The organism is Usitatibacter rugosus (assembly GCF_013003965.1).
Lineage (GTDB): Bacteria > Pseudomonadota > Gammaproteobacteria > Burkholderiales > Usitatibacteraceae > Usitatibacter > Usitatibacter rugosus.
In genome coordinates this window covers 779,789-892,613 of record NZ_CP053069.1, presented here as the reverse complement: position 1 = coordinate 892,613, position 112,825 = coordinate 779,789, and the positions used below count along the sequence as shown (strand labels likewise).

Genomic DNA, 112,825 nt, shown 5'->3' with positions numbered 1-112,825 from the left:
CCCGTGTTGCCGCGGTTTCGTGCACCGAAGAGGTTCACGAGCGCCGTCGTGTGGCGCCGCTTGCCGTTCACGAGCACCAGCGTCTGGTCGGAGCCCAGGCCCCGCAACGAGGCGGAATCGATGAGGTCCGCGCCGTCCGCGCCGGTCTGGCGCGTCGAAGTGAACGACGGCGAGATGTACTGGAGCGACTGGGACAGGTCGAACTGCGGGTTGGTCTCGTTGATCTTGGCCAGCGGGATGAAATCCACCGGCACCGTCGTATCCGTGGCCGAGGCGTTGGTCCTGCGCGAGCCGACGACGGAGATGGTCTCGAGCTTGGTGGCTTCTTCCTTCTTCTCGCCGGGCGGCGTTGCCGGGGCTGTCTGCGCGAAGGCGGCGGGGCTGGTCAGTGCCAGCAGGACTGCGAGGTGCAGGGGCTTCTTCATGGCCTGGGTCTCCCTGGGGTTTCTTGTGCCTCCATTAAAGCAAAAAAGAGGCCGCAGGAAATGGGGGTCTGACCCTAATTATTTTGCGTGCGAGAAGAGTGCGGCGCCTTCCATCGGCAGGTCCGCCTCGAGAATCGTCCCGGTCGACGATTCGGTCATGACCAGCTTCGGGGTCCCCGGCCGGAAAGCGACGTTCGTGACCGTCGTCCCCACGGGACTCTTCACGTAATGCGTGAGCTCCCCGCGAGGATTGAGCACGAAGGCGCCCCCGAGGCTCGCGTGCGCGACGACGAGGCTGCCGTCCTTCGCCACGGCCATCCCGTCCGGCCCGCTCGCGCCGAAGAAGGTGAAGAAGGCGCCGATCTTGGAGACGGTGTTGTCCGGCAGGATCGGCCCGCGCCACACCTGGTTGCCGCGCGTCACGGCGACGAAGAGCACCTTGCCCGTGGGATCGAGCGCCACGCCGTTGGGGCTGGGCGCGTTGCCGATGAGGAGGTCCAGGTGCCCGTTGGCACGCCGGCGATAGACCCGGCCCGTGGGATCGTGCATCCCGGTCTGGCCCTGGTCGGTGAAGTAGCAATCGCCCGCCGCGTCGAACGTGAGGTCGTTCACACCCTTGAACGACTCGCTGTTGCGGTGGCCGAGCAGCGTCTCGATCTTTCCCGATTTCGCATCGAGCGCGAGGATGCCCTTGCGATAGTCCGTGATCCACAACGAGCCATCCTTGTGGATGGCGATGCCGTTCGGCCAGCCGTCGTACTCCACGACCAGCGACCACTCGAGCTTCGGCGAGATGCGGAAGACGCGCCCGTACGGAATGTCGGTGACGTAGAGATTGCCCTCGCGGTCGAACGACGGCCCCTCGAGGAAGCTGTCGATCACATGGCCGGGCTTGTTCGCGTCGCACCACTCCGTGCGCCGTGGCTTGCGGAACGCGTCAGGGATTTTCGTCAGGACGCGAGCGTCGACGACTTGCGGGGGAGTAAAGGAGAGATTCCACATGACAGTGATTCTCCGTCATTCCCGCGAAGGCGGGAATCCAGCCCTTCCGGCAACGGCTGGGTCCCCGCCTCCGCGGGGACGACGGCGACTATTCGGGCTTCACGCCGGCCGCTTTGGCGATGTCGCCCCACTTCTTCGTCTCGTTCACGATGAACAGCGCGAACTGGTCGGGGGGCATTCCGCCGGGCTCCGCGCCCTGCTCCAGGATCTTCGCCTTGATCGCGGGATCCTGCAGGCCCTTCACCGTCTCGGCGTAGAGCTTCGCGATGATCTCTTTCGACGTTCCCTTGGGCACCGCGAAGCCGAACCAACCCGTGGCGGTGTAGCCCGGCAGGCCGGCCTCGGCGAACGTCGGCACGCCCGGGAACGCGGCCGATCGTTTGTCGCCGGAGATCGCGAGCGGGCGGATCTTGCCTCCGGCGATCTGCCCCATCGCCGTGGGCGACGCGGCGATCAGCACGTCCACCTGGCTGGAGATGATGCCGGTCATCGCCTCGCCCGCACCCTTGTACGGAATGTGCGCGATGTCGACCTTCGCTTCCTTCTTGAAGAACTCCGCGTTCATGTGCGTCGAGCTGCCGATGCCGCCCGAGCCGTAGTTGAGCTTCCCCGGCTCCTTCTTCGCGGCGGCGAGGAGCTCCTGCACCGTCTTGTAGGGCGAGGTCGCGGGCACGACGAGGACCACGGGCGTCGTGATGATCGTGGTCACGGGCACGATATCGTTCGCGTGGTCCCACGTGAGCTTCGCGAAGAGCGCGGGCACCATCGCGTAGCTCGTGTCGTTCGCGAGGATGGTGTAGCCATCCGGCGCCGCCTTCGCGACGGCATTCACGCCGATCGTCCCGGATGCACCCGTCTTGTTCTCGACTACGAACGCTTTGCCGAGCTGCTCCGTGAGCTTGTTGCCCATGAGGCGCGCGGAGAAATCCACGGTGCCTCCGGGCGAGTACGGCACGATGATCTTCACGGGCTGCGCGGGCCACGGCGATTGCGCGGCGGCGATACCGACGAAGGCCATGGCGAGAAGTGCGGCGACTCTGTTCACGTTGTCTCCTTGGCTGGGTCCCCGCCTTCGCGGGGACGACGGTGCATCAGTCGAGCTTGATGCCGGCTTCGCGAACCGCCGTGCCCCATTTCACGTTCTCGGTCTTGATGAACTCCGCGAAGTCCTTGGCCGTGCCGCCGAGCGGCGTGCTGCCGTCCTCGGCGAGCTTCGCTTTCATCTCCGGATTGCCGAGCGCGCGGTTGGCTTCCGCGTTGAGCTTGTCGATGATCGCCTTGGGCGTGCCGGCCGGCGCCACCAGCCCGCTCCACGTCGCGGCCTCGAAGCCCGGATAGCCCAGCTCCGCCACGGTCGGCACGTCGGGGAAGTTCGAGAGGCGTTTCGGCGAGGTCGTGGCGATCGGCCGCAGCTTGCCGCCGGTGACCAGCCCGCCCACGGCCTGCGTGTTGCCGAAGAAGCAATCCACGCTGCCACCGAGGAGGTCCGCCACGGCGGGCCCCGCACCCTTGTACGGCACGTGCGCCATCTTGATTCCGGCTCTGCGCTGGAACAGCTCGCCGCCGATGTGGCCGATGGTGCCGTTTCCCGAGGAGGCCATGTTGAGCTTGCCCGGGTTGGCCTTGGCGCCGTCGACGAATTCCTTCAGCGTCTTGTACGGCGACGACTGCGACACGACGAGGATGAGCGGCTGCGAAGACACGAGCGCGATGGGCTCGAAGTCCTTCACCGGATCGAACGGCAGCTTTCCGTAGAGCGTGGGATTCACGGCGAGGTTCGCGGTCTGGCCCATCGCGATGGTGTAGCCATCGGGCGGCGCCTTCGCGGCAAAGTCCAGGCCGATGTTGCCCCCCGCGCCCGGCTTGTTCTCGATGATGATGTTCCACTTCGGATTGTTGTTCATGATCGACTGCGCGATCGATCGCGACAGCACGTCGGTGCCGCCCGCGGGCGTGAACGGAACGACCAGCTTGATCGGTTTGTTCGGATACTCCTGGGCCCCCGCCTGCGCGGGGGCGACGAGAAGCAACGGAGTGGCGACAAGCATCGCGAGCGTGCCCGTCATTCCCGCGAAGGCGGGAATCCAGCGTTTCACATTCATAGTTTCTCCAGGATCTCGCGCGTGTGTTGTCCAGGCGTCGGGAGGGGTGAGCGGATGCCGAGCCGCCGGTCGCCGAACTGCATGGGTAGCGCCGGGATCTTCGTTTCTTTTCCGTCGGGCAGCGTGATGGGAATCATGCCGCCGGCATTGAGGTGCGGGTCGTCGAAGAGATCGCCCGGCTTCTGGATGCGCGCGAACGGCAATCCGTTCGTCTCGCAGATGCGCTCGATCTCGGCGATGGGATGCTTCTTCAGGAGCTTCCCCACCAGCGGGATCAGCGTCTCGCGGGCGCGCGAGCGGTCGTTGTTGGTCGCGTACGAAGGATCCATCAGCTCCGGCTCGCCGAGCGCCTTCGTGAAGAGCTCCCACTGGCGCTCTGTCACGACGCCGATGAAGACCGGCGTGCCATCGCCCGACTCGAAGATGTCGTAGACGCCCCAGGCGCGCTTGCCCGCCGACATCGGCACCGGCTCCTTGCCGCTCACGGCCTGCTGCATCATGTGCGTCGAGACGAGCCACGCGCAGTTCTCGAAGAGCCCGCTCTGCACGTACTGGCCCTTGCCGGTGGCGTCGCGTTCGCGAAGTGCCGCCATGATCGCGATGGCGCCGAACATGCCGCCCATCATGTCGTTCACGGGCGCGCCGGCACGAAGCGGCTTGCCGACGGGACCCGTCATGTAGGCGAGGCCGCTCATCATCTGGACCACTTCATCGAGCGCGGTGCGCTTCTCGTACGGCCCGGTGAGGAAGCCCTTCATCGAGCAGTAGATCAGCTTCGGATTGGCCTTCGACATCGCTTCGTAGCCGAGCCCCTTCTTCTCGAGCGCGCCGGGGCGGAAGTTCTCGAAGAAGACATCCGCGGAGGCGATGAGCTTCCTGGCGCTCTCCAGGCCCTCGGGGCTTTCGAGGTCGAGCTGCACGCTCTTCTTGTTGCGGCTGAACGACGAGAAGAAGCCCGCGCCGGTGCTGGTGAGATAGCGCGTGGGGTCGCCTTTGCCCGCCGGCTCTACCTTGATCACTTCCGCACCCAAATCGGCGAGCACGAGCCCGCAGGTCGGGCCCATCACCATGTGCGAGAACTCGACGACGCGGAGGCCCGAGAGCGGCAGCGTCATGCGTGTTGGTCCACGGCGCGGCGATAGTTTCTCGGCACGCCGGCATCGGGTACGAAGCCGTACACCGGCTCACCCGGGAGGCCCTCGGCGAGGAACTTGCGCGCCTCGAGGAGCTTCGGCATGTCGATCCCCGTGTCGAGCCCCATCGATTCGAGCAGGAACACGAGGTCCTCGGTGACGATGTTGCCGGTGGCGCCCGGCGCATAGGGACAACCGCCGATGCCGCCTTGCGACGCGTCGAACGTGGTGACGCCCGCATCGAGCGCGGCGACGACGTTGGCGAGCCCCTGGCCGCGCGTGTTGTGCAGGTGCGCTCCGCCCGCTTTCCCTCCCAGCTCGGCGATCAGGCGCTTGAACATGCGCTTCACCTGCGCGGGGTTGCCGTAGCCGACCGAATCGGAGAGGCCGACCGTGTCCGCACCCGCTGCGGCGAGTTGCACGGCCATCTCGATGGCCCAGCTCTCGTCCACGTCGCCCTGGATGCTGCAGCCGAACGCGGTGGAGATGCCGACCTCGATGTGCGGACGCTGCCCTTCCGGCAAGCCGTCGCGGAACGCAACGATGCGCTTGGCGGACTCGATCGCCTGGGCACACGTCATGTGGATGTTGTTCATGCTGTGCGCTTCCGACGCCGAGACCGTCAGCGTGACCTTGGGCGCGCCGGCCGCGACGGCATCCTGGAAGCCGCGCAGGTTGGGCACGAGCGCGAGGACGGTGATGCCGGGGATCTTCAGGGCTTCGCGCACGACCTCGGGCGCATCGGCCATCTGCGGCAGGAGCTTGGGCGGCACGAAGGAGGCGACCTCGATCTCCTTCAGCCCGGCTTCGGCCAGCGCCCGGATCCACTTGTGCTTCACCGCCGTGGGCATCGCCTGCTTGATGCTCTGCAGCCCGTCGCGCGGGCCGACCTCGCTCACCATCACCTGCGTCATTTTCTTTCTCCGGGGCTTGCGTGTTTCTATTTGATAGAACTATAATTCGTTGGATAGAATCGTAGGCCTGTGCCCGAGGAGTGTCAAATGCCCCGCTATCCCGTGAAGATGCCGCTCAACTCGTCCTCGGAGGCCGGGGGTGTGGCCGCCGTGGATCGCGCGCTCTCCCTGCTCTCGGCCTTCGGGCCCGGCGATCGCGAGCTCTCGCTCGCCACGCTCTCGCAGCGCACGCACCTGGTGAAGAGCACGGCCCTGCGGCTGCTGGTCTCCCTCTCCCACGCCGGCTTCGTGCGGCGCACGGCCGACGGCCTCTATGCCATCGGGCCGGAGATCGCGCGGCTGAACGGCACGTTCACCAACTCGTTCTCGCTGGAGGCGGCCGTCGCCCCGGAGCTGCTGAAGCTCTCGGCCCTCACCAAGGAGACGGCGTCGTTCAACGTGCGCCAGGGAGAGTTTCGCGTCTGCCTGCATCGCGTGAATTCGCCGCAGCCGATCCACGTGCACGTGCAGGTGGGTGAGCTCCTGCCGCTCGACCGTGGCGCGGGCGGCCGCGTGCTGATGGCGTTCTCGGGCGCCAAGGGCGCGATCTACGAGCGCATCCGCCGCGACGGCTTCGTGGCGCTGCAGGGCGATCGCGTGCCGGATCTCGCCGGCATCTCGGCTCCCGTGACGGGCGCGGACGGCAAGCTGGTCGGCGCACTCATCCTCACGCTGCCGACGTACCGCTACAAGGACAAGTACATCGCGCCGGTGCGCGAGGCCGCGAGGGCCGTGTCGGTCCGGCTGGGAGGTGCGCAATGAAGATCCGGATGGCGGAAGCCCGCGACGAACCGAGGTGGAGAGAGCTGTGGGATGGATACACGCGCTTCTACGAACGCGAGCCCAACGAGGCGACTACCCGCCACACATGGGCGCGCATTCTCGATGCGAAGTCGCCGGTCGAGGCCATCGTGGTGGAGGATGAAGCGGGGCGCGTGATCGGCATCGCGAACTACCTGCTGCACGAGAACACGTCGACGCTGGCGCCCGTCTGCTACCTGCAGGACCTGTTCGTCGATCCGCAGGTGCGGGCGCACGGCGCCGGCAAGGCGATGATCGACTGGCTCGTCTCCGAGATGAAGCACCGGGGCTGGGCGCGGCTCTACTGGGCCACGAAGGAGAACAACTACCGTGCGCGCGGGTTGTACGACAAGTACACGCCGCACAGCGGCTTCCTTCGCTACCAGCTCCTCAACCCCGGGACCTGACGCCTAGTTCGCCAGGCCGAGGAGGCGAGCCGGGGTCTTCTTGGTCATCCAGTCGAGTTCCTCCTGCGTCACGCCTTCCTTCAGCACCGCCGCGGCCATCATCTCCAGGCCGTCGGGGTGATTCATGTTGCCGCTCTGGCCGAGGTCCGTGGAGAGCACGAGGTTCTTGGCGCCCAGCTCCTTCACCGCCTGCGCGACGTGCTTCGCGTTCACCTGCGTCCAGTGCGTCATCCACGCCTGCGGGGCGTTGGGGCCGGTCATGAACTGCAGGAAGCAGATCTCGATCACGGCGCCCATCGCGACGACCTCCTTCGCCTGGTCCATGCTGAGGCCCGGGATATTGGTGAGGCCGTGCGTGACGATGATGTTCTTCACGCCCAGCTCCTTGCCCTTCTTCGTGACGGCGATCACTTCCTCCGGGTGAACGTGACCGGTCGCGAGCAGCAGGTTCTCGCGCGCGATGATCTTCAGCACGGCTTCCATCTCGGGCGTGACCACGCCGCCGGGCGCCACCACGATGCCCTTGCCGTCCTTGTTGACCAGCGTCTTGATGTGCTTGTCGGACTCGAACGTCGGCAGCCACACGACCTTGCCGCGCGAGCCGTACATGCGGTGCATCCACTCGACGGCGTTGGGGTTGATGCCGCCCACGGCGTTGTTGAGCACGATACCGCCCCACACCTCGATGCCCGGCACGACGCGCATCACCAGCGCGGCGCGATCGGCCGTCGTCGTGACGTGGTTCTTGAGCAGGATGCCGCGCATGCCGCGCTGCTTGGCGAGCGTTGCGACGTCGATATCGTCCATCGAGCGGCCAAAGACGTCGGGATGCGAATGCACGTGCATGTCGATCATGCCGGCGGCGGGGCTGACCTTCGGCGGCGCCGGCGGGAAGCCGACCTGGGCCGATGCGATACCGGAAGCGAGCAGCAACGATGCGGCGAGCAGCGCGATGCGTTTCATGGGGTTTTCCTCCGTGGGTTGAGCTTCTTTTTTGGGCTCGTTCTCGAATGAGTCTAGACCCTGCGACGCGAAACTGAAACCTCCGCGTCAGGGATCTGCAACACCGCGGTCTTATCGTCTGCGCTCCCACCTTCAGGCAGGCCACTCCCCCATGAACGACCGCGCGCACCCGTCCCTCGTGTCCGTCGACCCCGACGACATCGGCCATAACAACTCCTCCAATCCGACCTTCGAAAGCATCCTTGGAGCGCGCCTGTCGCGCCGTGCCCTCCTGAAAGGCACCGCCGGCCTGGCTTCCAGCGTGATGCTCGGCAGCGCCCTCGCCGCCTGCGGTGGCGATGGCGACGAGAACAACGACCTCGAGCTGAACTTCACCGCCGTCGCGAAATCGCTGTCCGACACGCTCACCGTCCCGGCCGGCTACACCGCGACCGCCCTCTTCCGCCTGGGAGACCCGATCAACGCCGCCACGCCGGACTACGTGAACAATGGCTCCGAGAGCGGCGCCTCCTTCGCCTCGCGCGCGGGCGACCACCACGACGGCATGCACTTCTTCGGCATGACGGCGGCGGGCGCCTACGACCGCAACGCCTCCGACCGCGGCCTGCTGGTGATGAACCACGAGAACATCACGCAGGTGTTCCTCCACGCCAACGGCCCGACGCAGGTGAACAACGTGCGCACGGTGGCCGACGAGGTGATCAAGGAGATGAACTGCCACGGCGTCGCCGTGATCGAGGTCAACCGCGCCGGAACCACGTACACCTACTCGAAGACGTCGGCCTACAACCGCCGCATCACGACATCCACCGAGATGACGCTCACCGGACCCGCCGCCGGTTCCGCGTTCATGAAGACGAAGTTCTCCACCGACGGCGCGAAGACGCGCGGCACGGTGAACAACTGCGCCAACGGCTACACGCCCTGGGGCACGTACCTCACGTGCGAGGAGAACTGGGCCGGCTACTTCCGCCGCGCCGCCGCCGACAACGCCGCGCGCACCACGGCTGAAGTCACCGCGTTCAACCGCTATGGCGTGCCGCAGGGCGCGGGCGGCAGCTACAACTGGGCTTCGGTCGTCACCACGGATCCGAACGACACGACGTTCTCGCGCTGGAACGCGAGCAAGCTGGGCGCCTCCACCGACGGCACCGACGACTTCCGCAACGTGTCGAACACGTTCGGCTGGGTGGTGGAGATCGATCCGTTCAATGCCACGTCCACGCCGCGCAAGCGCACCGCGCTGGGCCGCATGGGCCACGAAGGCGCCTGGCCCGCTCCCGCGGTCGCCGGCCGTCCGCTCGTGTACTACATGGGCGACGATTCGCGCGGCGAGTACATCTACAAGTTCGTCTCGACCGCCAACTGGGATGCGGCGGATGCCACCGGCGGCCTCGCCGCGGGCGACAAGTACCTGAACGCCGGCAAGATGTACGTGGCCAAGTTCGCGGCCGACGGCAGCGGCTCCTGGGTCGAGCTGTCCTTCGGCGTGAACGGCATCACCTCCGCGAGCACGGTGTATCCGTTCGCGAATGCGGCCGATGTCCTCGTGAACATCCGCCTCGCCGCCGACGTCGTGGGCGCCACGAAGATGGATCGACCGGAGTGGGCCGCGGTGGATCCGCGCAACGGCAACATCTACGTCACGCTCACCAACAACAGCGTGCGCGGCTCGACGACGCAGCCCCTCGATGCCGCCAATCCGCGCTACTACGCGGACAACAAGGGCGCGACGGTGCAGCGCGGCAACAACAACGGCCACATCGTGCGCATGGCGCCCTCCGCCGGCGATCACGCCTCGCTCGCGTTCACGTGGGACGTGTACCTCTTCGGCGCCCAGGCCCACGCCGACGCGGCCGCGAACGAAGCCGATCACCAAGCCAACGTGAACCTCTCGGGGCTCACCGATTCGAACGACTTCTCGAGCCCGGACGGCTGCTGGTTCAGCCAGGCCACGCCGGGCCTGCTGTGGCTGCAGACGGACGACGGTGCGTATACCGACGTCACCAACTGCATGCTGCTCGCGGCGCTGCCCGGCACGGTAGGCGACGGAGCGACGGTGAGCGTGGTGAACAAGGCTGCACCCCAGGGTGCGGCGGGCGCGCCGGTCGACGTGACCATCAGCACGCGCGTCGGCAAGAGGATGGAGGCCGGCACGCTGAAGCGCTTCCTCGTCGGCCCCAAGGGTTGCGAGCTGACGGGCGTGGCGGAAACGCCGGATGGCAAGGCGGTCTTCGTGCAGATCCAGCACCCGGGCGAAGAGACGACGGTCGCCCAGCTCGGCGCCGGTACGTTCCAGAGCACCTGGCCGCAGGGTGGCAGCGCGCGGCCCCGGTCTTCGACGGTGGTGATCACGCGCAACGACGGCGGGAAGGTTGGCTTGGCTTGAGGTGCTAGCGCGTTAAGGCGTCATCCACGGATAAACACAGATAAACACGGATAGGACTACAAGAAGAAAGCGTCGGCGTTTCGAGGATCGCCCAACCATATGGGTCCCGAATCCGAGAGCTTGGTTTTATCCGTGTTTATCTGTGTTTATCCGTGGACCCTGCCTTGCAAGAAAGCCGCCCTCGGGCGGCTTTCTGCTTTCTAGCGGAAGTAACCGACGGCCAGCGGAATCAGCACGGCCCCGATCACGCCGTTCAATCCCATCCCCAGGCTCGCGTACGTCCCTGCCTCCTTGTTCACCGAAAACGCGCGCGACGTCCCGATGCCGTGCGCCGCGATGCCGAGCGCGAAGCCACGCTGCCACCACGCCTTCGAGCGGACAAAGTCGAGGACGAAGCGCCCGAGGATCGCACCGAGAATGCCCGTGCACACCGCGAACACGGCGGTCAGCGTGGGCGAGACGTTGAGCCGCTCGGCGATGCCCATGCCGATGGGCGCGGTGACCGACTTCGCGTAGAAGCCGCCGACCACCTCCGGCGTGGCACCGAGCAGCGCCGCGATGCTGACCGCGCTGATGATCGAGGTCGCCCCGCCGGCGAGCTGCGCCACGAGCAGCGGGATGATGCGCGAGCCCAGCCCCGCCAGGCCGCGATAGATCGGCACGGCGAGCGAGACGGTGGCGGTACCGAGCAGGAAGTGCACGAACTGCGCGCCGTCGAAGTACTTCGCGTACGGCATGTCGATCAGCGTGATCGCCACGGCGACCAGCGCGACCGCGATCGCGACCGGATTGACGACGGGATTGCGGCCCGATTTCTCGTACGCCACGACACCCACGTGGTACGCGGCGAGCGTCAGGAAGAGCGCGAGGAGCGGGCTCCCCGAGAGGTAGACCCAGATGACCTGGATTTCGGACGGGTTACTTGGCATCGCCTTCGTCCCCCGCCATCATCCGCAGCAGCAGCGCGGGTACGGCCACCGTGAGGATGACGCTCACGACCAGCGCCGCCGCCACCGGCACCGCCTGCGCCTTCAGCTGCGGCCAGAACAGCACCACGCCCACGGCTGCGGGAACGAAGAGCAATCCCAGGTGCTGCACCAGCGTCGTGGCGACGACATCGACGCCCTGCGGCACCGACTTCCGAATCGCGAGGAATGCGAGGAGGAGGATCAACCCGATCACCGGCCCCGGGATGAGCGGCACGACGAGCTTCGACACCAGCTCCCCGAGCCCCTGGAAAAAGAGAATCTGGACCAGCCCGCCGATCATTCTTGTTCTTTCTGGAATTAGGGTCAGACCCTAATTCTAGAAGGCTTGGCGGGTGATGCGCTTTTCGACCGGGATTCCGTCGATGGAATAGGTGAGCGTTCCGGTGTCGTTGTCCGCGAGCTCGACGACGAACGTGCCCACCGGAGTCACTGTCACGGCCTTGGGATCGAAGGGGCCGCCGAAGGCGTGGCCCGAGGTGCGATAGAGGTCGCCGGAGAAACGGCGTGGCAGCGACCAGCGGCCCGCGGGAACCACGAGCCAGATCGGCCGGCCGTCGGGGCGATAGACAAACAATGCGCCGAAGACGTTGTTGCGCTCCGAGCGATGCATCACCAGCGAGAGTCCCCACCCGGATTCGCTCGGGTTCCACCACATTCCCGTCGGGTCGTGCTTCGGCGGAGGCTCGACGCCCATCGTCCTTCCGATGAACGCGGCGACGTCGGCGAGCTGCTCGTCCGTGAGATAGCCGAGGAAGCGCATGCGCGACACGCGATTCGAGATCGCGCTGCGGATCTGGTCGGGATTCCACGAGGCTGTCTCCGGCCCGTTCACCGGCGGGAAGCCGTGGCAGCGGACGCAGGTCTCCCTGTAGATTGCCTCGCCGGCCGCCGGATCCTGGGCGAGAACCGGAGGCGAGACAGCGAGCAGGAGCGAAGCCAGGAGGATGCGCATCCCGCCACGCTAGCCTCGCGACGCTACAAACCCGTGAAGACGGTCAGGATCGAAAACAATTGGGGTCTGACCCCATTTATTTCCGGGTGATCTCGAGGTTGTCGATGAGGCGGGTCTTGCCGAGCCAGGCCGCGCCGATCACGCGCAGGTTCATGTCCTCGGGCTTTGGCGCCTCGAGGCGCCCGGCGTCGCGCAGCTCCACGTAGTCCACACGCCAGCCGTCGGCGTCGAGGGCATCGATCGCATCCCTGCGCAGCGCGTCGTACTCGCGCGAGCCGCCCTCGATCGCGTCCTTGATGCGCTTGAGATTCGTGTACAGCCCCACCGCGGTCTTGCGCTCGGCGGCGTTGAGGTAGCCGTTGCGCGACGACATCGCCAGCCCGTCGGCCTCGCGCACCGTGTCGCCGGAGATGATCTCGATGCCGAAGTTGAGCTGCCGCACCATCATGCGGATCAGGTGCAGCTGCTGGTAGTCCTTGGAGCCGAACACCGCCACCTGCGGACACACGATGTCGAAAAGCTTGCACACCACGGTGAGCACGCCCTCGAAGTGCCCCGGGCGATACGGCCCGCAGAGCTGGTCGGCGGCCTTGGGGGCAGTGAGGCGGATTTCCTGCGGCTCCGGGTAGAGCTCGGCTTCGTCCGGCGCGAACACGACGTGGCAACCGGCCGCGCGCAGCATCTCGCAATCGCGCTCGAGCGTGCGCGGGTAGCGGTCGAAGTCGCCGCCGGGCTCGAACTGCAGGCGATTCACGAAGATCGAGGAGACGACGCACCGGGCTTTCGCCTTCGCGAGCTCGATCAGCGAGAGATGGCCCGCATGCAGGTTGCCCATCGTCGGCACGAACGCGACCGAAGCCTCCCCGCGGAGCCTTTCCCGCAAACCGGAAACGGTATGGATGACGTCCACGAGGGCTACTTCGGCGCCTCGGCAGGGAACTGGTGCTCGGGCCCGGGGAAAGTCTTGGCCTTCACCGCCTTCACGTACGCCTCGATCGCGCCCTGCACCGACGTGGCGCCCGCCATGAAGTTCTTCACGAAGCGCGCCTTCTTGCCGGGGTAGAGGTCGAGGATGTCGTAGAGCACGAGCACTTGCCCGGACACATCGAGGCCCGCGCCGATGCCGATGGTCGGTGCCTTCACCGCGGCGGTCACGCGCGCGGCGACGTCGGAAGGCACGGCTTCCATGAGGATCATTCCGGAGCCCGCCTCGTCGAGCAGCTTCGCCTCGGCAACGAGCCGGGCAGCCGCTTCCTCGCCGCGGCCCTGCACCTTGAAGCCGCCGAAGGTGTACACCGATTGCGGCGTGAGCCCGATGTGCGAGCAGACGGGCACGCCCCGATCGACGAGGAAGCGCGTGGTCTCCACCATGTGCGCCCCGCCCTCCAGCTTCACCATCTGGGCACCGGCGGCGATGAGGCGCGCGGCGTTGCGGAAGGCCTGCTCCTTCGATTCCTGGAAGCTGCCGAAGGGCATGTCCGCCAGGATGAAAGGCTTGCTGCAGCCGCGGGCCACGCACGCGACGTGATATTCGGTTTCGGCCAATGTGACCGCATGGGTGGTCTCGCGCCCCTGGATCACCATGCCCAGGGAATCCCCGATCAAGAGGATGTCCGTGCCCGCGGCCTCGCACAGGACGGCGAAGCTCGCGTCGTAGCAGGTGAGCATCGCGAGCTTCTCGCCGGCGCTCGCCTGCTTCTGCAGCTGGGTGATGGATGTCCTCATTGCGTTACGGTTTTTTGCGGTGGGGCGGGACGCGCATTGTGCTGGGGCAGAATGCCACTGGCAAGCCTACACGACCATGCGATTCCTTTTCTCGATCCTGCTTTTCCTGGCCCCCGCGGCCGCCTTCTGCGACAGCGTTTCGTGGACCCACGGCCTCTGGTTCGACGGCACGCGCTTCGTGCCCGGGACCCGCTACACGGTCGACGGCATCTTCACCGACCGGCGGCCGCTCGTGGTCGACCGCACCGTGGATCTCGGCGAGCGCCACGTCATTCCGGCGTTTGGCGATGCGCATCATCACGGCATAGATGGGGCCCAGGCGCTCGAGGACAAGATCGCGGCCTTCCTCGAGGCCGGGATCTTCTACGTGAAGAACCCCAACGTGATCCCGGAGCTGCTCACGCCCGACGTGCGCCGGAAGCTCAACCAGCCGGACACGATCGACGCCACGTTCGCGAACGGCGGCCTCACTGCAACGGGCGGCCATCCCGCGCCGCTGCACGCGTACCTCGCGTCCATCGGAGTCTTCCCGGGCCTGAAGCCCGAGGACCTGGAGAACCGCGCCTACTACCTCGTAGACGATGAGGCCGCGCTCGATGCGAAATGGCCCGCGATCCTCGAGGGGCATCCGGATTTCATCAAGACCTTCCTGCTCTTCTCGGAGGAGTTCGAGAAGCGGCGCGACATCGCGGGGATGCACAAGGGCCTCGATCCGAAGCTGCTGCCCGCGATCGTCGCGAAGGCACACGCCTCGGGGTTGCGCGTCTCCACGCACGTCGACACCGCCGCCGACTTTCGCTTTGCCGTCGATGCGGGCGTGGACGAGATCAATCATTTGCCCCAGCCCGACCCGCGCTTCAGCGCCGACCTCTCGGCTTATGTGATCGACCCGATGACTGCGCGCCGCGCCGCGCAGAAGGGCATCGTGGTCGTGACGACGGCCGGCACCACCGAGCGCCTGTCCGGCAACGGATTACCCGCAGCCTGGCTGCCCGCAATGCACGCGAACCAACGCGCCAACATCCGCACGCTGCTGGCCGCGGGTGTGCGCATGGCGATCGGCAGCGACGGCATCAGCGGCGAGCGCACTTTCGCCACCGCGCGCGACGAGGTGCGCTTCATCGCGCGCCACGGACTGGCGACCAACCTCGAGATCCTGCGCATGTGGAGCATGGAGACGCCGCGCACGATCTTTCCCCATCGCAGGATCGGGCGGCTCGAGCCCGGCTACGAAGGAAACTTCCTGGTGCTCGGCGGCAATCCGATCGAGGACCTCGGCAACCTCGAACGCATCGGGCTGCGCGTGAAGCGCGGCCTCGTGCTCCCGCCCATGGCCGGTCCCATCGTCCTCAAGCGGGGATAGGCCCATGCCGAGCGCAGAAACCCTGGAGAAATTCATCGCGCGCGTGGAGTCCAACGCGCACGTCGAGGCGATCGAGGAGTTCTACACGCCGAACGCGACGATGCAGGAGAACAACGCACCGCCGCGCGTGGGCCGCGACACGCTGGTGGAGAGCGAGCGGCGCGCCCTCGCCCGTGCAAAGTCCGTCACGTCGCAATGCGTGCGTCCGGTATTCGTGGACGGTGACCGCGTCGTGATCCGCTGGATCTTCGAGTTCACCTACCCCGATGGATCGCGCATGCGCATCGAAGAACTGGCCTACCAGCGCTGGGAAGGAGAGCGGATCGCGGAAGAGAAGTTCTTCTACGACCCGGCGCAGCTCAAGCCTCAGCCATTCATCGGCACGTAGGTAATCGCGTTGAAGCGCACATGCTGCGGGCTCACGATGCCGCAGAAGCGCCCCACGCCAGGAATGTCCGTAGACGGAACGCAGATCTGGGCACCGAGGCTCCTCGCCAATGCCTCGGTCTCGTCCGCGTCGTCTACCGTGAAGTAGGTGGTCCAGGTGGGCTTGTCCATCGGCACGCCCTCGGGAGCTTTCATGACCCCCGCGATGAAGTCGTTGCCGAGCTTGAAGGTCGTGTAGTCGCCGTCCGGCGTCTTCATCACTTCGGACTGCCAATTGAAGAGCCGCGAATAGAACGCAGCGGCCCGCACCGGGTCGGTGGTGAGGCTCTCGAACCAGCTCGGAGCGCCGTGCGCGTTGCTGTTCACGTCGAAGCCCTTGAGGTTCTTCGGCTGCCACGGATCGAAGGCGGCACCGTTGGGATCGTGGCAGACCGCCATGCGGCCGGCATCGAAGATGTCGAAGGCCGGGGCGGCCTCGCCGCCGAGCGCCTTCACCTTCTCCACGGTGGCGTCCACGTCGCGCACCTTCACCATCACGCCGATGTGCGCCTTGGTTCCCGGCGGCGTCTGCGGCGCGTCCTTGTCGAAGAGTCCGCCCACCTGGCTCTCGCCCACGCGGATACCGTGGCCGATGCCGCCCATGTCGAAGTACGTCCAGCCCAGCACCTCGCCGAAGAAGGCCATCGCTTCCTTGGGCTGCGGCGTGATCATGTTGATCCAGCAGAAGTCCCCGTCCTTCCGGATGCCTTGCTTCACTTGATCCTCGCTTTCGACTTGTTGAGGTCGCGCAGCGCTTCCTTGCCGATGGAGCGCGCGGTCTTGTCTTCCGATGCCGCGAGCCGCGCCGCCACCCTGGACGTCGCGGCATGCAGCGCCTTGTTGCGCATACCGATCGAACGCAACGCCCAGCTCACCGACTTCCTCACGAAGTTGCGCTCGTCGGTCGCGGCCTTCTCGCAAAGCGCGAGGCCTTTCATCAATTGCGCGTCGGTCGCCTGGCCGTGCAGCGACATGCAGGCCATGAGCGCGAACGCGGTGCGCTTCTCGTACTCGCCCTTCGCCTTGCTCCACGGCTCGATGCGCGACCAGACGCCGGGCACGTTGTCGAAAAGCTTGAAGCACACCGTGTCGCAGATGCCCCAGTTGTCGAAGTCCTTCGCCCAGCGGTTCATCTGCGCGACCGTCACCTTCGCGGGATCGTCCACGTAGGCGCAGAGCAGCCGCGCTTCGTACCAGCCCGTGTCCCAGAGCTGGGCCGCGAGATCGTGGTCGCGGCCCAACGCCTTGGCGAGCGCCTGCACGTCGCCCATCTTCACGCCGTAGGACTTCTTCGCCGTGATGCCGTAGCGCACCTGGGCTTCCACGCGGGTCTTCTCGGAGCCCTGCTTCTCCAGCCAGCCGAGCGCCTCGGCGACCCGCGGGTCCTTCGCCATCTACGCGAACGACGGCAGCAGCGTGTCGAGCCTGGCGAAGCCCCTGTCCATGCCTTCCTTCATTCCGCTCCCCAACGCGGCATCGCGCGCTTCCTTCGAAGGATAGAGAACGGTCAGTGTCATTGTCGTAACACCTTGTGACTCGGCGAGCTCCATCGTGTTGACGGTCTCCGGCCACTCCGGTCCCCACGACTCGGTCGAGACCATGCGCTCCAGGGGGACGATCTCGCGGTACGAGCCCTGCAGCGTCATCTCCTGCCCGTTCGCCATGCGGTAGACGAAGCGCCACTTGCCGCCGGCGCGCACGTCCATCTCGCAGACCGGCATCGTCACGCCCTCGGGCCCGGTCATCCACTTCGGCACGTGCTTCGGGTTGGACATGGCCTCGTAGACGAGCTTCCGGGGCGCGCTGAAGGCGCGGACGACGCGGATCTCGCGATCGGAAGGCGTGGAGTATTCGCTGGTACCGGGCATGCGGGCGTTCATTTCGGGTCTTCCTCGGTCTTGAGTTGGTCGAGATAGGTGTCGAGGCGCGTGTAGTTCGCCTCCCAGAATTGGCGGAAGCCGCCGGTCCATTCGGCGACGTCCTTCAGGGGGCCGGCTTCCAGGGTGCAGGGGCGCCACTGCGCTTCCCGGCCGCGCTGGATCAGGCCGGCGCGTTCGAGGACCCGCAGGTGCTTGGAGACCGCGGGGCCGCTCATCGCGAAGGGGGAGGCGAGCTCCTTCACGGTGGTCGCGCCCTTGGCGAGGCGCGCCAGGATGGCCCGGCGGGTGGGGTCGGCAAGCGCGAAGAACGTGGCGCTCAACGGGTCTACGGAGGTGGCGAGGGCGGACATGGCTTTGGGAACCCGTCAGTTATCTAACCGAATGGTTATCTAAAGCCGATAGTTTGTCAAGCAACTGATAGTTGCCATTAATCAACAGGTTGGATGTGAGCCCGGACTTACTTCAGGCGCGGTTGAAGAACTCCCGGCCGCCCCGCATGGCGTTCATGCGCTCGATCAGCAGGTCCAGGTGGGCCGGGTTGTCGACGAAATTCAGCCGCTCGCTGTTCACCATCAGGAGCGGGCTCTCGTCGTAGCTGTGGAAGTAGCGCGAGTAGGCCTCGGAGAGCTTCCGGAGGTAGTCCTCGGAGATGGTCCCCTCGAAGGCGTGGCCGCGGCGCTTCACGCGGTCGATCAGGGTATCGACGGACGCCTGGAGGTAGATCACGAGGTCGGGCACCGGAGCCTGGGGACGCACGTGCTCGTAGATGCGGCTGTAGAGCTGGTACTCCGCGTCGTTCAGCGTGAGGCGGGCGAAGAGCGGGTCCTTGGCGAGCGTGAAGTCCGCGACCGTGGGCTTGGCGAAGAGGTCGGGCTGCTTCAGCGCCCCCACCTGCTCCACGCGCTGGAAGAGGAAGAAGAGCTGCGTGGGCAGCGCGAACCGGCGCATGTCCTGGTAGAACTGGCGCAGGAACGGGTTGGACGACGGCTCTTCCAGCAGGAGGTCGGCGCCCATCTTCTGGGCGAGCTTGTGCGCGAGGCTGGTCTTGCCGCAGCCGATCGGGCCTTCCACGACGATGTATCTCTGCTTCATGCGCGCGCCTGCAGTTTTTCGATTCCGGTTCGGTTCATGGAAGGGTAGATGCGCGCGGCGGAGCCCTGCCCCGGGATCTCCGCGTCCGGCCAGACCTCGAGCAGCGGGGCGAGCACGAACGCACGCTCGTGCATGCGCGGGTGGGGGATCGAGAGGCCCGGCTCGCTGTGGCGCGAGGACCCGTAGAGGACGATGTCGAGATCGAGCGTGCGCGGGCCGTTGGGGATGTCGCGCACCCGGCCGTGGGCCTTCTCGATCGCCAGCAAATGGTCGAGCAGCGCGCGAGGGGTGAGCTTGGTGTCCACGAGCGCCACGGCGTTGATGAACGGCGGCTGCTCCGCATAGCCCACGGGCGCCGTGCGATAGAGCGACGAGCGCTTGACCATCACGGTCTGCGGCAACGCGGCCAGCTCGTCGAAGGCGAGCCGCACCTGCACCAGGGGCTCTTCCATGTTGGAGCCCAGGGCGATGGCCGCACGCGTCATTCCTCGTCGCCTTGCGGTGCCTGTTGCTGCGCTCCGGGAGCGGCGCCTTCGGTCTTGCGCTTGCCGCGACGGCGGCGGCGCTTCTTCTTCGGCTCCGCCTCGTCCTCGACCATCATTTCCTCGCGCTCGTCCGCATTGGCGTCCTGGAAGCGCTCCCACCACTGCGCGATGTCGAGCGGCGCATTGCCGGAACGGGCCCGCAGCTCGAAGAAGTCGTAGGCGGCGCGGAAGCGCGGGTGCTCGAGCAGGCGATACGGCCGCTGGCCGCCGCGCTGCAGGAAGCGCGGCTGCAGCAGCCACAGCTCCTTCATCGTGGCGTCGAAGCGGCGCGGGATGGCGAGCGACACGCGCTGCTCGTCCAGCGCCTCGTGCATGGCGGAGTGCAGCGCCGGGATCGAGGGCTGGCCGGAATCCTCGTGCTTGCGAAGGCCGTTCTCGACGCGGCCCCACAGCAGCGCCGCGAGCAGGAAGGCCGGCGACACGGGCTTGTCGTCGCGCAGGCGATCGTCCGTGGCCTTCAGCGCCGCGAGCGCGAAGGGACCCGTCGCCTTGTTCTCGAGCGCGTCGTCCAGCAGCGGCAGCAGGCCGTGGTGCAGCTCCAGCTTGCGGAGAAGCTGCGTGCACGCCACCGCGTTGCCGGAGAGGAGGAGCTTCAGGATCTCCTCGAAGAGGCGCGCCTGGGGCACGTTCTCGATCAGGTGGCGGTGCGTGTGGATCGGGGCTTCGGTCTTCGCGTCGATGGTGAGGCCGAGCTTGGCGGCCAGGCGCGCGGCGCGGAGCATGCGCACCGGGTCCTCGCGATAGCGAAGCGCCGGATCGCCGATCATCACGAGCTTCTTCGCGGCGAGATCCTTCACGCCGTGGTGGTAGTCCCACACCTCTTCCTTCACCGGGTCGTAGAAGAGCGCGTTCACGGTGAAGTCGCGGCGCGCGGCATCCTCGGCTTGAGTGCCGAAGACATTGTCCGAGAGGACGCGGCCATGCTCGTCGGTGTTGTCGGGGTCGGCCTCGCGCGTGAGCTGGGCGCGAAACGTGGAGGTTTCCACGACATCCTGCCCGCAGAGCACGTGCACGATCTGGAAGCGCCGCCCGATGATGCGCGAGCGCCGGAAGATCGAGCGCACCTCCTCGGGCGTGGCGCTCGTGGCGACGTCGTAGTCCTTGGGCACGTGGCCCAGCAAATGGTCGCGAACCGCACCGCCCACCACGAAGGCCGCGTGGCCGGCGCGCTGCAGCTCCTCGCACGTGCGCCGGGCGCACTTGCTGATGGCCTCGCGGCGGATGGGATGCTTGTCCGGACCGTAGATCGTGGGCCGCCCGTCCTTGCGCGGTGCCCGGTCGCGGCCGAAAAGCTTGTCGATGTATTTCTTGATCATGTCGCCTCGCGCAGGGAGACCACGGGCCAGCCGCGATCCTCTGCCTTCTTCTTCAACTTCGCGTCCGGATCCACGGCCACCGGATGCGTCACGCGCTCCAGCAGCGGGATGTCGTTGTGGGAGTCGCTGTAGAACCAGCTCTCCTCGAAATCCTCGATCGCCCTGCCCTGCGCGGCCAGCCAATCGGCCAGCCGCGTGACCTTGCCCGCGCCGAACGAGGGCGTGCCGCGCGGCTTGCCCGTGAGCATGCCGTCGACCTCCTCGTAGTCGCAGGCGATGACGTTGTCCACGCCGAACTCGCGGCAGATGGGCGCCACGATGAAGTGATTGGTCGCCGTGATGATGATGCGGAGATCCTTCGCGTGCTTCTCCAGCAGCGCTTTCGCCTTGGGCAGCATGATCGGCCGGACGCGCTGTTCCATGTATTCGCGGTGCCAGGCGTCGATCTCGGCGCGCGGGCGCTTCGCGAGCGGCGCCAGCTGGAACGCGAGCCAGTCCTCCATGCGGATGGTGCCGGCCTCGTACTGGCTGTAGAAGCGCTTGTTCGCCTCGTCGTGCGTGGCGCGGTCGACGATGCCCTTGTCGATCAGGAACTCGTTCCAGTGATAGTCGCTGTCGCCGGCGAGGAGCGTGTTGTCGAGGTCGAAGAGCGCCAGCTTCATGCGGAGGCTTGTGGCTGCAGCGCCGCCTTCAGCAGCGGCAGGGTGATCGGCCGGCCGGTCTCGAGCGAGTAGCGGTCGAGCGTATCCAGCGCGCCGATGAGCGAGGGCATGTCCCGGCGGGCGTGCGTGAGGAGGTACGAGGACACCTCGTCGGCGAGCGCGAAGCCGCGGGCGCTGGCGTGGGCGGAGAGCGCGGCGCGCTTCTCGTCGTCCGAGAGCGCGACCACCCGGTAGGTGAGGCCCGTGGCGAGGCGCGTGGCGAGATCGCGGCGCAGCGCCACATCCCGGGGCGCGGCCTTGGCCGAGACGGCGAGGAAGGCGAACGCACGCTCGTTGAAGGCGTTGAAGAGCGCGATCTGCTCCGGCTCCGGCAGGCCCTCGATATCGTCGATGGCGAGGACCGGGGCGATGTCGGCTTGCGAGAAGGTGTCGCCGCGGACGAAACGCGCGCCGCGCGAACCGGCGGCATCGGCCAGGGCTCTCAGCAAATGGGTCTTGCCCGCGCCCGAATCGCCCCACAGGTAGAGGACACGCTCGGAGGATTCGCCGGACGCGGCAGCGCGGAGCGCGGTCAGCAATTCCGCATTCCGGGCGGGAACGAAGTTGGCGAAGGTCGGCGCGGGGGCCGTGGCGAAGTCGAGGAGGAGCTGCTTCATGGGGTTCCCTGGACCTGCGCCGCCGGCGGATTCGCCCGGCTGGCTTGGCCCGGGCGCGCCAGGTGGAAAACCACCCGTACGCCGTCTCAAGTAGCCTGAAATCTTATCATGGCAGAATCGATTTCCCTGCAGACGAACCGAGACGAAATGGCTGTCGCACACCCGATCCAGATCCGCTTCGAACGCTACGACGGCCAGCTCGCCATCGCCCCCGCGACGCCGCCGCGCTTCGTCACGCCCGAGGAAAAGCCGCGGATCATCGAGCGCATCAAGCACCTGCTGAAGGAACGCGACGCGGTGCTGGTCGCGCACTACTACGTCCACCCCGACATCCAGGACCTCGCCCAGGAAACTGGCGGCACGGTCTCGGATTCGCTCGAAATGGCTCGTTTCGGCCATGCGCACTCCGGCAAGACGGTCGTCGTGGCGGGCGTGCGCTTCATGGGCGAGACGGCGAAGATCCTCAACCCGGAGAAGAAGGTCCTGATGCCGGACCTGAACGCCGAGTGCTCGCTCGACCTCGCCACGCCGATCGACGAATTCTCGAAGTTCTGCGACGCGCATCCGGACCGGGTCGTCGTCGTGTATGCCAACACGAGCGCGGCGGTGAAAGCACGGGCCGACTGGATGGTGACCTCCTCGATCGCCGAGAAGATCGTCGCCCACCTCCACGCACAGGGGAAGAAGATCCTCTGGGCGCCCGACAAGCACCTGGGTGACTACGTCCAGCGCGTGACCGGCGCGGACATGCTGATGTGGAACGCGGCGTGCGTGGTGCACGACGAGTTCAAGGCCGTGCAACTGGAGGAGCTGAAGCTCCTGCACCCCGGCGCGAAGGTGCTCGTGCACCCCGAATCGCCGAAGGCCGTGATCGACCTCGCGGATGCGGTGGGCTCGACCACCGGCATCATCCAGGCCGCCGAGCGCATGAAGGCGAAGGAGTACATCGTCGCCACCGACGGCGGCATCATCCACCAGATGAGGAAACGCATGCCCGGCGTGACCTTCATCGAGGCGCCGACCGCCGGCAAGGGCGCGACCTGCCAGAGCTGCGCGCACTGCCCATGGATGGCGATGAACGGCCTGCACAACCTGCTCGCCGTCCTCGAGAACCCGAATCCGAAGAACGAGGTGCACGTGGATCCGGAGATCGGCCGGCGCGCTCGCATTCCGATCGAACGCATGCTCGAGTTCGCGAAGACCCATCTCCCGCAGATGAAGGGCAGTGGGGATGCGTGAGACGGCGGGCTTCGCGCTCGCCCTGCTCATGCTTTCCGGGTTCGCGTGCGCCCAGGAGCTGACGGGTTGGGGTGCGGAGCTGGCCTCCCGTCCCGCGCATCCGATCCGCGTGGTGCCTCCCGACTATCCCGCGCAGGCGTTGGCGCAGGGAACGAAGGCCGCGGTCGATGTCACGGGCAAGGTCACCGCGGGCGGATCGATGCAGGACGCGACGTTCCGATCCTCCACCGACGATCCCGCATTCCAGAAGGCCATCGAGGACGTGCTTCCGTACTGGATTTTCTCCGCGGAAGTCGATACCCGAATCTGCGAGCCTGTCGCGAGCGAGGCGACGGTGCGCGTCTGGTTCGAGATCGTGGACGGCAAGCCCAAGGTGAGCGTCTCGCAACCCGTCTCCGGCAAGCCCTACGAGTTGAAGCGCGAGAGCGGACGGAAATTCCGCGTCGAGCCCGTCAGGCGGATCCGGGTCAAGTTTCCCCGGGAAGGGATCCGAAAGGACATCGGTAGCGCCACCGTCATCGCGTTGTCCAGGGTCGGCGCCGACGGCACGGTGCAAAGCATCGTCTTCCAGAACACGCGCGTCGACGACTCGTTCTACGCCGAGGCGAAGGCGGCACTGAGACGCTGGACGTACGACATCGAACCGGGCGCGCTCGAAGACCGGCCGTTCCTCTGCCTCGAACACTCCCTGGCCTTCAAGCTGCTGGACTGACCCGAATGACCACGACGCAACGATGGCTGACCTTCATGGCTCTTGCGATGGCCCTGGACGCCGCGCACGCCCAGGAGATCACCGCCGCGGGCGATGCCCTCGCGCAGCGCGGCTTGCGCATCGTGTCGGTCGTTGCGCCGGAGTATCCGCCCGCGCTGCTGCAGCGCGGCGTCGAAGCCACGCTCTCGCTCGAAGCGCGCGTGAACCGCGACGGCTCGATCGACATGTCCACGTTCAAGATCAATGGCGGCGATGAGGCGTTCGCCGCGGCCGTCCGCGACGTCGCGCGCTACTGGCTGTTCGTCCCGCCGATCCACGCCTACACGTGCGCCTCGGTCGCGGGCGATCTCGCGATGCAGGTGTGGTTCGAAGTCGCCGATGGCAAGCCGAAGGTGAGCGTGTCCTCGCCCGTGCAGCCGGCCACCGACGCGCTCGCCGGCAAGGTGGACCTGCGCAGCGGCAACGAGATGGTGCGGCGGCAATCCGGCACGCCGGTCGTCTATCCGGAAGCCGCGCACCGCGACCGCGTCGAAGGCGACGTGACCGGGGTCGTCCGCATCACCAACAACGGGCGTGTCACAGGCGTCGAGGTCCGGCCCGGCCCGTACAAGGTGTGGTTCGAGCCGGCGATCAAGCGCGGCGTACGCAGCTGGACGTTCGCGATCCTGCCGGGCTTCCCGCAGGATCGCGATTACATCTGCGTCGAGTTCAAGTGGCAGTTCCGCCTCAAGGACGGAATGGGCCTCTAGGCGCTTCAGCCGCCCGCGCTGTCCGACACGAGCATCTTGAGGAAGGTCTCGACCTGCTTCTTGTCGAGGCGGCCGGCCTTCTTGGTGTCGGCCTTGTCGAACATCTTCTCGACCATCTTCATCGCCTCGGCTTTCGAGATGGTGCCGTCCTTGTCGGCGTCGCACATCTTCACGAAGTTGTCGGCGTTCTTCGTGTCGTCCGCGTAGGCGGAGGGGACGGCGAAGGCGAGGGAGGTCAGCGCGGCAGCGGCGAGGGCATTCATGGATTTCATGGTCAGGCTCCGGGTATCGAGGGGTTGAGGGACTACTGCCTGCTCTGTCGGGCGGACCCCGGGGGCCTTACAGCGACGCGAGGGGGGGCGATGGGGTAAAATTTCGCTCCAGTTCCAAAGGCTTGCGCGCTCGTGACCTCCAATACCCACACCTCCCTCACCTACCGCGACGCCGGCGTCGACATCGACGCGGGTGACGCGCTCGTCGAACGCATCAAACCCTTCGCGAAGCGCACGATGCGCCCCGAGGTCCTGGGCGGCCTGGGCGGCTTCGGGGCCCTGGTCGAGGTCTCGAAGAAGTTCAAGAACCCGGTGATGGTCGCGGGCACCGACGGCGTGGGCACCAAGCTGAAGCTCGCCTTCCGCCTGAAGAAGCACGACACGATCGGCATCGACCTCGTGGCGATGAGCGTGAACGACATCCTCGTGCTCGGTGCCGAGCCGATCTTCTTCCTCGACTACTTCGCGTGCGGCAAGCTGAACGTGGACGTCGCCGCGGACGTGGTGAAGGGCGTGGCCCTCGGCTGCGAGCTCTCCGGCTGCTCGCTGATCGGCGGCGAGACCGCCGAGATGCCCGGCATGTACGACCCGAACGAATACGACCTCGCCGGCTTCGCCGTGGGCCTGGTCGAGAAGGACAAGATCATCGACGGCACCAAGATCGCCGCCGGCGACGCGGTGATCGGCCTCGAGTCCTCCGGCCCGCACTCCAACGGCTACTCGCTCATCCGCAAGATCGTCGCCACGCACGGCGGCGACTACGAAATCCCCTTCGAGGGCCGCACGCTCGGCGAAGCGCTCATCGAGCCCACGCGCCTGTACGTGAAGCCGGTGCTGGACCTCATCGCGAAGGTGCCGGTGAAGGGCATCGCCCACATCACCGGCGGCGGCATCGTCGAGAACATCCCGCGCGTGATCCCGGAGCATCTCTGTGCGCGCATCGACCGCAAGAGCTGGCAGCGCCCCGCGATCTTCGACTGGCTGCAGCGCCACGGGCGCGTGGGCGACGCCGAGATGGCGCGCACCTTCAACTGCGGCATCGGCATGGTGCTCGTGGTGCCGAGAATCGAATCGGACGCCGCCGTGAAGGGGCTTGCCTCGCACGGCATTCCCGCGCACGTGATCGGCGCGATCGTGGAGCGCGAGCCGGGCGGGCCGAAGACGGTCGTCGTGTGAAATCGGCCGTCATCCTGATCTCGGGGCGGGGCAGCAACATGCAGGCCCTGGTCGAGGGCGGGACCGGTCTCACGTTCAAGGCGGTGATCTCGAACCGCCCCGAGGCCCAGGGCCTCGAGTGGGCCGCTTCGAAGGGCATCCCCACGCGCGTGGTGGACCACAAGGCCCTTCCCGACCGCGACACGTTCGACCTGGCCCTCGGCGACGCGATCGCGGCCCACCGGCCGGACTGGATCCTCTACGCAGGCTTCCTGCGCATCGTGGGCGAGAAGTTCGTGAACCGCTTCCACGGCCGGCTCGTGAACATCCACCCTTCGCTCCTGCCCTCGTTCCCCGGGCTGCACACCCATCGCCGGGCCCTCGAGGCGGGCGTGAAGATCCACGGGGCCACCGTGCACTTCGTCACCGCCACGCTCGACAGCGGGCCGATCCTCATCCAGGCCGCCGTGCCGGTGCTCGCGGGCGACACGGAGGACACGCTCGCCGCGCGCGTGCTCGCGCAGGAGCACCGCATCTATCCGCAGGCCGCACGCTGGCTCGCCGAGGGAAAGATTGAATTTCCGCGCAACGGTGTCGTCCAATCGAGTGCGTCGGGCGTTTCTACCGACACCCTCATTTCTCCCCGGACGGCACCATGAAGCGCATTGCGGCTTCCTTTTTCCTTTTCGCGGCGTGCGTAGCGCAGGCCGCGCCCACGCGCATCGACGCGGAGTACCAGGTCTCCAAGGCCGGGCTCGTGATCGGGCGCATCGTCGAATCCTACGAACGTAACGCGAACGCGTACGTGATCCGCAGCACGACTTCGAGCGAAGGCCCCTTGAAGCTCTTCCTCGACGACTCCATCGTCCTCTCGAGCGAGGGCCGCGTCGGCCCCAACGGCCTGGAGCCCGCGGTGTTCGAGCAGAAGCGCGCCGGCAACAACTCGCGCGACGTGCACGCCACGTTCGACTGGAAGTCGGGCGTGATGCGCTCGCAGTTCCGCGGCGAGTCGAAGGATGTCGAACTGCCCCCGGGCACGCAGGACCGCATCTCGATCATGTACCAGTTCATGAACGTCGCCCCGAAGGGCGAGACGTTCGAGGTCCCCATGTCGAACGGCCGCAAGGTCGAGCGCTACACGTACCAGCGCACCGGAGAGGCCACGGTGAAGACGCCCGCCGGCGACTTCGAGACCGTCCACTACGAGCGCGTCGTGCGCGAAGGCGAGACGCGAGCAGAAGTCTGGCTCGCCAAGGACCGCTTCAATTTCCCCGTGCGCGTCGTGTTCGAGGATGCGAAGGGCCTGCGTCTCGAGCAATCGCTGATCGCGCTCAAGGCCCGCTGACCGCCCATGACGCTCCGCCAATCCGCCCATCGCCTCCGCTACGTGCTGCTCGCACTGGTGGTGTCGGTGGTCGTGCACGCGGCGGCGATCCTCGGTGTCCCGCGGTCGCTCGATGCACCCGCGCCCGACGAACTCGTCGGATACACGGCGGAGCTGGTCCCTGCGCCCTCCGCGTCGGTCTCTCCGGCGCCCAAAGCGCAGGCGGCACCGCCGCGCGCTCCGCGTCCGCGAAGCCCGCGCAAGCCCACGGAGGCCATCGCCTCGCTGCCGCTGCTTCCCTCGCTCACCGGTGAGGGCACCGCGTCCCTCCCCGAGCTCCTCCCGCCGCTGCCGGAGCTGGCACCGCCGGAGCCCTCCAAGCCCGAAGTGGTCGCCTCGGTCGCGCCCGCGACCACGCTCTCCGACGCGAAGGCGGCGCCCTTCCCCGTCCGCGCGCTGCCCGCCGATCTCTCGATCCGCTACGCGCTCACCTCCCCCTTTGCGGATGGCGTCGCGCAGTACGCGTGGAAGCGGGATGGCGATCGCTACGTCATCAGCGGCTCGGCCCAGGCCGAAGGCTTCTTCACGCTGTTCCTCGAGGGACGCATCCTGCAGGAGAGCACCGGCACGGTGACCGAGTCGGGCCTGCGTCCCGAGCGCTTCTCCGAGCGCAAGCCCCAGGGCCCCGAGGAAAGCCTCACCTTCGACTGGGCGAACCGTACGGTGGAGTTCAACCGCAACGGCGAGAAGAAGCCCGGCGGCCTCGCCGACAACACCGTCGACTGGCTCTCGATGATCTTCCAGCTCGCGCACGAGCCGCCCAAGGGCGAAGCCGTGTCGATGAAGGTCTACACGCAGCGCAAGCTCTACGCCTTCGAGCTGAAGGTCCTCGGCGTCGAGGAGATCGAGCTGCCCATCGGCCGCGTGAAGGCGCTCCACCTGCGCCATGCGACCCAGGATGCGAACGAGCAAGTCGACGTCTGGCTCGGCGTGGACCAGCACTACCTGCCGGTGAAGATGCGCTACCCGGTGTCCCGCAACCGCTTCATGGTGGAGCAGACAGCCACCTCCATCTCCGAGCGGTAACCCCATGCAGATCGGCAAGCCCCAGCTGGAATCCATCGTCCAGGCCCTCACCGTGATCCTTCCGGCGAGGCAACCCGCGGACGCAACGCTCCACCACTTCTTCCGCGAGCACAAGAACCTCGGCAGCCGCGACCGCGCGCTCATCGCGGACACGGTCTATGCCGCGCTTCGCCGCCGCCGCTACCTCGAGCACGTGACGCCCGGCGCCACGCCGCGGGAGATCGCGCTTGCCGCGCTCGTGAAGGTGCAGGGCGTCGGCATCGGCCAGATCGAATCCGCGCTCACCCCGACGGAAAAGGCCTGGCTCGTCACATTGAAGAGCGAGCCGGCCGAGGCGCTGCCGTTCGAGGTTCAGGCAGACCTTCCGGACTGGGTGATCGCCCTCCTGCGCAAGCAATACAGCGACGAGGAGATCCTCGCGCTCGCCCGCAGCCTCCAGCAGCCCGCGCCGCTCGACCTGCGCGTGAATTCGCTCAAGGCGCCGCGCGAAGCCGTGCTGGAGAAGTTCGACCGCGACAACATCGTCGCCGTCCCCACGAAGCTCGCACCCTGGGGCGTGCGCCTGCGGGAGAAGCCGGCGCTGAACAAGTACGTGCTCTTCACCGAAGGCGTGGTCGAGGTGCAGGACGAAGGCAGCCAGTTGCTGGGCCTGCTGATGGAGCCCCGGCGCGGCGAGATGATCGTCGACTTTTGCGCCGGCGCCGGCGGCAAGACGCTGCAGATGGGTGCCGCGATGGCTTCGCAGGGCCGCCTCTACGCCTTCGACATCTCCGAGAAGCGCCTCACGAACCTCGGGCCTCGCCTCAAGCGCTCCGGGCTTTCGAACGTGCATCCGCAACGCATCGCCAACGAGAACGACGCGAAGGTGAAGCGCCTGCGGGGCAAGATCGATCGCGTGCTGGTGGATGCACCCTGCACCGGCCTCGGCACGCTGCGCAGGAACCCCGACCTCAAGATGCGCCAGGTTGAGACGGCCGTGGCCGAGCTGAACGTGAAGCAGCGCAACATCCTCGATGCCGCCGCCGCGCTCGTGAAGCCGGGCGGGCGCCTCGTGTACGGCACGTGCAGCCTGCTCGAGGCGGAGAACGAGGCGATCGTCACTGCCTTCCTCGCCTCGCATCCGGATTTCAAGCTCGTCCCGGCGAAGGACGTGTTTGCGCGGATCGGCATCGAAGTCGAAGGCACGGGCGACTACATGCACCTGCTGCCGCATCGCCACGACACGGACGGCTTCTTCGCCGCCGTGCTGCAGCGCGAAGGAAAATGAACGAGATCGAGAAGCTGATCGAGGAGTTCGGCACGCGCCAGAGCCTGGTGCCGTTCTTCCTCGGGGTCGTGGTGATCGCCGCGGCCCTCGCCATCTCGGTCCTCGTCACCCGGCGCCTGCGCAAGCGCCTCGCCACGCATCCGCACCGCTGGGCCAACAACTCGGACTTCCCCGGCTTCGCCGGCCCGCTGGTCGCGGTGGCGATCGTCTGGATCGCGCGCTTCGCCGTGCAGCGCACGCACTGGCTCGAGCACACGCCGCTGCTCGATCTCGCGATCCCGCTGCTGGTCGCCCTCGCCGTGATCCGCTTCGCGCTCTACGTGCTGGCGAGCGTCCTGCCGCAGGGCTCGCTCCTCAGCGGCTCGCAACGCACGATCTCCTGGCTCATCTGGATCGGCGTCGCGCTCTACTTCACCGGCCTGCTCCCCGAGGTGGAAGAGGCGCTGGACGACGTCGTGATCCCCATCGGCAAGGATCGCTTCACGTTGCTGCTCGCGATCCGCGCCGTCTTCTCGGTGGCGGTCACGCTCGCCGTCACGCTGTGGATCGCCAACGTGATCGAGGGCCGCCTGCAGAAGGCGGAGCACCTCCAGGTCTCCACGCGCGCGGTGATGGGCAAGTTCGTGCGCGCGATGGCCGTGCTCCTCGCCATCCTGATCGCCCTTCCCCTCGTGGGCGTCGACGTCACGGCGCTCTCCGTCTTCGGCGGCGCCATCGGCGTGGGCCTCGGCTTCGGGATGCAGAAGATCGCGAGCAACTACGTGAGCGGCTTCATCATCCTGCTCGACAGGTCGGTGCGCATCGGCGACCTCGTCACCGTGGACAACCGCCAGGGCACCGTGCAGGAGATTGCTTCGCGCTACACGGTGGTGAAAGCCGGCGACGGGACGCAGTCGATCATCCCGAACGAGACGCTGATCACGCAGACCGTCATCAACCACACGTACTCGAACCGGCGCGCGGTCGTGAAGGTGCAAGCCTCCGTGCCCTACGACACCGATCTCGACATCGCCTTGGGCATCCTTCGCTCCGCCGGCGAGACGCACCCCCTCGCCCTCAAGGATCCGGCCCCCGCCGCGGTCATCCTCAAGATCGGCGACCCCGGCGTGGACCTCGAATTGTCGATCTGGATCGACGACGTTTTCGCCAATGCCGCGCAGATCCGCACCGACCTGCTGCGGGCCATTTTGGCGGGGTTCCGGGAGCATGGGATCCGCATCCCGGCCGTGCGCCGCGAATGGGTCGGATTTGCTACACCCGAAATGCAGGAAAGACCTTCCGAGTCAAAGGCTTAGGTTTAGCTTGCGGATTAAAACCCTACCCGGGGAATGGTCGGGGTAAAATCTCGTCCCAATACCGTAATTCGAACGCCGCGTCCTACAACGTGGCCCTTTCCGAAAGGCGCATCCCGATATGTTCTTCGACGGCCTCCTGAATCTTCCCTGGTGGGGCGTGGTCCTCGTGACGCTGGTGCTCGTGCAGATCACCATCGCCGCCGTGACCCTGTACCTGCATCGCGGCCAGGCCCACAGCGCGGTGGATTTCCACCCGATCGTGAGCCATTTCTTCCGCGCATGGCTGTGGCTCACCACGGGCATGATCACCAAGGAATGGGCCGCGATCCACCGCAAGCACCACGCGAAGTGCGAGACGGAAGACGATCCGCACAGCCCGCAGATCCTCGGCATCAACAAGGTGCTCTGGGGCGGCGTGTTCCTGTACGTGAAGGAATCGCACAAGACGGAAACGATGTCGCGCTACGGCCACGGCACGCCCGACGACTGGCTCGAGCGCAACGTCTACGCCCGGTGGAACAAGTACGGCATCCTCGCGACGCTCGCGTTGCAGATGGCCCTCTTCGGCATCATCCCGGGCTTCATCGTCTGGGGCATCCAGATGCTGTGGATCCCGTTCTGGGCCGCCGGCGTCATCAACGGCATCGGCCACTTCTGGGGCTACCGCAACTTCGAATGCGACGATGCGGCGCGCAACATCACGCGCTTCGGCCTGTGGATCGGCGGCGAAGAGCTGCACAACAACCACCACGCCTACCCGACGTCGGCCAAGTTCTCCATGCGCTGGCACGAGGTGGACCTCGGCTGGGGTTATTTGAACGTGCTGTCGCTCCTCGGCCTCGCGAAGGTTCGCCGCGCTCCGCCGAAGGTGAAGCTCGACCCGACGAAATTCGAGATCGACGCCGCCACGCTCCAGGCCGTCATCCAGCATCGCTACGACGTGCTCACGAACTACGCGAAGCACATGAATCGCTCCTCGCGTGCCGAGCTCGCCAAGCTGCGCGATGCGGGCATGGATAGCCGCGCCGCTCGTGCCCTGCGCCACTGGATGCACCGCGACGAGAAGGAAGTGCCGGCCGAGCACCGCGCCGCGCTGGATCAAGCGCTCGCCGCAAGCCCCACGCTGAAGACGTCGTTCACGATGCGCCAGGAGCTCTCCAAGATCTGGGCGCGCTCCACGCTCACCACCGAGCAGCTCACCGCGCAGCTCACCGATTGGTGCGAGCGTGCGGAGAAGAGCAACGTCGAGCCGCTGGTCGCGTTCTCGCGCCGCCTTCGCTGCTACGCCTGACGTCGTTCCCGTGAAAACGGGAACCCAGTAAGAAAGCCCGCTTCGGCGGGCTTTTTCTTTTGTGGCGCTGCGCTCACTTGGTGGGCCTTGAACCACGGAGGCACGGAGACACGGAGGGCCACGGAGGAAAAACTTCGAGGGATTGCCGTTTCGGGCAGTCGCGAATCACCGACGTTGGATCCCTGACGTTCTTTCGAGAATTCCTCCGTGGCCCTCCGTGTCTCCGTGCCTCCGTGGTTCAAGGCCTACCAGGCAAGCGCAGCGACCGACGCGCCCTCTCCATTTCCGCAATTGCGGTCAAATGACCCGCCGGAGCATGGCTACCGGAGACCCCGATGCCGATCAAGACCACGACCCGCGAGCAGTACGCGAAGCGCCTCGACAAGGTGGCGCTGTACCTGGCCGACCATCTCGACGACACGCTCGACATCCATCGCCTTGCCGAGGAAGCGCACTTGTCGCCGTATCACTTCCATCGCGTGTACGTGGCGATGGTGGGCGAGACGGTCGCCGAGACGGCGAAGCGGCTTCGGCTGCAGCGAGCGGCGTTGAAGCTGATCACGACGGCCTCGCCGGTCGCGAAGCTGGCGGGCGAAGCGGGATACGCGAGCGTGCAGGCGTTCCATCGCGCCTTCCGCGCCGCCCATGGCATTCCGCCGGGCGCCTTTCGCAAGCGAGGCGAGGAACTCGACCTCGCGGCCGGGATCGCACGAGGACTCCACCCTTCCCAACGCAAACCGGAGCCCGACATGTACCAAGTGACCATCCAGGATGTGCCCGCCCGCCACGTGGCGGCGATGGAGTATCGCGGCGACTACACGCAGATCGGCCCCACGTTCGAGCGCCTCTCGATCTGGGCAGCGGGCAAGGGCCTCATGGGTCCCGACACCCGCATGTTCGGCATCTACTACGACGACCCCGCCTCCATGCCCACCGCGCAGCTACGCGCCGACGCGTGTGTCACCGTTCCGGAGGGGTTCAAGGGCGAGGGCGCGGTGAAGGTCGAGGAGACCCCGTCGGGCAAGTGCGCCGTCATCGTCCATACGGGCCCGTATTCCGAGCTGCACCGCGCCTACGACTGGCTCTACCGGGAGTGGCTGCCGAAGAGCGGCGAGGCGCCGGGCGACCAGCCTTGCTTCGAGGAATACCTGAACGACCCGCGGCAGGTGCCGCCGTCGAAGCTCGAGACCGCCATTCGGATCCCGCTCAAGTAGGCGAGCCCGGCGGCGTCAGTCGTCGTCCTTGTCCTTGTCACGCGGCTGCGGAGTGAGGTCGGCCGGGGTGTGTGCGGCGGGCTCGTCGTGCTCCTCGAGCGGGTCCTTGTAGTTCGCCGGCGCCGGCGTCTTCACGAGGTATCGGTACGCGAAGGCGTCGGCCACCTGCGACATCGGGAGCACGCGGGTCGAGATCTGCAGGCTGGCCCCGGTGTTCGCCTGGACCTGCATCTGCGCGACCTGGCCCGCCGCGACGTTCGCGAAGCCGCCGGTGTGGGTCTTCTCGGCAGCGACCCAGAAGTCCTTGTTGTCCGGGGTGCGGACCATGAAGTACACGCCGTTGTCCGTGCGCGAGACGCGGTGCACGGAGCCTTCGAGGTAGTAGTTCGTGCTGGAGGCGGGAGAAGAGATGAACGCGGGGAGCGTTGTGTCGATCTTGGTGGGATCTGCCGCGGGGCGTCCCTTGTAGTAGGCCGCCGCCGCGATCACGCCGGCGATCACGACGAGCCCGGCCATGAGCTCGACCAGGTTGAAGCCGCGATGCCGGTTGCGAGCCATGCCGTGTCCCTTCGGTTCTTGTTGTTTGACGGCCCGATTCTAAGGCGCAGGCAAAAAAAAAGCCCGGTCAAATACCGGGCCCCATTGTTCTTATTGGTACTCCCTATTTCAGCTTGGTTTCCTTGTAGAGGACGTGCTTCCGGGCGACGGGATCGAATTTCTTGATCTCCATCTTGTCCGGCATGGTCCGCTTGTTCTTGGTCGTCGTGTAGAAATGGCCGGTGCCGGCGGACGACTCGAGCTTGATCTTTTCGCGCATGGTCAGGGTTCCTTAGACGTTCTCGCCGCGGCCGCGCATTTCGGCGAGGACGACGTCGAGGCCCTTCTTGTCGATGAGGCGCAGGCCCGCATTCGACAGGCGCATACGGACCCAGCGGTTCTCGCTCTCGACCCAGAACTTGCGGTACTGCAGGTTCGGCAGGTAGCGGCGCTTGGTCTTGTTGTTCGCGTGGGAAACGTGGTTTCCGACGATCGGGGCTTTCCCCGTGACTTGGCAAACTCGGGACATCTGAAACCTCCGGAATACTTAAAGCTCAGCGAGAAGTCGGTGCTGGGCTACGAAAGACCGCGATTATAACCCGGCGACCGGGGTGCTTTCAAGCTGATTCCATTGGCCTTTTTGGGGGCCGCCGGACGCCCGAAGACCCTTTCCGGCCTAGATCAGCCCCCTTTCGGCGAAGCTGAGGCAGGCCCCGGGCGCCACGATGAAGTGGTCCAGCACTTTGATGTCGACCAGGGCGAGGGCTTCGGCCAGCGTCCGGGTGAGCGCCTGGTCCTGGAGGCTGGGCTCGGCCACCCCCGAGGGATGGTTGTGGGCCAGGATCATGGCCGCCGCGTTGTGCGACAGGGCGTGCTTCACGACCTCCCGCGGATAAACGGAAGTCTGGGTGAGGGTCCCGCGGAAGAGCTCCTCGGCGGCGATCACGCGGTTCTGCGCATCGAGGAAGACCCCGTAGAACGCCTCGTGCGCGAGCTCTTGCATGCGTAGCCGTAGGTAGCCACGCACGGCTCCCGGCGACGTGAGGCTGTCGCGCGTTCGCATCTCCTCACCCAATGCGCGGCGTGCGAGCTCCATCACCGCGGCGAAGGGTGCGAGGCGAAGCGAATCCACGCGGATCTGCGACCGGCACCCGGCCTCGGCGGCTGCGAGCACGCCGGACACGCGCCCGAACTTCGCGAGGAGCTCGCGGGCGGACGCCAGCGCATCCTGCCCGCGGACGGCCGGGCGCATGAACAGGGCGAGGAGCTCCGCGTCCGAAAGCGATGCTGCGCCCCGGGCCCGCAACCGCTCGCGCGGGCGCTCCTCGAGCGGCCCACTTGCCATCGACATGCCCGGCCTCCACATGGGTAAAATGCATTCATGGACAAGGGTTTGAAGATCCTCCTGGGCGTGACCGGGGGCATTGCCGCGTACAAGGCGGCCGAGCTCGCGCGTCTCCTGCAAAGGAATAACGTCGAAGTCCGGGTCGCGATGACCGACGCCGGCACGAAGTTCGTCACGCCCGCCACGTTCCAGGCGCTCACCGGCAAGCCCGTGATCACGGACCTCTGGGATTCGAGCTTCGACAACTCCATGGCGCACATCGAGCTCTCGCGCGGCGTGGATGCGATCGTGATCGCGCCCGCCACCGCCGACTTCATGGCGAAGCTCGCGCACGGCATCTGCGACGACCTGCTCTCCACCGTCGCCGTCGCGCGCAACTGCCCGCTGCTGGTCGCACCCGCGATGAACCGCGAGATGTGGGACAACCCCGCCACGCAGCGCAACGTCGCCACGCTTCGCAACGACGGCATCGCGGTGCTCGGCCCCGCGGCCGGCGACCAGGCGTGCGGAGAAGTCGGCATGGGCCGCATGCTCGAGCCCGAAGATCTCGTGCACGACATCCTCGCCTTCCTCTCGCCGAAGAAGCTCGCGGGCAGGAAAGTGCTCGTGACCGCCGGCCCGACGTTCGAGGCGATCGACACCGTGCGCGGCATCACCAATCTCTCGTCCGGCAAAATGGGCTACGCGGTTGCGGAAGCGGCGCTTGCCCAGGGCGCGGATGTCACGCTCGTCTCCGGCCCGACCGCGATCCCACCGCCGCCGCGCGCGCACTTCGTCTACGTGACCAGCGCCGCCGAGATGTTCAACGCGGTGAAGGCGCACGTCGCGGGCATCGACATCTTCTTCAGTGTCGCCGCCGTGGCCGACTACACGCCGGTCGAAGCGTCGAATCGCAAGCTCAAAAAGTCGAACACGCCGCTGGAGCTTCACCTCAAGCCCACGGAAGACATCCTCGCGTACGTCGCGGCGCTGCCCAACGCGCCGTTCTGCGTGGGCTTCGCCGCCGAGAGCGAGAACCTCGCGGACTACGCGCAGGCCAAGCGCGCGAAGAAGAAGATCCCGATGATCGTCGCCAACCTCGTGCAGCATGCCGTCGGCCGCGAGGAGAACGAGGTCACGATCTACGACGACGCCGGAGCGCATCCGGTCGCTCGCGCCTCCAAGGGGCAGATCGCCCACCGCATCCTCGCGCACGCCCTCGGCCTCTTCGAGGCCAAGTCGCCGCGCGCCACCATCACCCCCATCAAGCAGGCTTCCTGATGCAAAAGCTGGACGTGAAGATCCTCGACGAGAGGATCCGGGACCAATTGCCTTCTTATGGGACCGTGGGTGCGGCGGGGCTCGATATCCGCGCGTGCATCGATGCGCCCATCACGCTGAAGCCGGGCGACGAGGCGAAGATTCCCGCCGGAATCGCGATCCACATCGGCGATTCGGGTTTCGCCGCGATGTTGATTCCACGCTCGGGCCTCGGCAGCAAGGGGCTGGTCCTCGGCAATCTCGTGGGATTGATCGACTCCGACTACCAGGGCACGGTCACGGTCATGGCCTGGAATCGCGGGAAGGACACGCTGGTCGTGAACCCGATGGACCGCATCGCGCAAATGGTGATCGTGCCTGTGGTGCAGGTCGAGCTGAACGTGGTCGAGTCCTTCGAAGAGAGCGCCCGGGGCACGGGCGGCTTCGGTTCCACCGGCAAGCACTGAGGCCGTGCACGGGATCGTCCTCTTCGCGCACGGCGCCCGCGATCCCGAGTGGGCCCGCCCGTTCGAGGCGATTCGCGACCGCGTCCGTTCCTCGCGCCCCGAATGCCCGATCGCGTTGGCGTACCTGGAGATCATGAGCCCGGGTCTCGAGGAAGCGATCGACGCGGTGATCGGCGAAGGAGCGTCTTCGATCACCGTGTTCCCGCTCTTCATGGCGCAAGGCGGGCACCTGAAGCAGGATCTTCCCCGCATCCTCGATGCGATCCGCGCCCAGCGGAAGCACGTCCCCATCTCGCTCGAAACGTCGGTAGGCGAAGTGCCCGAGCTCCTCGACGCCATCTCGACCTGGGTTCTCAATCGGGTCGACTGAATAAAGGGGTCAGACCACTTCATTGACCCAGGCCGGGCAATGAAGTGGTCTGACCCCTTTATTCAGTCGTATTTGACAAAACTATTTGTCTAATGACAGAGTTCGGGCATGTCCACGGTCCACGTCGTCGCCGATCCCCGTCATGCCGCCCTGCTGGGCGCACCGGTGCGGCAACGAATCCTGGAGGCGCTCTCCGAGCCGGGCTCGGCGACCACGCTGGCGAAGAAGCTCGGCCTCACGCGCCAGTCGGTGGCCTACCACGTGCGCCAGCTCGAGGATCACGGCTACGTAGAGCTCGTGCGCGAAGAGGCGCGGCGTGGCTGCGTCGAGCGCATCGTGCGAAGGACCGCGCAATACCTCGTCGCCTCCCCCGAGATGTTCGGCGCCCAGGGGTTCGAGCCGCGCAAGGTGAAGGACAAGTTCTCGAGCACGTACCTCATGGCGCTCGCCTCGCGCATGGCGCGCGAAGTGGGCGAAGCCCAGGCGGTGGCCGAGAAGGCCGGCAAGCCCCTGCCGACGCTCTCGGCCGATGTCGAGGTGAGGCTTGCGAGCCCGAAGGCGCGCGAGGCCTTCGCCGGAGAATTGCTCGAGGCCATCGCCCGGCTCGCGGCCAAGTACAACGACACCCAGGCCCCCGACGGCCGCACCTATCGCCTCGTCGTCGGCGCACACCCCATTCGATCCCCCAGGAGGCCCGCATGAGCACGACAAAGAAGCCCGAGCTCACGCTCGACCTGCAGGTCGACATCGATGCGCCGATCGAAGCCGCCTGGAAAGCGCTGACCGAAGCTCCCGGGCTCGCCAACTGGTTCGCCCCGATCTCGGAAGTCTCGGCGCCCGGCGCAGGCGCCACCGTGAAGAACGGCTGGAGCGAGGAGATGATGATGAGCGGCACGGTCGACGCGTGGGAGGCACCGAAGCACGTTCGCTGGTTCGACGACAGCGGCTGGATGGGCCCGGGCACCGCGCTCGCCGTCGACTACTTCCTCACGACCGAGAACGGCAAGACGCGCGTTCGCCTCGTGCAATCCGCGTTCGGCGCGAGCGAAGGGTGGGACGACCTCTTCGACGGCCTCGAGACGGGCTGGACCTACTTCCTCTACAACCTGCGCGTCTACCTGGAAAAGCACGTGGGCCGCACGCGCCGCATGATCTCCGAGCGCCTCGAAGCGACGATGCCGCGCCAGGCGTTCTGGAAGCACCTGCTCTCCGGCGCGGGCCTCGTCGCGGGCGGCAAGGGAAGCGTGAAAGCGGGCGATGCGGTGCAACTCACGCTCACGGAGGGCGTGCCGGTACGCGCCGTCGCGGAAGTGGTGGTCGAAGGCCACGGGCTGGGACTTCGCATCCCCGATCTCGCCGACGCCCTCCTCTTCATCGAGCTCGAGGGCAAGTCCGACAAGTTCCACGTCGGCTACTGGTTCTCGGTCTACGACGACGCGAAAGCCAAGGCCCTCGACACGCCCGCCCGGCACGCCTTCACGCGCGTGCACGAGGCGGTGAAGGCCTCCTGACCATGCGCGTGCAGAAGAGCATCAGCGTCGCCGCCACGCCGGACACCTGCTGGAAGGTTCTCACCCTGCGCGAGCACCAGAAGCGCTGGCTGCCAGAGGTCGTGGATCACATTCCCGACGATCCCGCGAAGCAGGACGGTGTCGGCGCCACGTCGACGCTGAAGATCCAGGAGGGAAAGCGCGTGGTGGATTACCGAGAAACCATCACGGCCTGGGAGCCCGGGCGCGTGCTCGCGATCCGGCTCTCCGGCGGCTCGCTGGGCAAGATGACGATGGATGTGACCTATCGCTTCGTCCCGGAGGCCAACGGCACGCGCCTCGACTACGAAGCCGATATGGAGATGAAGGGCCTGTTCATCCTGCTGGCCCCGCTCTTCAAGATCATCTCCGGCTCGAAGGTCGGCGGCACGCTCGCGCGCTTCGCCCAGGCCGCCGAATGAATGGGGTCAGACTCCATTTAGCCCCTTAGCACCGGTCTAAATGGAGTCTGACCCCATTCATTTCTTGCCGCAGATCGAGAAGCCGTCGTTCCAGCCCATCTTGTATTGCGGGTCGGCGGCAATGCGCGCGGCGTCCTTGCGCCCGTAGCTCGACGCACGGGCCGTCTCGCAGCCGTCGATGTAGCCCTCGCGCACGGCCGGCGGATAACCGGCGAGGTTGTACTGCGGGCGCGGAGCCTCGGTGCGGCGCTGCACGGCCTCCGCGGGTGTCTCCGGCGGCGGCGGTGCCGGCGGCACGGAGGCGCAAGCGGCGAGGAAAAGGGCAATCAGCGGGGTTGCGTGTCGGCGCATCGTCTCACTCGTGCGTTAACATTCTCGGGTTCGTTCCTGGAGCTTCTCATGCGTGTACTGCCTTTCGACCGCCTTGCAGCCGCGCTGGTTCTCGCCGCGCTCGCCCTGCCCACCTTCGCGCAGGACAAGGCGGAAAAGCTCACCGCGCCGCTGAAGACGATCTCCGTGAAGATCGGCGCCCATCCCCTCAAGGTCGAGGTGGCGGACAACGACGCCGCCCGCTCCCGCGGCCTCATGTTCCGCCAGGCCATGGGCAAGAACGACGGCATGCTGTTCGTGTTCGCCGACCCGGGCTACCACTCGATGTGGATGATGAACACGTACATCCCGCTCTCGGTCGCGTTCATCGACGAGGGCGGCACCATCCTCAACATCCTCGACATGACGCCCAAGACGGAAGACACGCACACGGCCGCGGGGCCGGCGCGCTACGCCATCGAGACCAACCAGGGATGGTTCGCCGAGAGGAAGCTGAAGGCCGGCGACAAGGTCACCGGCCTTCCGAAGTCCTAGCCGAAGAACGCGCGGCGGAAGATGCCGCCCGAAGCCACCATGAAGAACAGCATCGGCAGGGACAGCGCCGTGTTCATGCGCGAGGCCAGGAATGCCGTGCGGCGAGCCTTGTTCTTCTCGTCGTCGGTGGCCGGCACGAGACCCAGGATCTTCTTCTGGTTCGGCCAGATCAGCACCCACACGTTGAAGAACATGATCAGGCCCAGCCACGCGCCCACGCCGATCGGCATGTACGCGCGCTCCTTGAAGAAGAGCGCTTCGTCGATCTTGTCGCCGAGGATCATCGCGCCCATCAGCACCGTCACCAGCGCGGCATAGCGGAAGAAGAACAGCGCGCGCGGAGCGACGTGCTTGGTGATGCCGGCGCCCGTGGGCGGCGTGTCCGCCGCGGCCTTCTTCAGCGCGTCGACCTGCACGAAGTTGAAGTAGTAGAGCAGGCCGATCCACATCACGCCGGCCATGACATGCACCCAACGTCCGAGGCTGTACTGGATGAATTCGCCCATGTCAGGCTCCCATCATCTTGCGTACGAGGAAATACAGAACCACGGTCAGCACGAGGCCTGTGATGACGGTGCCCCAAAGCGAATCCAGAGGATTTTTCATGTGTTTTGCTCCGGTGGTGGGAACGCGCGAATTCTAGCACCGTAGAATCGCGCTCATGGCCGATTCCCACCCGTACTCGCGTCTCACGCCCGATGTGGTCCTGAATGCCCTCGAAAGCGTAGGGCTTAAGACCGACGGCCGGCAGCTCGCGCTGAACAGCTACGAGAACCGCGTCTACCAGGTGGGCATCGAGGATTCGACGCCGGTCGTCGCGAAGTTCTACCGCCCCGAGCGCTGGAGCGACGCGCAGATCCACGAGGAGCACACCTTCGCCAACGAGCTCGCCGAGGCGGAAGTACCCCTGGTGCCGCCGCTCGTGCTCGAGGGCCGCACGCTCAACACGTTCGAGCAGTTCCGCTTCGCGGTCTTTCCGCGGCGCGGCGGCCGCGCTCCGGAGCTGGACCGCCAGGGCGTGCTCGAGTGGATCGGCCGCTTCATCGGGCGCATCCACGCGATCGGACGCGTGCGGCCTTTCGAGCATCGCCCGGCGATCGACATCGAGTCGTTCGGAAGGGAGCCGCGCGCATTCCTCCTCGGGAGTGGTCTCATCCCGCCGGATCTCATCGCGCCGTGGACGAGCGTCGCGGACCTGGCGCTCGAGAACATCGAGCGTTGCTTCGAACGCGCGGGAAGCTTCGGCACGCTGCGCCTGCACGGCGACTGCCACGCGGGCAACGTGCTGTGGACCGACCAGGGCCCGCACTTCGTCGACCTCGACGATGCGCGCACCGGCCCGGCCGTGCAGGACCTGTGGATGCTGGTCTCCGGCGACCGCGACGCGATGTCGGAGCAACTGGGCCACATCCTCCGCGGCTACGAGGACTTCTCCGAATTCGACGACCGCGAGTTGCATCTCTTCGAGGCGCTGCGAACGCTCCGCCTGCTCCATTACTCCGCCTGGCTCGCGCGCCGCTGGGACGATCCCGCCTTCCCGATGAACTTCCCGTTCTTCAACACGCCGCGCTATTGGCAGGACCGCGTGCTCGAGCTGCGCGAACAGGTCGCCGCCATGCAGGAACGCCCGCTCGTTCCGCAATAGGAAGCGTCTTACATTTCGATGCAACCGGGGTGCGAAACCCCCGCACCCGGCCGCGGTCGAAACGGCACAATAGGGCCGGCACAGGCCGCCCGTGCCCCACGAGAACAAGGAAAACCCGATGCACGACCCCCTGTCGGCGCCACCCGACCCCCTTCTTTCGCCCCGCAAGTCCCGCCGGGGCCTGCTGGCCATCGCCTTCGCCGTGGTGCTCGTCGTCGGGCTCGGAGCCTGGTGGTACTTCACGCGCACGCCGGAAGGCACGACCGCCGACGGCCAGGCGGCCAAGGGCGACGCGTCCAAGGGTGACGCGAAGAAGGGCGCCGGCAAGGGCGGCCGCGCCAACTTCGCGACCGGTCCGCAACCGGTGGCCGCGGCGACCGCGCGCAAGGGCGACATCCGCATCATCCAGACCTCGCTCGGCACGGTGAACGCGCTGAATACCGCGATCGTCCGCACGCGGGTCGACGGGCCGCTGCTCGCCCTGCATTTCAAGGAGGGACAGAGCGTCAAGGCGGGCGACGTGCTCGCGCAGATCGACCCCGCTCCGTTCGAGGTCGCGCTCTCGCAGGCGGAAGGCCAGCTCGCACGCGACATGGCGCAGCTCCAGAACGCACGCGTCGACCTCGACCGCTACAAGACCCTCCTCGCGCAGGACTCCATCGCGCGCCAGCAGGTCGATGCGCAGGAAGCGACCGTGAAGCAATTCGAGGGCACGGTGAAGATCGACCGCGCCGTCGTCGACAACGCGAAGCTCCAGCTCGGCTACACGAAGGTGACCGCGCCGATCAGCGGACGCCTCGGCCTGCGCCAGGTGGACGTCGGCAACACCGTGCACCCCGGCGACACGAACGGCATCATCGTCATCACGCAGGTGAATCCGCTCACGACGGTGTACACCATCCCGCAGGATTCGCTGCAGCGCCTGCTCGCGGAGCTGCGCCGCGGCGACAAGATCGAGGTCGAGGCCTGGGACCGCGAGCAGAAGAACAAGCTCGCCACGGGCGTGCTCATCACCACGGACAACCAGGTCGACGTAACCACGGGCACCGTGAAGCTGAAGGCGCAATTCCCCAACGACAACGGCGTGCTCTTCCCGAACCAGTTCGTGAACGTGCGCATGGTCGTGGATATCCGCACCGACGTGACCGTCATTCCCGCCGCGGCCGTGCAGACCGGGCCGCAGGGCACCGTCGTCTACGTCGTGAAGGAGGACAACACCGTCACGATGCGCCCGGTGAAGCTGGGCCCCGCTGAAGGCGAGCGCGTGATGGTCGAAAGCGGCGTCGAGCCGGGCGACCGCGTGGTCACCGACGGCATCGACCGTCTCCGCGAGGGTGCGAAGGTCGAGGTCGTGCAACCGCTGGTCCCGGGCCCCGGCGGCCGCGGAGGCGCGGGCAAGGGCGGCCGCCGTGGCGATGCCTCGAAGGCCGGCGGTGACACGTCGAAGGCCGGCGGCGACGCGAGCAAGGCCGCACCCAGCGGTGACGGCCGCAAGCCTGGCACAGCACCGGGAGACCCCGGCACGCCCGGTACTGCAGGCAAGACTCCCGGAGCGGTCGGCGATGCCGAGAAGAAAGCCGCCGCCCCCGCGGGCAGCCCCGTCTCGTCCGGCAGCCCGCCGCCCGCGAGCGCCACCGATCCCAAGCCCGCCGATGACATGCGCGACAAGTTCAAGAACGCATCGCCCGAGGAGCGCGAGAAGATGCGCGAGGCGTTCAAGAAGCGCATGGAGAGCGCCTCGCCCGAGGAGCGCGCGCGAATGCAGGAGCAGATGCGCAAGCGCCGCGAGGCGCAGGGCCAGTGAACCCGTCACGCCTCTTCATCGAGCGCCCGGTCGCCACCGCGCTCCTGATGGTGGCCATCCTCCTCGCGGGGCTGGTCGCGTATCGCCAGCTCCCGCTCTCCGCGCTGCCGCAGGTCGACTACCCGACGATACAAGTGGTCACGCTCTATCCCGGCGCCAGTCCCGACGTCGTCGCCTCGTCCATCACCGCGCCGTTGGAACGGCAGTTCGGCCAGATGCCCGGCCTGAAGCAGATGTCGTCCACCAGCTCCGGCGGCGCCGCGGTCATCACGCTGCAGTTCGAGCTCACGATGAAGCTCGAGGTGGCCGAGCAGCAGGTGCAAGCCGCCATCAACGCGGGCTCCAACCTGCTGCCCGCGGATCTTCCCTCGCCGCCGATCTACAGCAAGGTGAACCCGGCCGACACGCCGATCCTCACGCTGGCGGTCATGTCGTCCACGCTGCGCATGCCGCAGGTGCAGAACCTCGTCGATACCCGCGTGGCGCAGCGCATCTCGCAGGTGCCGGGCGTGGGCCTCGTGTCGCTCTCCGGGGGCCAGCGCCCCGCGGTGCGCGTGCAGGTGAACCCGAAGGCGCTCGCGGCCCAGGGGCTCGGCATGGAGGACGTGCGCACCGCCATCAACGCGGCGAACACGAACCAGGCCAAGGGCAGCTTCGACGGCCCGACGCGCGCCTACACGATCGACGCCAACGACCAGCTGCGCAGCGCCGACGAGTACCGCAAGGTGGTCATCGCCTACCGCAACAACGCGCCGGTATATCTCTCCGACGTGGCGGACGTGATCGAGGACGCGGAGAACGTCCGCCTCGGCGCGTGGATGAATGACACGCCCGCGATCATCGTGAACATCCAGCGCCAGCCGGGCGCGAACGTGATCGAGGTGGTTCAATCGATCCAGAAGCTGCTGCCGTCGCTCACCGCGTCGCTGCCGCCCAGCGTCGAGGTCAAGGTGCTCACCGACCGCACGGTCACCATCCGCGCCTCGGTGAAGGACACGCAGTTCGAGCTGCTGCTCGCCATCGCCCTCGTGGTCGCGGTGATCTTCGTGTTCCTGCGCACGGCCTCGGGGACGATCATCCCGAGCGTCTCGGTGCCGTTGTCGCTCGTCGGCACCTTCGGCGTGATGTACATGGCCGGCTTCTCGATCAACAACCTCACGCTGATGGCGATGGTGATCGCCACGGGCTTCGTGGTGGACGACGCCATCGTCGTGATCGAGAACATCGCGCGCTACGTGGAGGAAGGCGATACGCCCATGGAGGCGGCGCTCAAGGGATCGAGGCAGATCGCGTTCACCATCATCTCGCTCACGTTCTCGCTGATTGCCGTGCTGATCCCGCTGCTCTTCATGGCCGACGTCGTGGGCCGGCTCTTCCGCGAGTTCGCGATCACGCTCGCGGTGGCGATCCTCATCTCCGCCTTCGTCTCGCTCACGTTGACGCCGATGATGTCCGCGCGGCTGCTGAAGTACACGCCGCCGGAGAAACAGAACAAGTTCTACCGCAAGACCGGCGAGTACTTCGACTGGATCGTGGGCAAGTACAGCCGCGGCCTGGAGTGGGTGCTCGACCGCCAGTTCCTCACGCTCATGGTCGCCATCGCCACGCTCGTGCTCACGGTGATCCTCTACATCCTCATTCCCAAGGGCTTCTTCCCGACGCAGGACACCGGGGTGATCCAGGGCATCTCGGAAGCGCCGCAGGCGGTGTCGTTCCGCTCGATGGCGGAGCGCTCGCAGGCACTGGCCCGCGTGCTGCTCGAGGAACCGACGGTGGAGAGCGTGTCCACGTTCATCGGCGTCGACGGGCAGAACACGACGCTGAACAGCGGCCGGCTGCTGATCAACCTGAAGCCCCACGCGCAGCGGAACATCTCGTCGGCCCAGCTGATCGAGCAGCTCAAGCCCCGGCTCGCGAAGCTGGAGGGCATCGTCCTCTACATGCAGCCGGTGCAGGACCTCACGATCGAGGACCGCGTCTCGCGTACGCAATACCAGTTCACGCTCGAGGGCGCGAACGCGAAGGAGCTCGCGGACTGGACCAACCGCATGGTCGAGCGGATGCGCACCATCCCCGAGATCACGGACGTGGCTTCCGACCTGCAGGACCAGGGGCTGCAGGCCTTCGTCACCATCGACCGCGACACGGCCGGGCGCCTGGGCATAACGCCGGCCGCGATCGACACCGCGCTCTACAACGCCTTCGGCCAGCGGCTCATCTCGACCATCTTCACGCAGGCGAGCCAGTACCGCGTGGTGCTCGAGGTGAAGCCCGAGTTCCGCCGCGGCCCGCAGTCGCTGAACGACATCTACGTGACGGGCACGGGCGGCGTGCAGGTGCCGCTGTCATCGCTGGCCACGATCGAGGAGCGCCTGGGCGCCCTCTCGATCGCGCGGATGTCGCAGTTCCCCGCGACCACGATCTCCTTCAACCTGGCGCCCGGCAAGGCGCTCGGCCCCGCGGTGGACGCGATCGAGAAGGAGGAGAAGGCCCTCGGCATCCCCGCCAGCATCCGCACCAACTTCCAGGGCGCCGCACTCGCTTTCCGCGCCTCGCTCACCAACACGCTGCTGCTGATCCTCGCGGCGATCGTCACGATGTACATCGTGCTGGGCGTGCTCTACGAGAGCTACATCCACCCGGTGACCATCCTCTCCACGCTGCCCTCGGCCGGCGTGGGCGCGCTGCTGGCGCTGATGGTCTTCGGCCATGACCTCGGCATCATCGCGATCATCGGCATCATCCTGCTGATCGGCATCGTGAAGAAGAACGCGATCCTCATGATCGACTTCGCGCTCGAGGCCGAACGCGAGCACGGCAAGAGCCCGAGGGACGCGATCTTCGAGGCGTGCCAGCTTCGCTTCCGCCCGATCCTCATGACCACGATGGCCGCGATGCTGGGCGCGCTGCCGCTCATGATCGGCACCGGCGTCGGCTCGGAGCTGCGCCATCCGTTGGGTGTCGCGATGGTCGGCGGGCTGCTCGTGTCGCAGGTGCTGACGCTCTTCACGACGCCGGTCGTGTACCTGTACTTCGATCGCCTCGCGACGCGCTTCGGCAGCAAGACGAAGCCGATCGAAGATGAAGAGGCAATAAAGGGGTCAGACCACTTTATTGCTCCACCTCCCGACAATAAAGTGGTCTGACCCCTTTATTGTCATGAACATCGTCGAACTCTTCGTCAGGCGCCCCGTAGCAACCACGCTGCTGACCATCGGCATATCGCTCGCGGGCATCGGCGCGTTCTACAAGCTTCCGGTGGCGCCGCTGCCGCAGGTGGCGTTCCCGACCATCGCCGTGAGCGCGTCGGTGCCGGGCGCCAGCCCCGAGGTGATGGCCGCCACGGTCGCCACGCCGCTCGAGCGCGCCATGGGCCGCATCGCCGGCGTGACGGAGATGACGTCGTCCTCGTCGCTGGGCAGCACGCGCGTCATCCTGCAGTTCGACCTCTCGCGCGACATCAACGCCGCGGCCAACGAAGTGCAGGCCGCCATCCAGGCGGCGCGCGCCGACCTTCCGACCAGCCTCACGAGCAATCCCACGTACCGGAAGCTCAATCCCGCGGATGCGCCGGTGCTGATCATGGCGCTCACCTCGGAGCGCTTCACGCGCGGGCAGATGTACGACATCGCCTCCACCGTGCTCGCGCAACGCATCTCGCAGGTCTCCGGCGTCGGCCAGGTGACGGTGGGCGGCGGCTCGCTGCCGTCGGTGCGGGTCGAGCTGCAGCCGACGCTCATGAACAGCCTCGGCATCACGTTCGAGGACGTGCGCACGGCGATCGCCAACACCAACGCGAACAAGCCCAAGGGCTTCGTGGACGACGACAAGCGCCATTGGGAAGTGCGCGCGAACGACCAGGCGAAGACCGCGAAGGAATACATCCCGATCGTCGTCGCCTACCGCAACAACGCCGCGGTGCGCCTGGGCGACCTCGGCGCGGTCGAGGACTCGGTGCAGGACCTCCGCAACTACGGCGCGGCCAACGGCAAGCCCGCCGTGCTGCTGATCGTGAACCTGCAGCCCGACGCCAACATCATCGAGGTCGTGGACAACGTGCAGGCGCTGCTGCCCGAGCTGCGGGCGACGCTGCCCTCCGAGATCCAGCTGAACACGATGATGGAGCGCACCTCCACCATCCGCGCGTCTCTGAAGGAGGTCGAGCGCACGCTGGCGATCGCCGTGGGCCTCGTGATCCTCGTCGTGTTCGTGTTCCTGCGGAACTGGCGCGCCGCCCTCATCCCCACCGTCGCCGTCCCGGTGTCGATCATCGGCACGTTCGGGATCATGTACCTGCTCGGCTATAGCCTGAACAACCTCTCGCTGATGGCGCTCGTGATCGCCACCGGCTTCGTCGTGGACGACGCCATCGTCGTCCTCGAGAACGTGAGCCGCCACATCGAGGCGGGCCTCACGCCGTTCAAGGCGGCGCTGAAGGGCGCGCGCGAGGTGGCCTTCACCGTGGTCTCGATGAGCGTCTCGCTGGTGGCGGTGTTCATCCCGATCCTCTTCATGGGCGGCATCATCGGCCGGCTCTTCCGCGAGTTCGCGGTGACGCTCTCCGTGGCGATCGGCGTCTCGCTCGTCGTCTCGCTCACCACGACGCCGATGATGTGCGCGTTCCTGCTGAAGAAGGAGGACAAATCGAAGCCGCCGGGCCGCTTCGCGCGCTGGTCCGAGAACGGCTTCGACTGGCTGGTGCGCGGCTACGACCGCACGCTCGGCTGGGCGCTGCGCTTCCCGATCCTCGTGTTGCTCGTGCTGATCGCGACCGTCGTGCTGAACGTCTACCTCTACACGATCGTGCCGAAGGGCTTCTTCCCGCAGCAGGACACCGGGCGCGTGATCGCCAACATCCGCGCCGACCAGTCGAGCTCCTTCCAGGCCACGCGCGACAAGCTGCAGGAGGCGATGGACATCCTCATGGCCGATCCCGCCGTGGACAACCTCACGGGCTTCATCGGCGGGGGCGGCTTCGGAGCGCGCAACTCCGCCAGCATGTTCATCGCGCTGAAGCCGCTGAAGGAGCGCGGGCCGATCGACCCGGTGCTGACCCGCATGCGCGCCAGCACGGCGAAGATCGCGGGCGCCAACGTGTTCCTGAACCCCATCCAGGACCTTCGCGCGGGCGGGCGCGAGGCGAACGCGGCGGTGCAGTTCACGCTGCGCTCCGATGACCTGAACGTCCTGCGCGAGTGGGCCCCCAAGCTCGAGTACGCGCTTCGCGACCGCGAGGAGCTCACCGACGTGAGCAGCGACCAGCAGGCCCGCGGCCTGCAGACCTCGCTCGTGATCGACCGCAACACGGCCTCGCGCCTGGGCATCACGCCGCGCATGATCGACTCGACGTTGAACCTCGCCTTCGGCCAGGCCCAGGTCTCGACGATCTACCAGGACACGAACCAGTACAAAGTGGTCATGGAGGCTTCGCCGGAGTACGGCCAGAACCCGCAGACGCTGCAGATGGTGCACGTGCTCTCGCCCACCAAGGGGCCCATTCCCCTGTCGCAAGTGGCGCGCTTCGAGACCACGCTGGCGCCGCTTTCGGTGAACCACCAGGGCACGTTCGCGGCCACCACGATCTCCTTCAACCTGCAGCCGGGCGTGGCGTTGTCCGAAGCGCAGGACGTGGTGCGAGACACGATGGCGCGCATCGCCGCCCCCTCGAACATCTACGCGTCGTTCGAAGGCACGGCGCGGCAGTTCCAGGCCGGCATGGATAGCCAGCCACTGCTGATCCTGGCCGCCCTGATCACCGTCTACATCGTGCTGGGCATGCTCTACGAGAGCACGGTGCACCCCATCACCATCCTCTCCACGCTGCCCTCGGCGGGCGTCGGCGCGCTGCTGGCGCTGCTGATCTTCAAGGTCGAGCTCTCGATCATCGCGCTGATCGGCGTGATCCTGCTGATCGGCATCGTGAAGAAGAACGCCATCCTGATGATCGACTTCGCGCTCGATGCCGAGCGCAACCACGGCAAGCCGCCGGAGGAAGCGATCCGCGAGGCGTGCCTGCTGCGCTTCCGCCCGATCATCATGACCACGCTCGCCGCGATGCTGGCCGCCATCCCGCTCGCCGTCGGCTTCGGCGACGGTGCGGAGCTGCGCCGCCCGCTCGGCATCTCCATCCTGGGCGGGCTCCTCGTGAGCCAGCTCCTCACGCTCTACACCACGCCGGTGGTCTACCTCGAGATCGACCGCGCACGCCTGTGGGTGCAGCGCCGCTTCCGCCGCAAGGCGAAGACCGCTCCGCCCGCCGCCACCCTCGCCCCGCAAAGCCGATGAACCTTCGCCTTTCCCTGGTCTTCCCGCTCTTCCTGCTCGCGGCCTGCGCGGTGGGGCCTGACTACTCCAAGCCGGATGCCCCGGTGCCGCCCGCGTTCAAGGAGGCCGGCTGGAAGGTGGCCGAGCCGAAGGACACCGCGCCCAAGGGCAAGTGGTGGGAGGTCTACGGCGATCCGGTGCTGAACTCGCTCGTGGAGCAAGTCGAGGTCTCGAACTTCACGCTCAAGTCCGCCGAGGCGCGATATCGACAGGCCCGAGCGGCCGTCGATGCGGCGCGCTCGCAGCTCTACCCCGACATCGGTTACCGCGCGGGCGCAACGCGAGTCGACGGACGCAACCGCGATCTCGTGGACAGCTACTCGGCGGGTCTCGACGCGGGATGGGTCCCGGATCTCTGGGGACGCATTCGCCGCAACGTCGAAGCCAATCGCGCCGCGGAAGAAGCGAGCGCCGCGGATCTCGCGGGCGCGAAGCTCGCCCTCCAGGCGCAGCTCGCGACCACGTACTTCTCGCTTCGCGTGACCGATGCGGGCCGCGTCATCCTCGACGACACGGTGAAGGCCTTCCAGACCAACTACGACCTCACGCAGAACCGCTACCGCGCGGGCGTGGCCGCGAAGGCGGACGTGGTGCAGTCGCAACAGCAGCTGCTCTCCGTGCAGTCCCAGGTGCTTGACATCCGCGCGTCCCGAGCCTCGCTGGAGCATGCGATCGCCGTGCTGATCGGCAAGGCGCCGGCGGACTTCACGCTCGAGCAGATTCCCTTCAAGGCACGGCTACCCGACATTCCTGTTGGACTGCCGACGACGTTGCTCGAGCGCCGGCCCGACATCGCGGCGGCCGAGCGCCGCATGGCGGTTGCGAACGCGCAGATCGGCATCGCCCAGGCCGCGTACTTTCCCGATCTCACGCTCTCCGCCTCCGCGGGCACGGCGAGCGCCACGCTCGGCAAACTCTTCGATGCGCAGGGCCTGGTGTGGTCGGTGGGCGCGCAGCTCGCGGGCACGCTGTTCGATTTCGGCGCGAGGAGCGCGCAGGTGGAATCGGCCCGCGCGGGCTACGACGCGTCGGTCTCCGACTATCGCTCCACGGTGCTCACGGGCTTCCAGGAAGTCGAGGACAACCTCGCGACGATCCATTGGCTGGGCGAGGCCGCGGTGGTGCAGGAGCAAGCGGTGCGCGCGGCGCGCGAATCCGTGGCGCTCACCGTGAACCAGTACAAGGCCGGCACCGCGAGCTTCCTCGCCGTGGCGCTGGTGCAGGCATCGCAGCTCTCCGAGGAGCGCACGATGGTGCAGCTCATGGGACGCCAGCTCTCCGCGTCGGTGGCGCTGATCCGGTCGATCGGCGGCGAGTGGTAGCCGTCGCTGCGCTCTCGTGATGCAAACGGTGAGGAGGGCGAGGGGGTCGGTCGGGCTTTTTTCCTTCGGCGAGAGGACTGGCGAATGAACCGTTCGTGTCGGAGTGCGGCCAGGTGAAGCGGTCGTCGATCCCTGATCTACAGCCTTAGCAAGTGACATCGACACGAGGCATCCACCCGACTAGTCCACGGTCCGCCAGATCCGGGGGCCGAAGGACAAAAGACCGACCGACCCCCTCGCCCTCCTCGCCGTTTGCATCGCGAGAAGGAGGAACTCAGTCCAGGCGAGCTTCCTCGAGGACCCAATCGCGGAAGCGAGCGAGATCGCCGCGGCCGCGAGCGGCATCGGGCGTGACGAAGTAGTAGGCGTACTGCGACGGCATCGGCGCATCGAAGGGAATCGCGAGGCGCCCCGCTTTCACGTCCGGCCTCACCAGGGTGCGCAGCGCGAGAGCAACGCCAAGCCCGTCGGCCGCCGCTTCGATCGCGAGCGAGCCGTCGGTGAAGTGCGGGCCGCGCAGCGGATCCACGCCGTCCACATGGGCCATCGCGAGCCACTGCTTCCACGTCGGGCGCGCGCGCTCGTCGGGCACCGTGTCGTCGTGGATGAGCGTGTGGTGGCGAAGGTCCGCGGGCTCCGTGAGCGGGTTGTCGCCCTTCAGCAGGCGCGGGCTGCACACCGGAACGTATTCGGCCTTGAGGATGCGATCGACGCGCGCGCCCCGGTAATCGCCGGCGCCGTAGCGAATGGCGATCGTGTCGTCGCCGCCTTCGATGAACAGCGGATGGCCCGGGTCGGAGCGGCCGTCGATCATGTCGAGGCTGCTCGTGAGGCGAAGGTCGATGTCGGGGTGCGTCGCCGCGAAGCCCTGCAGGCGCGGCAGCAGCCAGCGGGTGGCGAAGCTGGGCGGCGCACTGACGATCAATGGCGAAGCCGCGTCCGTGGGCTTGCGCACGAGGGCCATGGCCTCGGCGAGCGCCTCCAACCCCTCCCGGACCTGCGGCAGCATCGCCGCGCCGTGGGGCGTGAGGGTGAGTGCCCGCACGCGCCTGTGGAAGAGCGGGACGCCGAGGTGGTCCTCGAGGAGCCGGATCTGCTGGCTGATCGCCGACGGCGTCACGTGGAGCTCCTGGGCGGCGTTCTTGAAGCTCAGGAGGCGTGCCGCGGCCTCGAACGCCCGGAGCGTTCCGAAGGGGGGCACGCGGTTGACGGCATCCGCGATGGACAAGCCCTGCTGTTTCATGGGTAAGTATTCATCGCTTGTTGCACTGCAACATGGACACTATATTCCTTGCATGGGTTCAAGTAAATCGGCAAAGGGCCGGTCGAACTTAACCCCTTGATTTCCCACAAGGAGATGGCCAAATGAACGAGAACATCCGCATCCAGAGACTCATCCGCGAGGCCCGTGTGCAGCGCAGCGCCGACGTGGGGATTGCCCTGGGCGAGTTCCTCGCCGACCTGTGGATCGGGACGGCCGAGATGTTCGGCAAGCTCCCGGCGTCGCGCAATCCCGGCACCCTCACCCGCGTCCAGAAGACCTCCCCGGCGCGTTGACTGGAACCGCGCGGCCCCCGGGCCGCGCCGGAACCCACCGACCTCCCGCGGAAACGGACCGCCAGGTCCGACACACCGCCCCGCCACGAGCACTTCCTCGGCCTGGGGCCCGCGGGGTTCCATCGCCTCCATGCCACGTCGTGGGGCGATCCCGGCAATCCCCGCGTCGTCGTCTGCGCCCACGGCTATAGCGGCAACGGCCGCGACTTCGATTTCCTCGCCCGCGAACTCTCGCGCACGCACCGCGTTGTGTGCCCCGACGTCGCGGGCCGCGGCGAGAGCGGATGGCTCGGCTCCGCGCTCGAGTACAACTTCCCGCAGTTCCTGACCGACATGAACACGCTCCTCGCGCGGCTCGACGTGCGCGAGGTCGATTGGGTCGGCACCTCGATGGGCGGCCTCCTCGGCATGCTGCTCGCGGCCCAGCCCAACACGCCGATCCGCAGGCTCGTGATGAACGACGTCGGCGCCTTCCTGCCCATGCCCGCGCTGCAACACATCTCGCGCAACCTCGAGGCGCCGCGAAGCTTCAAGTCGCTCGCGGCCGTCGAGGCGCACCTGCGCAAGACGCGCCGCGAATGGGGCGAGATCTCCGATGCGCAGTGGAAGGAGCTCGCGATCCACGGCTCGCGGCGCGTCGAATCGGGATACGCCATCCATTTCGATCCCGCGATCGCGCGCATGGTGGGTCCGATGCCGCTGGCGCCCGGACTCTTCTTCTGGGACGCTTGGCAGCGCGTCACGTGCCCCGTGCTGCTGCTGCGCGGCGCGGAGTCGGATGTGTTCCCGCGCATGGTCGCGGAGTCGATGCTGCTGCGCCATCCCGAGGTCGGGCTCGAGGAGATTCCGGGCTGCGGGCATGCGCCTTCGCTCATGAACGAAGCGCAGGCCGCGCTCGTGCGCGGCTTCCTCGGGGCGCCGGTACACTGGCGCGATGAAGACAAGCTTGTTGCTGCTGCCCGGGCTGTTGTGTGACGCCCGCCTCTTCGCACCGCAGGTCCACGCCCTCTCCGATATCGCCTCGCCGGTCGTCGCCGACCTGACCGGCGCCGACACGATCGCCGCGCTCGCGACGTCCGCGATTGCGCGCATGCCCGCAGGACGCTTCGCCGTGGCCGGGCTTTCGATGGGCGGATACGTCGCGCTCGAAGTGATGCGCCAGGTGCCGGAGCGCGTCTCGGGCCTCGCCCTTCTCAACACCAACGCACGCGCCGACTCGCCCGAGTCCATCGCCAACCGGCATCGCCTCATGGCGCTCGCGGACAAGGACTTCCCCGCGGTGAACACGACGCTGGTGCCGAAGCTGCTGCATCCCGATCACGTCGCCAATGCCTCGCTCGTGAAGGGGCTGGACGACATGGCGGCCGCGGTCGGCGTGGAGGGATTCAAGCGCCAGCAGCGCGCGATCATCGGGCGCATCGACAGCCGAGCGCACCTCGGAGCGATCCGCGCGCCCGCGATGGTGCTCGCCGCGCGCGAGGACGCGATCATGCCCTTCGAGGTGAGCGAAGAGATGGCCAGCGGCATCCCCGGCGCCGTGCTCGAGATCGTGGAGCACTGCGGCCACATCTCGTCGCTCGAGCAGCCCGAAGCGGTGAGCGCGAGGCTGCGCGCATGGATGCAACGCATCGCTGGCTAGCGCCCGACGGCGCCTCGATCTTCTACCGCCATTGGCGCCCCGCGAAGCCGCGTGGCGCGATCGTGCTGCTGCACGGCGTCGCGAGCAACGCCACGCGCTGGTGGGAATTCGTCGCCGACACGCGGCTTCGCAAGGACTGGTCGCTGATCCGCATCGACCGCCGCGGCCAGGGCGAATCCGTGTGGCGCAAGCCCGCGGGAATGCGCGAATGGTGCGACGACATCGCCGGCATCCTCGCCGCCGAAGGCTTCGAGCGCGGCATCGTCGGCGGCCATTGCCTCGGCGCCAACATCGCGCTCGCGTTCGGCGCGCTGCATCCGGCGCGTGCTCAGGGCTTGCTGCTGGTCGAACCCTTGCCGCGATCGTCCCTCATCGGCGTGATGGATCGCACGGCACGATTGCGGGGATTGCTCCACGTGCTCTCGGGCCTCGCCCGCGTCTTCAATGCGCTGGGCATCTACCGCCGCCACCTGCCGCAGCTCGACCTCGAGGAATTGGACGGCCGTACGCGCGCGGCGATGGCAGGCGGTGCTTCGGAGGGTGGAGCACTCGACCTCTACGCCGCGCCGCTGCTCGACCTGAAGACGCTTCCCAGCGGCAGCTACTTCCGCGACCTCCTCGCGGTGACGGGCGAGCTGCCGCCGTTCGAATCGATCGCCACCCCGGCGCTCGCGATGCTCTCGCGCCACAGCACGTTCACCGATCCCGCGGCCACGCGCTCGGCGCTGGCGAAGCTTCCCCGGTGCGACGTGATCGAGCTCGAGGCGAAGCACTGGATCCCGATGGAGTGCCCGAAGGAAATGCGCGAGGCGATCGAGACCTGGATCGCGAATAAAGTGGTCTGACCCCTTTATTGCTAAGCTGCAGGCCATGTCGAACCTGCCCATTCTTTCCCTGCTCGAGACGCGCGTGGTCGGCGTGCTGGTCGAGAAGCAGCACACCGTTCCCGACACCTATCCGCTCACGCTGAACTCGCTCGTCTCCGGCTGCAACCAGAAGACGAGCCGCGACCCCGTCATCGAGGCCAGCGAGGCCGAGGTGCAGGCCGTGATCGACCACCTGAAGGCGCTCTCCCTCGTGGTGGAGTCGAGCGGCGGGCGCGTGATGCGCTACGCGCACAACGCCGGCAAGGTGCTCAACGTGCCGGGCCAGTCGGTCGCGATCCTCGCGGTGCTGTTCCTGCGAGGTCCGCAGACGCCCGGCGAGCTGCGCATCAACACCGACCGGCTGCACAAGTTCGGCGACATCTCGGCGGTCGAGGGCTTCCTGGACGAGCTGGCCGAGCGCGGCTTCGTGCGGCAACTGGCGCGCCAGCCGGGATCGCGCGAGGCGCGCTGGGCCCACCTGCTGTCCGGCGAATCGGCGATTCCCGCCGCAGCGGCAACTGCCGAATCATCCCAGCCGGCCCGTGACGGGGATTCGCTCACGGCGGGCGAGCTGGCGGCGATCAAGGCGAACGTCGATCACCTCCAGGCGGAGGTGGCGAGCCTCAAGGAAACCGTGGCGCGGCTGTGCAAGGAACTCGGCGTGCCGCCGCTGTCATAGGACGCACCACGCGCACAACCCAGGAGAAAAAGATGCAAGTCACACTTGGCCCGCTCATCTCGCTCATCGCCGGCGTCCTCATCCTCATCATGCCCAAGCTGCTCAACTACATCATCGCGGTCTACCTGATCGTGGTGGGCATCGTCGGGCTCTTCGGGCCGATCAACCTCAAGTTCTGACGCGCGCTCAGCGCCAGCCGCCCACGGATTCGCGCGCGGCCTGGTTCAGCGGGCGCGCGACCAGCCCCGTGGGCGAGACGCTCACCGCGTAGGTGGCGCCGTCGGCCATGGGGACGAACGTCGAGCTTCCGTACAGCGCGTCCACCCAGGGCACATACGTCTTGCTGCGCCGGGCGAGGTCCCAGACGTCCACGGTGTCCGGGGGCGCGAGGGCGTGCACCGTGCGCGGCGCGGTCTTCTCCCTCGCGATGTCCGTATAGCGGCCGCTCAGCCGCTCCAGGCGGTAGGCCGTGTCGAATCCGAGCAGCGTCGCCGTGCCGGTCCACTTGAGCAACCTTGCATCGACCTGCCACTCGTCCCCGAGCAACTCGAACTCCTGCACCACCGCCGACGGGTAAGTGACCTTCGCCTGGAAGTGGCGGTCGCCGATGCGCTTCAGGCCCACTTCCATCGCGGGCTGCTCGTGCGTGAGACGCGAGTAGGTCATGAGCGTTCCGCCGAGAAGGCCCACGGCCGCGGCCGAGGCGGCGAGGAACATCGAGAAGAGCAGGTGCGCTCCGCCGGCGAGGACGCGCCCGCGGCGCCAGCGCTCCATCGCGAAGGCGAAGAACAGCGCCGCGAACAGCGCGCAGACGATCGTGACGCTCAGGATGAACATGGTTCGATTATGCTCGCACGCATGGATGCCTCGACGCTCACCGCCTGGGTCGGACGGACCGAAACGATCGAGGACACGATCGCCGCCGCGCCGGTGGCGGCCCTGGCCGCCCTCCTCGACCGCGACGATCCGCCCCCGAAACCGGGCGACGCGATCCCGCCGCTCGCCCACTGGTTGTACTTTCTACCGGTCCATCGCCAGTCGCAGGTCGGTCCCGACGGGCATGCGATCAGAGGCGAATTCCTGCCGCCGGTTCCGCTGCCGCGAAGAATGTGGGCGGGAAGCCGCATCGAATTCCGCCAGGCGCTACCGATCGGTGCGGCGGCAACTCGCCTGTCACGCATCGCCGACGTCAAGGTGAAGGAAGGGCGCAGCGGCACGTTGGTCTTCGTCACCGTGCGCCACGAGATCTCCGGTCCGGCGGGCCTCGCGATCGTCGACGAGCACGACATCGTCTATCGCGGCGACACGGGCAAGGCCGTGGCCGATCCAGCTCCCGCGCCGTCGAACGAAACCTGGTCGCGCACGATCGAGCCCGATCCCGTCCTCCTCTTCCGCTATTCGGCCGTGACCTTCAACGGGCACCGCATCCACTACGACCTGCCGTACGTGACGAAAGTCGAAGGCTATCCGGGGCTCATCGTGCACGGGCCGTTGATCGCCACGCTGCTGATCGACCTCCTGCGGCGCAGCCTTCCCGGCGTCGACGTGAAACGCTACGCGTTTCGCGCGATGCGCCCGCTCTTCGACACCGCAGCCTTCGAAGTCTGTGGCCGCCCGGGCGAAGGCGCCGCGCAGGCGAATCTCTGGACGCGCGACGCGGACGGCGCCGTCACGATGCAGGCCGAAGCGTCCTGGTGATCCCTTGGATACCGATGTCCTGATCGTCGGTGCCGGGCCCACGGGGCTGATGCTCGCGAACCAGCTCGCGCGCCGCGGCGTACGCGCGCGAATCATCGATCGCCACGCGGGCCCTTCGCGCGAGACACGCGCCCTCGGCGTCCACGCCCGCACGCTCGAGATCTACTCGCACCTGGGCGTGATCGATCGTGCGCTCCAGCTCGGCAAGAAGGGCACGGGCGGCGACATCTGGGCGAACGGCAAGCACACCGGACGCATTCCGCTCGGCGACGCGGGCAGCGGGATCACGCCGTACCCGTACATCCTCGTGCTCGGCCAGGACGACAACGAACGCATCCTCGGCGACCGCCTGCGCGACTGGAACGTCGCCGTCGAATGGAATACGGAGCTCACCGCCCTCGAGCAGCACACGGACCATGCGAGCGCGACGCTGAAGATGCCCGATGGCACGTCCCGCACGCTCGATGCCGCGTGGATCGCGGGCTGCGATGGCGCGCACAGCGCCGTGCGCGAGCTGAACGGCATCGCATTTCCAGGCGCACCGTACGAGCACGTGTTCTACGTGGCCGACGTGGAGATGACCGGCACCATGGTCCCGGACGAAGTGAACGTCTACCTGTGGCGCGCGGGCTTCCACCTGTTCTTCCCCATGCGCGGGAAGGACCACTGGCGGATCGTGGGCATCGTGCCGGAGGGAATGCGCGAGAGGAAAGACCTCGGGTTCGACGACGTCGTGCCGTCGATCCAGGGCGAGTCGGAGTCGGCCCTGTCGTTCCGCACGTGCTCGTGGTTCTCCACGTATCGCATCCACCATCGCAGCGCAGAGCGCTTCCGCGACCGCCGCTGCTTCGTGCTCGGAGACGCCGCGCATATCCACAGCCCCGTCGGCGCGCAGGGCATGAACACCGGCCTGCAGGACGCGTACAACCTCGCCTGGAAGCTGGCACTCGTCGTGCAGGGCCGGGCACCCGAGTCGATGATCGATACGTATGCCGAAGAGCGCATGCCGGTCGCGAAGCGCCTGCTGGACACCACCGATCGCGCGTTCCGCGTCGTGGTCTCGGACAGCTGGCTCGCGGGGTTGCTGCGCACCCACGTGCTCGCGCGCGTGGCGGCGATGGCGATGAGCAACCGGCGCATCCAGAGGGCGGCGTTCCTCACCGTCTCGCAGACCGGTATCCACTATCGCGGGCGGTCTCTGTCCACGGACCTCGCGGGATTACCGCACGGAGCGCCGCACGCGGGCGATCGCTTCCCGTGGCTCAGGCTCAAGCTGCGCGCAGGCGGCGCCGTCGAGGATGTCTTCGCGCTCGACGACACGCGCTGCCATCTGCTTGTGTTCGGCCAGCCGCTGCCGAAGGACCTGCCGTCGTACGCTGGCCTGCTGGAGGCGCACGAAATTCCGGACGATCCCGCGAACGACGCCGTGCTCGCCGAATCCGGCATCGCGAAGCCTTCGTTCTACCTGGTGCGCCCCGACGGGCACATTGGCCTCTGCGGCACGCGGCTCGAAACCGCGGAGCTGCAACGCTACTACGGCACGCGCGTGCTCGTCGCCGGGCCGATGCCGTAGATGAGGATCTCGCACGGCTCGGTCTTCGCGCCGTCGTAGTGGACCTTGCCGCCGTAGTGCACGGTGACGCTCCCGGGTGGCATCGCCTTGGTGCTCTCGGGATCGAACTTCTCCCCGGTGCCGATCCACCACGTTCCCGAAAGGACCACGATCACGCGGTCGTTCGGATGGAAGTGCGGCCGGCTGAAGGAGCCGGGCTTGAAGCGGTTGCGCACCGCATACGGCCCGGGCTTTGCGGGATCGCCATAGAGCACGGCGCTGCTCAAGCCCGGATTCGCGGAGCTCTCGGTCCAGGTGAGGTCCGCGGGCATCTTGTAGCCCAGCACCGCGGGATCCGGCTCCGCGGCCGTGGCGCCGGCCGCGAGGGCCAGCGCGACACTGGAGAGTGCGATTCGAATCGGGAACGCGTGCATGGCTTCCTCCCCTATTTGAGCTTGCGGTCCTCCCGCTTGGCTTCCTGCATCGCCTCGGGCTCGAGCTCCTCGGCGTAGCGGTTGAGGCGAACGAACCAGCCCCAGCCGATCAAGAGTACGCCCACGGAGACGACCAGCGCCGCCGCGGGGAAGAGCTGCGCGGGATCCTCGTGCGCGCGGAACGTCGCCACCAGGCCTTCGATCGCGAGCGCCACCACGATCACCACCAGGAATCGCGAGAGGAAGCGGCGCACGCGCGTCGGGCCGCTCACGTGGGCGCTGCGCACGACCTCTTCCTCGGTGATCGTCTGCGAGATCTGCAGCGCCACCACGGCGGCGGCGAGGAGACCCACGGCCTCGATGATCTGCTGCGCGTCGCCGCGGCCGAACTCTCCCGCGAAGGCGCTCCAGCCGAGCCGGGCCGCGATCGCGATCAGCATCAGCGCCGCGCCCGCGAAGAGCGCCGCCATCACGCCGTGGATGAGGGGGAACGCCTTCAGCAGCGTCTTCATCGGCCGGTTCTCGTTCATCGTTGTTCTCCTTTTATCTTGAACCGCGTGTACTTCCAGCTCAGCGTGGCGCAGTTGGGACAAGCGCGCGGGCCGTTGGTTGCGGTATCAGCCTTCCCACTCGCGCCAGCCTTCCACGAGCGGGAAGTACAGGCCCAGCGAGCCCGGCGCGCCGCGGAACGCGGGGACGTAGCGCGCCATCTGGCCGGCGTAGCGCTCCTTCTCCGAGTCCAGGAACGCCTCGAGGTCGCCGCCCTCGTGGGACGAGGTCTTGTAGTCGACGATCCACGGCCGGCCCTCGAACGTGAAGAGGCGGTCGATGACGAGCGTGCGTACGCCGCCAGGCGCGGGCACGCGGATACGGTATTCGCACTTCGCATCCGGATGCGGCCCGAGGATCCACCGGCCGCGGTCGTGGGAGATGGCGCCCTGCACCGCCGCGAGCACGCGCGCCACGGCGGCGTCGCGCCCTTCGTTGGGAACGCCCAGCCGGGCGAGCTCGCGCGAAACGCGGAGCGCGAGCGACGCCACGCGCTTCCCGTCCCACCGGTCGAGGCCTTCGACCGCGATCCGCTGCAGCCAGCCGTGCGCCACGGTGCCGATATGGCGCGCCGACGGATCGGCCCACACGTATTCGATCGGCCGCGATTCGTCGAGCGGCTGCGGCGGCGCCGTGCACGCCGGTTGTGGCACGCGCACGGCGAGCACCGACACATCGAGCGTGCGCAGCTCCGTGCGGATCTTCTCTTCCTCCGCTGGCGGGATCGGGTCCGCCATGAAGCGATCCACGGCCCGCAGGAAATCGGGCTCCGCCGCGCTCCACGCCTTGCCGAGCAGCGTGGTCGCGGGCGCCTTGCGGGGTACTCCGCGGCCGTCCTTCACCTCGAGCCGCGCATAGCCCATCAGGTGCAGCCGCTTCTCCGCCCGCGTGGCGGCGACGTACAGCAACCGCTCCAGCTCGTGCTGCGACGCGGATTTCTCCAGCGCGCGCAGGTAGTCGTACGCGGGCTCGCCCGGATCGCGCGCCGGCCGGATCGGTGCCATCAGCATGCTGCCGGAGGCGCGCGCCTTCCACGCGAACAACGGCCGGTCCGATCCCCGCGGGACCCGATCGAGCCCCGGCACGATCACGGTGCCGAACTCGAGGCCCTTGGCCTTGTGGATCGTCATGATCTGCACGCGCGCGTCCTCGCCGGTATCCGGCGCGGCGTAGAGCTTCTCGAGCTGCTCGTTCAGCATGCCGGGATCGGGGAGCTCGCCGGCATGCTCGAGCTTGTCGAGCTGGTCGAAGAAGGTCTCCGCATCGTCGAGGTCGCCGGCCGTGAACGCACACGCCGGACCGCCCAGCGCGAGCCATGCCGCTTCGACCCGTTCCCTCAAGGTTCCGCGCAGGCGGTGCACGACGAACGGCTGGAGCGCCGAACGCACGCGCTCCATGCGCTGCCGGCCCTCGTGACTCAAGCCAGCGGATCGGGCGGGGTCGTTCATGAGCTCCCACACGGTCCTGCGGTTGCCCTCGCGCGTCACCTCGCCGCCGGTAAGCGCCTGGAGATCGGACAGGCGCATCGCGCACCACGGGGCGCGCAGCAGCCCGAGCCACGCGACGCGATCGGAGGGATGCGAGAGCGCGCGCGTGACGGCCAGCAGGTCCTGGATCACCTGCCGGCCCTCGAGCGGCTCGATGTCGACGGCGCGGAACTTCACCTTCGCGCCGCGAAGCTTGCGCACGATCCAGTCGAGATGCGTCCGCGCGCGGACGAGGATCGCGATCGTTCCTTCGGGCTCGAGCGCCAGGGCTTCGTTCACGAGGCGCACCACTTCGTCCGCCTCCCGCTTGTGCGCCTCGGCCTGGTCCGTGCCGAGGAACGGATGCCACGTCACCGCGGGAAGGAGCTCGCCCGGATGGTGGGCCGCGGACGGCGAATACTCGACCGCGCCCGCGTCCGGATCCTCGCTGCCGCGCAGGATGTTCGGGAAGTGCTCGTTCACCCAGTGCACGATGCCCGCGCGCGAACGGAAGTTGGTGCGGATGCGCACGTCTTCCAGCGGCACATTGGGCAGGCCGTGCGTGCGTGCGCGCAGGAAGAGCGCGACGTCGGCTTCGCGGAAGCGATAGATGGACTGCATCGGATCGCCCACCAGGAACACGGTCCGTCCATCGCCCGGCTCCCAGCCGCCGGTCAGGCGATGCAGCAGGTCCCACTGCGCGTGCGACGTGTCCTGGAATTCGTCGACGAGCAGGTGGCGGATCTTCGTGTCGAGCGCCAGCAGCAAGTCGGTGGGTTGCTCATCGGTTCCCAGCGCGAGGACGGCGTGCTGCGCGATGCCGGCAAAGTCCATCTCGCCGCGCTCGGCGAAGACCTCGCGCAGTTGCTGGTCGGCGATCGGAAGCAGCGCGACCATCGCGCCGAGCGCGCTCCACTGCTCGTCGGAGTACGTGGCGGGAGGCATCCGGCGCACGGCGTCCAACGCCTTGCACAGGCCCGGGACCTCGGCGAGCTGGCCCAAGAGCTCGATCATCCCTTCCTTGAATGTGCCCGCGCCCTTTTCCGGTGGGAAGCCCACGCCCTTGTCGACGGTCTTCCGGAAGCGCGCTTCCTTCACGAGCATCATCGCGGCGAGCGCGCACCAGCTGTCCGCGCCGGCTTCGTCGGGCGCGGGCAGGCCCGCCATGTCGACGAGGCGTGCGATCAGGGAATCCGGATTCGTTCGCGAAATGTTGTCGCTCGCATAGCGCCCGAGGCGCGCGAGCGGCGCGGCGAGGTGCCGCGGGAACGTCGCATGCACGCTGCCGAGGATGCGCGCGCGCTCGATCCGGAAGCCCGCCTCCAGCGACTCGCGCGCGTTGTGGTCGCCGTGGAAGTCGTTCACGCGCTTCAGCCACTGGTCGCGCTTGCCCAGCATGGACTGCAGAAGGTCCCGAGCCGTGGCCCACTCGCCGTCGAGGTGGTCCAAGACTCGCGCGACATCGCCCGCGGTCGCATCCGCGCTGTCGACGAGCGCCAGCGTACGCTCCGCCGCCTCGCGATAGAGCTCGCGTGCATCGTCGATGATCGCGGGCGGCGCCCCGAGGCGCGAGAGCACCGGCATCTGGCGCGCGAGCGAGGCCGAGAGCGAATCGATCGTCTGGATGCGAAGCCGCGCGACGTTGTCCAGGATGTCCCAGTGCTGCTCACTGTCGCGCGCCAACACGTCGCTCGCGAGCTTGTACGTCAGTGCCTGGTTCGCCTCCCTCGGCGCATGGCCCACCCGCGCGAGTTGCAGGGCCTCCAGCACTCGCCGGCGCATCTCGGCCGCGGCCTTCCGCGTGAACGTGATCGCGAGGACTTCCTCGGGCTTGCCCACGGTCGCGAGCAACCGCAGGTAGCGCTGGATCAGCAGCCCCGTCTTCCCGGAGCCCGCCGGCGCCTGGACGATCAGCGAGCGCTCGGGATCGAGCGCCTTCGCGCGCTCGGCGGCGTCGACGATGTCCGGCCCGCTCATTCGGCCTCCTCGTCATCCTCGCGGCTGCTCTCCGCGAACTCCTCGCCTTCGTCGAGGGCGCCGAGACGCTCGTGCACCCGGCATAACGACTTCAAGTCACAGCGTTCACAGGTGCGCAGCAATTGCTTCGGATCGACACGCGCGTCGCCCGCGGCGAAATTTTCGCCGAGCGCGGTGACCTGCTCGCCCCAGAAACGGAAGAGGCCGCGCCAGTCGTCCGCGTATTTCTTCGCGATCGCGTGCTGCTGCGGCACCTTCACGCCGTCGATGCCGGTGTCGGCGTCCTTCGAAAGGCCGGCGAAGCCGCGGTCACCCGTCTTCAGGCGCGCGAACGCGACGGCGCGCACGTCGTCCACGCCCAGCGTCAGCGCGTAGAGCGGGAGCTGCGCGTCGTCGGGCGGCTCGCCCAGCCACGAGGCAATGCTGACCCGCCCGGACTTGTAGTCGAACACCGAGATGCCGCCCGTCTCGAGGCGGTCGACGCGGTCGATGCGTCCGTCCAATTGCAACGGGCCCGCGTCGAGCTTCATCTCCTTTTCGCGCAGCGTCACCGTGAACGGCGTGGTGCGCAGGCTCTCGAGCTCGAGCCATTCGATCGCGACCTGGGCGAGCCGCTTCTGCTCCAGCTCGGCGAACTTCCCGTCGAGACGGCCCGGGCGGTCCAGCGCGACCTGCTTGATCGCATGGCTTGCCGCTTCGAGCGCAAGCGACTGGAGCGCTTCCGCTCCGGAGGCCCTCAGCGTCGCCTGGTCCTTCAGGACTTCCCAGATGCGTCCCATCATCTCGTGCAGCAGCGTGCCGCGCTCGAGCGGACCCAGGCCGTGCTCGGGACGCTCCAGCTCGTGCGCGTCGAGGCGAAAGTGCGCGAAGGAACGGAACGGGCACGCGGCCTGGTCGACGAGGATGCGCGATCCGCCCTTCACGGCGGGCGACGCGACGCCGGGCCCGTTGTCGTCGTGCGGATAGCTCATGGCCTTCCGGCCGCCCGCCTTGAAGAGCGCCGTGCGCAGCTGCGCGTACTTGGGAATCCCCAGCTTCGCGACGTCAGTGGCATCGAGGACGGCGATCAGCGGGCTCGGCAGCAGCTCGCGGTCCCCGTCGGCGCGGGCCGTACTGAAGACGACTTCGCGCGCGGCGAGCTTCCAGCCGGCGGTGATGCGGCGGTCGATCTCGAGCGCCTGCTCCGGGCTCGCCTGCGGAATGCCGGCCTTGCGCTGCAGCGACGGCGCGATCAACGGATGCGGGCGTGCGCTGAGCGGCCACTTGTCCTCGGTCAGCCCGCAGATCCACAGGTGGTCGAAATCGAGGCCCGCCGATTCGAGCAGGCCCAGCACTTGGACCGGCGCGGCGCCGGAGCGCGGCTGGAAGAGCGTCTCCGCGCAGGTGCGCTGCAGCCGCGAGCGCGCCTCCGCGCCACTCCAGGGACCGGCGACCAGACCGAGCGCGGCCAGGCCGGAGAGCGCGTCGCGCCACTTCTCCAGCGTCTGGTACTCGTCGGAGTCGAGCGTCCGCTCGCCGGGGAATCCCGCGGCCTTGAGGATCTCGCTGAAGCGTTTTGCCCAATCGTGGGGGGCCGCGCGTGCCGGCCCGCGCGCGGCATCCACGACACGGTCGAGAAGGCCCAGCAGCCGCGGGCATTCCGGCGCGTGCTCGCGGCGGACCGCCTGCGAGATCGCCGTGCGCAGGCGGTTCAGCGTGAGCGATGCCGGCGCCATGCGGCGCAGCGCCGCATCGAGCCGGGCACGGTCGCCGAGCTCGCCCTCGGCGTCCGCGAGGAACGGCGAGCGGATCAGCCGGCTCGCGCGGTCGAAGTCGAACGGCCCGGCCGCGAGCTCGAGCAACGCGAGCGCGGCATCGACCAGCGGGTATTGGGACAGCGGCTCGCCGAGCGACAGGTTGAAGAGCGGTGCACGACGCTCGCCGGGGGCCACGCCGGCCGGCGCGAAGGTGCGCGAGAAGATGCGGGCCGCTTCGCGGCGGCGCTGGGCGAGATCGGGGATCACGATGCCGATGCGGGGCGACCTCGCGCCCTTCGAAGCCTCCAGGCGCGCTCGAGCCCAGCGCGCCGCGTGCTCGAGCTCGTCGCGCGGAGTCTGCACCTCGACGCGCGCAGGCACCGCGTCGCCCGGCGGCGTGGGTTCCTCCGAAACGTGGACGGTGACGCCCGCGCGCTCCAGGGCGTCCACGAAATCGCGCTGCTGGGGCGTGAGCAGGTCGAACGCGTAAAGCACGAGGGCATGCGGCAGCGGGATCGCACCGAGATGCGCCGCCACCCGCGCGGGCAGGCGTGCCGCTTCCGCAAATCCGTCGCGCGCGGTGCGGCGGACGTACTCCTCCGCCCATTCGACGAAGGCTTCCGCGTCCTCGCCCCGCGCCTCGCCGCCCAGCGCGCCTTCGATGCGCCACGCGTGGGCCAACGCCCAGGCGTCGGCAGCGAGTGCCGCGGTCGACGGAATGGAAACCAGCTCGCGCCCCCAGCGGCTGGCGCGGATCGCTTCCTCCCACAGGAGCCGCGATGCGGGGTCCTCCAGGACCACCGGCAGTTCGGCGCCTCCGTCGGCGTGTGCCGCCTCGTCGTAGCAACGCTGGACGAAATCGGGGAAGGCGAGCACGTCGGGCGCTTCCCAGGAAGCCTGCCCGGCAGCGACGTGGATCGCGTCCACTTGCGCCACCAGCCAGTCGGCGAGCCGCCGATTCGGCGTGAGGACCGTCAGGCGCTCGGCATGGCCCCGCAGGAGCCGCTCGAGAAGGGCCGCACGGGCGATTCCGGGAAAGGGCATCGCCGAATGATAAGCCGCCGGCGGGAATCCCTTGCGCCTGCCCTACGGTGGAGTAGGCGGATTCCGACGCGTGAATCGGTTACAAGCGACGAGCCTCGCGGTCTTGCAATCCGGATACTGGCCCCATATTCAATGCAAGCCCTTGGAGCATCACCATGCAACGCCGTGACGGATACGCCGCAATCGCCTACCTCGCCGTGCTCGTCGCCGCGACGCTCTGCCTGGGCGTCCTCATCGCCGACGAAGGCAACGCCGTTCCCGAGGTCTACGCGAGCCTGATCGCACACTGACGTCCCCCGCGTGCCTATAATGGGCACGCTATGGACGAAGCACTGCAACTGGCGCGAGCCCAGTTCGGGCTGAACATCGCGTTCCACATTCTCTTCCCCACGCTGACGATTTCGCTCGCGTGGTTCCTCTTCATTTTCCGCGTCCTGTACCAGCGCAATCGCGAGCCCGCCTGGCTCGCGACCTACCAGCTCTGGGTGAAGATCTTCGCGCTCACGTTCGCCATGGGCGTGGTGACCGGGATCGTGATGTCCTTCCAGTTCGGGACCAACTGGCCCGGCTTCATGAAGAAGGTCGGCGCGATCGCCGGCCCGCTCCTCGGCTACGAGGTCCTGACCGCGTTCTTCCTCGAGGCGACGTTCCTCGGGATCATGCTGTTCGGCATGAACCGCGTGCCCGACTGGGTGCACATCACCTCGGCGTTCCTGGTCGCGGCCGGCACCTCGCTCTCGGCCTTCTGGATCCTTGCGCTCAACTCGTGGATGCAGACGCCCGCCGGGCACGTGCTGGACGGCAACCAGTACATCGCCGCCGACTGGTTCGCGGTGATCTTCAATCCCTCGTTCCCCTACCGCTTCGTACACATGATGTGCGCCTCGGCGATCACCGGCTCGTTCGCGGTGGCCGGCCTCTCCGCGTGGCGGCTGCTGAAGGCGCCCGGCGACATGGGGGCTCGCCGCACGATGCGCGTGGGCATCCTCTTCGCCGCCTTCTTCGCGCCCGTGCAGGCCTTCGTGGGCGACCAGCACGGCCTGAACACGCTCGAGCACCAGCCGGCGAAGGTCGCGGCCATGGAAGGCCTGTGGGAGACGCAGAAGGGCATTCCGCTCGTGCTCTTCGCGATCCCCAATGAACGCACGCGCAGGAACGACTACTCGATCGAGATCCCCAAGCTCTCCTCGCTGATCCTCACGCACTCGCTCGACGGTGAAGTGAAGGGCCTGAACGACTTCAAGGACAACCCGCCGGTGGGCCCGGTGTTCTACGCGTTCCGCGTGATGGTCGGCATGGGCATGATCATGATCGCGCTCGCGTGGCTGGGCGCCTGGGTTACACGACGCGCGAAGCTCGCTCCGGTCTGGGCGCTCTGGACCTTCGCGGGCTTCACGTTCGCGGGCTGGATCGCGACGCTCGCCGGCTGGATCGTCACCGAGATGGGACGCCAGCCCTGGCTCGTCACCGGCTTGCTGCTCACCAAGGACGCCGTGGGCGACATCTCCGGCGCGCAGCTCGGCGCCAGCCTCACCGCATACGTCCTCACGTACAGCGGCATGCTCGTGGCGTACATGATCGTGCTCACGCACATGGCCGGCAAGGGCGCCAGGGTCGCGGAGAAGGAAGTGGCCCAGGCCGGAGCCGCGCTGGTTCCCGGAGCGGCGAAATAGCATGGACATGCCGCTCATCTTCATGGTGCTGATGGGCGTCTCCGTCCTCGCCTACGTGGTGCTGGACGGCTACGACCTCGGCGTGGGCATGCTGATGCCGGCCGCCACCAACGAAGAGCAGTCGGTGATGGTCTCCTCGATCGGCCCGTTCTGGGACGCGAACGAGACGTGGCTCGTGCTCGGCGTGGGCATCCTGCTGATCGCGTTCCCGGCGGCGAGCGGCATCGTGCTCGGTGCGCTGTACCTGCCGGTCGTCGCGATGCTCGTGGGCCTCATGCTGCGCGGCGTGGCGTTCGAGTTCCGCATGAAGGCGCTCGGCTGGCACCGCGACCTCTGGAACTGGCTCTTCTGGGCGGGCTCGTTCCTCGCCTCGTTCTGCCAGGGCGTGATGCTGGGCAGCTACATCACCGGCTTCGAGCGCAGCTTCTTCAACTACATGTTCAACGTCGTGGTCGGCGCCAGCGTCTGCGGCGGCTATGTGCTGCTGGGCTCGACGTGGCTCATCGGCAAGACCGAGGGCGACCTGCAGAAGAAGGCCGTGCTGTGGGCGCGCTGGGGACTGCTGTGGGTGGCGCTCGGCGTCGCGCTGGTGAGCATCGCGACACCGCTCATCAGCGCCACGGTGCGCGGCAAGTGGTTCGACTTCCCCTCGACGCTCGCGCTGATGCTGCTTCCGGCGGCGAGCCTCGCGGCGTGGATCTGGGTGTGGCGCGGCGTCGGCCGATTCCGCAAGGGACACGCCGTGCACGACTGGCAGCCGTTCGCGGGCGTGGTCGCGATCTTCTCGATCTCGTTCCTGGGGCTCGCCTACAGCCTCTTCCCCTACGTGGTGATCGACCGCCTCACCATCTGGGAAGCGGCCGCGCATCCGTCGGCGCTCAAGGTGACGCTGATCGGCGCGCTCATCGTGCTGCCGTTCATCGTGGGCTACACGATCGTCGCGTACCGCGTGTTCGGCGGCAAGGCCAAGGCCGGCCTGTACGACTGAGCGCGATATAAAGGGCGGGACGTCTTTTCGAGCAATAAAGGGGTCAGGACAACTTATTCGTACGCTTCTTTTTTCGAATAAGTTGTCCTGACCCCTTTATTGCTCTGACCCCGTACGGCTTTGACTAGCGGTGCTTGACGAGGATGGTCTTGCGGTTCTGCTTGTCCCACTTGAGCGTGACCTTGCTGATGTTGGCCGGCTCGATGTCGTACCAGACCGGCTTGCCGCCGTCGGCGTACACGGCCCTCACGTCATAGGACTGCACCTTGGCCGTGGGCTTGAAGGTGATCTTGCGGGTGTCGCCGTCCTTCATCGGGGACTTGAGGATCTGCTTGCCCCAGGTGTCCTTCTTGCCCGGGCTCACATAGAGCTCCTTGATCGTGAACCCGGTCTGGTTCTCGATCGTGAAGTCCATGTCCGATTCGGCGGATGCAGCGGGGGCGAGGAATGCACCCGCGAGAAGCAGTGTGGCGCCAGCCATCTTGGTGAAACCGATCATTCTTATTCTCCCTTATCGATGGTCGCTCCCCGAGGAGGGGGTTCGCGAGCCTTGCGGCGCGGTCAGTCTGCGCCGGACGGGAGAAGGCGTCTACTTCTCGAGCAGCTGCCGCTTTTCCTTCACGTCCTTCCACGCGTCGGCATCCGGCGGGCCGGGCTTGCGCTCGACGATGGGCTTCCACACCTTGGCGAGCTCCGCGTTGAGGGCGATGAAGTCCTTCTGGTCCGCGGGAACGTCGTCCTCGGCGAAGATCGCCTCGACCGGGCATTCGGCCACGCACAGCGTGCAGTCGATGCACTCGTCCGGGTCGATCACGAGGATATTGGGGCCTTCACGGAAGCAGTCGACCGGGCACACGTCCACGCAATCGGTGTACTTGCACTTGATGCAGGACTCGGTGACCACGTACGTCATGACGGGCAGGCCTCTCTGAAGGGACACGAATTTTACCAGACGGATCGAAGGCCTCCCAACCCGTGCTTTGCCACCTCCGCAGGGATTGGCCTAAAATGCCCTCCATCTCGCGCCCCCTTGAACCCTTCGCGGCGCATCCCCAGATCCCAGCCAGAGGCACCCCCCGTGAGCGAAAACATCACCCATATCACCGACGACAGTTTCGAGGAGCAGGTCCTGCAATCCCAGCTGCCGGTCCTCGTGGACTACTGGGCCGAATGGTGCGGCCCCTGCAAGATGATCGCTCCCGCGCTGGACCAGATCGCGCAGGAGTACGCGGGCCGCCTCAAGATCGCCAAGCTCAACATCGACGAGAACCAGGCCACGCCGCCCAAGTACGGCATCCGCGGCATCCCGACGCTGATGATCTTCAAGAACGGCAACCTCGAGGCCACCAAGGTCGGCGCGCTCTCGAAGACGCAGCTCGCCGCGTTCATTGACAGCAATATCTGAACCCGATAGATTGAGCTTCATCCTGGCTGTTCGCTCGTAACAGTCTTCTTCCGCGACCCGCAGCACCCCCCGCAGCCAGGCAATCCCCCCGGACTCACCCGCTTCACCCCCGCCCGTGCGGTCATTCCGGGCTCATTCATGTCCCCTGATGTAGGTCTCCCCGGCATGTACTTATCCGAACTCAAGCTCAAGCACGTCCAGGAGCTCGTCGACATGGCCAATGTGGCCGAGCTCGAGGGCGCCAACCGGCTTCGCAAGCAGGAACTGATCTTCGCGCTCCTGAAAGCACATGCGAAGAAAGGCGAGGCCATCTTCGGCGACGGGACCCTCGAGGTCCTCCAGGACGGCTTCGGCTTCCTGCGCTCGCCGGACACCAGCTACCTCGCCGGCCCGGACGACATCTACGTCTCCCCCTCGCAGATCCGCCGCTTCAATCTCCACACCGGGGATTCGATCGAGGGCGAGATCCGCACGCCGAAGGACGGCGAGCGCTACTTCGCGCTGGTGAAGGTCGACAAGGTCAACGGCGAGCCGCCCGAGAACGCGAAGAGCAAGATCCTCTTCGAGAACCTCACGCCGCTGCACCCGGATGAATCGCTCGTCCTCGAGCGCGACATCAAGGCCGAGGAAAACCTCACCGGCCGCGTGATCGACATCATGGCGCCCATCGGCAAGGGCCAGCGCGGCCTCATCATCTCGCCGCCCAAGGCCGGCAAGACGGTGCTGATGCAGCACATGGCCCACGCCATCACCTCCAACTATCCCGAGTGCGTGCTGATCGTCCTGCTGATCGACGAGCGCCCCGAGGAAGTGACGGAGATGACCCGCACCGTCAAAGGTGAAGTGGTCGCCTCCACGTTCGACGAACCGGCCACCCGCCACGTGCAAGTGGCCGAGATGGTGATCGAAAAAGCCAAGCGCCTGGTCGAGCACAAGAAGGACGTCGTGATCCTGCTGGACTCGATCACGCGCCTCGCCCGTGCCTACAACACCGTGGTGCCGGCCTCCGGCAAGGTGCTCACCGGCGGCGTGGATTCCAACGCCCTGCAGCGCCCGAAGCGTTTCTTCGGCGCCGCGAGGAACGTCGAGGAAGGCGGCTCGCTCACGATCATCGCGACGGCCCTCATCGACACGGGCTCGCGCATGGACGACGTGATCTACGAGGAATTCAAGGGCACCGGCAACATGGAGATCCACCTGGATCGCAGGATGGCCGAGAAGCGCGTCTATCCCTCGATCAACGTGAACCGTTCCGGCACCCGCCGCGAGGAGCTCCTGATCGCCCCGGAGATCCTCCCCAAGGTCTGGGTGCTCCGGAAGCTCCTGTTCGGCATGGACGAGCTGGAAGCCACGGAATTCCTGCTGGACAAGCTCCGGGCCACGAAGAACAACGACGAGTTCTTCAACGCCATGAAACGCGGCTGACCGGCCGCCGGAAGCCCCCCGGAACCCCCTTTCCGGGGCCGTCCCGGGCCCCCCGCGGCCCGGAATTTTCCAGCAGTTTCGCGGCCTTACGTATTCCCGGCCTCCGCAAGGGGGGATTAACGTCCAAGCTATTGCTTTGATTGACGTTTTCCGGGATAATGGCTTTCTTTACCTCGGCGCTCCGAACTCACACGAGCCCGAACTGCTCCCGGCGAAAGGCGCGAAGAAGATGAAAGCAGGTATCCACCCCAATTACCGCGAGGTCGTGTTCCTCGACACCAGCTGCGATTTCGGCTTCGTGACGCGTTCGACCGTCGCGACGAGCGAGACGATCAAGTGGAAGGACGGCAAGGAATATCCGGTCTACAAGATCGAGATCTCCGCCGAGTCGCACCCCTTCTACACGGGCAAGCAGAAGATCGTCGATACGGCTGGCCGCGTCGACAAGTTCAAGAAGCGCTACGCGAAGAAGCCCGCCGCCGGCAAGGCCGCGCAGTAATCGCTTCGCTCCGCAAGAAAAGGCAGCCTTCCGGCTGCCTTTTTTATTGCCCGGCCTAGAATAGCGACCATGGCCACAAGCCAGATTTCCGATTCGATCCGCGGCCGCATCTCCTACGACGGCACGCGTACGCCCGTAAAGACCGGCCTCTTCCTCGTCGTCTGCCTCGCATGGATCATCCCCGGCCTGGTGGGACACGATCCGTGGAAGGGCGACGAAGCGATCGCCTTCGGCATCGTCTCCGAGATCCTGCGGCTGAACGACTGGAGCCTGCTGCAGATCGCGGGCGAGCCGTATCCCGGCAAGGCGCCGCTCTTCTTCTGGGTGGCCGCCGCGCTCGGCAAGCTCCTGCAATCGTGGATCCCGCTGCACGATGCGGCGCGCCTCGCAGCCGGGCTCTTCATGTCGGGCACCCTCGCCTGCATTTCGTTTGCCGCCTTCGAGCTGATGGGCGAGCGCGCGATGCGGATCGGCGTGCTCCTCTTCATCGGCTGCGTGGGCCTGCTGATCCGCGCGCACGAGATGAGCAGCGACCTCGCGGGCCTGACCGGCATCGCGCTCGGCCTCTACGGCCTCGCCCTGTCGATCCGCCGGCCGAAGCTTGCCGGCATGATGCTCGGCGCAGGCGCCGGCGTCGCATTCCTCGGCGACGGTTTCCTTCCGCTCGCGATGCTCACGGTGACGGCGATCGCGCTGCCCCTCGCCGCTCCTGCTTACCGCACGCGCGCTTACGGCATCACCGCCAGTATCGCGCTGCTCTGCGCCCTGCCGCTGCTGGCACTCTGGCCCGCGCTGCTCGTGGCGAACCCCAAGGCGGATCTCGCGGGCTGGCTCGCTCGCGCCACCACCTCGCGCTGGTCGGGGGACGAAGCCGATCGCACGGGCCTGCAGGACACCGTGTACTTCGTGAAGATCCTGCCCTGGTACGCGTGGCCGGCGTGGCCGCTCGCCGCGTGGAGCCTCTGGCGAGCGCGCAAGAACCTCGCCGAGCGCCGCGACCTGCAGATGCCGTTCGTGGCGTTCCTCGTTTTCCTCGTGCTCGTGTCGCTCTTCGGCGAGGCGCGAGAGATCAACGCGCTGCCGTTGCTGCTGCCGCTGTCGCTCCTCGGCGTCGCGGAGATCGATACCCTCAAGCGAGGCGCGGCGAGCGCGCTCGACTGGTTCGGCGTGACGACCTTCTTCCTGCTCGGTGCGATGATCTGGATCGCCTGGATCGCAATGCTCACCGGAAGCCCGGAGGCCGTTGCCGTCCTGGGACAGCAACAAGTCCCGGGCTTCAAGTATCCGTTCCGCTTCCTGCCGTTCGCCTTCGCCGCGCTGCTCTCTCTCGTGTGGCTGGTGGTGGTGGCGCGGTCGCTGCGCACCACGCGACGTGCGCTGGTGAACTGGGCCGCCGGCATCACGATGGTGTGGATGCTGGTGATGACGCTCGGCGTTCCCGCCATTGACCACGCGCGCTCCTACCGCGGCGTCGGCCAGTCGCTCGCCGAGAAGCTGCCGACGGGCTACCTGTGCGCGATCGGCGTCAACGTCGGCGACGGCCAGCGCGCGCTGCTGAACCGCTACGCGGGTATCTTCTTCCAGCGCGCCGAGGGGCAATACGCGAACGTGTGCAAGGCCCGCATCGTCCAGGCCTCGCCCGATCGCGTCCCGCCGGCCGAACCCGGCTGGACCGAGCTGTGGCGCGGCTCGCGCCCGGGCGACAAGACCGAGCTCTTCGTCCTCTACGGACGCGAGAAGAAATAATTAGGGTCAGACCCTATTGCCCGAGGCGGGCGTCCAAAATCTCGATCCAGTGCCGCACGGGACGGGACGTTCCCGACTGGATGTGCGTGAGGCAACCGATGTTCGCGGTCGCGATCACCTCCGGCGAGCCCGATTCGAGCGCCGTCACCTTGTTGCGCAGGAGCTGGCCCGACAGCTCGGGCTGGAGGATGGAGTAGGTCCCGGCCGAGCCGCAGCAGAGATGTCCGTCGGGCACGGCGGAAAGCGTGAAACCCGCATCGCGCAGGATCGACTCCACCACGCCCTTCACCTTGAGGCCGTGCTGCAGGCTGCAGGGCGAGTGGAAGGCGAGGGTCTCGCCGCGCTGCTTGCGGCCCGCGAAGGCGTTGGCGAGGGAGCCGCGCTCCGCCGCCACGATCTCCGACACGTCGCGAGCGAGCGCCGAGATCCGCGCGGCGCGTTCCGCGTACGCCGCGTCGCCGCGAAGCAGGTGGCCGTATTCCGCGACCATCGTGCCGCAGCCGCTCGCGGTGATCACGATCGCCTCGGCGCCCTTCTCGATCTCCGGCCACCACGCATCGATGTTGCGGCGCGCGAGGTCGAGCGCCTCGGCATGCGCATCCAGGTGCTGGGCGATCGCGCCGCAGCATCCGTCCTGCGCGACCTCGAAGAGCGAGATGCCGAGGCGGTCGAGCACACGAGCGGTCGCGGCGTTGATCGAAGGCGCGATCGACGCCTGCACGCAGCCGCGAAGCACGATCATTCGCCGGCCGCGTTGCGCCGACGGCCACGCACCCGCTTCGCGCAGCGCCGGCACGCGAGCGGCGAGCGACGCGGGCATCAGGCCGCGGAACGCGCGGGCGAGGCCCAGCATCGCGGAGAAGAAGGGACGCGCGAGCAGCGTGCGGCGCAGGGCCCAGCGCTGGAACGACTCGACCGGACCGCGGCCCACCTTGCGATCCACGAGCTCGCGGCCGATGTCCACCAGGCGGCCGTACTGCACGCCCGAGGGGCACGTCGTCTCGCAGGAGCGGCACGTGAGGCAACGGTCCAGGTGAAGCTGCGTGCGCTTCGTGACCGGCGCTCCTTCGAGGGCCTGCTTCATGAGGTAGATGCGGCCGCGCGGGCTGTCGAGCTCGTCGCCCAGCAGCGCGTACGTGGGGCACGTGGCGAGGCAAAAACCGCAGTGCACGCACTTGCGCAGGATGCTGTCCGCCTCGATGCCTTCGGGCGTGTCGCGGATCCAGCTGGCGAGGTTGGTCTGCATCAGGAAAAGAGCGTGTTGCCCTCGCGGGCGGTGGCGCGCTGGACCGAGGGCCGCGAAGCCATGCGTTCCTGGAAGGCTCGGATGTTGGGCATCTCGATCGACTTCGGCTTGAACCAGCGGCCCCAGCGCGCGACGACGGCGAAATAGAAATCGGCGACGTTGGGCGCGGTCCCGCCCGACCAGTACGGCGCCGTCAGCTTGCCGTCCTCGCGCTGGAAGAACGCGACGATCTTCGCCTGGCCGAACTCGCTCACGGCTTTCTGCACCGATTCCTCCGCGGCGTAGTCGTCCGCATGGAAGTAGCGGTTCATGAGGGGGTGGATCTCGGTGGCGAGGTAGGCCATGCGCTCCATCGTCCGCGCGCGCTCGACGGTCGCGGGCTGGGCGAGCAGCGAGCCGTCGCCGTGCTTGTCGAGGAGGTACTCGAGGATGGCCACGCTCTCCGTGATCACTCCATCCGATGTGCCGAGCGAGGGCACCTTCGCCTTCGGGTTGATCTTGAGGTACGCGGGCTCGTGGTGCGCCTTCTTCTCGAGGTTCACCTTCACCGCCTCGAACGGAACGCCCAGCTCCTCGAGCACCATGTGCGTGACCATCGAGACCGAGCCCGGCGAGTAGTAGAGCGTATACATGGCTAGAAGTCGTACATCCGGTTCGGGTTGAAGAGGCCCTCGGGATCGAATGCATCCTTCAGGCGTTTGTGGATGCGCGCGATCGCCGGCTGCAGGGGATGGAACACGCCCTGGGCCTTGTCGCCGCCGCGGAAAAGGGTTGCGTGCCCGCCGGCCTTCGCCACCGCGGCGCGGATCTGCGTCGCATCGAGCGCACCGCTGACCCAGCGCTGGCCGCCGCCCCAATCGACGAGTTGCGGATGCGGCGTGGCGATCGGCGCCGCGGTCTGCGGAACGGACAATCGCCACAACGGCTCGCCGGCCCGGAAGAACGGCAGGCGATGCTCGCGAAGATCGCGCCAGAAAGTCTCCCCGTCGGCCATCGCGTCACCGCCCAGCTTCGCGCACGCGGCTTTCACCGCGCTCTGCGCACCCGAGAGACGAACGCGCAGCACGCCATCGAGCCATGCGGCGCCGGAAAGCGGCAACGGCTGGCCCGCCCAGCGGTTGGCCTGCTCGATCGCCTTCGCCTCGTCGAGCGGGAAAGCGAGCGTGGCTTCCATCGCCGGCCGGGGAAGCACCTTGAACGAGAGCTCGGTGATGACGCCGAGCGTACCCAGCGCGCCGGCCATGAGGCGCGAGACGTCGTAGCCCGCGACGTTCTTGATCACGCGGCCTCCGAACGAAAGATCCTCGCCCTTGCCATTCACGATCCGCGCGCCGAGCACGAAGTCGCGCGCGGCGCCCGCGTAGGGCCGGCGGGGACCGGAGAAACCCGCGGCGACCGTTCCGCCGATCGTGGCACCGGTTCCGAAGTGCGGAGGCTCGAACGCGAGCATCTGGCGATCGGCGGCGAGCGCGGATTCGATGTCGGCCAATCGCGTCCCGGCCTTCACCGTGAGCACCAGCTCGCGCGGCTCGTACGCGATGATCCCGGCGTAGCCCGAGACATCGAGCACCTCGCCCTGGAGCGCACCGCCGTAGAAGTCCTTCGTGCCGCCGCCACGAATGCGAAGCCGCGCCTTGCCGGCCGCACCCTGGCGTACGCGTTCGGCGAGATCGGAGATGAAGTCGGGCGTCGTCATGGAAAAAAGTAGCTGACCCTTATTTCAGAACCGCGGGATATCGGCACGCGGAAGCTTCCCGTCGCGCACGTGCATGCCGCCCCACTCGGAGCAGCGGTTCAGCGTCGGCACTGCCTTGCCGGGATTGAGGATGCCCGCGGGATCGAAGGCGCGCTTCACGTCGTGGAAGGCCGCGATCTCGGCGGGGCGGAACTGCTTGCACATCTGGCGCAGCTTCTCGATGCCCACGCCGTGCTCGCCCGTGATGGTGCCGCCCACGTCGATGCACAGCTCGAGGATGCGGCCGCCGAGCGCCTCGCCCTTCTCCAGCTCGCCCGGCACGGACGCGTCGTAGAAGATGCACGGGTGGATGTTCCCGTCGCCCGCGTGGAACACATTGCCCACGAGAAGGCCGGCCTCCTCGGCGAACGCGTACACCTGGTCCAGGACTTCCGGGAGCTTGTGCCGCGGAATGGTCCCGTCGATGGTGTAGAAATCGGGACGCACCGTCGCGAGCGCCGTGAAGGCGCCCTTGCGCGATTTCCATAGCTCCGCGCGCTCGCGGTCGTCCTGCGCGACGCGAAGCCCCGTCCCGCCGTTGCGCTCGATGATCGAGCGCACGCGAGCCAGCGCGTCGTCAGCCTCCTCGACGCCGCCGTCCACCTCTGCAAGCAGCAGTGCTTCGGCGTCGCGCGGGAAACCCAGCCCCATGTAGCGCTCGCAGGCTTCGATGACGACGCGATCCATCATCTCCAGCGCCGCCGGGATCAGGCCCGCGCCGATGATCTCTCCCACCGCTTCGGCGGCCGCGCGCACGCTCGAGAACGCCGCGAGCAGCGTCTGGGTCGCCGCCGGAATCGGCACCAGCTTCACCGTCACTTGCGTGACCACGCCGAGGTTGCCCTCGCTGCCGGTGATGAGCGTGAGCAGGTCGTAGCCCGGAGCGTCGAGCGCGAGGGAGCCGATCTCGAGCCTCTCGCCCTCGCCGTCATACGCCACGACCGCGAGCAGGTTGTGCAGCGTGAATCCGTACTTGAGGCAGTGCACGCCGCCCGAGTTCTCCGCGACGTTGCCGCCGATGGAGCACACGAGCTGGCTCGAAGGATCGGGCGCGTAGAAGAGCCCGTGGGGCGCGGCCGCTTCCGAGACGGCGAGGTTGCGCATGCCCGGCTCGACGGTCGCCGTGCGGCCGAGCGGATCGAGTGCCACGAGCGCGCGCATCTTCGTCATCACGAGGAGCACGCCCTCGGGATGCGGGATCGCGCCGCCCGAGATGCCGGTTCCGGCGCCGCGCGTCACAAGCGGGATGCCGCGCGACGCGCATGCCGCGATCACGGGACCCACCTGCGCGGCATGGTCCGGCAACACCGCCATCATCGGCACGGCGCGGTGGGACACGAACGCATCGGTCTCGAACGGGCGCAGGCGTTCGTCGTCCGTCACCACCGTGGGCGGCGGCTGGATGGCGGCGAAGGTGCGCGCGAGCTCGGCGTTCATCGCTAGAAGCGCGGCAGGTCGGGGAACGGCAGCTGCCCGCCCTTCACGCGCATCGCGCCGTACTCGGCGCAGCGGTGGAGCGTGGGAACCATCTTGCCGGGGTTGAGCAGGCCTTCGGGATCGAACGCCGCCTTCACCGCGTGGAACTGCACGAGCTCGCCGGGGCGGAACTGCGTGCACATCTGGTTGATCTTCTCGATGCCCACGCCGTGCTCGCCGGTGATGGTGCCGCCCACCTCGATGCACAGCTCCAGCAGCTCCGCCGCGAAGGCCTCGGTGCGCGCGAGCTCGCCTTCGATGTTCGCGTCGTAGAGGATCAGCGGGTGCAGGTTGCCGTCGCCGGCGTGGAAGACGTTGGCGCAGCGCAGGCCGTATTTCTCCGACATCTCGTTCGTCCGGTTGAGCACGTGGCCCAGGGCCTTGCGCGGGATCGAGCCGTCGATGCAGTAGTAATCCGGCGAGATGCGCCCGACCGCGGGGAACGCGGCCTTGCGGCCCGACCAGTAGCGCAGCCGCTCGGCCTCGGAGGACGAGCAGGTCACGCGCGTGCAGCCGTTGGCGCGCATCACCTCGATCATTCGTGCGGTCTCTTCGGCCACTTCCTCGTGCGTGCCGTCGGATTCGGCGAGGAGGATCGCCGCGGCGTCGAGATCGTAGCCGGCCTTCACGAAGCCCTCGACGGCGCGGGTGGCGAGCCGGTCCATCATCTCGAGGCCGGCCGGCACGATGCCCGCGCCGATCACGCCCGCGACCGCGTCGCCCGCCTGCTCGACGCTCGCGAACGAGGCCATGACGACCTGGGCCGTCTCGGGTTTCGGCAGGAGCTTCACCGTCACCTCGAGCGTGATCGCGAGCAGGCCTTCGGATCCGGTGACGAGCGCGAGGAGGTCGTAGCCGGGTGCATCGAGCGCTTCCGAGCCGAGCTCGATGATCTCCGAATCGATGGTGATCGCGCGCACCTTGAGGATGTTGTGGACCGTGAGGCCGTACTTGAGGCAATGCACGCCGCCGGAGTTCTCGGCCACGTTGCCGCCGATCGAGCACGCGATCTGGCTCGACGGGTCGGGCGCGTAGTAGAGGCCCAGGTGAGCGACGGATTCGGAGATGCGCAGGTTGCGAACGCCCGGCTGCACGCGCGCCGTGCGCGCGAGCGGATCGATCGACACGACCTTGTCGAACTTCGCGAGCGACAGGAGGATGCCGTCGGCGAGCGGCAGCGCCCCGCCCGAGAGGCCCGTGCCCGAGCCGCGAGCCACGACCGGCGTGGACGTCTTGCGAGCCACCGCGAGCGTCGCCGCGACCTCGGCCTCGGTCGCCGGAATGGCGGCCACGAGCGGCGTCTGGCGATAGGCGGAGAGCCCGTCGCATTCGTAGGGCTTGAGGTCCTCGCCGTCCGCGAGCACCGACGTGCGGGGCAAGGTTGCCGCGAGCGCTGTCGCGACCGCGGCGCGCTTGGGCGAGGGTGCCATCATCTCCTCCATGGCCCCATGATACCGTGGGGCATGAGCTCGAAGCCCGGGTCCGAGGTGTCGTTCGCGCGCGAGCTGCGCGATGCGCTGAGCGCCATCCAGATGGCCATGGAAGTGCTGCGCCGCCCACCGGACGAAGCCACGCGCGACCGGATGATCGAGCTCATGGAGCGGCAGCTGGCCACGCTGCGCGCCCTCGCCGACCGATGCGACTCGGCGCCCGCGCCGGGCGCGGCGATGGCCGCGGAGGCGCAGACGCTCCGTCTCCTGGTGGTGGACGACAACATCGACTCGGCCGAAGTACTGGGAACGCTCCTGGAGCAGCTCGGCCACGAGGTGTTCGTCGCCTATACCGGTGCCCGCGCGATCGAGGTCGCGCACGAGCGGCGCCCCGACGTGATCCTGCTCGACTTGGCACTACCGGACGTGAGCGGCTACGACGTCGCGCGCACCCTGCGGCGGGATTCGCAGCTGGCGGGCGTCTACATCATCGGGCTCTCGGGATTCGGCGGCGACGAGCATCGCAAGCGCGCCCTCGAAGCGGGACTGGACGACTACCTCGTGAAGCCCGTGGCGATCGAAACGCTCGGGAAGCTGCTGGCCGCGCGGCGCTAGGCCGGCTGGGCCGTCGTCTCTACCGGAAGCTTGAGGCAGGTGCTGCGCCGCCCGCCTTCGGGCGCCGGGGCGGACTTCATCTCGCCGCCGTGGCCCTCGACGAAGACGCGCGCGATGCGCATGCCGAGCACGCCCAGGCCGAACGGATCCTGACCTTCGGCGGCTTCCCCGGCATCGTCGACGATCTCGATCATCGCGTGCGTGCCGTTGGCCTTGAGCACGACCTCCGCCGTCCCGCCGTCGGGCACGGAGTCCAGCGAATGCAGCACGCAGGTGAGCACCGCCTGCGAGATGCCGGCGCGCGGCCCGAAGACGTACACCGGCTCCGTCGGGACGTCGACCGTGAGCCGGACGTTGCGGATCGCAGCATCGGTCACGAAATGCCGCACCGTTTCGCGAGTGAGCTCGGAGAGGTCGATGCGGGTCTCGCCTTCGCCCTCGGAAATGCCGGAATCGCTGAGGAATGCGCGCGACGTCCGCTCGAGGCGGGTGAGCTCCTTCCTCGCCATGGTCACGGCCTTCTCCACCTGCGCGCGGGTCTTCTCGTCCGTGCCCGGCGCGGAAACACTCTTCAGCGCAAGCTCGAGCGCCCAGTAGATGCCCTGCACCGGCGACTTGAGGTCGTGCTCGAGCGCATGCCCCATCCTGCGCATGAGGCGCGTGGTCACCGCATCGCGGTAGACGCCTTCCATGTCGGTCATTGGGTCTCCGGCTCGCGCTGGCGCGAAGCGATGACGTCGGCCAGCACCTGCACGTTCACGGGTTTCACGAGGTGGTGGTCGAAGCCGGCTTCGAGGGCCAGGCGGCGGTCGCGCTCCTGGCCGTAGCCGGTGACGGCCACCAGCAGGCAGCGGCGGCCGCATTCGAGCTGCCGAAGCCGCCGCGCGATCTCGAAGCCGTCCATGCCGGGAAGGCCGATGTCCACGAGTGCCACATCCGGCCGGAACTTCGGCGCGAGATCGAGCGCCGCGAAACCGTCGCGCGCGAGCTCGACCTCATGGCCGTCCAGCGAGATGAGCGTCTGCAACGTGGCGGCCGTATCGGGATGGTCCTCGACGATCATCACCCGCTGCGCAACGACGCGCCGCGCTCCGTCGCGGGCCGGCGCCTGCGCGCGCGCCGCCGGAATCACCACGGGCAGGCGCACCGTGAATTCGCTGCCCTGGTTCGGGCCGCCGCTCGCCGCCTCCACCTTGCCCCCCTGCGCCTCGACCAGCCGCTTCACGAGCGTGAGGCCGATGCCCAGGCCGCCCTGTGCGCGGTCGAGCGTGGTGTCCAGCTGCGTGAAGAGGTCGAAGATGCCGTCCAGCATCGGCGCGGGAATGCCCAGGCCCGTGTCCTTCACGCGGATGACCGCGTGGCGTTGATCCTCGGACACGATGATCGAAATGCTTCCGCCGGGCGGCGTGTACTTGGCCGCGTTGTTGAGCAGGTTGGCGAGGACCTGTGCGATGCGCGCGAAATCGCCGCGCACATGCAGCGGGCGCGCCGGCGGCGTGACCGTGAGCTCGTGGCGGCGCTCCTCGATCAGCGGCCGGCTGGTCTCGACCGCGGAGGCGAGCACGGTGCCCAGGTCGATGTCCTCGGTCTTGAGCTGGATCTTGCCGCTGGTGATGCGGGAGACGTCGAGCAGGTCGTCGACGATCCGCATGAGCTGGCGCGACTGCCGGTCGATGACGTCCCTCGCCCACGGCAGGCGCGTCTCGGCGGAGCCGCCCATGCGCAGCACCTCGATCGCGTTGCGGATCGGCGCCAGGGGGCTGCGCAGCTCGTGCGCCAGCATCGCCAGGAACTCGTCCTTGCGGCGGTCGTTGTCGCGCACCTGCAGGTAGAGGCGGGCGTTGTCGAGCGCGATGCCGACGCGGCCGGCGAGCTCCTCGCCCAGGGCCATCTCGGTGGGCGTGAAGCGCTCGCGCGGCGGTGCCAGCGCGACGACCAGCACGCCGAGCGTGCGACCGCGGCCGACCAGCGGATGGATCGACATCGATTGCGGGCGGAACGCGAGCGGGATCTGCTCCTCGCCGGTGGCCTCGAGGCGCTCGACGCGCACGCCCGCCGGGTCGGAGAGCGGGCCCTCGATGACTTCGCGGCGCCCCGTGGTCACGGCGCGCTCGATGGCCGAGGCGATCGCGGGCTCGCCGATGCGCCGCACGGAAAGCGCGCGCCGTCCGGTGCTCGTTTCGGGATCGCTCCACGCAAGCTCGGTGCGCGTGACGCGCTGGTGCTCGTCCACCAGTGCGATGGCGCAGAAGAGGCCGAGGAAGGGAACAGAGAATCCGGTCAGGTCGCGGGCGAGTGCTTCCGCATCCAGCGTGCTCGTCAGGAGGCGGCCGCCCTCGGCGAGGAACGCCGAGCGGCGCACCGCGTCCTCGGCGGCCGTGCGCGCGGCCTGCTCGCGCGCGAGCGCGATGCGCTGGTCGCTCTGCTGGCGGATGTGCTCGGTGAGCTGGTGCAGCTCGACGAACACGCGCACCTTGGCGCGCAGCACCTCGGGCGCGAAGGGCGTGAGGATGAAGTCGACGGCGCCGAGCGAATACGCCTGGGCCGCATGCATCTCGTCGGAGTAGGCCGTCATGAAGATGATCGGCGTGTGCGCGGAGCGCTTGCGCTTGCGGATCATCGTCGCCGTCTCGAAGCCGTCCATGCCCGGCATGTTGACGTCGAGCAGGATCACGGCGAAATCGCGCTCGAGCACCTGCTTCAGCGCATCCTCGCCCGAGCTCGCGGCGACGACCTCCTGGCCCAGTTCCTCGAGCACGGAGCGGAAGACGAGGATCTTGTCCGGCCGGTCGTCGACGACCAGGATGGCCGCGGGAGCCAGCCGGTGATCGCTGCCGGCGGGAAGGGTGATCACGGCTTGAGCCAGGCGCGCAGCGTCGCGAGCAGCTGCTGCGTCTCGACGGGTTTCGAGAGGTAATCCCACGCGCCCGCCTCCAGGCAACGCTGCCGGTCTCCCTTCATGGCCTTCGCCGTCACCGCGACGATCGGGAGGTCCTTGCAGTTGGCGAGCTTGCGGATCTCGCGCATGGTCTCCAGCCCGTCCATCTCCGGCATCATGATGTCCATCAGCACGACGTCGACGTCCGGCTCGGCCTTCACGATCTCGATCGCGTCGCGGCCGTTGTCGGCCGTGAGGATCTTCATGTCGTAGTCCTCGAGCACCGTCGAGAGCGCGAAGATGTTGCGCATGTCGTCGTCCACCACGAGCACCTTGCGCCCGGCGAGCCAACGGTTGGAGCGGTAGATCTCCTCCAGCGTGCCGCGCTGCTCCTCGGGGAGCCGGCTCGCGTCGCGATGGAGATACACCGTCGTCTGGTCGAGCAGGCGGTCCAGCGTGTGCACGAACGACACGGGGCCGTTGCGCGAAAGCTGCTGCCATACCGCTTCGTCGGAGACGTTACGGCCCTCCTCCGAGTGCACGATGATCGGCATCGGCTGGTCGGGGGACCGCGAGCGCGCTTCCTCCATCAGGGCTTCGGCATTCAATCCGGGGACCTCCGGGTCCAGCACGAGGCAATCGACGTCGCCCGCTCGGAGCGCCTTCAGCGCGGCTCCCGCGTCGCTGGCTCCCGTCACCTTCACGTCGGCCGCGCGCTCGAGATAGCCCACCACGTCGTTCAGCTTGTCGCCGTCGGGCTGCACGACGAGCAGGTTCTTCACGCCGCGGGAAGCATACGCCTTGATCGCATCGAGGAGCCGGTCCACGCCCTCCTTGCTCTGCAGCGGCTTCGCCACGAAGTGCAGCGCGCCCGATTGCATCGCCTGCTCGCGGGAATCCTCGGTGGAGATGACGCATACGGGGATGTGGCGCGTGTCGATGTCGCCCTTCAGGCGGTCCAGCACGCGCCAGCCCTGGATGTCGGGCAGGAAGATGTCGAGCGTGATCGCGGAAGGATGGAACTCGCGCGCGAGCGCCAGCGCCGAGGCACCGAGCGTCGTCACGATGGCCTTGAAGCCGCGCTCGCGCGCCGCCTCCATCAGCACCGATGCGAACGCGAGATCGTTCTCGACGATGAGCAGCACCGAGTCGCCGGGGGTCACGGCCTCGCGGTCGTCGGGCAGCTCGTGGTCCAGCGGCGGCGGCGTGGACGCCTCCTCGATCGGATCGATGGGCCGCGGCATGGGGCCCAGCGCCGTGCGCGCGGCCCGGATCGCGGCATTCGCCACGGAGGCGGCATCGGCGCCGGTCTTGCGCGGCAGGCGCGGCAGCGCGTAGCGCTCCGGGAGATACAGCGTGAAGGCACTGCCCTCGCCCGGCGCGCTCCAGAGGCGGATCTCGCCGCCCAGCAGGCGCGAGAGCTCGCGGCTGATGGCGAGGCCGAGGCCCGTGCCGCCGTACTTGCGCGACGTCGAGCCGTCGGCCTGCTGGAACGCCTCGAAGATGATCTGCTGCTTGTCCGGCGGAATGCCGATGCCGGTGTCGCGCACGGTGAAGGCGAGCACCGCGGGAGCCCGGTTGAGCTCCTCGTTCTGCGGATCCCAGCCCGAGCGCGCGGCGTCGATGGACAGCACGACCTGGCCGCGATGCGTGAACTTGAACGCGTTCGACAGCAGGTTCTTGATGATCTGCTGCAGGCGCTTCGTGTCGGTGGCCATCGTGGGGGGCAGGTCCACCTCGCTGCGGATGAAGAAGTCGAGCTTCTTCGCCTCCGCGACGTGGCGGAACGTGCGCTCCACGTAGCGGCGCATTTCGTCCAGGCGCAGCTCGCCCACGTCCACGGCGACCGTGCCCGACTCGATCTTCGAGAGGTCGAGGATGTCGTTGATGAGGGTCAGCAGGTCGTTGCCGGAAGAGTGGATGGTCTTCGCGAATTCCACTTGCTTGGGCGAGAGGTTGCCCTGCGAGTTGGCCTGCAGCTGGTCGGAGAGGATCAGCAGCGAGTTCAACGGCGTGCGCAGCTCGTGCGACATGTTGGCGAGGAACTCGGACTTGTACTTCGAGGTGAGTGCCAGCTGGTGAGCCTTTTCCTCCAGGTCCTGGCGGGCCTGCTCCACCTCCGCGTTCTTGCGCTCCACCTCCTGGTTCTGGTGGGCCAGCAGCCGCGCCTTCTCCTGCAGCTCCTGGTTGGTGTTCTGCAGCTCTTCCTGGCGGCTCTGCAGCTCCTGCGCGAGCGACTGCGACTGCGTGAGGAGGTCTTCCGTCCGCGTGTTGGCCTCGATGGTGTTGATCACGATGCCCACCGATTCCATCAGCTGCTCGAGGAACGCCTGGTGCGTATCGGAGAAGCCCTCGAACGAGCCCAGCTCGAGCACGCCCTTCAGCTGGCCTTCGAACACGACGGGCAGCACGAGGATGGTGCGCGGCGGCGCCGAGCCCACGCCCGTGGAGACGTCGAGGTAGCCCTCGGGAACGTTGGTGATGAGGATCTTGCGCTTCTCGATCGCGGTCTGGCCGACGAGGCCTTCGCCGAGCGAGAGGCGACGGCCGTGGGCCTTCTGTCCTTCCGCGCCGTACGAAGCGAGCAGGCGCAGCTGCGCGCTCTCGAACGCGGTATCCAGCACGTAGAAGCGGGCGACTTGCGCCTGCGCGACGGGCGCGAGCTCCGAGAGGATCAGCGCGCCCACGGTGTTCAGGTTCTTCTGGCCCTGCAGCATGCGCGAGAACTTCGCGAGGTTGGTCTTGAGCCAGTCCTGCTCGGTGTTCTTCTGCGTGGTGTCCTTGAGGTTGCGGATCATCTCGTTGATGGTGTCCTTCAACGCCGCCACCTCGCCCTGCGCCTCCACCGTGATGGAGCGCGTCAAGTCGCCCTGCGTCACGGCCGTGGCCACCTGCGCGATCGCCCGCACCTGGTTGGTGAGGTTGGCCGCGAGCTGGTTCACGTTCTCGGTCAAGTCCTTCCACGTGCCCGAAGCGCCCGGCACGCGCGCCTGGCCGCCCAGCTTGCCCTCGACACCCACCTCGCGAGCCACCGAGGTCACCTGGTCGGCGAAGGTGTCGAGCGTGTCCGTCATGCTGTTGATCGTCGAAGCAAGAGCCGCGATCTCGCCCTTCGCCTCCACGGTGAGCTTCTGCGAGAGGTCGCCGTTCGCAACCGCCGTCACCACCTTCGCGATACCGCGCACCTGCGAGGTGAGGTTGCCGGCCATGAAGTTCACGTTGTCGGTCAAATCCTTCCAGGTGCCCGAGACGCCTTCCACGCGCGCCTGTCCGCCCAGCTGGCCTTCCGTGCCCACTTCGCGCGCCACGCGCGTCACCTCCGAGCCGAAGGAGCGGAGCTGGTCCACCATCGTGTTGATCGTGCCCTTCAGCTCGAGGAACTCGCCCTTCACGTCCACCGTGATCTTCTTCGAAAGGTCGCCTCGCGCCACGGCCGTCGTCACCTCCGCGACGTTACGCACCTGCGCGGTCAAGTTGCCGGCCATCGAGTTCACGGAGTCGGTCAAGTCCTTCCACGTGCCGGCCACGCCCTTCACCCACGCCTGGCCGCCCAGCTTTCCTTCCGTGCCCACCTCGCGCGCCATCCGCGTCACTTCCGCGGCGAAGGTCGAGAGCTGGTCCACCATCGTGTTCACGGTGTTCTTCAGCTCGGCGATCTCGCCCTTCACGTCGACCGTCACCTTCTTCGAAAGGTCGCCGCGCGCCACGGCCGTGGTCACCTCGGCGATGTTTCGCACCTGGCCCGTCAGGTTCGAGGCCATCGAGTTCACGTTGTCGGTCAAGTCCTTCCACGTGCCGGCCACACCCTTCACGCGCGCCTGGCCGCCGAGCTTTCCTTCCGTGCCCACCTCGCGGGCCACCCGCGTCACCTCCGCGGCGAAGGACGAGAGCTGGTCCACCATCGTGTTCACGGTGTTCTTCACCTCGAGGATCTCGCCCTTCACGTCCACCGTGATCTTCTTCGAGAGGTCGCCCCTCGCCACGGCGGTCGTCACCTCGGCGATGTTGCGCACCTGCGAGGTGAGGTTCGAGGCCATCGAGTTCACGTTGTCGGTCAAGTCCTTCCACGTGCCGGACACGCCGCGCACCTGCGCCTGGCCACCCAGCTTTCCTTCCGTGCCGACCTCGCGCGCCACGCGCGTCACTTCCGAGGCGAACGACGAGAGCTGGTCCACCATGATGTTCACGGTGTTCTTCACCTCGAGGATCTCGCCCTTCACGTCCACCGTGATCTTCTTCGAGAGGTCACCCCTCGCCACGGCCGTCGTCACGTCGGCGATGTTGCGCACCTGGGACGTGAGGTTCGCCGCCATGAAGTTCACGGAGTCGGTCAAGTCCTTCCACGTGCCGGACACGCCTTCGACTCGCGCCTGGCCGCCGAGCTTTCCTTCGGTACCCACCTCGCGCGCCACCCGCGTCACTTCCGACGCGAAGGACGAGAGCTGGTCCACCATCGTGTTCACTGTCTGCTTCACCTCGAGGATCTCGCCGCGCGCATCCACGGTGATCTTCTTCGAGAGGTCGCCCCGCGCCACGGCCGTGGTCACGTCGGCGATGTTGCGTACCTGCGACGTGAGGTTGCCGGCCATGAAGTTCACGGAGTCGGTCAAGTCCTTCCACGTGCCGGACACGCCTTCGACTCGCGCCTGGCCGCCCAGCTTGCCGTCGGTGCCCACCTCGCGCGCCACGCGCGTCACTTCGGAGCCGAAGGAGCGGAGCTGGTCCACCATGGTGTTGATCGTGTTCTTGAGCTCGAGGAACTCGCCCTTCACGTCGACCGTGATCTTCTTCGAGAGGTCGCCCGTGGCCACGGCCGTCGTCACCTCGGCGATGTTTCGCACCTGGCCCGTCAGGTTGCCGGCCATCGAGTTCACGGAGTCGGTCAAGTCCTTCCACGTGCCCGCGACGCCCTTCACCTTCGCCTGGCCGCCCAACTTGCCTTCCGTGCCCACCTCGCGCGCCACGCGCGTCACTTCCGACGCGAAGGACGAGAGCTGGTCCACCATCTTGTTGATCGTCTTGGCCTGCCGCAGGAATTCGCCCTGCAGCGGCTGGCCCTCGAACTCCGTGGCCATGGTCTGCGAGAGGTCGCCCTGGGCCACGGCGCCGATCACGCGCGAGGTCTCCGTGGTCGGGAGCACGAGGTCGTCGATGAGCGCGTTGACGTTCTCGATCTTGTACTTCCAGAAGCCGCGGAGGTCGCCGATGCTGCCGCGGTAGCGAAGCTTGCCTTCCTTGCCGACCTTGCGGCGCAGCGAGATGAATTCGTCGGTGACCTGGAGGTGGTAGTCCTGGATCTCGCGGTAGACGTCGGCTACCTTGCCGGCCGTCCCTTCCCAGTTGGAGGGCAGCTGGAACGTGGCGTCGCCCTTCTTGAGGGCAAGAAGCGCCGACAGCAGCACGTTCATTTGCGATTCGCAGTCGTTGCGAATGGACTTGGTCTTCAAGGGCGAGCCTCCAGGGAATTCGACCGCGCGGATAGCTTGGGCGAGGGTCGGGCCAATGATCGAAGTTACAATGCGCTCCCCCCTGGCGAAGTCGGATTTGTCCTACAGCCGGAGGGGGCCTCCATGGACACCACAATCGGACTTTATCTCGTCGGCAGCGCGCTGGTCCTGGTCGGGCTGGCGGGGCTCGTCCTGCCCGTCCTTCCCGGGATCCTGCTGGTCTTCGCGGGCCTGGTCGTGGGTGCCTGGGCCGACGACTTCGCGAAAGTCGGGCCCTGGGGGATCACGATCATCGGCCTGCTGGCGGCCGTAGCTTTTGCCGTCGATTTCCTCGCCTCGCTGGTGGGTGCAAAGCGGGTTGGCGCGAGCGGCCTCGCGCTGTTCGGGGCGGGTCTCGGGGCCCTGGTCGGGCTTCTCTTCGGCGTCCCGGGGCTCATCCTCGGGCCGTTCATCGGAGCGGTCGGCGGAGAGCTCATCGCGCGCCGCGACCTCGTGCGTGCCGGCAAGGTGGGGCTCGCGACGTGGATCGGGATGGTCCTGGGCGCCGTCACGAAGGTGATCCTCGCCTTCATGATGATCGCCACCTTCGCCGCGTTCTACCTGCTCTCGGGCGGCTAGGCCGTCACGACATCACCGACAGCTGCTCGTTGGCGTTCTCGAGGCGATCGACGAGCGTGTTGAGGAATCGCTCGTCGAAGAGGCGGCGGCAGGAGAGCGACGAGTTGCGGAGGTCCTCCGCGCGGATCTTCAGCACCACGCAATCGGAGGTGGTGGTGACCGTGGCCGAGCGGTGCGCGCGGTCGTTGTGCGCGAGGTAGCTCATCTCGCCGAAGCAATCGCCCGCCGTCAGCACGTTCAGCGTCTTCTTGCCGCGCGTGATGCGCACGTAGCCGCCGGCGCAGATGAAGAACGAATCGCCGTGGTCGCCTTCCTTGATCAGCACCGTGTCGGGACGGAACTTCGCCCACTTCGACAGGCGCAGCACTTCCCACAGCTCGTTCTCGGGAAACTCGCGGAAGAACGGCAGCGCGCGAAGGATGTTGAAGCGCTCGGTGTCCGACTGGCCGCGCTTCTCCTCGCTCGCCTGCTCGCGCTTCCAGATCTCGGCCAGGGCCTGGGCGAACTCGTCCCAGGTCTGGAAGCGGCGCGCCGGGTCCTTCGCGATCGCCTTCATCACGATGAAGTCGAGCGCCGGGTCCATGCCCGCCTTGTGCGTGCTGGGCGGCTCGGGCTCCGTGTTCACGATCTGGTAGATCACGCTCATGGTGTTCGCGCCGGAGAACGGGAGCTTCCCCGTGAGCAGGTAGTACATCACCACGCCCAGGGCGTAGATGTCGGAAAGGTGCGAGGCCTGCACGCCGCCGGTGACGAGCTCGGGCGACATGTACGCGGGCGAGCCCACGTTGGTGATGATCGTGCGGTCCGAGACCTTGTTGATGGCGGCGCCGAAGTCCGCGATCTTGATGTCGGTGCCGTCCTTGTGGAGGATGTTGCCGGGCTTCAGGTCGCGGTGCGTGAGGCCCAGCGACTGCGCGAACGCAAGGGCTCGCACGCACTTGAAGATGATCTCGGCCACCTCGCGCGTCTCGAGGAGCTGGCCGTCGGCGCAGAACTTCTCGAGCGTACCGCCCTCGATGTACTCCATCACGATGTAGCTGAAGTCGTCTTCCACCACCGCATCGAAGATCTGCACGATGTGCGGATGGTTCAGCTTCCCGGCGAGCGAGGCCTCGTTGAGGAACATGCTCCGGTAGAAGGCGCCGTCCTCGGCGTGCTTCAGCGCCTCGGGGAATGCGACCTTGATCGCGACCTTGCGCTTCGCGAACGGGTCCTCGGCCAGATACACCTTGCCGGTGGCGCCGCGGCCAAGCTCGCGAATAATCTGGTATTTGCCGATGGACTCCATGGACCGCGATTATACGGGCACCCCCCCGCGGCGGTTTCCTATCGGACGGTGAAGAAGGTCTCGAGCACCCGGCGCGTCTGGGCGCGGATGCGCTCCAGCTCCTGCGATTCCTCGGCGGCACGCTCCGACCAGCGCCGGTCGCCCACCTCGTTGCCGAGGCTTCGCTCCACGCGCGCGAGGCCGTTGCACGCCACCGCGATCGAGGTCGAAGGCCGCAGGTCGGTCGCGATGTCGAGCATCTCCTGCCAGTGGCGGCGGGCGGAATCGGCATCGCCCAGGGCGAGGTGGATGCGCCCGGTTTCGCCCAGCACCCAGGCGATCGGCGAGCGGGTGCGTGTGGCGTGGCGGCAGGACGCCTGGAAATGCTCGAGCGCTCCGGGCAGGTCGCCTTGCAGCTCGGCCAACCAGCCGCGGATCGCGAGCGCGTCGATCTGCACCGAGAGGTTGCCGCGCTCCTGGGCGAGCTCCAGCGCGCGCTCCGCGAGCGATTCTCCGTCCTGGACGTCCCGGTCCCGCGCTTCGCGGTCTTCGTCCGTGCGCGTGCGGGCACGCTTGCGGTGGAAATTGGCGAGGTTCGAGAGGGCTCGCGATGGGCAAGTGATCACGTGGTATCGCTCGGCCAGGATGAGCGCGCGGCAGAGCTCCGGGCCGGCCGCGTCGAACTCCCCCACGTCGCCGAGGACGATGCCCAGGCCCGTGCGGGCTCGCACTTCGAGCTCCCGGTCGCCGGTTTCCACGGCCTGTCGGATGCAGGCGGCATGGGCGCGCCGGGCCTCGTCGCGCAGCCCCAGCTCACTGGCGGCGTGGGCGAGAGATACCAGGGCGTGAGTAGCCAGCGAGCGGTCACCCACTTCATTGGCGATCTCGTGGGCGTCGATCCCGGCGGCGACGGCGGCGATCACGTCCCAGCGCAGGGCATGCACCATGGCGGCGGCGTTCAGGGCCTCCGCCTCGGAGCGGCGCAGGGCGAGGCCGCGGGCCTCCTGGCGCACGTGGCGGACCAGGGCGAGGCCGGCGCGGGGGTCCCCGGCTCTTGCGAGGGCGACGGCCTGGTTGGCGGCTGCGGTGAGGGAGGGGGCGTCGGTCAGCGCGGGGGCCGGGACGGACGATTCGGGACGAAAACCGGGCATCGAAACACCTGCAAATCGGGCGAAAAAAACCCGCCCCGGCTGCCCGGGGCGGGTTTTCCAGAAGCCCGAATTTTACCCTAGAACAATCCGGTGATCTTGCCCTCGTCCGTGATGTCGATCGACACGGCGGACGGCACTTTCGGCAGGCCCGGCATGGTCATGATGTCGCCACAGACCATCACGACGAACTCGGCGCCGGCGGCCAGGCGGACCTCGCGGATGTTCACGACGTGTCCGGAAGGCGCGCCGCGAAGCTGCGGGTCCGTGGAGAACGAGTACTGCGTCTTCGCCACGCACACCGGGTAGTGGCCGTAGTTCTCCTGCAGCTTCTTGATCTGCCCGCGGACCTTGGAATCCGCGGTGATGTCGGCGGCGCCGTAGATCTTGGTGGCGATGGCCTTCATCTTGTCCCAGAGCGGCAGCGACTCCTCGTAGACGAACTTGAAGTCGGTGGGCTCTTCGCACAGGCGCACGACTTCCTTGGCGAGCTCGGTCGCACCCTTGCCGCCCTCGGCCCAGTGGCGCGCGAGGATCACCTTGGCGCCGTGGTGGGCCATCTTGTCCTGCAGCAGCTTCACTTCCGCATCCGTGTCCTCGGTGCGGTGGTTGATCGCCACCACGCACGGCAGGCCGTAGTTGTTGCGGATGTTGTTCACGTGGCGCTCGATGTTGGTGATGCCTTTGCTGAGGGCGTCGAGGTTTTCGCCCTTCAGGTCCTTCACCTCGATGCCGCCGTGGAACTTGAGCGCGCGGATCGTGGCGACCAGCACCACGGCTGCGGGCTTGAGGCCCGCCTTGCGGCACTTGATGTCGATGAACTTCTCGGCACCGAGGTCGGCACCGAAGCCCGCTTCCGTCACGACGTAGTCGCCGAGCTTCAGCGCCGTCTGCGTGGCGAGCACGGAGTTGCAGCCGTGCGCGATGTTGGCGAACGGACCGCCGTGGATGAACGCGGGCGAATGCTCGAGCGTCTGCACCAGGTTCGGGGCCAGGGCGTCCTTCAGCAGCGCGGCCATGGCGCCGTGGGTCTTGAGGTCCGACGCAAGGATCGGCTTCTGGTCCTTGGTGTAGCCGCACACGATCTTGCCGAGGCGCTCTTTCAGGTCCTTGATCGAGGTGGACAGGCAGAAGATCGCCATCACTTCGGAGGCGACGACGATGTCGAAGCCGTCCTCGCGCGGGTAGCCATTCCCCGGGCCGCCCAGCGAGACGACGATGTCGCGCAATGCACGGTCGTTCATATCCAGCACGCGCTTCCACGCGATGCGGCGGATGTCGAAGCCGAGCTCGTTGCCGTGGTGGATGTGGTTGTCGATCATCGCCGACAGCAGGTTGTTGGCGAGCTGGATGGCGCCGAAGTCACCGGTGAAGTGGAGGTTGATGTCCTCCATCGGGATCACCTGGGCATAGCCGCCGCCGGCCGCCCCGCCCTTCATGCCGAACACCGGGCCCAGGGAGGGCTCGCGCAGGCAGACGATGGCCTTCTTGCCGATGTGGTTCAGCGCGTCGCCCAGGCCCACCGTCGTGGTGGTCTTGCCCTCGCCCGCGGGCGTGGGGGAGATGGCCGTGACGAGGATCAGCTTGCCGTCAGGCTTCGACTTCAGCGAATTGACGTAGTCGAGGCCGATCTTGGCCTTGTAGTGGCCGTACGGCTCGATGGCGGAAGTCGGGATACCGAGCTTCGAGGCGATCTCGCCAATGGGCTTGGCTTTCGCCTTCTGGGCGATTTCGATGTCGGAGAGCATGGGGGGTTTCCTTGTTGGAGAAACGGGCGTGCGCCGCGCTTCTTGTGGTCACGTGTACGCGCTGAAAATAGGGGCTGGGCCCGTTTTTGGCCTTGACGGGCATCAATTCCGGGCCTTCGCGTACGATGCCGGGGATGCACCCGCACGAGGCCCTCATCCGCGAGTTCTACGACGCATTCGCCCGCCGGGACGCCGAGGCGATGGCGAGCTGCTACGACCGCGAGGTGTTCTTTTCCGACCCCGTCTTCCCGGGCCTGAAAGGCGACGAGGCGGGGGACATGTGGCGCATGCTCCTGTCGCGCGCGGCCGACCTCCAGGTCACCCTCGATTCGGCGAGCGCCAACGCCGAGGGCGGACGTGCCGAATGGACCGCCCGCTACACGTTCAGCAAGACGGGCCGCCCGGTCGTGAACCACGTGAGCGCGATGTTCGCCTTCCGCAACGGCAAGATCTCGCGGCACTACGACCGCTTCTCGTTCTACCGCTGGGCCTCGCAGGCGCTGGGGCCGATGGGCCGCGCGCTCGGCTGGTTCGCGCCGCTCAAGTGGAAGGTACGCAAGGACGCCGCGAAGGGACTCGAGAAGTTTCGCGAGCGCAAGGCGTCTTGAGCGGCGGTTCGGAGTCGCGTGGCCTCTGGTGGGGCTTCGTCGGTGTCGTCGCTTTCAGCCTCACGCTGCCCGCCACTCGTGCGGCGGTTTCCGCGATCGAACCGTTTTTCCTCGCTTCCACGCGCTCGCTCTTCGCGGCGGCGCTTGCTGTTTGCGTGCTGCTCGTGACGCGGCCGCGGCTTCCGACGCGTGAAGAGTGGAAGGGGTTGGCGGGCGCCGCGCTCGGGATCGTGTTTGGATTCCCGTTCCTGATGACGTGGGCGATGCAGGAGGTGCCCTCCTCCCACGGCGCTGTCGTGCTCGCGATCATGCCGCTCACGACCGCGATGGCGGGTGCGTGGGTTGCGCATGAGAGGCCGAGCGTGGGCTTCTGGGTGGTCAGCTTTCTGGGCAGTGCCGCAGTCGTGGCTTTCGCACTACGCCACGGCGGAGGTGCGATGACGTCCGGAGATCTCGCGCTGGTCGTCGCGATTCTTCTTTCTTCGTACGGATACGCCGCGGGGGCGAAGGCGAGCGCCACACTGGGCGGATGGCAAGCGATCTCGTGGACGCTGGTTCTCGCGCTGCCGATCCTGCTCGTGCTGTCAATCGCTCTCTATCAACCGGGCCTGCAGCACGCACCGGCGTCAGCCCTCGCCGGCTGGCTCTACGTCGGGCTCGTGAGCCAGTACCTCGGCTTCTTCGCGTGGTTCCGCGGGCTCGCGCAGGGCGGCATCGCGCGCGTGGGACAGCTGCAATTGCTGCAGCCGTTCCTCACGATCGCCGCTTCGGCCGCGCTCCTCGGCGAACCGCTCAGTGCCGAGGAGCTCGGTTTCGCGCTCGTCGTCGTGGCGCTGGTGGCCGTGGGAAGGCGGATGCGCGTGCAGCGCTAGCCAGCGCCACCACCCACCGGCGGCGGATCGGGTGGCGGCACGATGACAATCGGCAGCACCGTGACGGGGATCAAGTACACACGTCCGATCGAGAGGCTGGGCGAGGTGAGCTCGACCTCGATCACCCGCGGACCCGTGCCCAGGGTGATGGGCCTCGTGAACGTTCCCCCATCCGGACTCGTCGGCGTGACGAATGCGGGGATGCCGTTCACTCGAATCGCCGTGTCGCTCGGACCGAAGTAGTGGCCGCTGACCCGGATTTCACCCGTCGTCACCTCCGCGTTCGCGACCGGTGTCTCGACCACGAGGTCGAACGGCTTCACGGTGAGCGTGATCTCGGCCGTACCCTGCGCGCCCGTGCTGTCGGTGGCGACGAACGCATAGGTGTGCACACCGGCACCCGACAGGATGTTGCTACGCGTGGTGCCCGGATTGGGTACCGTGAAGAGGACCTGCCCATCCCTCAGGACCGTGAGCGACTGGAGGGTCCGGTTCGGAGCGGGTTGGAACGTCGCGACGATGGGCGTGCCTTCGAACACCGCGGCGCCGGGCGCGGGCGTGGTGATCGTGACCGACGGAGGACCCTGCACCGTGACGGTCGTGCTCGAGAAACCGACGTCGCCACGATTGTCGAACGCGACCGCCGACAGTGCGTACTGGCCGATCGGCACGCCCGTGAACACGGCGCGATACGGGGGCGACGTCACGATGATCGATCCGAAATCGCCCAGCGTGAACATGACGCGGTCGATCGTTCCGTCGGAGTCGGTCGCGGTCGCCTCGACCGTGACGTTTGCCGGCGCATCGAAGACCTGGCCCTGCGTCGGTTGCACGAGCTGCACGACCGGCCGGACGTTGGGCTGCTCGATCGTGTACGTGATGGGCACCGTTGCCAGGTTGCCCGATGGGTCCGTCGCGTGAAGCGTGAGGGTGAGGACCCTTTGGCGGTTCGGGACAGGGATGAACGCGCGGAAGTGGTTGCCGAATTGTGCGGGGAAACCGTTCACGCCCACGTTCGTCGCCGACGCGTCGAATGTGAAGTCCACCAGGATCTGGGTCGTGCCGAGCGGGAAGTGCGCGCCGTCGGCCGGTGTGATCGACACCAGCGCGGGTGGCGTCGTGTCGATGTCGAACGTGAAGGTCTGCGGCTCCGAGCGGTTTCCGGATCCGTCCACGGCCTGGACCGTGAGCGTGTGCGTCCCATCCGCGAGCACGGCGGCCGGCATGTAGATGACCTCGCCCGTCGCGGCGGAGTCGAAGAAGAACTGCGTGCCGACCTCCGTGCCATCCAGGGTGGCCGCGAACGTGAGGGTGGATTCCAGGACCCACGGCTCGAAGCCGCAGTCCCCTCCGCCGCACGAGGCCCAGGGGCGGAACCTGAACAACGGTTGGTCGTCGAACGGCCCGCTGCTGCCCGCCAGGAATTCCAGCTCGAGCCGGATCTGCGTCGCCTCTCGCGCCACGGCGACCCAATCCGAATCGCGCGCGCGCTGCGTGAGCATATGGGAGGGGCCGCGCGTGAACTGCGAGAAGCCCCGGCGGTGCCCGACCCACAAGGACCGCGTCGCGAAGTCGCACGAGAGCGACTTGGCGTTCGCGATGCCGTTCTGGCGGAGGTCATACGTCACGGTGCTCGTGCCATCGGAGCCGTAGCCATAAAGCACATTGCCGCCCAGGACCCACAGGTCACCCGTATCGACGTCGGAGCAGATCGCATCGGCGTCATGCGCCACATTGATGCGCGCGAGCACATGGCCCGGAGTCTTGAAGCTGCGCTTCACAAGAGCGCGGTCGGCGACGAACCAGGCGAAGCCGCGAAGGCTGTCGATCGCGAGATGGCGGGCGCGGCGCGACGCTCCGCCGAGGTTCACGCGATGCAGCAGCGCGCCCCCCGAGGTGTAGCGCCGCAGCTCGTCGTTCTCTTCGTCCAGCACCCACAGCGTGCCGTCCTGCGCGACGGCGAGATCGGTGGCTTCACCCGGCACTACGGAAAGCAGCTCGCCGCCGCCGCCGTTCACGTGCAGGACGCGCCGTTCGCCGGCGATCCAGGCCGTGGCATCGGCCGGGTTCACGGCCATCTTGCGCGCCGTGCCCAGGTTGCCCGGGAACGAAGCGAGCGTGCGGTTGAATACGACCGTGGAGCCGTCGCTCGAGAAGCGCGCGAGGCGCGTCTTCGAGAGGACCCACACCGAGCCGTCGCCGCGGTCGGTGACGAGCGAGAGCGCCTCGCCGAACGGGAGGTCGACATCCACGACACCGGTGTTCGGATCGAATCGATGCAGGCCGCGTTCGTCGCCGAACCAGAGCTGGGCTTGCGCGCCGAAGGCGACGCAGAGGAAAGCGAGCGCGGCAAGCGCAGCGCGGAAACGGCGAATGTAAAACATGGCACTCCCTGGTTAACTACCCGTCTTCTCGCGAACGGCGACCTGCTTGCCGTCCAGGTAGATGTATTCCTTCAGCGAAACCCCGGGGACACGTTCCCAAAGAAGGTTGCCTCCCGATCCGTAAACGAAATAGGTCGAGACGCCGTTCTTGGTCGTGCGCACCCGCATGCTCGCGCCGTCGTAGTCATAGGTGGTCTCGCCCGGCGTGCCGCAATCCACGCACCGGAGGTTCGACGCATCGTTGTAGCCGAACGACTTCGTGCCGTTGCCGGTGACGTTGCCGTAGACGTCGTACGTGAAGGCGTAGCTCTTCGTTCCGGAGATGGAGGCCAGGCGATTGCTCGCGGCGTCGTAGTTGTAGTTCAGCACCTGGGAACCCAGCAGCTGCGACTTGATGTTCCCCCGTCCGTCATAGGTGAACGCACCGGTCGTACCCCCAGCCCACGCCCCGTCCGCCACGACCAAGCGATCGATCTCGTCATACTCCAGATGCCGGTTATAGGTTGGGTCGACCGAATCGGAAATCCCCAGCACGTTGCCCAGCCCGTCGTAGGTATACGACGTGTTGAACATGTTCGCGGCCCCCGCAATGGCGATCGCATCCGGCCACTGACGTCCATTGAGACCCACCGTCGTCGTAACGCCGTTCGCATACGTCATGGACGCCATCTGCCCATTGGGATGATGGGTGACCGCCGTGACATAGGGAGCGGCCCGTGTCGCGCGGCCAAAACCGTCCGGCGAGTAGCTGATCGTCTTGCCCGAGCCATAGGTCATGAGGTTGAGCGCGTCGTTCCCGTTGTAGTCGTACTGCACGGCGAACGGTGCTTGACCCGAGACCGCCAGGGTTTCCGTCTTGAGATTCTTGTTTCCGTCGTAGGTGTACGACCTCAGCGCGATGCCATTGTCGATCGTCGCGACCTTGTCGTCCTTGAAGTACGTCTTCGCGACGCTGGGCGTACCACCGGGGTAGGCGATCGCAGTCACGCGATTGCGTCCGTCGTACGTATACGTCGTGGTCGGCGATGCGCCCACTTGGCGGGTCGTCATGTTCCCAACGCCGTCGCGGCCGAATGTCGTTGTGCCGACCTCCGGATCGGTCATCGTCGTCAGGAAGTATTGGCCGTTGTAGCCGTACGTCCGCGTCTTTCCATCCTGGGTCGCCGACGTCAGCTGGCCAACGCCGTTGCGCTCCATGGTGATGCTCGCTGCGGCAAGCGGCGCCGCGATCGACAGGAGATGACGCTCGTCCGGATCGTCGTAGTACCGGTAGGTATACGTGTACGTCACTCCCGTCTCATTCGACATGGTGACGACGCCGTTTCCGTTGTAGTTGAAGCTCCTGCCGGTGGAGTGCGAGCCGGAGTTGGGGTCGTATTCGTGGCGCACCACAAGCAGCGTCCCGATCACATCGAATGCCATTCCCGTTCCGACAGAGCTATTCGGATAGGAGGTAAAGGTGCGGCGTCCGAGCACGTCGTTACGGTAGTTCTGCGTCACCACGGTGCCGGTGGTCGAATCCGTATGCCTGGCCTGCGTCTGGCGCCCGAAGCTGTCATAGGTGACTTCCTCGCTATAGCCACCTCGAGTAACCGTACGCGTGTTCGCCCCCCAAGTGACGCTCACCGGGTTGCCCGTGGCGTGAGTGATGCCCGTCACGCGATTCAGGCCGTCATACGTATACCCTGTCGTCGCGCCGGTACCGTCCGACTCGGTAAGGACGTTGCCCGCGTCACTGACCGTCCGCGAGATGGAAACGCCTTGGGGGTGGCTTTCCGACTGCGGGATTCCTCGCTTGTGGTTCCCGTACGAAACCGAATTCCCCCGCGCATCCGTCTTGCTCGTGACATCCCCGCCGCTGTACGCGTAGTCCGTCGAGACGCCGTAGCGGTTCTCCGAAGTCATGTTGCCGTTGGCATCGAAGCTGCGCGTGATGGCGCCCGTGGTGCTCAACGTCTCGTCCTTCTTCTGGTGAAGGATCCACTTGGAAGCATCGGTGAAGTAGGTGACCGCCCGGGTCCGGGAAGCGCTGCCCGTCTCCGTGATCGTCTGGGGATTCTTGTAATCGTCGAAGTTGCTGTAGACGGTCGTGTGAAGTCCCGTGCCGCGGCTGATGTTCTTCCCAACGATGTACGGAGTGGCCGTCTCGGTGTCGAAGGCCATGGTTCCGCCCGGCCGCAGATTCGTCTGACCGGAGATCACGAACCGTCCCCACGAATACGCCTCGATCGCGCTGGCGAAGGCCTGCCCTTCGACAGCCGTCGCAGCGACCTTCCCCGCAAGCGCGCCAATGAGATAGACCTCACCGCTGGTCACGCTGTTGTATCCAAAATGAAAATAGACGTAGTGGCCTTCAGGCCCCTCAATGCGCGTTCGGTCGAGGTTCGGGATCGATGCTCCGTCCGATATCGTCCAACTCATTCCACCCGGGGGAATGGGCTCAGTAGCCGGCGTGTACGCATAGGTCCACGCTCCGTCGTCGGACTGCTTGTTGGTAATGACGGTGCTGATGGGGATGTTCGGATTCTGGGCGAAGGTGGCGAAGCCGTACGTATAGTTGACCTGCGCGCCCGTCGGGTACGTGACCTTCTTCATCGAATAGCCGCCGGCCGGAGCCATGCCTGGGCCATTCGCGCTCGTGTTGTATTGGTAGGACCAGGCCTGTCCGTCCGGACGCGTGGCGCTCGTGAGGAAGTAGTAGTTCGGACTGACCCCCGTCAGCAGCGTGTGGCCATAGCTCCACGTTCCCCCGGGACCCGCAATCGAGCTCAGGTGGTCACCCGAGTAATTGAACGTCAACGAACGACCATCGCTGGTCGCAACGGACTGAACGCCCATCGACGTGGCACCGCTCAGCATCACGTAGGTGAAATCCATCGTGTTGCCGTTGCGGTCCACGATGCGCGTCGTGTACCAGGACTGCTGCCACTTCGAAGGATTCGAGCCGATCATCGGCCCCTGCGTGGTCATCTCATATCGCGTCCCGTCCGGCGAATGAATGATCAGGCCGCCGGGTGAGGCGTTGTTGCAATCCGCCCTCCAGAGCCCGGTCGAAACGGCGTACGTGCCATCCAGGCTGTCATAGAGAACGTGGCGACTTCCATCCGCAAGCTCGAGCACCGGGTTGCTGGTCGGTCCGACACCCAACGCGCACATGTTGGTGGTCGCTTTGCGCATCACGCGACCGAAGTGCATGGTCCAACCAATCCCTATCGGGGATGCGTCGTCGAGCAGTTCGTTCATGCTCGAGTACGAGCGCTGCACCTTGAGGTCGAGACCACCGTTTCCAGGGACGAAGATGTCCACGAAATGCCATTGCAGCTTCCCCGTGAAAGGGTCGATGCGCTCGTCGCTTTGTTGATTCAAGTGCTCGCGATTTCGCGAAAGCCCCGGCTCCTGATAGAAACTCGGAATGACCTCATCGACTCCATCGCCCATCACGTCGAAACAGACAGCGCATGCTGCGACCGCAATGAAAGGCGACCAGACGCACTTGACGAAATTCATCAAGGATTTCCTCAGTAGAATTTATGTGTTTGAGTCAACTGCACGAAACTAGACATCGATCGACTCGGCCCCTGAGGCTTTCAGAAGTGCGTGAACGATCTGATATCCGTCTTCAACCTGGCTCTGCTCCCGTATTGCGGTGTAATCCGCAGTACTCACCGGGATCCACGAGATCCAACTGAAGTCCAGCCTCGCAATTCCAATCAGATGAACCTTCACAGGCGTCGCCTTGAGATCGTTTTGCAGAGACTCGCACGCAGGACTCGAATTCAATGGCGCAATGACACGCACCGTCGAAGCGACGTCTTTGCAATCGGGAAGACTTCGCACGCGGGCGCCCCAATCCCCTTCAAGCAAATCCAGCAGGAAGGCCCTGAATCTTCGTGTCCGCGATTCGCCAACCGCCACAAATCTCATCCCGACGCCCGACGGGAAAACCCCCAATCCATCTTCAGGCCCGTCGTAATAATCAAACCCGACGACGAGCGAAAAGCCAGGGTCGCCCTTGAACTTCTCTCCGCGTTCGACTTGGGATGGATGGCTACTTGAAGAGATCATTGACCTTGTTCCGCGTTTCACGAGTGACTGGTTTGGGCAATTCCATGGTGTGATGGTGCGGATCTGAACCAGTCTGTTTCACGGTGAATCCCGCCGCTTCGCACTCGGCCTTGCTAGCACAACGGACCTGCTGTCCAGGCTTCTTTGGCGCTGGATTGGTGCTCACGGAGATGCCATGGATACCGATCTTCGGGTTCTTCTCCGCAGCGGCGGCTTGGTCCGCAAGGGCCTTCACATTGTCCGGCGGCCCGCGGCGATAGAGTTTGATATCGCCAGCATGGTTCGCGGCCTTGGTCACGCCCTCCGAGACGTTCGTCGCCCGGCGCACGGCCCCAGCTGCGGGCACGGGGCTCGCAAGGCCCGCGACATCCTGCGCCAACCCAACGCCAGTACTAACAATCGATGCCCCGGCGACGTCGGCGAGAAATTTGTCGCCGGTTACTTTGCCATACGCATATAGGCTAACCGAAGCCAAAAACTCGCCGCCGCTAAACGCTGTGAAGAACGCGTCAATTGGCGACGGTGCATTCCCGTCCGGATCGTCGAACTTGAAGGGGTTGTTGTTCGCATATCCGTACCGATTGAAGCTATGCAGATCGCCGGGATCGAACGACATTGCATCGACGCCCATGAAACGACCGACGATTGGGTCGTAGTAGCGCGCCCCGAAATACGACAGGCCGGTATCCGTGTCGTGTGCCTTACCGGTAAACCACTGCCGGTTCCCAGTGGATTCCGTCTCCTTGAGCAGTCGCTCTCCATACGGCTGATAGCGCTCTGTCCACACCTCGGTCCCGCTTACGTTCGTCGCCGCAATCGGGCTGCCGAGCAAATCGTTGTGAAGGAACGTGATCTTCTCGTCCGGAGATCCGGCGACGGTCACGTTCACGGGATTCGACGTCGCGGATGCACCGCGGTCGTCGAACGCCTTCGCCGTGATCGCGTAGTTGCCCGGCTGCAGGACATACCACGTGCCGCTGGTCCCCGTACCGATCAGCTGCGCGCCCACGTAGAGCTCGACGCGTGTAACGTGTGCTCCGCTAGCGGGCGTGGCGGTGGCGGTAATCGCGACCGATGCAGGCGCCGCGAACGTGGAGCCCGCACCAGGTGACGTCACGCTCACCGTCGGAGGCGGTGGCGTCGTGACCTGGATCGATATGGCCGCGGAAGTCGCCGGCACATTCCGGCTGTCGGTCGCCTTTGCCGTGATGCTGTGCGTGCCGCCGGACGGTGTATTCCAGACGTACGTGTAGGGAAACGTCGTCGAGGTGCCGAGCAGCGTCGTACCGTCGAAGAACTCGACCTTGCTGATCGTCGCACCGGACGCGGCTGATGCATCTGCCACCAAGGTGATGCTCGCCGGGGTGTTGAACGTGGAGCCGTTGGCGGGCGAAACCATGCTCACGGTCGGTGGCGGCGGTGACGTGACCGTGATGACGATCGGCGCGGACAACTTGCGTCCTCCTGCCGAATCCACAACCAGTGCGATCACGGAGTACGTACCGGCCGCCACTCCGCTCCAGTTGACGATGTAGGGGCTCGAGCTCGCCGAGCCGATCTGCGTGCCTCCGTTGTAGTACGTCACGGAGGTGATGGCTGCGCCAGATCCAGGAGAAGCCGAAGCGGACAACGCGATCGTGTCGGAGGTCGTGAACGCGGCGCCCGTTACCGGAGCCGAGATGCTCACGCTCGGCGCGGAGACCGACGCGCCATTGATCACGAAGCGCACGGGCGTCGAAGTACCGACGTGCCCGTACTGGTCGGTCGCCGTCGCGTAGACCGCATAGAAGCCGACGATGAAGTCCGGCATGTTCCACGGGACATTGAACGGCTCGGACTGCGAGAGAGGCCACGTCCATGGGCCGCCGGGGTAATGCGTCCGCGCCTGCGTAAGCCTGTTGCCCGTGGCGGGCGTGGCCGAGAGGTTCATCGTGCCGCCGGAGTAGATGCTCCCCGAAGTCGCGATGAGCGTTGCACCATCCGCGATGCCGGTGAGCGTCACCGTGGGTGCGACACCCGGATTGCCGACGCCATACGGAGCGGCCGCCGACGTGCTTGGATTGTTGTGGGTGTCGCCGCCGTAGGTAGCCGTGAGCGAATGGTCCCCGGCGGCAAGGCTGACCGACAGCTGCGCGGTCGTCCCGCTGAGCGGCGCGCTGCCAATACTCGTCGGGCCGTCCTTGAATACGACCGCGCCCGTCGGCGAGTTCCCGGTCACCGTGGCGGTGAGCACCGTCGGCGTACCCACCGTTCCGGTCGCCGGCGCCGAAGCGAGGGTGGTCGTGGTGTCCTTCGTCTCGTTGATCTTCGTGACGAACGCGTTGGAGACGATTCCCGAGGGACGCGTCTGCTGGAGGGAGCCCGGCGTGGTCGGGAAATCGACCTTGTCCGTGTAGCCGGCGACGTAGACCGAACCGATCGAATCGACCGCAACGGCCGTGGCTCCTGAACCAAAGCCGCTCGAATGGGGGCCCGCCGTTCCAACGGTCGGCCCGTTCAGCAGCGTCGAGAAGAGGACCGTCGTGCCGCTGGCCGAGATCTTCGTCACGAAGGGATCCGGCCTGCGCAGGGAATCGCCGTACGTGGAGTAGAGAGCCTTCACGAGCGGGAAGTTGTTCGCCTCCGTCGCACCGACGACCCAGGCACTGCCCGCGCTATCCACGGCAATGGCGTTCGGTCGCGTGAGGGCAAACGAGCAGCCAGACTCGTTGCAACCGGATCCGCCCAATCGCGCCGCGTACGTCAATGCGGAGCCGGAAGCGTTCAGCTTCGCGGTGAGCGCGTACTGGCTGCCGTCCACGATCTGGTTGCCCGTGAGCGTCGGCACCGAGCCGAAATTCGGCAGGGTCATGCCATTGGGTGCGTCGGACATGCCGGTCACGTAGAGGCTGCCCGAGCTGTCCACGGCAATCCCCGACACGTACATGCTTCTTCCGGTTCCGAGATAGGTCGCGTAGACGGCCGCATCGCCGGCCGGGTTGATCTTGGTGATGAAGCCGGAGGGATAGGTCGCCGAGCTGGGCTTCGAAGACTGGAATGCTCCCGGCGTCGTCGGGACGAAATTGTGATAGGTCACGCTCGCGGCATAGGCGTTGCCGGAAGCGTCGACCGCGAGTGCCTTCAGTCCTTCAGAGACCGGCAACCCGGTGAACTCGTAGATCGCCGAGGTGCCGGCGGGATGGAGCTTCACGACCAGGTTATAGAGGCCGACGTAAGCACTGCCGGCGGCGTCGACGGCCAGTCCACGCACGTCCCCGGGGACGTAGGTCGAATAGGCCAAAGAGCTCCCGTCGGTCGTGAGCTTTCCGACAAAGCCCACCGGATACGCCTCGGTCGTCGCCAGATAGGCCCCCGGCGTCCGCGGGAAGTCCGTCGCCTGGGCGATACCGCCAAAGTAGGCGTGGCCGCTGCCGTCGACGGCAATCTTCATGACCTCCGTGGCCTGGGGAGCGGATCCGCCCTCGAAGATGTACTCGGTGCCCGTGATGTACGTCGAGAACATCAGGGCCGAGCCCGCCTGGTTGAGCTTCGAGACGAAGCCCATCTTCGTTCCGGGCACCGCACCGCGATCGAACGCCCCAATCGTGGTGGGGAAATCGGTGGCGTAGGTCCAGCCGCCGATGAAAGCCTCGCCGCAGCGGCTGAGCGCGATCGCGTTCGCGCCCGACTGATCGTCCGAGCCTCCCAGGTACGTCGAATAGACCAGGACCGGGTCGATCACGAGCGGATGCGACTTGTCGTACGAGCCCAGCTCGAACCCAACTTCGCCCTCTCGCATCGCGTACGCGGCAGCTACGACGCGTCGCTCCCCAGCGATCTCCTGGTAGGCGACGGGCCGCTTCTGCACCAGCGTGCCCAGGGCGGTCTCGAGAACGAGGTTGCCTTCGGCGTCCAGCGCGACGCTGTCCGCGCCTTCGAGCGCAAACCGAATGGCCGCGGGATCCGCACCGGCCGCGACATGAAGGTCGTACTCGACGCGGCCCTCGGAGCCATAGAAGACCTGGTCGATGCCGGGATACACCGCTTCGTAGCGAACCTTGGCGAAGTTCGGAACGTTCCTGCGCCACTTCGACGGGTCACGCCCCGCGAAGTAGTTGCTCTTGCGCTCGACAGGCTCCGCTCCGGAGATCACCGGACGCGGGTTGGCCCCAAGCAGTCGCGTGCGCACTGCAACGCCACGATCGGCCCGTGCGTCACTCAGCGCGACCACGCTCTCCGTCGGAGTCAGGAACAGCTGGTACCCGCGACCCCGTGAGACGAAGCGCGTTTCCGAGCCCACTTGCCCGACGCTCGCCTCGAAGGTCATCGGAAGCGCACCGAAGGCCGCCAGTTTCGTCGCCGCATCCAGCGCCGTGAGCGGGGGGGCGGTATCGCAACTGTCGGCACCGTCGACGACCACGTACGCGATCGGCGTCGTCGCCGTCGTGCCGAGGGAGTCGGTTGCCTTCGCCGTGATGAAATGGGAGCCGGCGCTGACGATCCACGGATAGGTATAGGGCGGCGCGTTGACCGTCGCCAGCTTCACGCCTTCGTCGAAGAATTCGACCTTGGAGATCGATGCTCCCGGCTCGACGGCATTCGCCGTCGCCGTGATCGAAACCGTGGCCCCTGGCGGCACCACCGCCCCCGATACCGGGGACGTCAAGGTGATCGCGGGCGGTGCGAGCGGCGCAGCGACGTTGATCGTGATGGGCGCGGAAGTGACGGTCTGCCCGTAGTTGTCCATCACCCTTGCCGTGATGGAATACGTTCCCACCGCGGCATCGGTCCAGGTCGCCGTCAGGGGTGGAGGTGCGTAGACCTGCCCCACGAGCGTCGAGCCCCCGCGGAAGAACTCCACCTGGAAGACTTCCGCCGGTGCCTGTGCCGTTGCCGTCGCGGTGAAGGCAATGGGCGATCCGAGTTGGAACGTCGCTCCATTCACGGGCGACGCGATGCTGACGGTCGGCGGTCCGGGCGCAGGCAAGACGTGGATCAGTTTCCCCGAGGAGATCTTGATGCCCGCGGAGTTGTCGGTCGCCTTGGCGGTGATCGTGTGGTCTCCAACCGGCAGCGTCGCGTAGAGCTCGTACGGCGGCGTGGTCACCGTCCCGATGAGCGTGGAGCCCCCACGGAAAAACTCGACCTTTGAAACCGCTCCGTCGTTGTCGGACGCGGTGGCCAGGAAGTAGACGCTGTCCAGCGTCGTGTATTCGTTGCCCGCCGACGGTTCCGTCAGGTTCACCGTGGGCGTTACGTTGGCGGCGATCGTGACGGTGCGGGCGTTCGACGTCCTGTTGCCGGTGGAGTCGAAGGCCTTGGCCGTGATGGAGTACACGCCGTTGACGTTGTGATTGAACGTCGTGGTGTACGGACCAGGCGCGTTGACGATCGTGATGAGCGTCGTGCCACGGTAGAACTCGACCTTCGTGATGGAGCTGCCCGCCGTCGGCGTCGCGGTCGCAGCAAGGGTGACGGACGCAGGATTGCCATACGTCTTGTTCGACGAAGGCTGCGTGAGCGTGACGTTGGGGAGCGCGAAGGCCGCTTGCCCGAACAGCGTCGCGAGGACCGCGACGCACGAAACGACCAGCACGCGGGCGCGATGGCCCAGCCATGACATGAAAAACATGACGCTCCCTGAGTAGGTCTAGTTATTTTGTAAAAACTGCGGGGGGCGCCACTGCCACCGCATCATGTCGTGCGGCTTTTCGAAAACTTGCGGCGGGATTAAAACACGAAAACAAAAACAAACTCCACCCGCGAAGACAAAAATAATTTCCACAAAGCAAAAGTACGTAACTCGTTCTCGTTGTCGACGAATTGCGTCAGTTTCCTGACGTATGACGGCACGTGTCGCACATGTCGACCTTATCGTGAGCGCGCGAGGGCCTCGTCGATCGCTTCGCGCCGAACGACAAGTGTCGGGGCCGACATCTCGTTTCCCATGATGCCCCGGCCGATCAGAACGACGCAGAGATCGGCAAAAGTTGCATTGGGGTCGTAGAGGGGCGGGTCGCCGCGGGGCCACCTTTCTTCCAGACGCCGCCGATACGCTCGCGTCTCGTCGCCCGCGAGCGGGACGTAGAGGAAATAGGAAATGCGGCCATCCGGGCGCCGGTACTTGTCGAGGTTTCGTTCACCACCGACGAACTCGCCGCCCTCTAGCCAGCGGTCCGAAACGCGAAGGTCACTGACGTTCTCCCATTGCGGCCCTTCGGCGACATCGACCACGCACGAGCGCACCTCGTTTCGTATATTCAGGCCCATCTTGCCGCGCAAGCGCACCAGGTCGGTCTCGCTGGACACCTCGATCTTCAGCGCGAAGGCCTGGTCCGCACGCATGCCGCTGCTGGGCGACTCCCAATGGGACTCTTCCGCAAGACTGACGACGCGCACGGACTCGAGGCGAGCGTCGACGTCCGAGACGACGCACGAGCTGAGGGACGCCGCGAGCACGGCGAGCGCGATCCGCGACCCCGCGCACCGCCCCTTTCCTCTCATGGCACGACCGTGACCTGGATGGACTCCGAGGTCGTGATCACGAATCGAGAATCCATCACGCGCAGGGCGACCGTGTGAACGCCGACCCCATCGATGAACGCAGATATCTCGAGCTCGGGTGGCGAACCGAAGTAGAGGGCAACCGACTCGCCGTTGACCAGCAATTCGACGTACAGCAAGTCGTCGTCGTCATCCCACAAGAGAGCGCGGAGCGGGAAGGACTGGCCAACCGTCGCTCCGTTCGCCGGCTCGACGATCGACACCGTGGGCGTTGCGTTGACTCGCACCTGCACCGGGGCCGAAAGGCCCACGCCGCCGCGATTGTCCGTCGCGCGGGCGGTCAGTGTGTGGAGCCCCGCCGGCACATCCGTGAGGCTCACGCTGGGGAACTGCGCGGTGGAGATTCCAACCGACACGCCGTCCAGGAAGAACTCGACGCTCACCACCGTGCCGTCGCTGTCCGCGGCGTCGGCACCGATGTCGAAGGAAGCCGGCCCCGGCGAGAAAACCTGCCCCTCGAAAGGCGTCCAGATCGACACCGTCGGTTTCGCATTCGGCGGGTCGTACGTATAGGTCAGGAAAATAGTCGTCTGGTTGCCGAGCGCGTCGATCGCGCCCAGCCGGTACTCGCGCGCGCCGATCTCGAGCGGAACCTGGAAGCTGAACGCGTTGCCGGGGATCGGCGACAAGTTGGACATTCCAACCAATACGGCCGAAGGATCGAACGCTCCCATGACGGTGATCGGCTGCGTCGTGAACGTGGCGCCGCTCGGCGGTGACAACGCCGTGAGCGACGGGCCCTCGCTGTCGAGCGTGAACGTGAGCTCGGCCGGTTGCGAGATCCGCCCATCCGCATCGACCGCTTGCGCCCTCACCGTGTGCGGGCCCTGCGAGAGCGGCGTAGCCGGCGTATGGCGCGTCTCGCCACTGACCGGATCGAAGGTGAAGGGGCCGATGCTCGCGCCGTCGAGCGTGGCGATGATCGAATACGACGCGAAGAACTCGGGCGGGAAACCACAGCTGCTTCCCGAGCACAGAGCGTCGTACCTGAACACGATCGGCGACTGGGTCTTGGTGATGGGCCCGTTGGGCGAGACGCCATGGATAGCGGGTGTGAAGTAGAGCGCAGCCCGCGAAACGGCGATCGCCCCCGCGTGATCCGCGGGCACCGTGGCAAGGCGCTGTCCGTTGCGGGAGAAGCGCGTGACGCCCCGGCGGTGGCCAATCCACAACGCCTGCGTGTCGGGATCGAAGGCCAGTGCGCGCGGATCGACCACGCCGTCGTTGCCGAGATTCTCGGATTCGAAGCGCGTGCCGTTGGCGCGGTAGCCGTGGAAAGAGTTGTCGCCCAGCACCCATAGCTCGCCCGTCTTTTCATCGAGCGAGAAGGCATTCACCTCGTGCGGCGTGTCGATCGTGCGCAGCACTTGCGAAGGATTCGCGAGGCTGCGTTGCACCAGTGCGTCGTCACCGCCCAGCCACAGGTAGCCACGGGAGCTATCGAGGGCGAGGGAGAGCGCGCGCCGCGAAGCACCGCCGAGTGCGGTGCGCGTGAGCAAGGCGCCCAGGCTGTCGTAGTGGCGCAGCTCGTCGCGGTCCGTATCGAGCACCCAGGCCGAATCGTCCGGCGCGATCGCGAGATCCGTCACCTCACCGGGCACCGAGGAGAACAGCGATCCGTCGCGAGCGAGATGGAGCAGCCGCCGATCGCTGCCGACCCATGCCGAACCGTCTTCGGCATTCACCGCGATCCGCCGGCCGTTGCCGATGTTGTCGGCGTAGGACGCGAGCGTCCGGCTGAAGACTTGCGTGCCGTCTTGGGTGTGCCGGGTGACGCGCGTCCGGGTGACGGACCACACCGCCCCGGTCATCGGGTCGATCGCGACGGCAACCGGCTCGGCAGTGGCAATGTGGCTTAAGGCAACGTTGGTCGTGGGATCGACGCGATGCAGTCCGTGGTCGTCACCGAACCAGAGCGAGGCTTGCGAGGCGGAAGCGGCGAGGAGAAGCGCGAGCGCAACGAACGTTGCGACGAGGCGTTGGATGCAAGTCATGGGCCCTCCCTGAGGACTGACCAGTCTTGTGGGACTCGGGGGCGCCACGGCTGCCGTCGCTTGGAGGACGGCTTGGATCGATTGCGGCCGGATTAAAGCACGAAAGGAAAGGCGAAAGCCACCTAGCCCGGAGGGATCGGCTGGGCGGTGCGGTCGCGCCGCAGCACCGGCGTTCCGAAGAACTCGCTGGACAGGAAGTCCTCGAGCTTTTCGTTGTCCTGCTGCCGCGCGGACAACACGATCACCTTGCCCTGCTTGTACGACTGCCAGTTGAAGTCGCCGCTGTAGTGCTCGCGGATGATCTTGATCATGCCGCGGATGAGCGCGAGCTCGACGTCGCCGCCCACTCCCGCGTCGACCTCGATGACCTGCCGCCATCGCTTCGACACATCGGGCTTCCAGCCGTTGAACGCGAACTCCGCCGTGCGCTGGCCCTTCCGCAGGATCTGGAACACGCCGCTCGTTCCCTCCGAGCCTTGCGCGAGCGAGCCCAGGTTGCGCTGGATGGCCTGGTCCGCGGAGGACTGTGGCAGCAACGGCCCCTGGTCGCGCCTCTGCGCGAAGGCGAGCGCCTCGTGCTCCGTCGACTGGCGCTGCGCGCGCCGCGCCGCGATGAGCGAAGCCATGTCCATCGCGGGCTGCGGCGGCGCCGTGGGCGACGGAATGGTCTGGGTCGCGGGAGGCGAGGAGGTCTGGGGCGCCGTCGTCGAGGGCCGCGGCGAAGTGGCCGCGACACGCGGCGCCTTCGGCTCGGGGGCGGGCGCCTTGGGGGACTCCGGCGCCTGGATCGGCGTGGTCAGCGGCGTGGGCGCCGGCGTGGGCGCGTTCACGATCACGACGGACATCGGCGACTTCGTGGTCCCGCCGATCGCCTGCTCGAGCGTGCGGTCGCGGCTCGGGATCGCGACGATCGCAGCGTGGAAGAGGATCGACGCGATGACGGCGACCCAACCGCGCCGGATTGAACGCTCGGCGTCCTTCCTACGCGCGTCGAAGGATGACCACATTGCCCGCAACCGACACGGCGATGCCGACCCACGTGAGCGCGTGCCAGCGGAAGTCCTCGAACGCGGCGGAGATGACGAGCGCCACGATCGGCACCATCACGCCGATGTACCCCGAGCGTGCCGGGCCGATGCGCCCGAGCAGCGTGAGGAAACCCGCGAAGGCGAGGATCGAGCCGAGCACCACGAGGTAGAGCAGCGAGAGCACGTACGCGGGCGTGGCCTCGAAGCCGAAGCCCTTGCCCGCCGCGAGCGTCCACGCCGCCGAGAAAACCGATCCATAGAGCATGCCCCAGGCCATTCCTTGCCAGACCGGGATCTTCGCGTCGTGGTTCCTGTGGGCCACCATGTTTCCGAACGTCGAGAGCAGGACCGCAAGCCCCGTGAAGATCGCGCCGGCCACCGGATTGGCGCCCTGGCTGAAGTGCGCGAACTCGGGCCAGAACACGAGCGTGATGCCGGCGATGCCCAGCACCGAGCCCAGCGCCATCTTGCGCGTCATCGGCGTGCCGAAGAAGGCGCGCTGGCCGAGCATGCCCAGCAGCGGGCTCGCGGAGTAACCGACCGCCACCAGGCCCGAGACGATGCGCTGCTCCGCGTAGTACACGCAGATGTAGCTCACGCTGAACATGAGGATGCCGAAGAGCGCCATCCACAGGTGCTCGCGCGCCGGATAGCGCAGCGGCAAGCGGCGCGCCGCGCAATAGGCGAACAGCAGCAGCGAGGCCAGCAGGAAGCGATAGGTGACGCTCGCCTCGGGCTCGACGCTACCGAGCTGGTACGTGATGGCGAGCCAGGTCGAGCCCCAGATCGCGACGCAGCCGACGAAAAGCTGGAGGTTCGACACCTACTTCGCGAGCCCCACCTGGTCGAGGACGAACGAGTACGTGAACGCGAGCTCCTTCAGCGCGTCGTAGCGGCCGGAGGCTCCGCCGTGGCCGGCCTCCATGATCGTCTTCAGCAGCACGACGCTCTTGTCCGTCTTCAGGTCGCGGAGCTTCGCGACGTACTTCGCGGGCTCCCAGTACATCACCTGGCTGTCGTTCAGCGAGGTCTCGATCAACATTGCCGGGTAGGCGCCCTTCTTCATGTTGTCGTAGGGCGAGTACGAGCGCATGTACTGGTAGTAGGTCTTCACGTTCGGGTTGCCCCACTCGAGGTACTCGCCGACCGTGAGCGGCAGCGAGGCGTCGAGCATGGTGCTCATCACGTCCACGAACGGCACCTGCGAGACGACGGCCTTGAAGAGATCGGGACGCATGTTGGTCACCGCGCCCATCAGCAGGCCGCCGGCGCTCCCGCCCTGGATCACCAGCTTGTCCGGCGCGGTCCAGCCCTTCTTCACGAGGAAGTCGGCGGAGTCCACGAAGTCGGTAAAGGTGTGCTTCTTCTTCAGCAGCTTGCCGTCGTCGTACCAGAGCTTGCCGCGATCGCCGCCGCCGCGGATGTGCGCGATGGCGTAGACCATCCCGCGGTCCAGCAGCGAGATGCGCGAGGAGCGGAAGTTCGGATCCATCGGGATGCCGTACGAGCCGTAGCCGTAGAGCAGCAGTGGCTGCGG

General features: G+C 67.0%; 103 protein-coding genes (2 of these 103 cut by a window edge). 47 read left to right on the top strand and 56 right to left on the bottom strand.

The window, feature by feature from the left end; all coding sequences use genetic code 11:
- The 6 genes from DSM104443_RS04530 to DSM104443_RS04505 form a co-directional block, all read right to left on the bottom strand.
- Positions 1–425, bottom strand: partial view of a TonB-dependent receptor plug domain-containing protein gene (locus DSM104443_RS04530; protein WP_171089867.1) — the start only. 1,951 nt of this gene lie to the left of the window's left edge; the window shows 425 of its 2,376 coding nt (coding positions 1–425); its start codon is at positions 423–425; its stop codon lies off the left edge, out of view.
- A 78-nt stretch (positions 426–503) separates the two neighbouring features.
- Positions 504–1,427: an SMP-30/gluconolactonase/LRE family protein gene (locus DSM104443_RS04525; RefSeq protein WP_171089866.1), complete on the bottom strand. Its 924-nt coding sequence runs from the start codon at positions 1,425–1,427 to the stop codon at positions 504–506.
- A gap of 88 nt (positions 1,428–1,515) precedes the next feature.
- Entirely contained in the window at positions 1,516–2,472 is a 957-nt protein-coding gene (locus DSM104443_RS04520) for a Bug family tripartite tricarboxylate transporter substrate binding protein (RefSeq protein WP_212756935.1), read from the bottom strand.
- 46 nt (positions 2,473–2,518) lie between these two features.
- Positions 2,519–3,529, bottom strand: coding sequence for a Bug family tripartite tricarboxylate transporter substrate binding protein (locus tag DSM104443_RS04515; RefSeq protein ID WP_212756933.1), 1,011 nt, complete (start codon positions 3,527–3,529; stop codon positions 2,519–2,521).
- The gene (locus DSM104443_RS04510; protein ID WP_171089865.1) at positions 3,526–4,644 is read right to left on the bottom strand and encodes a CaiB/BaiF CoA transferase family protein; all 1,119 of its coding nucleotides are present in this window, start codon (positions 4,642–4,644) and stop codon (positions 3,526–3,528) included. The genes DSM104443_RS04515 and DSM104443_RS04510 overlap by 4 nt, the downstream gene beginning before the upstream one ends.
- Positions 4,641–5,576, bottom strand: coding sequence for a hydroxymethylglutaryl-CoA lyase (locus DSM104443_RS04505; protein ID WP_171089864.1), 936 nt, complete (start codon positions 5,574–5,576; stop codon positions 4,641–4,643). Before DSM104443_RS04505 ends, DSM104443_RS04510 begins: the two co-directional genes overlap by 4 nt.
- 87 nt (positions 5,577–5,663) lie before the next feature.
- Here DSM104443_RS04505 and DSM104443_RS04500 point away from each other — a divergent pair, with 87 nt between their 5' ends.
- Together DSM104443_RS04500 and DSM104443_RS04495 are read left to right on the top strand one after the other, a co-directional pair.
- The gene (locus DSM104443_RS04500) at positions 5,664–6,377 is read left to right on the top strand and encodes an IclR family transcriptional regulator (RefSeq protein ID WP_171089862.1); all 714 of its coding nucleotides are present in this window, start codon (positions 5,664–5,666) and stop codon (positions 6,375–6,377) included.
- Positions 6,374–6,823 (top strand): GNAT family N-acetyltransferase, encoded by a 450-nt coding sequence (locus tag DSM104443_RS04495; RefSeq protein ID WP_171089860.1) that lies wholly within the window; start codon positions 6,374–6,376, stop codon positions 6,821–6,823. The genes DSM104443_RS04500 and DSM104443_RS04495 overlap by 4 nt, the downstream gene beginning before the upstream one ends.
- A 3-nt stretch (positions 6,824–6,826) precedes the next feature.
- Here the strand turns inward: DSM104443_RS04495 and DSM104443_RS04490 are convergent, their stop codons facing one another.
- Positions 6,827–7,786: a DUF6282 family protein gene (locus DSM104443_RS04490; RefSeq protein WP_171089858.1), complete on the bottom strand. Its 960-nt coding sequence runs from the start codon at positions 7,784–7,786 to the stop codon at positions 6,827–6,829.
- Positions 7,787–7,937: 151 nt separating this feature from the next.
- Here DSM104443_RS04490 and DSM104443_RS04485 point away from each other — a divergent pair, with 151 nt between their 5' ends.
- Positions 7,938–10,175 carry a PhoX family protein gene (locus DSM104443_RS04485; protein ID WP_171089856.1) on the top strand — a complete coding sequence of 746 codons (2,238 nt, stop codon included), beginning with the start codon at positions 7,938–7,940 and terminating at the stop codon, positions 10,173–10,175.
- Between the two features lie 200 nt (positions 10,176–10,375).
- On the opposite strand, the gene DSM104443_RS04480 is transcribed toward DSM104443_RS04485, so the two are convergent.
- From DSM104443_RS04480 to panB, 5 genes are all read right to left on the bottom strand, one after another.
- A complete protein-coding gene (locus DSM104443_RS04480) occupies positions 10,376–11,104 on the bottom strand; it encodes an LrgB family protein (RefSeq protein WP_171089854.1) in 729 nt (242 codons plus the stop codon).
- Positions 11,094–11,444 carry a CidA/LrgA family protein gene (locus DSM104443_RS04475; RefSeq protein WP_171089852.1) on the bottom strand — a complete coding sequence of 117 codons (351 nt, stop codon included), beginning with the start codon at positions 11,442–11,444 and terminating at the stop codon, positions 11,094–11,096. The genes DSM104443_RS04480 and DSM104443_RS04475 overlap by 11 nt, the downstream gene beginning before the upstream one ends.
- Before the next feature lie 36 nt (positions 11,445–11,480).
- Complete coding sequence (locus DSM104443_RS04470; RefSeq protein WP_171089850.1) at positions 11,481–12,116, bottom strand: c-type cytochrome; 636 nt, start codon at positions 12,114–12,116, stop codon at positions 11,481–11,483.
- Between the two features lie 76 nt (positions 12,117–12,192).
- On the bottom strand, positions 12,193–13,026 hold the full coding sequence (gene panC / locus DSM104443_RS04465; RefSeq protein WP_171089848.1) for a pantoate--beta-alanine ligase: 834 nt from the start codon (positions 13,024–13,026) through the stop codon (positions 12,193–12,195).
- Positions 13,027–13,031: 5 nt separating this feature from the next.
- Positions 13,032–13,841, bottom strand: a complete 810-nt coding sequence (panB, locus tag DSM104443_RS04460) for a 3-methyl-2-oxobutanoate hydroxymethyltransferase (RefSeq protein WP_171089846.1) — start codon at positions 13,839–13,841, stop codon at positions 13,032–13,034.
- 76 nt (positions 13,842–13,917) lie between these two features.
- Between panB and DSM104443_RS04455 the strand changes: the two genes are divergently transcribed.
- Positions 13,918–15,204 (top strand): amidohydrolase family protein, encoded by a 1,287-nt coding sequence (locus tag DSM104443_RS04455; RefSeq protein ID WP_171089844.1) that lies wholly within the window; start codon positions 13,918–13,920, stop codon positions 15,202–15,204.
- Between the two features lie 4 nt (positions 15,205–15,208).
- Positions 15,209–15,592, top strand: a complete 384-nt coding sequence (locus tag DSM104443_RS04450; RefSeq protein WP_171089842.1) for a nuclear transport factor 2 family protein — start codon at positions 15,209–15,211, stop codon at positions 15,590–15,592.
- Here the strand turns inward: DSM104443_RS04450 and DSM104443_RS04445 are convergent.
- From DSM104443_RS04445 to hda, 9 genes are all read right to left on the bottom strand, one after another.
- Positions 15,571–16,347: a VOC family protein gene (locus DSM104443_RS04445; RefSeq protein WP_171089840.1), complete on the bottom strand. Its 777-nt coding sequence runs from the start codon at positions 16,345–16,347 to the stop codon at positions 15,571–15,573. The two genes, DSM104443_RS04450 and DSM104443_RS04445, sit on opposite strands and share 22 nt — an antisense overlap.
- Positions 16,344–17,024: a DNA alkylation repair protein gene (locus tag DSM104443_RS04440; RefSeq protein WP_171089837.1), complete on the bottom strand. Its 681-nt coding sequence runs from the start codon at positions 17,022–17,024 to the stop codon at positions 16,344–16,346. The genes DSM104443_RS04445 and DSM104443_RS04440 overlap by 4 nt, the downstream gene beginning before the upstream one ends.
- Entirely contained in the window at positions 17,025–17,510 is a 486-nt protein-coding gene (locus tag DSM104443_RS04435; RefSeq protein ID WP_171089835.1) for an SRPBCC family protein, read from the bottom strand.
- Positions 17,507–17,860, bottom strand: coding sequence for an ArsR/SmtB family transcription factor (locus tag DSM104443_RS04430; RefSeq protein WP_171089833.1), 354 nt, complete (start codon positions 17,858–17,860; stop codon positions 17,507–17,509). The genes DSM104443_RS04435 and DSM104443_RS04430 overlap by 4 nt, the downstream gene beginning before the upstream one ends.
- 112 nt (positions 17,861–17,972) lie before the next feature.
- Positions 17,973–18,602: a deoxynucleoside kinase gene (locus DSM104443_RS04425; RefSeq protein WP_171089831.1), complete on the bottom strand. Its 630-nt coding sequence runs from the start codon at positions 18,600–18,602 to the stop codon at positions 17,973–17,975.
- A complete protein-coding gene (gene folK, locus DSM104443_RS04420; RefSeq protein WP_171089829.1) occupies positions 18,599–19,087 on the bottom strand; it encodes a 2-amino-4-hydroxy-6-hydroxymethyldihydropteridine diphosphokinase in 489 nt (162 codons plus the stop codon). Before folK ends, DSM104443_RS04425 begins: the two co-directional genes overlap by 4 nt.
- Complete coding sequence (pcnB, locus tag DSM104443_RS04415; protein WP_171089827.1) at positions 19,084–20,463, bottom strand: polynucleotide adenylyltransferase PcnB; 1,380 nt, start codon at positions 20,461–20,463, stop codon at positions 19,084–19,086. The genes folK and pcnB overlap by 4 nt, the downstream gene beginning before the upstream one ends.
- Complete coding sequence (locus tag DSM104443_RS04410; RefSeq protein WP_171089825.1) at positions 20,460–21,125, bottom strand: histidinol-phosphatase; 666 nt, start codon at positions 21,123–21,125, stop codon at positions 20,460–20,462. The genes pcnB and DSM104443_RS04410 overlap by 4 nt, the downstream gene beginning before the upstream one ends.
- Positions 21,122–21,781 carry a DnaA regulatory inactivator Hda gene (gene hda / locus DSM104443_RS04405; RefSeq protein ID WP_171089823.1) on the bottom strand — a complete coding sequence of 220 codons (660 nt, stop codon included), beginning with the start codon at positions 21,779–21,781 and terminating at the stop codon, positions 21,122–21,124. The genes DSM104443_RS04410 and hda overlap by 4 nt, the downstream gene beginning before the upstream one ends.
- A gap of 147 nt (positions 21,782–21,928) precedes the next feature.
- Here hda and nadA point away from each other — a divergent pair, with 147 nt between their 5' ends.
- The 3 genes from nadA to DSM104443_RS04390 are packed head-to-tail and all read left to right on the top strand — an operon-like array spanning position 21,929 to position 24,481.
- Positions 21,929–23,020 (top strand): quinolinate synthase NadA, encoded by a 1,092-nt coding sequence (gene nadA / locus DSM104443_RS04400; RefSeq protein WP_171089821.1) that lies wholly within the window; start codon positions 21,929–21,931, stop codon positions 23,018–23,020.
- Entirely contained in the window at positions 23,013–23,732 is a 720-nt protein-coding gene (locus tag DSM104443_RS04395) for an energy transducer TonB (protein WP_171089820.1), read from the top strand. Before nadA ends, DSM104443_RS04395 begins: the two co-directional genes overlap by 8 nt.
- 5 nt (positions 23,733–23,737) lie before the next feature.
- Complete coding sequence (locus DSM104443_RS04390) at positions 23,738–24,481, top strand: energy transducer TonB (protein ID WP_171089817.1); 744 nt, start codon at positions 23,738–23,740, stop codon at positions 24,479–24,481.
- A gap of 5 nt (positions 24,482–24,486) precedes the next feature.
- On the opposite strand, the gene DSM104443_RS04385 is transcribed toward DSM104443_RS04390, so the two are convergent.
- Positions 24,487–24,753 (bottom strand): PLC family EF-hand domain-containing protein, encoded by a 267-nt coding sequence (locus DSM104443_RS04385; RefSeq protein ID WP_171089816.1) that lies wholly within the window; start codon positions 24,751–24,753, stop codon positions 24,487–24,489.
- 132 nt (positions 24,754–24,885) lie between these two features.
- Here DSM104443_RS04385 and purM point away from each other — a divergent pair, with 132 nt between their 5' ends.
- The 8 genes from purM to DSM104443_RS04345 all read left to right on the top strand — a co-directional run bounded on the left by purM (position 24,886) and on the right by DSM104443_RS04345 (position 33,385).
- A complete protein-coding gene (purM, locus tag DSM104443_RS04380) occupies positions 24,886–25,929 on the top strand; it encodes a phosphoribosylformylglycinamidine cyclo-ligase (protein WP_171089814.1) in 1,044 nt (347 codons plus the stop codon).
- Positions 25,926–26,567: a phosphoribosylglycinamide formyltransferase gene (gene purN, locus DSM104443_RS04375; protein WP_171089812.1), complete on the top strand. Its 642-nt coding sequence runs from the start codon at positions 25,926–25,928 to the stop codon at positions 26,565–26,567. Before purM ends, purN begins: the two co-directional genes overlap by 4 nt.
- Positions 26,564–27,253 (top strand): DUF3108 domain-containing protein, encoded by a 690-nt coding sequence (locus DSM104443_RS04370; protein ID WP_171089810.1) that lies wholly within the window; start codon positions 26,564–26,566, stop codon positions 27,251–27,253. Before purN ends, DSM104443_RS04370 begins: the two co-directional genes overlap by 4 nt.
- Positions 27,254–27,259: 6 nt before the next feature.
- Positions 27,260–28,318, top strand: coding sequence for a DUF3108 domain-containing protein (locus DSM104443_RS04365; protein ID WP_171089808.1), 1,059 nt, complete (start codon positions 27,260–27,262; stop codon positions 28,316–28,318).
- 4 nt (positions 28,319–28,322) lie between these two features.
- Entirely contained in the window at positions 28,323–29,585 is a 1,263-nt protein-coding gene (locus tag DSM104443_RS04360; RefSeq protein WP_171089806.1) for an RsmB/NOP family class I SAM-dependent RNA methyltransferase, read from the top strand.
- On the top strand, positions 29,582–30,880 hold the full coding sequence (locus tag DSM104443_RS04355) for a mechanosensitive ion channel family protein (RefSeq protein ID WP_171089804.1): 1,299 nt from the start codon (positions 29,582–29,584) through the stop codon (positions 30,878–30,880). Before DSM104443_RS04360 ends, DSM104443_RS04355 begins: the two co-directional genes overlap by 4 nt.
- Positions 30,881–30,998: 118 nt before the next feature.
- Positions 30,999–32,171: a DesA family fatty acid desaturase gene (locus tag DSM104443_RS04350; protein ID WP_171089802.1), complete on the top strand. Its 1,173-nt coding sequence runs from the start codon at positions 30,999–31,001 to the stop codon at positions 32,169–32,171.
- A gap of 335 nt (positions 32,172–32,506) precedes the next feature.
- A complete protein-coding gene (locus DSM104443_RS04345) occupies positions 32,507–33,385 on the top strand; it encodes an AraC family transcriptional regulator (RefSeq protein ID WP_171089801.1) in 879 nt (292 codons plus the stop codon).
- 15 nt (positions 33,386–33,400) lie between these two features.
- Here the strand turns inward: DSM104443_RS04345 and DSM104443_RS04340 are convergent, their stop codons facing one another.
- The 4 genes from DSM104443_RS04340 to radC all read right to left on the bottom strand — a co-directional run bounded on the left by DSM104443_RS04340 (position 33,401) and on the right by radC (position 35,273).
- Positions 33,401–33,943 (bottom strand): prepilin-type N-terminal cleavage/methylation domain-containing protein, encoded by a 543-nt coding sequence (locus tag DSM104443_RS04340; RefSeq protein ID WP_171089799.1) that lies wholly within the window; start codon positions 33,941–33,943, stop codon positions 33,401–33,403.
- A 103-nt stretch (positions 33,944–34,046) separates the two neighbouring features.
- On the bottom strand, positions 34,047–34,202 hold the full coding sequence (gene rpmG, locus DSM104443_RS04335; RefSeq protein ID WP_171089798.1) for a 50S ribosomal protein L33: 156 nt from the start codon (positions 34,200–34,202) through the stop codon (positions 34,047–34,049).
- 12 nt (positions 34,203–34,214) lie between these two features.
- Positions 34,215–34,451, bottom strand: coding sequence for a 50S ribosomal protein L28 (gene rpmB / locus DSM104443_RS04330; protein ID WP_171089796.1), 237 nt, complete (start codon positions 34,449–34,451; stop codon positions 34,215–34,217).
- Between the two features lie 147 nt (positions 34,452–34,598).
- Positions 34,599–35,273, bottom strand: a complete 675-nt coding sequence (gene radC / locus DSM104443_RS04325) for a RadC family protein (protein WP_171089794.1) — start codon at positions 35,271–35,273, stop codon at positions 34,599–34,601.
- Between the two features lie 30 nt (positions 35,274–35,303).
- Here radC and coaBC point away from each other — a divergent pair, with 30 nt between their 5' ends.
- The 6 genes from coaBC (at position 35,304) to DSM104443_RS04295 (ending at position 39,294) form a co-directional block, all read left to right on the top strand.
- Complete coding sequence (gene coaBC / locus DSM104443_RS04320) at positions 35,304–36,527, top strand: bifunctional phosphopantothenoylcysteine decarboxylase/phosphopantothenate--cysteine ligase CoaBC (protein ID WP_171089792.1); 1,224 nt, start codon at positions 35,304–35,306, stop codon at positions 36,525–36,527.
- Positions 36,527–36,973 carry a dUTP diphosphatase gene (dut, locus tag DSM104443_RS04315; protein ID WP_171089789.1) on the top strand — a complete coding sequence of 149 codons (447 nt, stop codon included), beginning with the start codon at positions 36,527–36,529 and terminating at the stop codon, positions 36,971–36,973. Before coaBC ends, dut begins: the two co-directional genes overlap by 1 nt.
- Before the next feature lie 4 nt (positions 36,974–36,977).
- Positions 36,978–37,343 (top strand): sirohydrochlorin chelatase, encoded by a 366-nt coding sequence (locus DSM104443_RS04310; protein WP_171089787.1) that lies wholly within the window; start codon positions 36,978–36,980, stop codon positions 37,341–37,343.
- A 108-nt stretch (positions 37,344–37,451) separates the two neighbouring features.
- Complete coding sequence (locus DSM104443_RS04305; RefSeq protein WP_171089785.1) at positions 37,452–38,045, top strand: winged helix-turn-helix domain-containing protein; 594 nt, start codon at positions 37,452–37,454, stop codon at positions 38,043–38,045.
- Positions 38,042–38,854 carry an SRPBCC family protein gene (locus DSM104443_RS04300; protein ID WP_171089784.1) on the top strand — a complete coding sequence of 271 codons (813 nt, stop codon included), beginning with the start codon at positions 38,042–38,044 and terminating at the stop codon, positions 38,852–38,854. The genes DSM104443_RS04305 and DSM104443_RS04300 overlap by 4 nt, the downstream gene beginning before the upstream one ends.
- Positions 38,855–38,856: 2 nt before the next feature.
- On the top strand, positions 38,857–39,294 hold the full coding sequence (locus DSM104443_RS04295) for an SRPBCC family protein (protein ID WP_171089782.1): 438 nt from the start codon (positions 38,857–38,859) through the stop codon (positions 39,292–39,294).
- A 57-nt stretch (positions 39,295–39,351) separates the two neighbouring features.
- Here DSM104443_RS04295 and DSM104443_RS04290 read toward each other — a convergent pair whose 3' ends face one another.
- Positions 39,352–39,645 (bottom strand): hypothetical protein, encoded by a 294-nt coding sequence (locus DSM104443_RS04290; protein WP_171088670.1) that lies wholly within the window; start codon positions 39,643–39,645, stop codon positions 39,352–39,354.
- Positions 39,646–39,693: 48 nt separating this feature from the next.
- Between DSM104443_RS04290 and DSM104443_RS04285 the strand changes: the two genes are divergently transcribed.
- Entirely contained in the window at positions 39,694–40,158 is a 465-nt protein-coding gene (locus DSM104443_RS04285) for a DUF192 domain-containing protein (protein WP_171089779.1), read from the top strand.
- On the opposite strand, the gene DSM104443_RS04280 is transcribed toward DSM104443_RS04285, so the two are convergent.
- Entirely contained in the window at positions 40,155–40,664 is a 510-nt protein-coding gene (locus DSM104443_RS04280) for a urate hydroxylase PuuD (RefSeq protein WP_171089778.1), read from the bottom strand. The genes DSM104443_RS04285 and DSM104443_RS04280 overlap by 4 nt on opposite strands.
- Positions 40,665–40,819: 155 nt before the next feature.
- On the opposite strand from DSM104443_RS04280, the gene DSM104443_RS04275 reads away from it, so the two are divergent.
- The 5 genes from DSM104443_RS04275 (at position 40,820) to DSM104443_RS04255 (ending at position 51,253) form a co-directional block, all read left to right on the top strand.
- On the top strand, positions 40,820–41,803 hold the full coding sequence (locus DSM104443_RS04275) for a serine/threonine protein kinase (protein WP_171089776.1): 984 nt from the start codon (positions 40,820–40,822) through the stop codon (positions 41,801–41,803).
- Positions 41,804–41,921: 118 nt separating this feature from the next.
- On the top strand, positions 41,922–43,607 hold the full coding sequence (locus DSM104443_RS04270) for an MdtA/MuxA family multidrug efflux RND transporter periplasmic adaptor subunit (protein WP_171089773.1): 1,686 nt from the start codon (positions 41,922–41,924) through the stop codon (positions 43,605–43,607).
- Positions 43,604–46,753 carry an MdtB/MuxB family multidrug efflux RND transporter permease subunit gene (locus DSM104443_RS04265; protein WP_171089772.1) on the top strand — a complete coding sequence of 1,050 codons (3,150 nt, stop codon included), beginning with the start codon at positions 43,604–43,606 and terminating at the stop codon, positions 46,751–46,753. Before DSM104443_RS04270 ends, DSM104443_RS04265 begins: the two co-directional genes overlap by 4 nt.
- A gap of 13 nt (positions 46,754–46,766) precedes the next feature.
- Entirely contained in the window at positions 46,767–49,892 is a 3,126-nt protein-coding gene (locus tag DSM104443_RS04260; protein ID WP_171089770.1) for a multidrug efflux RND transporter permease subunit, read from the top strand.
- Complete coding sequence (locus DSM104443_RS04255; protein WP_171089768.1) at positions 49,889–51,253, top strand: efflux transporter outer membrane subunit; 1,365 nt, start codon at positions 49,889–49,891, stop codon at positions 51,251–51,253. Before DSM104443_RS04260 ends, DSM104443_RS04255 begins: the two co-directional genes overlap by 4 nt.
- A 274-nt stretch (positions 51,254–51,527) precedes the next feature.
- On the opposite strand, the gene gcvA is transcribed toward DSM104443_RS04255, so the two are convergent.
- Positions 51,528–52,496 carry a transcriptional regulator GcvA gene (gene gcvA, locus DSM104443_RS04250; RefSeq protein WP_171089766.1) on the bottom strand — a complete coding sequence of 323 codons (969 nt, stop codon included), beginning with the start codon at positions 52,494–52,496 and terminating at the stop codon, positions 51,528–51,530.
- A gap of 122 nt (positions 52,497–52,618) precedes the next feature.
- On the opposite strand from gcvA, the gene DSM104443_RS04245 reads away from it, so the two are divergent.
- From DSM104443_RS04245 to DSM104443_RS04220, 6 genes are read left to right on the top strand one after another with little or no spacing between them, the layout of a single operon-like run.
- Positions 52,619–52,810, top strand: coding sequence for a hypothetical protein (locus DSM104443_RS04245; RefSeq protein ID WP_171089764.1), 192 nt, complete (start codon positions 52,619–52,621; stop codon positions 52,808–52,810).
- Positions 52,811–53,785, top strand: a complete 975-nt coding sequence (locus DSM104443_RS04240) for an alpha/beta fold hydrolase (protein WP_171096209.1) — start codon at positions 52,811–52,813, stop codon at positions 53,783–53,785.
- Positions 53,745–54,449 carry an alpha/beta fold hydrolase gene (locus DSM104443_RS04235; protein WP_171089762.1) on the top strand — a complete coding sequence of 235 codons (705 nt, stop codon included), beginning with the start codon at positions 53,745–53,747 and terminating at the stop codon, positions 54,447–54,449. Before DSM104443_RS04240 ends, DSM104443_RS04235 begins: the two co-directional genes overlap by 41 nt.
- Complete coding sequence (locus tag DSM104443_RS04230) at positions 54,425–55,294, top strand: alpha/beta fold hydrolase (RefSeq protein WP_171089760.1); 870 nt, start codon at positions 54,425–54,427, stop codon at positions 55,292–55,294. The genes DSM104443_RS04235 and DSM104443_RS04230 overlap by 25 nt, the downstream gene beginning before the upstream one ends.
- 25 nt (positions 55,295–55,319) lie before the next feature.
- Positions 55,320–55,994 carry a YceH family protein gene (locus tag DSM104443_RS04225; RefSeq protein WP_171089758.1) on the top strand — a complete coding sequence of 225 codons (675 nt, stop codon included), beginning with the start codon at positions 55,320–55,322 and terminating at the stop codon, positions 55,992–55,994.
- 32 nt (positions 55,995–56,026) lie between these two features.
- The gene (locus DSM104443_RS04220; RefSeq protein ID WP_171089756.1) at positions 56,027–56,173 is read left to right on the top strand and encodes a DUF3096 domain-containing protein; all 147 of its coding nucleotides are present in this window, start codon (positions 56,027–56,029) and stop codon (positions 56,171–56,173) included.
- 7 nt (positions 56,174–56,180) lie between these two features.
- Here DSM104443_RS04220 and DSM104443_RS04215 read toward each other — a convergent pair whose 3' ends face one another.
- Positions 56,181–56,831 carry a cation/multidrug efflux pump gene (locus DSM104443_RS04215; protein ID WP_171089754.1) on the bottom strand — a complete coding sequence of 217 codons (651 nt, stop codon included), beginning with the start codon at positions 56,829–56,831 and terminating at the stop codon, positions 56,181–56,183.
- A gap of 9 nt (positions 56,832–56,840) precedes the next feature.
- On the opposite strand from DSM104443_RS04215, the gene DSM104443_RS04210 reads away from it, so the two are divergent.
- Together DSM104443_RS04210 and DSM104443_RS04205 are read left to right on the top strand one after the other, a co-directional pair.
- Positions 56,841–57,692 carry an HTD2 family dehydratase gene (locus DSM104443_RS04210; protein WP_171089752.1) on the top strand — a complete coding sequence of 284 codons (852 nt, stop codon included), beginning with the start codon at positions 56,841–56,843 and terminating at the stop codon, positions 57,690–57,692.
- Positions 57,693–57,696: 4 nt separating this feature from the next.
- Entirely contained in the window at positions 57,697–59,265 is a 1,569-nt protein-coding gene (locus DSM104443_RS04205; protein ID WP_171089750.1) for an FAD-dependent monooxygenase, read from the top strand.
- On the opposite strand, the gene DSM104443_RS04200 is transcribed toward DSM104443_RS04205, so the two are convergent.
- From DSM104443_RS04200 to DSM104443_RS04185, 4 genes are all read right to left on the bottom strand, one after another.
- Positions 59,226–59,678, bottom strand: a complete 453-nt coding sequence (locus tag DSM104443_RS04200) for a cupin domain-containing protein (RefSeq protein ID WP_171089748.1) — start codon at positions 59,676–59,678, stop codon at positions 59,226–59,228. The genes DSM104443_RS04205 and DSM104443_RS04200 overlap by 40 nt on opposite strands.
- Before the next feature lie 11 nt (positions 59,679–59,689).
- Complete coding sequence (locus DSM104443_RS04195) at positions 59,690–60,208, bottom strand: hypothetical protein (RefSeq protein ID WP_246232506.1); 519 nt, start codon at positions 60,206–60,208, stop codon at positions 59,690–59,692.
- An 87-nt stretch (positions 60,209–60,295) separates the two neighbouring features.
- Complete coding sequence (locus DSM104443_RS04190) at positions 60,296–63,670, bottom strand: UvrD-helicase domain-containing protein (protein WP_171089746.1); 3,375 nt, start codon at positions 63,668–63,670, stop codon at positions 60,296–60,298.
- Positions 63,667–66,450, bottom strand: a complete 2,784-nt coding sequence (locus tag DSM104443_RS04185; protein ID WP_171089744.1) for a PD-(D/E)XK nuclease family protein — start codon at positions 66,448–66,450, stop codon at positions 63,667–63,669. Before DSM104443_RS04185 ends, DSM104443_RS04190 begins: the two co-directional genes overlap by 4 nt.
- A 155-nt stretch (positions 66,451–66,605) precedes the next feature.
- On the opposite strand from DSM104443_RS04185, the gene DSM104443_RS22005 reads away from it, so the two are divergent.
- The 3 genes from DSM104443_RS22005 to DSM104443_RS04175 are packed head-to-tail and all read left to right on the top strand — an operon-like array spanning position 66,606 to position 69,111.
- On the top strand, positions 66,606–66,740 hold the full coding sequence (locus tag DSM104443_RS22005) for a hypothetical protein (protein ID WP_281359547.1): 135 nt from the start codon (positions 66,606–66,608) through the stop codon (positions 66,738–66,740).
- A gap of 30 nt (positions 66,741–66,770) precedes the next feature.
- Positions 66,771–68,123, top strand: coding sequence for a cytochrome ubiquinol oxidase subunit I (locus DSM104443_RS04180; protein WP_171089742.1), 1,353 nt, complete (start codon positions 66,771–66,773; stop codon positions 68,121–68,123).
- A gap of 1 nt (position 68,124) precedes the next feature.
- Positions 68,125–69,111, top strand: coding sequence for a cytochrome d ubiquinol oxidase subunit II (locus tag DSM104443_RS04175; RefSeq protein ID WP_171089739.1), 987 nt, complete (start codon positions 68,125–68,127; stop codon positions 69,109–69,111).
- 124 nt (positions 69,112–69,235) lie between these two features.
- Here DSM104443_RS04175 and DSM104443_RS04170 read toward each other — a convergent pair whose 3' ends face one another.
- Together DSM104443_RS04170 and fdxA are read right to left on the bottom strand one after the other, a co-directional pair.
- The gene (locus DSM104443_RS04170) at positions 69,236–69,610 is read right to left on the bottom strand and encodes a hypothetical protein (protein WP_171089737.1); all 375 of its coding nucleotides are present in this window, start codon (positions 69,608–69,610) and stop codon (positions 69,236–69,238) included.
- 90 nt (positions 69,611–69,700) lie between these two features.
- Positions 69,701–70,024, bottom strand: a complete 324-nt coding sequence (gene fdxA / locus DSM104443_RS04165) for a ferredoxin FdxA (protein ID WP_171096205.1) — start codon at positions 70,022–70,024, stop codon at positions 69,701–69,703.
- A gap of 165 nt (positions 70,025–70,189) precedes the next feature.
- Between fdxA and trxA the strand changes: the two genes are divergently transcribed.
- From trxA to DSM104443_RS04145, 4 genes are all read left to right on the top strand, one after another.
- Positions 70,190–70,516 carry a thioredoxin TrxA gene (gene trxA, locus DSM104443_RS04160; protein ID WP_171089736.1) on the top strand — a complete coding sequence of 109 codons (327 nt, stop codon included), beginning with the start codon at positions 70,190–70,192 and terminating at the stop codon, positions 70,514–70,516.
- Positions 70,517–70,681: 165 nt separating this feature from the next.
- Positions 70,682–71,941: a transcription termination factor Rho gene (gene rho, locus DSM104443_RS04155; RefSeq protein WP_171089734.1), complete on the top strand. Its 1,260-nt coding sequence runs from the start codon at positions 70,682–70,684 to the stop codon at positions 71,939–71,941.
- 229 nt (positions 71,942–72,170) lie between these two features.
- On the top strand, positions 72,171–72,440 hold the full coding sequence (locus DSM104443_RS04150; RefSeq protein ID WP_171089732.1) for a type B 50S ribosomal protein L31: 270 nt from the start codon (positions 72,171–72,173) through the stop codon (positions 72,438–72,440).
- A gap of 69 nt (positions 72,441–72,509) precedes the next feature.
- Positions 72,510–74,186 carry an ArnT family glycosyltransferase gene (locus DSM104443_RS04145; RefSeq protein WP_171089730.1) on the top strand — a complete coding sequence of 559 codons (1,677 nt, stop codon included), beginning with the start codon at positions 72,510–72,512 and terminating at the stop codon, positions 74,184–74,186.
- A 13-nt stretch (positions 74,187–74,199) separates the two neighbouring features.
- On the opposite strand, the gene glcF is transcribed toward DSM104443_RS04145, so the two are convergent.
- From glcF to DSM104443_RS04120, 5 genes are read right to left on the bottom strand one after another with little or no spacing between them, the layout of a single operon-like run.
- Positions 74,200–75,432, bottom strand: coding sequence for a glycolate oxidase subunit GlcF (gene glcF, locus DSM104443_RS04140; RefSeq protein WP_171089728.1), 1,233 nt, complete (start codon positions 75,430–75,432; stop codon positions 74,200–74,202).
- Positions 75,432–76,064, bottom strand: coding sequence for a glutathione S-transferase family protein (locus tag DSM104443_RS04135; protein ID WP_171089727.1), 633 nt, complete (start codon positions 76,062–76,064; stop codon positions 75,432–75,434). The genes glcF and DSM104443_RS04135 overlap by 1 nt, the downstream gene beginning before the upstream one ends.
- Positions 76,065–76,066: 2 nt before the next feature.
- Positions 76,067–77,128, bottom strand: coding sequence for a glycolate oxidase subunit GlcE (glcE, locus tag DSM104443_RS04130; RefSeq protein WP_171089725.1), 1,062 nt, complete (start codon positions 77,126–77,128; stop codon positions 76,067–76,069).
- A gap of 24 nt (positions 77,129–77,152) precedes the next feature.
- Positions 77,153–78,604, bottom strand: a complete 1,452-nt coding sequence (locus DSM104443_RS04125) for an FAD-linked oxidase C-terminal domain-containing protein (RefSeq protein WP_171089723.1) — start codon at positions 78,602–78,604, stop codon at positions 77,153–77,155.
- Between the two features lie 2 nt (positions 78,605–78,606).
- The gene (locus tag DSM104443_RS04120) at positions 78,607–80,076 is read right to left on the bottom strand and encodes an FAD-linked oxidase C-terminal domain-containing protein (RefSeq protein WP_246232874.1); all 1,470 of its coding nucleotides are present in this window, start codon (positions 80,074–80,076) and stop codon (positions 78,607–78,609) included.
- 30 nt (positions 80,077–80,106) lie between these two features.
- On the opposite strand from DSM104443_RS04120, the gene DSM104443_RS04115 reads away from it, so the two are divergent.
- A complete protein-coding gene (locus DSM104443_RS04115; protein ID WP_171089720.1) occupies positions 80,107–80,688 on the top strand; it encodes a response regulator in 582 nt (193 codons plus the stop codon).
- Here DSM104443_RS04115 and DSM104443_RS04110 read toward each other — a convergent pair.
- The 3 genes from DSM104443_RS04110 to DSM104443_RS04100 are packed head-to-tail and all read right to left on the bottom strand — an operon-like array spanning position 80,685 to position 89,013.
- The gene (locus DSM104443_RS04110; protein ID WP_171089718.1) at positions 80,685–81,389 is read right to left on the bottom strand and encodes a sensor histidine kinase; all 705 of its coding nucleotides are present in this window, start codon (positions 81,387–81,389) and stop codon (positions 80,685–80,687) included. The genes DSM104443_RS04115 and DSM104443_RS04110 overlap by 4 nt on opposite strands.
- Positions 81,386–83,542 (bottom strand): response regulator, encoded by a 2,157-nt coding sequence (locus DSM104443_RS04105; RefSeq protein ID WP_171089716.1) that lies wholly within the window; start codon positions 83,540–83,542, stop codon positions 81,386–81,388. Before DSM104443_RS04105 ends, DSM104443_RS04110 begins: the two co-directional genes overlap by 4 nt.
- Positions 83,539–89,013, bottom strand: coding sequence for a hybrid sensor histidine kinase/response regulator (locus tag DSM104443_RS04100; RefSeq protein ID WP_212756931.1), 5,475 nt, complete (start codon positions 89,011–89,013; stop codon positions 83,539–83,541). The genes DSM104443_RS04105 and DSM104443_RS04100 overlap by 4 nt, the downstream gene beginning before the upstream one ends.
- A 123-nt stretch (positions 89,014–89,136) precedes the next feature.
- Between DSM104443_RS04100 and DSM104443_RS04095 the strand changes: the two genes are divergently transcribed.
- Entirely contained in the window at positions 89,137–89,631 is a 495-nt protein-coding gene (locus DSM104443_RS04095; RefSeq protein WP_171089714.1) for a DUF456 domain-containing protein, read from the top strand.
- Positions 89,632–89,635: 4 nt separating this feature from the next.
- On the opposite strand, the gene DSM104443_RS04090 is transcribed toward DSM104443_RS04095, so the two are convergent.
- The 3 genes from DSM104443_RS04090 to DSM104443_RS04080 form a co-directional block, all read right to left on the bottom strand.
- A complete protein-coding gene (locus tag DSM104443_RS04090; protein WP_171089712.1) occupies positions 89,636–90,919 on the bottom strand; it encodes a serine/threonine-protein kinase in 1,284 nt (427 codons plus the stop codon).
- 38 nt (positions 90,920–90,957) lie between these two features.
- Positions 90,958–92,049 (bottom strand): tetratricopeptide repeat protein, encoded by a 1,092-nt coding sequence (locus tag DSM104443_RS04085; protein WP_171089710.1) that lies wholly within the window; start codon positions 92,047–92,049, stop codon positions 90,958–90,960.
- Positions 92,050–92,126: 77 nt separating this feature from the next.
- Complete coding sequence (locus tag DSM104443_RS04080; protein WP_171089708.1) at positions 92,127–93,794, bottom strand: formate--tetrahydrofolate ligase; 1,668 nt, start codon at positions 93,792–93,794, stop codon at positions 92,127–92,129.
- A 134-nt stretch (positions 93,795–93,928) separates the two neighbouring features.
- On the opposite strand from DSM104443_RS04080, the gene DSM104443_RS04075 reads away from it, so the two are divergent.
- Positions 93,929–94,402, top strand: coding sequence for a nuclear transport factor 2 family protein (locus DSM104443_RS04075; RefSeq protein ID WP_171089706.1), 474 nt, complete (start codon positions 93,929–93,931; stop codon positions 94,400–94,402).
- On the top strand, positions 94,399–95,274 hold the full coding sequence (locus DSM104443_RS04070; RefSeq protein WP_171089704.1) for a DMT family transporter: 876 nt from the start codon (positions 94,399–94,401) through the stop codon (positions 95,272–95,274). Before DSM104443_RS04075 ends, DSM104443_RS04070 begins: the two co-directional genes overlap by 4 nt.
- On the opposite strand, the gene DSM104443_RS04065 is transcribed toward DSM104443_RS04070, so the two are convergent.
- From DSM104443_RS04065 to DSM104443_RS04025, 9 genes are all read right to left on the bottom strand, one after another.
- Complete coding sequence (locus DSM104443_RS04065; protein ID WP_171089702.1) at positions 95,271–97,658, bottom strand: Ig-like domain-containing protein; 2,388 nt, start codon at positions 97,656–97,658, stop codon at positions 95,271–95,273. The genes DSM104443_RS04070 and DSM104443_RS04065 overlap by 4 nt on opposite strands.
- 12 nt (positions 97,659–97,670) lie before the next feature.
- A complete protein-coding gene (locus DSM104443_RS04060; RefSeq protein ID WP_171089700.1) occupies positions 97,671–101,165 on the bottom strand; it encodes an RHS repeat domain-containing protein in 3,495 nt (1,164 codons plus the stop codon).
- Positions 101,166–101,213: 48 nt separating this feature from the next.
- On the bottom strand, positions 101,214–101,723 hold the full coding sequence (locus DSM104443_RS04055) for a hypothetical protein (RefSeq protein ID WP_171089699.1): 510 nt from the start codon (positions 101,721–101,723) through the stop codon (positions 101,214–101,216).
- Positions 101,707–107,334 (bottom strand): Ig-like domain-containing protein, encoded by a 5,628-nt coding sequence (locus tag DSM104443_RS04050; protein WP_171089697.1) that lies wholly within the window; start codon positions 107,332–107,334, stop codon positions 101,707–101,709. Before DSM104443_RS04050 ends, DSM104443_RS04055 begins: the two co-directional genes overlap by 17 nt.
- Before the next feature lie 239 nt (positions 107,335–107,573).
- A complete protein-coding gene (locus tag DSM104443_RS04045; RefSeq protein WP_171089695.1) occupies positions 107,574–108,206 on the bottom strand; it encodes a hypothetical protein in 633 nt (210 codons plus the stop codon).
- On the bottom strand, positions 108,203–110,260 hold the full coding sequence (locus DSM104443_RS04040; protein ID WP_171089693.1) for an Ig-like domain-containing protein: 2,058 nt from the start codon (positions 110,258–110,260) through the stop codon (positions 108,203–108,205). Before DSM104443_RS04040 ends, DSM104443_RS04045 begins: the two co-directional genes overlap by 4 nt.
- Before the next feature lie 122 nt (positions 110,261–110,382).
- Complete coding sequence (locus tag DSM104443_RS04035; RefSeq protein WP_171089691.1) at positions 110,383–111,267, bottom strand: RAD23 family protein; 885 nt, start codon at positions 111,265–111,267, stop codon at positions 110,383–110,385.
- Complete coding sequence (locus DSM104443_RS04030; RefSeq protein WP_171089689.1) at positions 111,242–112,111, bottom strand: DMT family transporter; 870 nt, start codon at positions 112,109–112,111, stop codon at positions 111,242–111,244. The genes DSM104443_RS04035 and DSM104443_RS04030 overlap by 26 nt, the downstream gene beginning before the upstream one ends.
- Positions 112,112–112,825, bottom strand: partial view of a S9 family peptidase gene (locus tag DSM104443_RS04025; RefSeq protein ID WP_212756929.1) — the 3' portion only. Its footprint extends 1,398 nt past the window's final position; 714 of the gene's 2,112 nt are visible here — the last part of the coding sequence; the start codon falls outside the window, past its right edge; its stop codon occupies positions 112,112–112,114.

Bases quoted from the DNA above. Each gene is read 5' to 3' on its own strand.
- DSM104443_RS04410 (WP_171089825.1), bottom strand. From the start codon at position 21,125: ATGAAGCTGGCGCTCTTCGACCTCGACAACACGCTCCTCGCCGGCGAC.
- DSM104443_RS04365 (WP_171089808.1), top strand. From the start codon at position 27,260: ATGACGCTCCGCCAATCCGCCCATCGCCTCCGCTACGTGCTGCTCGCA.
- rho (WP_171089734.1), top strand. From the start codon at position 70,682: ATGTACTTATCCGAACTCAAGCTCAAGCACGTCCAGGAGCTCGTCGAC.
- DSM104443_RS04220 (WP_171089756.1), top strand. From the start codon at position 56,027: ATGCAAGTCACACTTGGCCCGCTCATCTCGCTCATCGCCGGCGTCCTC.
- DSM104443_RS04185 (WP_171089744.1), bottom strand. From the start codon at position 66,450: ATGCCCTTTCCCGGAATCGCCCGTGCGGCCCTTCTCGAGCGGCTCCTG.
- pcnB (WP_171089827.1), bottom strand. From the start codon at position 20,463: ATGATCAAGAAATACATCGACAAGCTTTTCGGCCGCGACCGGGCACCG.
- DSM104443_RS04115 (WP_171089720.1), top strand. From the start codon at position 80,107: ATGAGCTCGAAGCCCGGGTCCGAGGTGTCGTTCGCGCGCGAGCTGCGC.
- DSM104443_RS04145 (WP_171089730.1), top strand. From the start codon at position 72,510: ATGGCCACAAGCCAGATTTCCGATTCGATCCGCGGCCGCATCTCCTAC.
- DSM104443_RS04455 (WP_171089844.1), top strand. From the start codon at position 13,918: ATGCGATTCCTTTTCTCGATCCTGCTTTTCCTGGCCCCCGCGGCCGCC.
- DSM104443_RS22005 (WP_281359547.1), top strand. From the start codon at position 66,606: ATGCAACGCCGTGACGGATACGCCGCAATCGCCTACCTCGCCGTGCTC.
- DSM104443_RS04225 (WP_171089758.1), top strand. From the start codon at position 55,320: ATGTCGAACCTGCCCATTCTTTCCCTGCTCGAGACGCGCGTGGTCGGC.
- glcE (WP_171089725.1), bottom strand. From the start codon at position 77,128: ATGACGACGCCCGACTTCATCTCCGATCTCGCCGAACGCGTACGCCAG.
- DSM104443_RS04495 (WP_171089860.1), top strand. From the start codon at position 6,374: ATGAAGATCCGGATGGCGGAAGCCCGCGACGAACCGAGGTGGAGAGAG.
- DSM104443_RS04360 (WP_171089806.1), top strand. From the start codon at position 28,323: ATGCAGATCGGCAAGCCCCAGCTGGAATCCATCGTCCAGGCCCTCACC.
- rpmG (WP_171089798.1), bottom strand. From the start codon at position 34,202: ATGCGCGAAAAGATCAAGCTCGAGTCGTCCGCCGGCACCGGCCATTTC.
- DSM104443_RS04280 (WP_171089778.1), bottom strand. From the start codon at position 40,664: ATGGGCGAATTCATCCAGTACAGCCTCGGACGTTGGGTGCATGTCATG.
- DSM104443_RS04080 (WP_171089708.1), bottom strand. From the start codon at position 93,794: ATGCTCTCCGACATCGAAATCGCCCAGAAGGCGAAAGCCAAGCCCATT.
- DSM104443_RS04045 (WP_171089695.1), bottom strand. From the start codon at position 108,206: ATGAGAGGAAAGGGGCGGTGCGCGGGGTCGCGGATCGCGCTCGCCGTG.
- DSM104443_RS04505 (WP_171089864.1), bottom strand. From the start codon at position 5,576: ATGACGCAGGTGATGGTGAGCGAGGTCGGCCCGCGCGACGGGCTGCAG.
- DSM104443_RS04435 (WP_171089835.1), bottom strand. From the start codon at position 17,510: ATGAACGCCCGCATGCCCGGTACCAGCGAATACTCCACGCCTTCCGAT.
- DSM104443_RS04150 (WP_171089732.1), top strand. From the start codon at position 72,171: ATGAAAGCAGGTATCCACCCCAATTACCGCGAGGTCGTGTTCCTCGAC.
- DSM104443_RS04065 (WP_171089702.1), bottom strand. From the start codon at position 97,658: ATGTTTTACATTCGCCGTTTCCGCGCTGCGCTTGCCGCGCTCGCTTTC.
- DSM104443_RS04085 (WP_171089710.1), bottom strand. From the start codon at position 92,049: ATGCCCGGTTTTCGTCCCGAATCGTCCGTCCCGGCCCCCGCGCTGACC.
- DSM104443_RS04245 (WP_171089764.1), top strand. From the start codon at position 52,619: ATGAACGAGAACATCCGCATCCAGAGACTCATCCGCGAGGCCCGTGTG.
- DSM104443_RS04485 (WP_171089856.1), top strand. From the start codon at position 7,938: ATGAACGACCGCGCGCACCCGTCCCTCGTGTCCGTCGACCCCGACGAC.
- rpmB (WP_171089796.1), bottom strand. From the start codon at position 34,451: ATGTCCCGAGTTTGCCAAGTCACGGGGAAAGCCCCGATCGTCGGAAAC.
- DSM104443_RS04110 (WP_171089718.1), bottom strand. From the start codon at position 81,389: ATGACCGACATGGAAGGCGTCTACCGCGATGCGGTGACCACGCGCCTC.
- DSM104443_RS04040 (WP_171089693.1), bottom strand. From the start codon at position 110,260: ATGACTTGCATCCAACGCCTCGTCGCAACGTTCGTTGCGCTCGCGCTT.
- hda (WP_171089823.1), bottom strand. From the start codon at position 21,781: ATGAAGCAGCTCCTCCTCGACTTCGCCACGGCCCCCGCGCCGACCTTC.
- glcF (WP_171089728.1), bottom strand. From the start codon at position 75,432: ATGCAGACCAACCTCGCCAGCTGGATCCGCGACACGCCCGAAGGCATC.
- dut (WP_171089789.1), top strand. From the start codon at position 36,527: ATGCAAAAGCTGGACGTGAAGATCCTCGACGAGAGGATCCGGGACCAA.
- DSM104443_RS04190 (WP_171089746.1), bottom strand. From the start codon at position 63,670: ATGAGCGGGCCGGACATCGTCGACGCCGCCGAGCGCGCGAAGGCGCTC.
- gcvA (WP_171089766.1), bottom strand. From the start codon at position 52,496: ATGAAACAGCAGGGCTTGTCCATCGCGGATGCCGTCAACCGCGTGCCC.
- panB (WP_171089846.1), bottom strand. From the start codon at position 13,841: ATGAGGACATCCATCACCCAGCTGCAGAAGCAGGCGAGCGCCGGCGAG.
- DSM104443_RS04175 (WP_171089739.1), top strand. From the start codon at position 68,125: ATGGACATGCCGCTCATCTTCATGGTGCTGATGGGCGTCTCCGTCCTC.
- DSM104443_RS04480 (WP_171089854.1), bottom strand. From the start codon at position 11,104: ATGCCAAGTAACCCGTCCGAAATCCAGGTCATCTGGGTCTACCTCTCG.
- DSM104443_RS04385 (WP_171089816.1), bottom strand. From the start codon at position 24,753: ATGAAATCCATGAATGCCCTCGCCGCTGCCGCGCTGACCTCCCTCGCC.
- DSM104443_RS04340 (WP_171089799.1), bottom strand. From the start codon at position 33,943: ATGGCTCGCAACCGGCATCGCGGCTTCAACCTGGTCGAGCTCATGGCC.
- DSM104443_RS04290 (WP_171088670.1), bottom strand. From the start codon at position 39,645: ATGCGCCGACACGCAACCCCGCTGATTGCCCTTTTCCTCGCCGCTTGC.
- DSM104443_RS04050 (WP_171089697.1), bottom strand. From the start codon at position 107,334: ATGTTTTTCATGTCATGGCTGGGCCATCGCGCCCGCGTGCTGGTCGTT.
- DSM104443_RS04055 (WP_171089699.1), bottom strand. From the start codon at position 101,723: ATGATCTCTTCAAGTAGCCATCCATCCCAAGTCGAACGCGGAGAGAAG.
- DSM104443_RS04305 (WP_171089785.1), top strand. From the start codon at position 37,452: ATGTCCACGGTCCACGTCGTCGCCGATCCCCGTCATGCCGCCCTGCTG.
- coaBC (WP_171089792.1), top strand. From the start codon at position 35,304: ATGGACAAGGGTTTGAAGATCCTCCTGGGCGTGACCGGGGGCATTGCC.
- DSM104443_RS04355 (WP_171089804.1), top strand. From the start codon at position 29,582: ATGAACGAGATCGAGAAGCTGATCGAGGAGTTCGGCACGCGCCAGAGC.
- DSM104443_RS04285 (WP_171089779.1), top strand. From the start codon at position 39,694: ATGCGTGTACTGCCTTTCGACCGCCTTGCAGCCGCGCTGGTTCTCGCC.
- DSM104443_RS04510 (WP_171089865.1), bottom strand. From the start codon at position 4,644: ATGACGCTGCCGCTCTCGGGCCTCCGCGTCGTCGAGTTCTCGCACATG.
- DSM104443_RS04395 (WP_171089820.1), top strand. From the start codon at position 23,013: ATGCGTGAGACGGCGGGCTTCGCGCTCGCCCTGCTCATGCTTTCCGGG.
- DSM104443_RS04135 (WP_171089727.1), bottom strand. From the start codon at position 76,064: ATGTATACGCTCTACTACTCGCCGGGCTCGGTCTCGATGGTCACGCAC.
- DSM104443_RS04255 (WP_171089768.1), top strand. From the start codon at position 49,889: ATGAACCTTCGCCTTTCCCTGGTCTTCCCGCTCTTCCTGCTCGCGGCC.
- DSM104443_RS04470 (WP_171089850.1), bottom strand. From the start codon at position 12,116: ATGCGCATCCTCCTGGCTTCGCTCCTGCTCGCTGTCTCGCCTCCGGTT.
- DSM104443_RS04230 (WP_171089760.1), top strand. From the start codon at position 54,425: ATGGATGCAACGCATCGCTGGCTAGCGCCCGACGGCGCCTCGATCTTC.
- DSM104443_RS04235 (WP_171089762.1), top strand. From the start codon at position 53,745: ATGAAGACAAGCTTGTTGCTGCTGCCCGGGCTGTTGTGTGACGCCCGC.
- DSM104443_RS04430 (WP_171089833.1), bottom strand. From the start codon at position 17,860: ATGTCCGCCCTCGCCACCTCCGTAGACCCGTTGAGCGCCACGTTCTTC.
- DSM104443_RS04350 (WP_171089802.1), top strand. From the start codon at position 30,999: ATGTTCTTCGACGGCCTCCTGAATCTTCCCTGGTGGGGCGTGGTCCTC.
- DSM104443_RS04490 (WP_171089858.1), bottom strand. From the start codon at position 7,786: ATGAAACGCATCGCGCTGCTCGCCGCATCGTTGCTGCTCGCTTCCGGT.
- DSM104443_RS04475 (WP_171089852.1), bottom strand. From the start codon at position 11,444: ATGATCGGCGGGCTGGTCCAGATTCTCTTTTTCCAGGGGCTCGGGGAG.
- DSM104443_RS04170 (WP_171089737.1), bottom strand. From the start codon at position 69,610: ATGATCGGTTTCACCAAGATGGCTGGCGCCACACTGCTTCTCGCGGGT.
- DSM104443_RS04075 (WP_171089706.1), top strand. From the start codon at position 93,929: ATGCACCCGCACGAGGCCCTCATCCGCGAGTTCTACGACGCATTCGCC.
- DSM104443_RS04060 (WP_171089700.1), bottom strand. From the start codon at position 101,165: ATGAATTTCGTCAAGTGCGTCTGGTCGCCTTTCATTGCGGTCGCAGCA.
- DSM104443_RS04515 (WP_212756933.1), bottom strand. From the start codon at position 3,529: ATGAATGTGAAACGCTGGATTCCCGCCTTCGCGGGAATGACGGGCACG.
- DSM104443_RS04270 (WP_171089773.1), top strand. From the start codon at position 41,922: ATGCACGACCCCCTGTCGGCGCCACCCGACCCCCTTCTTTCGCCCCGC.
- DSM104443_RS04125 (WP_171089723.1), bottom strand. From the start codon at position 78,604: ATGAACGCCGAGCTCGCGCGCACCTTCGCCGCCATCCAGCCGCCGCCC.
- DSM104443_RS04440 (WP_171089837.1), bottom strand. From the start codon at position 17,024: ATGGCGAAGGACCCGCGGGTCGCCGAGGCGCTCGGCTGGCTGGAGAAG.
- DSM104443_RS04210 (WP_171089752.1), top strand. From the start codon at position 56,841: ATGCTCGCACGCATGGATGCCTCGACGCTCACCGCCTGGGTCGGACGG.
- DSM104443_RS04425 (WP_171089831.1), bottom strand. From the start codon at position 18,602: ATGAAGCAGAGATACATCGTCGTGGAAGGCCCGATCGGCTGCGGCAAG.
- DSM104443_RS04120 (WP_246232874.1), bottom strand. From the start codon at position 80,076: ATGATGGCACCCTCGCCCAAGCGCGCCGCGGTCGCGACAGCGCTCGCG.
- DSM104443_RS04295 (WP_171089782.1), top strand. From the start codon at position 38,857: ATGCGCGTGCAGAAGAGCATCAGCGTCGCCGCCACGCCGGACACCTGC.
- DSM104443_RS04095 (WP_171089714.1), top strand. From the start codon at position 89,137: ATGGACACCACAATCGGACTTTATCTCGTCGGCAGCGCGCTGGTCCTG.
- DSM104443_RS04180 (WP_171089742.1), top strand. From the start codon at position 66,771: ATGGACGAAGCACTGCAACTGGCGCGAGCCCAGTTCGGGCTGAACATC.
- DSM104443_RS04370 (WP_171089810.1), top strand. From the start codon at position 26,564: ATGAAGCGCATTGCGGCTTCCTTTTTCCTTTTCGCGGCGTGCGTAGCG.
- folK (WP_171089829.1), bottom strand. From the start codon at position 19,087: ATGACGCGTGCGGCCATCGCCCTGGGCTCCAACATGGAAGAGCCCCTG.
- DSM104443_RS04090 (WP_171089712.1), bottom strand. From the start codon at position 90,919: ATGGAGTCCATCGGCAAATACCAGATTATTCGCGAGCTTGGCCGCGGC.
- DSM104443_RS04500 (WP_171089862.1), top strand. From the start codon at position 5,664: ATGCCCCGCTATCCCGTGAAGATGCCGCTCAACTCGTCCTCGGAGGCC.
- DSM104443_RS04345 (WP_171089801.1), top strand. From the start codon at position 32,507: ATGCCGATCAAGACCACGACCCGCGAGCAGTACGCGAAGCGCCTCGAC.
- radC (WP_171089794.1), bottom strand. From the start codon at position 35,273: ATGTCGATGGCAAGTGGGCCGCTCGAGGAGCGCCCGCGCGAGCGGTTG.
- DSM104443_RS04200 (WP_171089748.1), bottom strand. From the start codon at position 59,678: ATGCACGCGTTCCCGATTCGAATCGCACTCTCCAGTGTCGCGCTGGCC.
- DSM104443_RS04525 (WP_171089866.1), bottom strand. From the start codon at position 1,427: ATGTGGAATCTCTCCTTTACTCCCCCGCAAGTCGTCGACGCTCGCGTC.
- DSM104443_RS04390 (WP_171089817.1), top strand. From the start codon at position 23,738: ATGACCACGACGCAACGATGGCTGACCTTCATGGCTCTTGCGATGGCC.
- DSM104443_RS04300 (WP_171089784.1), top strand. From the start codon at position 38,042: ATGAGCACGACAAAGAAGCCCGAGCTCACGCTCGACCTGCAGGTCGAC.
- DSM104443_RS04275 (WP_171089776.1), top strand. From the start codon at position 40,820: ATGGCCGATTCCCACCCGTACTCGCGTCTCACGCCCGATGTGGTCCTG.
- fdxA (WP_171096205.1), bottom strand. From the start codon at position 70,024: ATGACGTACGTGGTCACCGAGTCCTGCATCAAGTGCAAGTACACCGAT.
- DSM104443_RS04035 (WP_171089691.1), bottom strand. From the start codon at position 111,267: ATGTGGTCATCCTTCGACGCGCGTAGGAAGGACGCCGAGCGTTCAATC.
- DSM104443_RS04215 (WP_171089754.1), bottom strand. From the start codon at position 56,831: ATGTTCATCCTGAGCGTCACGATCGTCTGCGCGCTGTTCGCGGCGCTG.
- DSM104443_RS04195 (WP_246232506.1), bottom strand. From the start codon at position 60,208: ATGAACGAGAACCGGCCGATGAAGACGCTGCTGAAGGCGTTCCCCCTC.
- DSM104443_RS04450 (WP_171089842.1), top strand. From the start codon at position 15,209: ATGCCGAGCGCAGAAACCCTGGAGAAATTCATCGCGCGCGTGGAGTCC.
- DSM104443_RS04260 (WP_171089770.1), top strand. From the start codon at position 46,767: ATGAACATCGTCGAACTCTTCGTCAGGCGCCCCGTAGCAACCACGCTG.
- nadA (WP_171089821.1), top strand. From the start codon at position 21,929: ATGGCTGTCGCACACCCGATCCAGATCCGCTTCGAACGCTACGACGGC.